The organism is Nocardia sp. (assembly GCF_025465275.1).
Classification (GTDB): Bacteria; Actinomycetota; Actinomycetes; order Mycobacteriales; family Mycobacteriaceae; genus Nocardia.
In genome coordinates, this window is sequence record NZ_JAODNK010000027.1 from 57,672 (window position 1) to 151,345 (window position 93,674).

Consider the following 93,674-nt stretch of genomic DNA (forward strand, 5'->3'; position numbering starts at 1 on the left):
CGGGCTGTCGGTGCAGGGTTCGGTCTCGAACACATCCAGACCGGCGGCGCGCACGTGGCCGGAGGTGATGGCATCGGCGAGCGCCTGCTCATCGATCAGACCGCCGCGAGCGGCATTGACGATAATGACGCCCTTCTTGGTCTTGGCCAGCGTCTGGGCGTTCAGCATGCCCTTGGTCTCGGGAGTCTTCGGCAGGTGGATCGAGATGAAGTCGGCGCGCTCGAGCACCTCGTCCAGGGTCAGCAGTTCGATGCCGAGCTGGGCGGCGCGGGCCGGCGAGGTGTAGGGGTCGTACGCGATGATCTTGGTCTCGAAGGCGGCGAGACGCTGGGCGAACAGCTGGCCGATGCGGCCCAGGCCGATGACGCCGACGGTCTTGCCGAAGATCTCGACACCGTTGAACTTGCTGCGCTGCCAGGTGTGCTCACGCAGCGTGGCGTCCGCGGCCGGAATCTGGCGGGCGGCGGCCAGCAGCAGCGTGACGGCGTGCTCGGCAGCGGTGTGAATGTTCGAGGTGGGGGCGTTGACGACCATGACGCCACGCTCGGTGGCGGCCGGCACATCGACATTGTCGAGGCCGACACCCGCGCGGGCGACGATCTTCAGGTTCTTGCCGGCCTCGAGCACCTCGGCGTCGACGGTGGTGGCGGAACGCACCAGTAGCGCATCGGCTTCGGGCACAGCGGCGAGCAGCTCGGGGCGGTTGGGACCATCGACCCAACGAACCTCGACGCCGTCACCGAGTGCGTCGACGGTCGACTGGGCGAGCTTGTCGGCGATCAGAACTACAGGACGGCCTGCTTGGCTCACTGTGGGGTACTCCTGCGGGAAAGGGATCCGGGATTTACGGGCGCAAGCTTAGTGGGCGACGTTTCTACACGGAAAGCCGGTCTCGGAACGACTCCGAGACCGGCTCACCAGGTGTGATCAGGCCGCGGCTTCCTCCGCCGACAGCATGAGCTCGACCACAACGCCGTAGGCGGTGGTCCAGGTCTGCGCCAGCTCGGGCGTCCACTGCTCACCGAGGAAGTGCTCGAGAGTGGCCAGCAGCGAGGCCCCGGCCGCCGGGTAGTGATCGGCCACCACGCCGAGCCGCGCATGCCGCTGCCCCAGCTGCTGCACGAAAGACGGGTCGGCGGAGAGGGTTTCGACATTGGTCACGATCCGGCCGAGTCCGGCCAGGAAACGATCGCGCTGTTCACCCAGGTCTTCGGCGAACATGCCCCGCACCTCGGGGTGGCTCTCGAACAGGTGCGCATAGAAATAAGCCACCGCCTCCGGGCCGACCTCACCGACCTGGCTCCAACTCGACTGCAACGCTTCGATATTCATCGTGGTATCCCCCACTTCCCTTTCCTGCGTGATCGATTTCCCCGGCCGCATCGGCAGCGCCGGGCATGGGCAGTAGTGCCAGCTTGTCGACCTCTACGGAGAGCGTCACGATCATGGCCTGCAATTGGCTGCGCAGCAGTCCGGAATAGGCGCGCAGCTGTTCGTATCGCTGGTCCTCGACGGCCTGGTCGGTGTACCGATTGGCGCCGTTCGATCCGGATAGCCTTGCCTGGTAAAGCATTTCGCGATGCTGCTCCCGAGCGACCCGCATCAGATCGCGGGCGTGCTCCTCGGCCTGACCGATAATGGAGTCTGCGGAGAGCTGTGCGCGATTCAAGATATCGACGGCCTGGGCACTGATGCCCTGCGCATCCCTGGCCATCTCGTCCTGCAGCCGGGAGATCTCCCAATTGGCATTGGACAGCTGCCGCTGCAGTTCGGCCCGCTCACCCGCGGAGGACATGGTCTGCATCTGCCCCTGCAGCACATCGCATTTCGCGGACAGTTGCCGATTCTCCCGCTGCAGCCGCATCAGTTCTTCGGAATTGCTGGTGAGCGTCAGCAGACCGTTCTCACGAGCCAACCGCATCATGGTCGCGCGCACATGTGTAAGGAACAGGTCCACATCGTCCGCGTCGTATCCCCGGCGTCCCAGCCGTGCGCCCTTGAACCGGGCGGATTGAATGTCTTCGGGTGTCACATCCATTGGCCAACCTTGTCGAAGCTGGGCTGCGCGTCGGCCGAACCGGCGGCGTGGTCGGACGCCGGCGCCTGGCCGAACGTCTCGAATCTGATGGCGTGCCGCGGCATTCCGGCGGCGGTGAGCGCGGAAACGGTGGCGGCGACCATGGTCGGCGAACCGCAGACGAGTGCGGTCGCACCGGTCAGATCGCGACCACGCGCGGCCACCGCGCCGACCGTGCCCTGTACGCCGTGGAATCCGGGGTCCTCGGAGACCACGGGGGTGTAGGTGAACCACGGATGCTCGGTGCGGGCCGTCAAGGCCTCGTCGTCGTAGAGGTTCCACGAGGTGCGAACACCGTGGAACAGGTGCACGCGCGGCGCGTAACCGCCGCGCTGCACTTGTTCGCCGACCCGATCGAGCACCGCCCGCAGTGGGGCGAGCCCGGATCCGCCCGCGATGAGCAGCAGATTGTCGACCGCCTGCGGCGGGATGACGAACGCGGTGCCGACCGGTGAACCCAGCCGAATCCGGTCACCCGGCCGCACGGATCGCGCGAAGGTCGCGCTCACCTCACCGCCGTCGACGACCTGTACGTGGATATCGAAGGTGCCGTCCGGTCGCGGCGAGTTGGCCGGCGAGAAGTAGCGCCACAGCCGCGGGCGCTGCGGAATCTCGATGGCGAGCGACTGGCCCGCCTCGTAGATGTAGGGCTGCAGCGGCCGCACGGTGTGCACGGTGACGTCGATGCTGCGTTTTTCGGTGGCGACAATGTCCGCGTCCCACCACGCAGGCTGGCCGTCGACCTGTTCGGCCTGCTCGGCCGCGGCGATCATAATGCCCGCGACCGCCTGATACGCGTCGGCCCAGGTCTGCGCCAGCTCATCGGTCCAGCGCGGACCGTGGAAATGGGCCAGGGTGGCCAGCAGTGATCCCCCGGCCGCCGGGTAGTGGGCGGCAACCGCACCGAAGCGGCGATGGTCGCGGCCCAACTGGGCCACGAACTCCGGATCAGCGGCGAGGGTTTCGACATTGCTGACAATGCGCCCGAGGGCGGCGAAGAACTTGCTGCGCTGGGTGGTCATCCGGATCGGGAACATGTCCCGGACCTCGGGATGCGCGAGAAACAGGTGCGCATAGAAGTATTGGATGGCTTCGTCACCGGCACGTTCGACGAGACGCCAACTGGCCCGCAGCGCATCGACATTCATCTATGCCGCACCAGCCGAGGCCCGTCGCACGGCGACAGATCCTGAATCATCAACACTCCACACTTCCCGGGGTGCGGCGATAGCTGCTGTCAGCAGCACCGCTTGCCCTGGACGACCGTCCGAACATCGGTCAACTTAGGGCATGGTGTGGGCGCTGTCGAAGCGAGCAAAAACCGCTCCGACCAGCAATTCATTCGCAATCCACGAGCGGTGCGACGGGGGCCACACGCCGCGGCGCGCAGGCATACTCGTTGTGGAATTCATTTGAATACAGCGAAAGGCCGACCTCAGGGCTGCGAAACCCGAGGTCGGCCTTTGAGCTGTGAAACGGCGGGATTACGCGCCGAAAGAGCCGGTGAACAGCGTGTTCAGGATGCCGTGCAGCGCGGCGGAGCCGGTGCTGAACAGGCCGTCGAGAGCAGCGGAACCGGTGTCGATGATAACGGGGATCATGGAATAACCTCTCGTGAATCTCAAATTAACTTCGAACGCTGACCATATCGGCGGCCATTTCACGCCCGTTACGGGGGATAAGCAGTATGTGATGGGGGTCACTGATTAACTGGACGGTGGTCCAGATCACACTCACGGTCAATTCTCTCCTATAACGGGCAAATCACGCCCCTATTTCAGGGGGCATGACGGCTCCGAAATCCCGTGGACCAGCACGGCTTCCGCCGCTAACGTCTCCGTCCATGACCTTGCGTTCGATCCCCTCCTCCATGGACCCGGCAGTGGTCGCGACGATCGACGGCGAGCTGGCCCGGATCGAGCGCGAACACCGCGTCACCGTGCGTCTCGCCATCGAAAGTGGTAGCCGGGCCTGGGGTTTCCCGTCTCCCGACTCCGACTACGACTGCCGGTTCGTCTACGTCGGCCACCTGGACGACTATCTGACGCCCTGGCCCGGCCGCGATGTCATCGAGACCCCGCTGATCGGCCTGCTGGACGTCAACGGCTGGGATCTGGTGAAGGCGCTGCGCCTGCTGGTGCGCGGGAACGCGGTGCTGATCGAATGGCTCATGTCACCGATCGTGTACAGCGGTGATCCGCAATTCCTGCAGGAATTGCGCGATCTCGCGGGTGCTGTCGCCGACCGGGATCGGGTGGCGCGGCACTATCTGCACCTGGGTGGCCGGCAGTGGCGACTATTCGATGAGAGCCGGTCGCTGAAGAAGGTGTTCTATTCGCTGCGCCCGGCCATGGCATTGCGCTGGCTGCACGAACACCCTGATAAAGCAGTGGCTCCTATGCATTTGCCAACACTGCTCGACGAATGCGAATTGTCAACCGAATTCGTCGAATCGGTTGCCGAACTGACGGAATTGAAATCGCGCACCCGGGAAATGGGTAGCGGAGGTGTCCCGGCGCCGATCGCCGACTTCATCGCCGCCGAGTTCGAACGAGCCGCAGCGGAGTTCACCGGGAACGAGCCGGCATACCGCGAGCGGGCCCAGGCGCTGGCCGCCGACTTCTTCAGAAGCCAGCTGCTGCGATGACCCGCACGACCACGGCCTCGGGCCCCGGCTTGGTCCGGCGCACCTCGAACTCGACCCGCTGACCCTCCAGCAGTGAGCGGAAACCGGCGCCTTCGACGGCGGTGTACTCCACGAACACATCGGGACCACCGTCGTCCGGGCTGATGAAGCCGAAGCCCTTCTCGCTGTCGAACCATTTCACAGTGCCGTGCACCAATATCCCCAAACCTTCTCGAACGCCGGGACAAACGGGGCGACGTCCCCACGCGCGCCGCGTCCATGGTGTCACGGCAACCATTGCGGCGTGCACGCGCCCGCGGCACGAACGCCGGGCACCGCAGCCCGTGGCGGCGTCCGGAACCACACACCCATGTCGGCACAGCCTTGGTCGGCACCACACAGTCGCTGCACGGGCTGTGAAGCGTCGACAGGCGCTGTGCGGTCGGGACACAAGACCGCACAGCCTTGGTCGGCACCGCACAATTCCTGCACGGGCGGTGAAACGTCGACAGGCGCTGTGCGGTGCGGGACAGGGTCATCCGGCACGGGCGGTGCCGTTCTCCTCGTCGGATCCGCGCATGGAGTAGACGCGGTCGAGGAAGTCGCGGTGGGCGCGGAGGGTGGCGTCCAGGAGTTCGCGCCAGGTGCGGCGGTCCACGCGCTGGTCGCTCATCAGGGACGAGAGGGCGGCGGGGCCGAGACGGTCTATGTGATCCACGATGAAAGTCAGTCGGCGGCGCGGGAATTGGGCGCCGATGCGCGGATTCTCGTCTAGGAAGCGGTCCAGTTCATAGAGGTAGTTGACGGCGCGGTTGTACTCCTCGTCGGTGAGGTGATAGTCCATCCGCTTGATCTCCACGATCCAGAGCTCGCCCGAATCGTGCAGCAGGACGAAGTCGGGTTCGCGCCGCTCACTGCCGATGGCTGAGGTGAGCAGTGTGGTCCCGAACTTCTGGGCGTACCAGCGCTCGAAGCTGGCCCGGACGCGTTTGAGGGATTCGTTCATGCCCAGCGGCGTCCACTCCGGTGCGAGCAGCCAGGGCGCTCGTTCGATCAGCTCCTGGAAGGGGCGTTCCAGGGAGCGGCGATCGTCGATGAGGGCGCTCAGCCGCTCCACCACGGCCACCCGTTCACTGGCGATCTGGCCGAGCGAGTAGACCTCGGCGACCCGAGCCCGTTCGAACAGGGCCACAACGATATCCATCTCGGGCTCGGCGTCCTCCGCGATCTCCCGGAGCGTCTCCAGCAGGCTGCGCTGCGGCCCGAGCGACAGGGCCAGGCGCACCATATTCTCGATATGCGCCGGATCGTCGAGGGAGGCACGGTCCTTGTGTGTCACCAGGATTCGCGCGGCATCGATCACCGAATCACGAAACAGCCTGTCCCCCGGTGCGATTGCCTCCAGTGTCTCGCGAATGCGGGAGCGTTCGACGAACTCCTCCCACACCCGGCGGCGAATGGATTTCTCACCGACCCTGCCGATCTCCTTGATCAAGGCCTGACCCCATTGCGCGAGCGCCTCACCGCGCGGGGAGTTCCACATGATGTCCTGGCGGTCGGAGCGGACCAGATCCTCTTCATCGTCGAGCCAGTCCACATGGACCGCGCCGACCAGGTAGGAGCGCAGTTTGAACTCACCGGTGAATCCGGCGGGGATACCGAAATCCCTTGTCTGGGCGACGATTTTGCCGCGCGCGTAGATGCGAACGCCCGCCATGGCCTCATCCCGGTACGGCTGTTTCGAGTAGGCGATCCAGCCGCTGACGGGCAGGAACTTGTGCCCGAAGCGCACCGGCACCCGGCTCAGGTCGATGCGGGTGTCCTCCATGACATCGATCGGCAGATCACTGAGCGTGAAGCTCTCCTGCCCGAGGCAATTGCGGACCTGCACCCGCCAGTCCGAGCGCTCGATACCGAACCGCGATGCCAGCTGCCGGCTCAACTCAGTGCCGCTGTTCACCCTCTTGCGGAAGAAGTTTCGCAGGATGACGGTGGTACCGCGCTTACACATGAAGGAGCCGTCCAGCGGGCCCGGCTGCGGGTAGTAGTCGCGTTCGGTATCGGAGAGCATCTCACCGAGATCCATCACGAGATGCGATACCGGCCAGCCCAGCGGTGTGTAATCGTCCGGATGACTACCCGCGGTGATCACCTCGATGGTGCTGCAGATGCCGAATGCCGCGAGCTTCCCGATTCCCTTGCGCCCCATGACCGGTCGCCGCCGCTCCCGGGACAGATCGGACCCGGTGCGAACGCGCCGATCCGAACCGACCATCAGATAGTGCGCGTTGATCTCGTCGGTGGTCATGCCGTGCCCGTTGTCGGACACCACAATCTCGTAGGCGGGTTCGTCCGCGGCGCGGACGGTGCCGGCCAGCGTGACGCCCCACGGTAGTGAAACCTCCACCTCGGTGGCATCGGCATCGTAGGAGTTGGCGATGAGCTCGGCGAGCACCGCCGAAACCCGGTCGTAGAGCCGGATTCCGAGCTTGTCTATGGCAAGCCTGCTGATCCGCATCGTGTATCTGTGGTCGCCGCATTCCTGCGTGGCCGCATGCACGTCCGTGTACATGGTGGGCCCCCAATAGCCCTCTCGATAGCCTCCGTTCAGCTACCACTGATATCGATGCAACGCCGCGTGATTAACAAAGGGCTGAACATTCACCTACCAGTTAGTCACGTTCGCGTTCCGACATTCACCGAGCGGTTGCCCATTGCAACGGCAAGGTCTCGGCAACCGATTACACACCCGAATCGTGCTCCAGCGCACCTTGAACCGTTGCAGCGGCGGTCGATAGCGGCGCCCATGCACGCCGGGTGCACACCGTCGCTTACACACGCTGCGGGGTGTGCGATGCGACAGAGGTCGGCGCACCCGGCCCGTCGACGGGCTGTGACCGAGGCCGTGGCCCGCGTGACGTTCATGCGGGCCGCGGATCGACAAGCTCATGATCTCCTCATGGTCGGTTGGGCACCATGCGGGGATGACCTCAAAGCTCGCTGTGCCACCCATGGAGTCGGCCGTCCCGGCGGCATCCAGACTGGTGGCTCTCGATGCCGCGCGCGGGCTGGCGGTGCTCGGCATGATCGTGGCCCATGTCGGCGTCACCCGCGATCTGTCGTGGGGCGATCCTGGCAGCTGGCTGTCGATTGCGAACGGCCGCTCCTCGATACTGTTTGCCACGCTCGCAGGGATTTCTATCGCGCTCATGAGCGGGCGGCAACACCCACCTGCCGGGCAGCAACTGGTGACGGTGCGGCTGCGAATTCTGGTGCGCGCCTTCGTCCTGTTCGCGCTCGGTGGCCTGCTGACGGCGCTCGGCACCGATATCTCGGTGATTCTGCAGACCTATGCATTGCTCTTCGCGTGCTGTCTTCAATTCCTGACGTGGACGCCGCGCCGGCTACTGTTGCTGGCTGCCGCATGGGCGGTTATCGCGCCGGTGGTGACGGTGTGGCTGACACATGTGATTCCGGACGGGTGCGAGAGATCCGCCGAAAACTGTTCCGGCGCACAGATAACAGACCTCGCGGTGTTCGGCGATTATCCCGGCGTGGTCTGGATGACCTTCGCGCTCACCGGACTTGCGCTCGGCCGCAGCGATCTCAGCGCTGTGACGGTGCGCATTCGAATGCTCACGGCGGGTGTGCCGCTGATGCTGCTCGGTTACGGCGGCGGCTGGCTGGCGAGCAGCCGCGGCGACGTCAACGCGTCCGATTGGGCGCAACTCCGCACGGCCGAACCGCATTCCGGGACGACCTTCGAGATCGCCGGGTCGCTCGGATTCGCGCTGACGGTACTTGCCGTACTGCTGTTCACCGCGGATCGCTTGCGGCCATTGCTGTTTCCCATTGCGGCGGTGGGCTCGGTTCCGCTCACGGCCTACGCGGCGCATATCGTGGCCATCTGGGTCCTCGGCGACTCGGTGCCGGAGTCCGACGGCAATGCGCTGCTGGTCGTCTTCCTGGTGCTCACGGTCGCGGCGGCGACGATCTGGGTGTCGACTTTCGGTCGCGGACCGCTCGAGCGCCTGGTCACGGGGATCAGCGCTCGCGCTGTGCGGTCGAACTAGGTGACAGGACTGTCCGAGACGGGAAGAATGCGGAAGGGCAGGCAGCCCCTTGGCGAAGTGAGGAACACGGGTGGCGAACAATCCCATTACCCGGGGCTTGAGCGGGCTTGCCGAACGGTTTGCGGTATCCGACCTTCCCCTGCCCACACTCGCCGACACCATTGCCGCCCGGCAGCGCTTCTTCGGCGCCGATGCGGTGGACTCCGAGACCGGTGCGGTGCGGGCGGACCAAGCGATCCTCACCTGGTTCGGCTGCGCGAGTTTCGCGGTTGCCCTGGGCGGCACGGTCTTCCTGCTCGATGCGTGGGTGCCGCGCGGCGCCACTTCCGGCTATGTGCCGACTACACCTGCGGAGGTCGCTGCACTGCGCCCGGCCGCAATCTTCATCGGCCACGGGCATTTCGACCATGCTGCTGATGCGGGGCCGATCGCTCAGGCCAGTGGTGCGGTACTGTACGGCACGGCCGAACACTGCGCCACGGCACGCACTCAGATCGACTCAGCTGAATTCGAGTGCGAGGAACTGGGTTCCGCATCGTCGAAGCCGGGTGATCGCTACGATTTCGAACTCGCCGAGGGCCTTTCAGTGACCGCAGTGCGTCACATTCATTCGGCCCGCACCGCGAGGCACGAAGGCCCCGACGCCTGTGCGCGCGTGATACCCACCCCCGGTCTCGGCGATATGCTCAGGTACCCAACAACTCTCGCCGATACCGCGCAGCTGGTGCGACGGCTCGGCGATCCGGAGGGCGGGGTGCTGCTCTACCAGTTCCGCACCGAACACTTCACTCTCACATGGCATGACTCGTCCGGTCCGCTGCTGGACAAGGCTCCGGGGGTGCTGGAGGTGCTGCGCACATTGCCCGCGTCCGATGTGCACGTCGGCGCGGTGCAGGGCTACAACCAGTTCACCAACGGGCTGCGCGACCCACGGAGTTATATCGAGGCGCTGCGCCCGAAGGTGTTCGTGCCCAACCATCATGACAATTGGTTCCCGCTGATCACCGCGCGTGGTGAGGCATTCCGCACGCCACTGGAGACTGAGCTGGCACGCATTCCGGACGGGCCGGAGCTACGTATGCTGCTCGACCCTGACGACTACGTCGCACCGGGGCGCTTGGCGTTCACGCTCGGCGCGTAATCAGCGGAAGCGCAGCACCATTGTCACACTGGTGCTGCCGGCCGGGTTCGTGTGGGCGGAACTCGGCACGGCGACGAATCCCAATCGCTCGTAGAGACGCAACGCCGGATTCTCTTCTCGCACACTCAAACTCACAGCGTCATACAGCGGCCGCGCCGCATCGAGCAGTGCGGTGAGCAGAGCCGTGCCCAACCCGGTGCCGCGCATTCCAGGCGCGACCCCGACGGCCAGTTCCGGTGTGCCATCGTCCACATACCCGTATGCGGCATTGTCACCGGTGAAAAGTCGCAGCCATGCGGCTCCTCGCGGGACGCCGTCGATCTCACCGATTGTGCCGAGATCGCCTGCCGCACCCCATCCTTCGACGTAATGCGCGAGCGACGGCACAGCCCGCAGCTCATCGAGCGACACTCTGCCCTGATCATGGGAGTACGAGGCCTCGAAAAGCATCGACCACAGAAACTTCTCGTCCGCCGCCTCGGCCGGACGCACAAACACGCTGGACACCGCAGCGACTATACGGTTCCCGCCAGCATCCCCGGCCCGGGCTCGGGCGCCACATCGCGGGCGGTGATCTCGGCGGCGCAGTGATCGCATGTCAGTTGTACGTGCGCCTCGCCGCTGCAATCGCGGTGCCGGTAGTGCACGGGCGGGCCGTCCGGGGCCATGTAGGCGTCGCCCCAATCCTTGAAGGCCATCAGGATCGGGTACACGTCATGGCCCTTGGGCGTGAGCCGGTACTCCTCGTACGCACCGACCGCGGCCGGTCTTTTGACCAGTATTTCGTGCTCGACCAGACGATCCAGCCGATCCTGCAACCGGCTCCGGGAGATACCCAGGTAGGTCTGGAACCCGTTGAACCGGCGCACGCCGGAGAAGGCCGCCTTCAACACTAGCAGCGTCCACCGGTCGCCGAGTACGACCAGCGACCGCGTGATCGAACAGGGCTCGTCGGCCAGTTCCTCGTAACGCATCTTCCGATTCTAGCCAACTGGTCCTAATATGAGACCAAGTTGCATCGGTCTCAAAACGAGACCAGATAGGAATAGGACTCCATGACAGACCGCGCCTCCACCATCGATCCAGCCCAGACCGACCGCTACGCCGCCTTGCAATCACTGCTCGACGATCGCTACACCTGCCGTGCCTTCAGCCCCGAGCCGGTCCCCCGCGCCACCATCGAGCAGGTCCTCACCCTGGCGCAGCGCACCCCCTCCTGGTGCAACACCCAACCGTGGCAGCTCGCCATCACCGAGGGTGATTCCACCGACCGCTTCCGCAAGGCCCTCCTCGCCCACATCAACGGCACCCCAGCACAATCCGACCTCCCCTTCCCCGCCGCGTACAACGGCATCTTCCGCGACCGCCGCCGCGAATGCGGCGCCGCCCTCTACACCGCGGTCGGCGTAGCCCGAGGCGACCACGAGGGCACCATGCGCCAAATGGTCCGCAACTTCGAACTTTTCGACGCCCCCCACGTAGCCATCCTCACCACCGAAGCCGACCTCGGCGTCTACGGCGCCGTCGACTGCGGCCTCTACCTGACCTCCTTCCTCCTGGCAGCCCAAAGCCTCGGCGTAGCCACCGCCCCCCAAGCCGCCCTGGCCTCCTACTCCCCCTTCCTCCACGACCACTTCGCGATTCCGGAGCACCGCCAGGTCATCGCCGGCATCTCCTTCGGCTACCCCGACCCCGACCACGCCGTCAACGGATTCCGCACCACCCGAACCGATCTCGACAACGTCGTCACCTGGCACTGATTCGTAGGACCTACCGCCGATTCGGGTGGCGGTTACTCATTTAGGGCGGCCTGCCAGTCCTTCGGAGCCATCTGGCACTGATTCCTCCTCAGACCGAAGGCCGGCAGGTTAACCTACACGGGTGTCGGTTAATCAAGATCCAGTCCGCCGCCTGAAAGGCTACGAGCGCCGCGCACTGATCCTCGATGCCGCCCGAACCCTGTTCTCCGCGAACGGCTATGACGCAGTCTCCATGCGCGACATAGCCGTTTCCGCCGGCATCACCCGCCCGGTGCTCTACGACCACTTCTCCTCGAAGAAGGCGCTCGTCCTAGACCTCCTCACCACGGAGACCGAGGCCCTGATAGCCCGCATCGCCGTTGCCGTCCGCAGCGATGCCGCCCCCACCGAGCGCCTATCCGCAGCCCTCCGCGCCTACTTCAAATTCATGATCGACCGCCCCCTGGCCTCCCGCCTGATCCTCACCCCCGCAACGGATCCGGATGTCGCCGAAGTGACCACCCACCTGCGCGACCTCGCGGAAAAGGGTGTACTGACGCTCATCGCGCCCGAGCCAGCTGCAGCCCTCGCACCCGAGCCAGCTGTAGCCCTCGCACCCGAGTCGGCCACAGCGAGCACGCCCGCGTCGGCCACAGCGAGCACTCCTGAGTCAGCCACAGCGAGTGAGTCAGCCACAGCGAGCGCACCCGCCTCAGCCGGTCGACCGACGGCACGCCAGCCCGACCCCCACAGCCTCGAAATCGCGGCCACCATCCTCGTGTCCTCCATTGTCGCCGTGGCCAATTGGTGGCTCACCCACCCCGAAGTCCCCCCGGACACCCTGGTAGACACCACCCTCACCCTGATCGCCCCAGGCCTAACCACCCTGACCGAACCACCCCGTTAGGACCCCCGATGTTCGAAAAGCACCCAGGCTGGAACGTCTCCCTCCCGCTCGGCCCAAACTCCCTGACCTGGAAGCACTTCGGCGACATCCGCTCCATGCTCATCCTCGGCCGAGCCGGCACCTTACAAAACATGCACCCGGTATTGGACGCAGCCCTCCAACAACATTCCAACTTCTTCACAGACCCCATGGACCGCTTCGACCGCTCGGTCGCACCAATCCAGGCGATGATCTACCAGCCCGACGCCGAAGCCCGAGCGACCACAGTCCGCGACTTCCACAAGCCCATCAAAGGCATTGCCCCCCAAGGCAACCGCTACCACGCCCTGGACCCCGAAGTCTTCTGGTGGACCCACGTAACCTTCTACGAATCCATAATCGCCACCCAAGAATTCTTCGGCACCCCGTTCACAGAGGAGGAGAAGGCGCAACTGGTAGCGGAGGGCCTAACGTGGTGGCGCCTCTACGGCATGTCCGACCGCCCAGCCTTCGGCGACTACGAAACCTACAAGTCCTACTGGACCCACATGTGGCAAGAAGTCCTGGAATCCAACAAAACAACAGACTTCGCCGCCGCCATCCACCAAGCCAAAGTCCCAGCCCCACCCTTCATCCCCCGCGTGCTCTGGCCAGCGATCCGCTACCCAGTCATGACCATCGGCGTCTGGATCTCCAACGCCACCATGCCCCCCGAAGCCCGAAATATCCTGGGCTGGAAGTGGTCCCGAACAGACCAACTCGCCTTCGAGGTCTTCCGCCACATAGTCCGCACAACCTGGACCCTCACCCCCGAACGCCTCCGCTACATCCCCGACGCCTGGGCCGGCATGCAGAAGCACCGCACCCGGCCGAAGCAGTACGACTCAATCGAGAGCCCTGATGACCAGCCAAGCCAGCTGTCGTCTTGAGCCGATCTATCCCCATGGACCGGACTATCCACAGCCCACCAGTCACCGCAGGTCGACAACCTCGCCCGCGCTAGCGGCTCTGCAACCCTCACTGTGTGATCCGCACCCGCACAGACCTGCTCAACAAGGGAGTCTCCGCCAGCACCATCTCCGACCGGTGCCGTCGTGGCACCTACACCCGTGTGCTTCCCGGCGTCTACTCCCTGGCCACCCCGACCACACTCACGAAATGCCACGCCGTAGTCGCATGGCTCCCCACTGCAATCCTCAGCCACCGCACCGCCGCCTGGCTCCACGGCATGCTCCCCGAGCCAACCCACGTCGAAGCCACCATCCCGAAAGGCGTATACCGCCGAGCACCCGACTGGCTCCGTCTCTACCGACGCGAATTGCCCGTCGAATGGATCACTGACGTCTACGACCTCCCAACAGCCAGCAAGGCCCTCACATTGCTGGACTGCATGTCCGTCCTGCCGAAACCCGCCGCAGACGCACTGATCGACAACAACATCTGCCGCACCGTCTCCCCGCAGGACATCATCAACCTGTCGTCCTCAACTCTCCGCGGATCCTCCGCCTTGCGGAAGCAACTACGCGAGGCCGCGATCCACGCCGCATCCGAACCAGAGCGCCTCTTCGCCAGAGCCTTGCATCAGCGCGGCCTGAAGCTACTCGCCAACCACCCAGTCGGCCCATACCGCTGCGATTTCGTAGACGAACAGTCCCACACCATCATCGAAGTAGACGGCCGCGAATTCCACAGCACACCAACAGCATTCCGCCAAGACCGTCGCCGCCAGAACAGCCTGCTCCTCGACGGCTGGCTGGTCCTGCGCTACGCAGCCGCCGACATCTTCCAGTCACTCGAACCGTGCGCAGACGAGGCTGCTGAGGTCGTGCGCCGCCGCAGACGTTCACGCCGCCCATAGCCCGGCCTTTTCGTGCACTTCCCCCTACGAAATGGCAGTTTCCCGCCAAATCCACTGCGTTAGTGCACGATTAAGCCGACCCGCTAAAACCGCCCGGCCAGCACTCCACCCGTGAACACTTGCCACTCAGCCCACGAGAACACCAAAGGCGGCCCAGCCTGGTTCTTCGAGTCACGCACGCCGACAGAATCGTCCACAAAGGCGACTTCGATACAGTCAGCCTTGTCGCCGCTATAGCTGCTCTTGAACCACTGGGCACCGTCTAGCTCGCCAGTCACGTTGAAAACTCCTTCGTCACCTGCCGCAGCAAACTACGGCTGGTCGCCTCATCCAGCGAAGCCTGCCGGAGAGTCTCGAGAACTCGATCGTACCGCTCCAAGTCGTCGTCCTTCTCGAGGTACATGCACCCGATAAAGGTCTCCAGATAGACGACCGGGGGCCACACCGGCTCTCCCTTCGCGTCCTCACCGAATTCCAGAATCGCGAACTGCCCCACAGGATCACCGACGGGAGCTCCCGCCGAGAACGGCAGCACCCGCACCGAAACATTCGACAGCTTTCCGATCTCCGCCAGATGGCGAAGCTGCTCAGCCATCACCCCAGGGCCGCCGACGGAGCAGCGCAACGCAGACTCGTGCAGCACCACATCCAACGTGATCGGCTGATGCCTGCGAGTCACAGCGGCCTGCCGTCTCGCTCGAAGCTCAACCCGGCGCTCATGCTCTGCCGCCGTCTCCCCCGGCTTGACCGCACGAATCAGCGCACGCGCATAGTCGGGAGTCTGTAGCAGCCCAGGAACCAGCGCAGGCTGATAAGTAGTCAACTTCCGCGCAGCAGACTCAAGCCCGACATAGACATCGAAGTTGGCCGGGATCAGGCTGCCGTACTCATGCCACCAACTCTTCTCGACAGCCTGCCGAAGCAACCCGACCATGGCCGTCGCCATATCACCCGACATCTCCAATACTTCGCAAATCGCCTGAAGATCCCGAACTTTCAGTCGAGTAGGTATCCCCCTCTCCAACCGCTGCAGCACAGACGAACTCACATCCGCCAGCCGCGCAACCTGCTCTTGCGACATCCCCAGAGCCGACCGCTCCTCCCGCAGATACCGTCCGAGTTGACGCCTAGGCAACGTCGAACCGCTCTCCAACATGACAACCCCCTCGTCGACAACCACCCGTACTGGGTCAACCCGGCCCCCGAAGTGATAGCGGCCCTGGGCATTCAGATCGATACAACTGGGTAACCCAGTTAAGGGTAATCACCCCAGGTCAGACGTGGTCTGCTTTCAAGCAGACAGACAGATCCAAGAAGGGAGCGGAAGATGTTCGAGCGACTGACCATCGGAGCATGGGTCATCACCACACCGGGTTGCTCAGTCCGTTACGTGATCGACGAGGGCGGACAGTTCACAACACTGATACTCGGCGACACCCAACGAGAGTTCGAAATCTCCTTGGACGCTGCAACTCTCACGGAGATTGTGACCCAGGGATTAGCATCGCTAAGCGAGATGACTACGCCCCGAAACGCCGAGGGCGGCCTGATCGAGCCGAACGTGGAGGCAGTGATTGTCCGAAACCCTGACGGCCCAACCAAGGTTCGAGTGTTCATCAACGGCATCGAAACGCCGATAACCGACTTCACCGTCGATGCAGGCGCCGGCTGGACCTGGGATGACTGGGCTTCAGCTCGGGATGTCAATCTCGCGGCCGCCTCACCGACAGCGCGCGAGCGGCTACTAGCGGCATACGCTGATCCGCCGGGTGGCGAGTTCATCACCGACCGCGAGGGAACAGCGTGGCTCAAGTGATGGACAGCTCGAATGCACCACAGCCCACGAACTACCCACGAACTCTGCCTATACGGCTTGACGCCCGGTCATCTGGCTTTCACAATCAGTCAGTGGCGCGCATTCTTGATCTCGGCCCGAACAAGCAACGGATCACAGCGCACAGCGTCGACAAGGGCGTCGTCTGTGAGCACCAAGTCGTCGCCGACGACGACGGCACCAAGCTCCTGCACCTGTCGACGTTCGGATCGAAGGACCGTGAGTCCGATCCCAAGAGCAGTCAATCGCTACAGTTCGATGCCAAAGTAGCGGCCGACCTCACTCGAGTCTTCCGTGATGCCTTCGGGGACGCAGCACTGAACATCCAGTCCCGTATAGATGTCGCGTTTCCATCGGGAGTCGCCGTGGACCCAGCGCTGCTGGCCCAGGCCTATGGGCGAGATCCCGAACTCTTCAGGGAACTGATCAGCAACGACGAAGCCGCACGAGACGTCGTCGCGATGGCTCATCGCAGAAGCCAGGTGGAGAGGTTTCGCAAGCTGCTCACTAATGATTCTTACTTCCAGTCGGAAGCCGACGAAGTCGCACAGCAGGGTATGGAACCCGTCTGGCAGCATTTCTTCGAGGAGAATCCATGGATTCTCGGGATCTCGCTCACGGGCCAGCTGCTGACATCGTGGAATGATCAGAAGTTGGAACAAGTTGTTGCAGGTCACTCCATAACAGGAGTGGGCAAACGTACTGATGCACTGCTCCGCACTTCCGGACGTATCAAGTCAATGGTGTTCGCCGAGTTCAAAACCCACAAAAAGGAGCTGCTGCAGAAAGCTCCCCACCGATCAGGTTGCTGGGCACCATCCGACGAGTTGTCGGGCGGCGTCGCACAGGTCCAGGGCACTGTTCATCGCGCCGTCAAAGAAATTGGCGAGCGACTGCAGGGCACCGTCGCAGACGGCAGCAAAGACCCCTATGACTACACCTATCTACTACGCCCGCGCTCCTACCTGATCATTGGAAGCTTGGACGAGCTTCATGGCGAAGAAGGCGGCGCGTACGAGGACAAGTTCCTGTCCTTCGAGCTGTACCGGCGGCAACTCGTCGAGCCCGAAGTACTGACCTTCGATGAACTGCTGACCCGAGCCGAGTGGATAGTGACGTCGGAAGCATCTGGCTCGGCATCCTCGAAACCTGGAGATCCGGTGGTTAGCGACAGTCAGCCTTGACGAACAAACGCAGCTCGGCGGGTGCAAGCCAGCGGGCTGGCGGTGAATCATCCGTCCACAATTTGGCGTGCGGGAGGATGAGATACTCGGCGCGTGTATCGGTTCTACTGAAACGTGGAGCGCGACAATGTGCTGTCGTTCGATTCCGGCTTAAGCACGATGTCGGCAATCACCGGCGGCTGGCGTTGCACCGAGCGGGACTTCCCCGCCACCGCGCACGCTCGGCGTTGCGAACCCGAAATCGTTGCTGCGGAACCCACCACGACCCTGCGGCGCCGGTCCGGGTTCAGAAGTTTCCCCGGGACAGCTCCTTGAGCATGTCTATATCCAAGGCCTGCTCGGCGACCATCTTCTTGAGCCGCGCGTTCTCGCGCTCAAGCTCTTTGAGCCGTTTGGCATCCCTGATTTCATGCCGCCGTACTGAGCTTGCCACCGATGCCAGGAGGCCTCGGAGATCTCGAGGTGTTTGCACACCTCCTCGATCGAGAACTCCCCCCGATCAGCTTCTCGCCTTCGCGCAGTTTGCGGATGATCTGCTCGGGTGTATGCCATCGTCGCGCCATGTCGTGATCCTGTTCTCCCGCAGCTATTCTGGTGCATCAAAACCCTCACAACCGCCGGACCCACTCCGCAGGCCCCAGTCAGTACTTCGAGCCAAACACCCTACGCCACAACGGGTACCGGCAATCCCGACGCACGGTCCGGAGACGCGACACAGCACCGACTCCCATCCCTCGGCAGTCGCAGTCCGCTCGCGTATATGAGAAGCTTCGTCAGCTGGTGTACTCAGTCTTCGGGGAGTGTCGTGACCACAGCCATAATCGCAGCTAGCCTTCAGGACAGCGTGGATCGATACGCGCGGTCCCTGATCGTTCCATCTCGACTGCTGGCTTTGCATCCGAGAAAAGCCGGTAGCGCGGGCGATGCCGCCGCACTCGCACCTGCCATCGCGCTCGGCGTCATCTCGGCGTTCGAGGGTTTTGTTGAGGATTTCTTCGCGACTGCCCTCTACCTCCGAGGCCAAAACCTGGCACAGATAGCTAAGAAGACAAAGCTGAACAACCCTGACATCAAAGTCTTCGAACAGCTTGTCGGGAAAGACTTTACAGCGACTACGCCGAAGATCGGAGTCGGCTTCAGCATCGACGTCTGGTACCCCCCGGCGCCCGAGTCCGGGAATCGAAAGTGGATTCCAGTGGAGCTGGACTGGAAGCATGCCGTCGCAGACGGACAAGGTTGGATGCAGGTGCGGCATTGTCTGACACATGGGCTCACCAGTGGTTGGCGGAGCGAGGTATGGCCTGGCCCTCTGCAGGCAGAATTCAGACCTGCGGCGGCGGTCCTGAATCCGATGAAGAGCGGCAAACATTCGCTTGTACTACATGGAGCGATCACTTGCGCTCGCATCTACCGAGGTGCCGCAGTGCATCTTGCGAACCTGGTGGCGGGACAGCTAGACGAGACCCTGTCGTGGTCGAAACTCCCGGACTTTCCGATGTACAAGACATCACTTGAGGAGTACAGGGCCGCCAACGGGTTGAACGAGGACGGCACAATCTCGCCTACTGTTGCGGTTGCCGACTGACGCTTAGGCCACTGACCGCTGCCGTAAAGAGCTGGGGCACAACACCTATAGACGCCGATGGTCGACGGAGACCAAAGTCCTTCAATACCAGGCGGTCTGGCCCAGATGCCGCCGATGCGATAGATTAGCCTGGTGAACAATCAGCCGATCGGTGCACTCTACGGCGACGGGTCACAGGCTCGTGCCGAATTCAAGCTGAGCATCACTCGCGCGCTCTCAGATCAATTGGGAGAGAGGCTCAATAGCCTCCACCCTGCCTTCCTCAATCAAACCAACCTCGATCAGATCGAGGACCGCCCGGGTGTATATCAGCTGTACCTGAGCGGCGCTCTTGTCTACGTTGGAAAGGCAAGCCGCGGCCTGCCATCGAGGCTTGCTAATCATCTTAAGAAGCTATCCGGCAGAACCAACCTCAACATCCATGACATCGGCTACGTCTGCTTGTACGTTGACGAGGATCTAGAGGCTGCCGCACCCGAGAAGCTACTCATCACCAAGTACCGCTCCAATGGTGAAGCACCCTGGAATACAATGGGTTTTGGCAACAAAGATCCGGGCAGGAATCGCGACGAGACACTAGTCAAGGCAAATCATTTCGATGCTCGATACCCCGTCGACATCGATCGAAAGATAGATGGGCTCGCTCTAGCCGGACCGACCCTCGGGTACGTACTCAAGGCCGCCAAGGCCGATCTCCCATTCACATTTCGGTACGAGACCAAGAACAAGTCGCTCAGCAAGCAACTAAACGATGCCCTGGTGATCGTCCCGCCATCGCGCTCGACCGCGACGGAACTCATGCTGCTGACGATCCAGGCGCTACCCGATGGATGGCAGGCCACCGCCCTGCCCGGCTACATGATTCTTTATCACGAGACCAAGGAATACGGTAGCGCGCGACTGTTCTGGCGAAGGGTAGACGGCCAGGTTGAGCAGTTCACCGGCCAGGCACGCTTGGACGAAAGTGGCGAAGTCGACCCACCTGTCGACGATGATGACGAGTAGTAGCCGGCGCGTCTTGTGACACGCCGAGATCGATCACATGTCGCACGTGCGTTCGAACTGCGACCGCGGTATGGTTTCCGCCATGTCGAAGCAGCGGCGCGCAGCCGACACAGGGCGTACGAGCGTTGAGCTTTTCGCTGGTGGTGGTGGCCTGGCGATGGCCGTTGAACATGCTGGGTTTAGACCGTTGCTGCTCAACGAGTTTGCGAAGCGTGCATGCGAGACACTCGCCACCAACTGCGCGATACCTCTAGAGGAGGGGCATGCTCCAGCGATCCCTGGACGCGGCAAGCGACCGCCGCTAATCGTCGGCGATGTGCGCAAGGTCGACTTCGAGTATCTCCGAGACCAGGTCGACGTGCTGGCAGGAGGTCCGCCTTGCCAACCCTTCTCACTCGGTGGCGTGGCAAAGGGTGACGAGGACGACCGAAATGGCTTCCCGCACATGTTCCGCGCGATCCGTGAGATGCGCCCCAAGGCCGTGATATGCGAGAACGTACGTGGGCTCCTCCGCCCATCGTTCAAGCCATACTTCGACTACATCAAACGAGAACTGTCGCTTCCGTTCGAGGAACGGGCGGAGGGGTCGGATTGGCGAGATCACAACGAGATCCTTCGCCATATGCAGGATTCGGTACATGTCGCGGCCGATGAGAGTTACGACGTCGAGCATTTCGCGGTTAACGCCGCTGACTACGGCGTACCCCAGATTCGGAACAGGGTGATCGCCATCGCTTTCCGGCGGGACCTTGGCGTTGATATGGACAACTTCAAAGCGCTTGTCCGGCCACGGTTTTCCGACAGTAGCCTGTACGAGGATATGCACAGCGGCGCTTACTGGAAGCGGCATCCCGAGGTTCCAAAAGCGGTTCGAGAACGGGTTATGGCACGAATCCCAGTTCCACAGCAAACTCTCCGAGCGTCAGAAGAGGAACGACCCTTGCCATGGCGGACGCTTCGCGACGCTTTGAAGGGGATCAACGGGCAATCGCCGTTGCCTGATGTACCGCCACAGCTCCTCGACCGAAAAGAGCATAACCTCGGCGGATTCACGGACCATATAGGCTGGCCAGATGCCCGGATCTATCCTGGTCACACCCCTAATGAACTTGACCGACCCGCGAAAACCGTCAAGGCCGGGGTCCACGGGGTCCCCGGCGGTGAGTCTGTGATGCTGCTGGACAACGGTACTCACCGTTATATGACTGTCCGGGAGACCGCGAGGGTTATGACCTTTCCTGACAAATGGCAACTCGCGGGACCGCGCGGCGAGAAGATGCGACAACTCGGCAACGCTGTGCCCGTGCTCCTCGGCGAGGCCTTTGCCGAGGCTGTCGCTACGGCGCTTAAAGAGGCTGAGTCAGAGAAGTAGAAGCAAAGTGCCCAGCCACCACACCGGCAAGTGGAACGACCAAATGCCGCCTGATCGAGCGTGGAAATGTCCGCCCGGCTTGGATCGAGCGGCTCGTACGACTGAGCAGGACCGCGCAGCGGGAGGGCGGCATAGTCGACTAGTGGATCTAGGGAACGGTCGGGTCTCCTGCGCCTCCGTCGAGTTGAAGGTCTACGCCAAGACTCGCCGAATCCGTGCCTACATCCGCTGGTCGGATAACGGCAAGTACCCAACGAAGTACGTCGGCGAGGTGGATGGGCGAACGCGACGCCAGAACCTCATCCAGGCATGGACTCTGGTGTGCGACAAGCAGTTACTCCGTCGCCCAGCGGAACCATCGAATTCCTGGGCCAGCACACCGGCGGTTCGATCAGTCATGCGCGCGAACCGCGGCAAGGATACGCGCCCGGAACTTGCGCTGCGTTCGGCGATACGCGCACACGGTCTCCACTATCGCGTGGACATGCAGCCCCTTCCCGACATTCGACGAAGGGCGGACGTAGTTTTTGTCGGCCCACGAGTCGCAGTCTTCTGTGATGGCTGTTACTGGCACGGATGCCCCGAGCATTACAGGCCAGCACAGCGGAACAGCGATTTCTGGAGCTCAAAGATCGCCGGTAATAAAATGCGTGATCGCGAGACCGATCGCCTGTTAATCGATGCCGGCTGGCAAGTTATTCGAGTATGGGAACACGACAATCTAGAAGCCGCTGCGGGCGAGATCGCTAATGCTGTGCGCGCACGCCGGTGATCCAAGTTCGTACTTTTGACCTCAAGATGGGGACACGGAGTGGATAGAAAACCACGTACCACAGATCAGATAAAGCAGCTTGTTGCCGATATTAAAAAGGTAAGAGAGGAGGTTAACAGTCTTCCGACCGGGTCGGTATCTCGACTCAAGCGAATACTCCTTGAAGACGCGGCCCAAGATCTAGCCGAACATATTATGACACTCGATCCCGTTCGCTACCCAAAGTCTGTCTTTGATCCTGCAGACTCGGAATTCTTCGGCGCCTTTGCGGCCATTGCCCTCCTAGGGCAAGACCTGCATCCGTTGAAATCTATTGCCGCAGACAGAATTTACGGCACCGGAGTATATGCGTTGTACTACTACGGGGATTATGAGTACTACGCGCCGATCCGGGGTACTGAGACCCCCATCTACGTCGGCAAGGCCGACCCTCCGTCTGGCGCTCGTACGCCACGGCAGCAAGGCACCGGACTCACAGAAAGGCTCAATAAACACCAGAGCAATATCGCCTTAGCGGAGAGTTTGTCAGTCGAGGACTTTCAATGCAGACGCCTAGTAGTAGCGAGCGGTTGGCAGATCGCTGCCGAGAATGCCCTGATTGGATTGTTCAGTCCGATATGGAATAAGCAAACCACGATCCTTCAAGGGTTCGGAAAACATGGTGACGACCCCAAGACTCGAGCCAATAAGCGCTCCCCATGGGATACTCTACACCCCGGCCGAAAATGGGCAGCCGACCCGGAACAGGAGGACGCGAAAACCATCGAGAGGATCCGCGAGGATATCACACAGCATTATAAAATATATCCACCTTTCACCGATGCGCACGCGATTATTCAGCAATTGATTTCTAAAGTCGGAGTCGATAGCTTCTAACCTATCGTCCACCGAAACCAGCACCGGGGACCAGATGCTCATCTAACTCGATGATCGCGGAATCCTGAGATGAGTCAATGGTGGTGAAGCGGATCAGCCGATCGTCTCGACCGATCGCGGAAGCTGGGGCGGCGAATCCGAAGGCCATGACCAGCTTTCTGGTATCGATTGTGCCGCTGTCCGAAATTTCTGAGGCGTATTCCGGCTCTACGATCGGGAAGAGCATGAGGGCACCGCGGCGCGGAGCTACAAGACCTTCAGTTATGGGATCACCGGAGTTGGGAAGGCCGCCCGCGATCCGCATGGCAACACTGTTCTGTTTTGGTTCGCTAATACGAGAGAACATGGAGTCGCGGGTACGGCCTCGTTCCCACCAGTCGAAACGACGGTCGGTGTTGTCCAGAGCAATTCCCTTAACATGCTTCACGCGTTTCGGTGCGAGGACGATCCACTCGTCGACGCCTCGGCTAGATCCTGTGGAGATCTCGCGCAGATATGCAAGGTGTGGAGTGAACAGTGAGGGAGCGCGCCAGCGGAGCGACTCAAGAATCTCAATTAGTTCCTGGGGTTCGATTCGACCTGCCAACGCCTGGAACCTGTGGATGACATCCTCTTCCGGGATGAGGTACTTGAACTCTGTCGGCGCGGTATCGAGCCGAGCCATGACCCGAGACCATAGCTCAGCGTTGTGCCGTAGGTCCGGGCCAGCTTTGGGATAGTCGTAGAACTCCTTCCAGCGGCCGGGCGTTCGCACCTCGACAAGGCGGGCGTTGTACATCTTGTTGGCGCTGGTCGGCTTTAGCCACGGAAGGTGTTGGGAGACTAGGGGCGGGACCTGCGCAGGAGTGATCTGCGGCATGCCATCAAACATTACCGCGTACTGCTTTAGTTCCTGGCGGAAACTCTCCTCGTCCATACAGACGGCTTCGAATGCCTTGAACAGATCGATATCACGTTTGCCATGTTCCTCTTCGCGACCGATGTACAGCCGCACCAGATCTCGATAGCCCCTACGGAAGCCGAACCAGCGGCCCATCTGCATCAGAGCTGAGGCGTTGGCGGACCGACGGCGGAAGTAGGAGACGGTCAGACCTTCTACTGTAAAGCCACGGGAAAGTTTTTGTCCGCCTATCAGGACCTTCCAGATGGGGCGGCGGTCGAAATCGGCTTCGCCGGTAGTTATGTCAGCGTCACCGTTGACGACGATGATCGGCCTCTGGTCGGCGCTGATGTTCATGACGGTGGGGCCGACGTACGGCATCAGGTCGTCGTAAGTGGTGGGGGTGGTGTAGCCGGCGGCTCGAACGGCTGAGACGGGGGCTATGTCGGAATCGAAGAGCGTACGTAGTCGCTGATGGCCTCGGGAGCTGGAATAGCCTGCTTCCCACCAGATTTTGGTGAGGCGGCCAAGTAGCTCGCGGTGGGATTCGACCCAGTTGGATTCGTGGATGAGCATGGTGTGGTGGCGGAAGTAGTCTTCGCCCAATCCATCTCGGTCTTGCCGGTAGAGCTTCATGGCGCCGGTGAGCACGAACATGTCGACGGCGCGCTCCAAGGGTTCGGTGTCGTCCTCGTCGGTGACGACTACGTCGCGGACATGCGCCAGCTCGTTCGAATTGCTGTAAGACCGCTCCTCATCCGCGTCATCGAAGTCGAAATCATGGAAGTCGCTGGCGCCCATATATCCCTCGGGGCGGGCCAGCGAGATAATGAAGTCCTTGGGGAAGATGTCGGCGCTGTCGCTGGGATCGATGAAGACGTTGGCGTACGGGGTGGCTGTGTAGCCGACGTACTGCGCTCGGGGCAGCATTGTCAGCAGCTGCGAGATCTTCTGGTTGATGGCGGTGCGGTCGGCGTCGGGCTTCGGCTTCGAGGTGTTGACCGAGGCTTCGTCGGATTCGTCGTCGATGATCAGGACGGGGATCTCGTGGAGCGGGGTGCGAATCTTGTTGAGGTCCTTGACGAGTTTGGTGAGGACCGACTTGTTCTTCTTCACGACCATCAGCCGGGCTGCGGCGCGGTGCAGGTTCACCGGATCGTAGAGCGGGAGTGCGGGTTCCTGCTTCTCGAACTCCAACGCGACGATGCCCTGCAGCAGACTCTTGTAGTCATCGTGGCGGGTGGTAAGGCGGTGGATGTCGAAGCCGCCCAATATCGAAGGTGCGGTACCGAATTCGACGAATTTGCGCTGAATCCATTCCGGATCGTCGGAGTAGTCGGATTCGAATTCGCTGGCCCCACGCAGGACATTCTCCCGGCCGACCAGCTCCATATCGAGGCGACGCTGGGTCTGATCGCGAAGCAGGTTCATCGTGCCACCCAGCACGATGACCAGACGATAACCGGCATCCATGGCCCGCGCGATCACACCGGTGAAGTTCGCCGTCTTACCCGACTGGACGTAACCGACAACCAAGCCCTTCGACTGGTACGCCTCGGGCCGGGTCGGGTCCGAAAGTCGTTCCACCACACTCTCGGTCGCCATATCCAGGGTCGTGATCGCCTGGTCCGCCCAGCCTTTGCGGGCCAACAGCTCGGTGTACATGGGCCAGTACCATTCGCGGCCCTGGTGTGTCGCGTACCACGGGACGTACTCCTTGCTGATCACGACCGGCCGGGGAGCCCTGATAACCGGCGCTGCCACATCGAGCAGCTTGCCTGTGGTCGCCTCCAGTGCGAGTTCGCGGTACACGTCGCCACGGCGTTCGTCGGTACACGGGTCTGCAGACGACCACTGCGGCCCCTGAGCGAAGTCCCACGCACGCAATTGTTTTCGCCACATATCCACCAGTTGGTCGCCGGCGTCGGCCGCCCGCAATGCCTGCTGGAAGTCCGCTTCGGAGGCGTACAGGTCTGCTGCCGGCAAGTCCTCCGCCTGGTACCGCATCGCGCGCTCCAAACGCTTGGGTTTACTGCCCGCCAGATCGGCAAGGACCGCGTGGTGCAGTGCGATCCGCGGTGCGGCGTCCGGCGTATGCAGCGATTCCACGGTCATTCCCCATCCCGATCGCTGAGGCGATCCATTTCCGCGCGGGCCGCGGCCACCAACACCGACTGCCACAGCTGCAGATTGTCTTTGTCGCGGCTGCCGAGCCGCTCTCGCTGAAACACCTCGTGCACCATCAAATACAGCAGAGATTTGATCATCGGTGCGTCGTTGAGGCCGCCTCGACGACCACCCAGAACCGCAGCTCGGTACCGCTGATTGAGCAGTATCTCGCGCTCCTCGCGGTCGAGCTCGAAGAACGCGTCGCCCTCGAAGGTCTGCCATCTGATCGCGATCGGGTCTTCGCCGATCAGCGGTGGCAGTTCGTCTGAAATGACTTCTCGGATATCGGGATCCAGACCTTTACCGGGTGGAATCACCGGCTTGCGGTCAACCCCTGCCCGCTTGCGCGCTTCCCGATAGGTGGTGTCGGCAGCACTGAGGTATCCGGTGAACGTGACGCTGTCGTCGGTCGCATTCTCCAGTGCGGCAATGAATTCCGGCGATATCGAGACACCGTCCTTCTTGACGGTCAAACGGAATACATCACTCGCACCGGACGGCAGCTCAACGGCGACCCGCGCCAAGGACAGATGCTGTTCGGGCTGGCGGAAGTTGTTCCAGCCGCCCGCCTGCACGAGCCGATCATTGCGGTAGAGATAGAAGCCCTGCGTCTCCAAAAGCGAACCGATACCGCGGAACTGGGCCAGCGACGACTTCGGCGGCCAGATGTGCGCGTGCATCGGCACAACACCGACGGAGGGAACCTCCACCTTGAAGGTGCGTGGATAGTCGGGGTGCCCAATTACGGGGTAACCGAACGGATCCACCGGCTGCACACCGAAATCCATCACCACAAGCCCGGTCGCAATGTCCTCGACGGCGATGGTGATGTTGAAAGTGCCACGGGCCAGGAAACGGTGCAATTGCAATCCGAGGTGCATACCGAGCTTGCTGATGATGCGGGCCAGATAGCGTTCGGTCTGCTCCGGGCCGCCATTGCGGGGGAAGTCCTTCACACCGTCCCAGCGAACGACCGTGCCGTGCCACGTGATCGGCTTCCCTGCGTACCGGTCGATGAGGGACTGCGCGTAGCTCGGTTCGACTATGTCGCACTGGAATCCGGTCTTGGCGCGCTCCATATTCCAGCGCCGACCCGTCGGACGGCTCATGCGGGTTCGACTCACCACCGTGACCGCTGCGGCGTGGCTCAATGACGCGGATTTGAGACCGGTGCCGAACATTCCGAGCGCGCCATGCTGATAGTCGCGGCGACCGCCGATGGTCATGGCCACATCGAGTTCATCCTCGGCCATCCCACACCCGTCGTCGACAATCAGCAGACTGACCAAACGGTCACCGTCACGCAGGAAGTGGATGACGACGTCCTTGGCGCCCGCATCGATGGAGTTGTCCACAAGATCCGCCACAGCGGCTTCGAATCCGTAGCCCTGGCTGGTCAGAGCCTCCATGTAGCGGGGATCGGGTGGGAGGTGTTTGGTGCCGACGGTTGGAACATCGAACTTCCACTCTTCGACCATGACCACCCCTGAACTACAACTCTCGAATGAGAACTCTAGCGAATGATCCGCGTTGTACATCGTCGCGTTACCGAATACGAGGAAGTGACCGATTTACCAACGGATACAACCAAACTGGGCGGGCGGATAGTTCGAATTACACTCCGGCACCGAGGGCGCGGATGCAGCGGACCACGAGGGAGGCGGGGGCTTCTGTGCCGGTACCGGCCGCCCACTGTTCCAGGGCTATGCGGATCGCACCGGCTGCTGCGGCCGCGAGGAGGCGGAGGTGTAGGGAGTCAGCGTCTGGGCCTGCCAATTCCGTTAGGACTCTGCGGAGTTCGCGCTCGCCCTCCATGTTGATGCGGTGCCAGACTGCCCGCAACGCCGGATCGGTTTCCATGGCTTGCAGTAGGCCGCGGGTGAGCTCGAAATCCTCGCCCCCGTCGATGGTTAGAGATTGGACCGCAGCGGCTTCGAGGTCGGCCAGGGTTGGGAGGCGGCGGGGGCCGGAGGCTATTGCTTCGAACCAGCGTTGGGCGCCGGTGGTGAGCATTGGCTCGACAGCGTCTTCCTTCGTGCGCGAGTAGCGGTAGAAGGTGCGGAGGGCTATGCCGCTGGCCTCTGCTATTTGTTCGGCGGTTACGTCGGCCGTTCCGTGTTCGGCGAAGAGGCGGGCTGCGGTGCGGGCTATGTCCAGGCGGGTCTCGACCTTGCGGCGCTCGGCCAAGGTGAGGCGCACAGGCTCGGGAGCGGGCATTGGACGTCCTTATCGTTGGGGTGGTACGAGTCATCCTAGTCTTTGGATGTCAGTCTGGCACGTTGTGCCATTCAGGCGTAGCGTGTCAGGTACAGGGGGAAGAAGACATAGAGGAGAAGTTCGCAATGGAGCGTTTTACCGATCGCCGAGTACTCATCACCGGCGCGGGCTCGGGTATCGGCCGGGCTACTGTGCATCGGGTTCTCAGTGAGGGCGGGCAGGTTGTTGCCGCCGATATCAATGAGGCCGGGCTGGCCGAGACTGCCAAGCAGGCTGCTGAGCAGGGGAATGCCGAGCGGCTGAGCACCGTCACTGTCGATATCGGCAACGAGGAGTCGGTAAAGGCGGGCGTCGCGAGTGCTGTCGAGACTCTCGGCGGGCTGGATGCGCTTATCAATGCGGCCGGCATTCTGCGGTCGGCGCATACCGAGACCATGCCGCTGGCTGATTTCAACAAGATCATCACGGTGAACCTCACCGGCACCTTCCTGATGATTCGTGAGTCGCTGCCGGCGCTGCTCGCGTCGAACAAGGGCGTCATCGTGAACTTCACCTCGACGTCGGCGTTCTTCGCGCACCCGTACATGGCCGCTTACGCCGCGTCCAAGGGCGGGATCATGTCCATGACGCACGCGCTGGCCGCGGAATACAGCAAGCAGGGCCTGCGCGTGGTTGCCGTTGCACCGGGGTCCATCTCGAGCGATATGACCGACGGCAAGGGCCCGGGCCTGCCCGAGGATGCCGATCTGAGTCTGTTCATGAAGCTGATGCCGGGCATCGGACAGGGCTTCGCCTCCCCGGACACCGTGGCCGGCGTGGTCGCGATGCTCGCCTCCGATGACGGTGCGTTCATCACCGGCACCGAGGTCCGCATCGACGGCGGCACCCACTACTGAGTCGAATTACGACGCAATCGAAGTCGCCAACGGCCCCGCAATTGCGGGGCCGTTGTCATGCAAGGGGGATGACACCCGGTACACGTCATACTTCAGGACGACGGGAACCCTGATCTCTCACGGAATCTCGGCCGTATCAATATCTTTCCGGCCGGAAAGACAGCAGACTCGGACCCATGAGCTCGAAATTCACTTCCGCACAAGGAATGTTCGCTCGAATCGCCGTCGTGGGTGCGCTCACTGTTGCTCCGATCGCGGTGCTGGCCGCTACGGCTTCAGCGGACACCACCCAGACCGACGCCACCGATGTGTCACGGCCGCACTGGGATCGCAACCCCTGGTCCAACGACCCGTGGAACAACCAAGATCAGGACTGGTGGCGCAACAACAACCAGTCCGACTGGTGGCGCGACCACAATCGCCACGACCGCCAGGACAACCACGACGACCGCGACTGGCTCCGTAACACGCTGCCGCGCGGCGCATTCGGAAGCAGCTGAAAACCCCCGAGAATACGCAACGGCCCGCCACCCCCGGAAGGTGTCGGGCTGTTGCGTCGAATATCCCTGAGACACCAACCTCATCATCACCCGCCAGGCGAACCAGTCGTCCCGGCAGCCGCAGCCACGCCGTCCAGAATCAGCTCCAGACCGAAGGCGAAATCCTGATTCGCGGAATCGGGCGGCTCGGGAATCGATTCGAACAAACCCGAGCCGAGAAGCGCTGTGACATCCGGGAATAGAGCCGGGTCGACCACCTCGGTCAATTCGCGAACGTAGTCGCGCAGCGCCTGCGCCTCGTCGAGGTTCACCGCACTCCTGCTCTCCGCGAGCTGCCGGTCCATGACGAACGCCTGCCGCACATACCCACCGACGACGGTGATCACCCCGATCTTGGCGGCCCAGTCCAGATCGGTGTCACGCAGCGCCCGCAGGCCCGCATCCATCCACGCAATGGCGTTCGGGCCCCGCGGCGGACCGGTCACCGGCAATTGCGCCAGCCACGGCCGGCGGCCGAAGACCTCCGATTGCGCCATGGCCCAGCGGCGCAGCGCGGGACGCCATGGGCCGGCATCGGATTCGGGCACGGCCCCGAGCGCTGCGTCGCCCATGAGCCCCACCAGTTCATCCTTGGACCCGATGTGCCGATACAGCGACATGGGCGTCACCGAAAGGGCCGCAGCGATTTTCGGCAGGGTCGCGGCGGGCAGACCACCCTCGTCCGCCAGGCGCACCGCGGCGCCGACAACTCGGTCGATGTCCAGTTCGGCCGGGCGGCCCAGCCGGGGGCCGGTGCGCAAACGCCATAGTCGGACCAGGTCATCGGGCATTCTCGGCTCGGCCATGCCGCGGGTTCCTCCTGTCTCGGATCGACGCCGAGATTAACATAGCCCTTATAGTATAAGTCTTATACTATCGCTGGCATGGATACGACAACACTCCGGCGCGCCACCGGACTGGCAGCTCTGACCGGCGCCGTTCTCATGCTCATCGAGCTACCGCTGTACTTCGTCTATGACGGCCCGCCACCGGACTGGAATGTCTTGACCCGCAGCCTCTTCGGCCTCGGCGGCATGACAGCGCTCATCGTCTTCATGACAGGCTTCGGCTACCTGGTGAAACGCGCCGAGCCCGCCGTGGATTGGCTCGGCGCTCTCGCCACCAATGCCGGATTGCTGTGGCTGGCAGTCGCTTTCGTCTCCACCGGTCTGGAGGTCGGTGCGGTCATCCAAGCCCCCGACCCCATCGACCCGACCATCACCGTCAGCGGCACCTACATCCTGTACGGCACCATCTCCCGGTTCCTGGAGGCACTCTTCTTCTGCGCCTTCGGTTTCGCCGTCCGGCACAGCCGCGTACTCCCCCGGTGGACCGCACGCTCGGCCTTCGCACTGAGCCTGCTCAACCTCGCGTTCGTCCCCTCCATGTTCTTCGGGAACACCCCCGCGAACTTCTATGCCGCCAATGGCTGGGGCACCACCGCCACCATGGGCGGCTTCACCATGCTGTGGCTGCTAGCCGTAGGTAGCGCAACGGCCCGGCACCCCCGAAAGGTGCCGGGCCGTTTCAGCGCCGAAAACGCCTGAGAATTAAGCGGTTTCGGTGATCGGGCGATCGACCCAGCTCATCAGGCCGCGCAGCTTGGCGCCGGTGACCTCGATCGGGTGCTCGGCGTTCTCCTTGCGGAGGCCCTCGAGCTCCTTGTTGCCACCCTCGACATTGGCGACAAGACGCTTGACGAAGGTGCCGTCCTGGATGTCGGACAGGATCGCCTTCATGCGCTCCTTGGTGCCGGCGTCGATGACGCGCGGGCCCGACAGGTAGCCACCGAATTCGGCGGTGTCGGAGACCGAGTAGTTCATGCGGGCGAGGCCACCCTCGTACATGAGGTCGACGATCAGCTTGAGCTCGTGCAGGACCTCGAAGTACGCCATCTCGGGCGCGTAGCCGGCCTCGACCATGACCTCGAAACCGGTCTTGACCAGTTCCTCGGTGCCGCCACAAAGAACAGCCTGCTCACCGAAGAGGTCGGTCTCGGTCTCTTCCTTGAACGAGGTCTTGATGACGCCGGCGCGGGTGCCGCCGATGCCCTTGGCGTAGGACAGCGCCAGGGCCTGGCCCTCGCCCTTCGGGTCCTGATCGACCGCGATCAGAGCCGGAACACCCTTGCCATCGACGAACTGGCGACGCACCAGGTGGCCCGGGCCCTTGGGGGCGACCATGGCGACGGTGACATTGGCCGGAGCCTTGACCAGACCGAAGTGAATGTTCAGGCCGTGGCCGAAGAACAGCGCGTCGCCGTCCTTCAGGTTGGGCTCGATGTCATTGGTGAAGATCGACGCCTGTGCGGTGTCGGGGGCGAGGACCATGATGACGTCGGCCCACGCGGAGACCTCGGCGGGAGTGCCGACGGTCAGACCGGCCTCTTCGGCCTTCGGGCGGGACTTCGAACCCTCGGCGAGGCCGACGCGGACGTCGACGCCGGAGTCGCGCAGGCTCAGCGAGTGCGCGTGGCCCTGGCTGCCGTAGCCGATGACAGCGACCTTGCGGCCCTGGATGATCGACAGGTCAGCATCGTCGTCATAGAACATCTCGACTGCCACTTGGGTTTCTCCTTCTGGATTCTGTGTCTAACGGTTGTGGATCCCGGCCAAAAGCATGCCGGGATGACGAGCGGTTGGCCGCAGGGGCGGCCGGTTACTAGCGAGTCGCGGTGATCGACTTGGGTCCGCGACCCACCGCGACAACTCCGGACTGCACGATCTCACGGATGCCGTAGGGCTCCATCATGCGCAGCAGTGCGTCGAGCTTGGACCGGGTGCCGGTCGCCTCGATGGTCAGCGCGTCGGGTGACACGTCGATCACCTTGGCGCGGAACAGGTTCACGGCTTCGATGACCTGGGTGCGAACGCTGGCGTCAGCGCGCACCTTCACCAGGATCAGTTCGCGGGCAACGGAACTGTCGTCGTCCTGCTCCACGATCTTGATGACATTGATCAGCTTGTTGAGCTGCTTGGTGACCTGCTCGAGCGGCAGGTCCTCGACCGTCACGACGATGGTCATGCGCGAGATCTCGGGGATCTCGGTGCCGCCGACCGCCAGCGATTCGATATTGAAGCCGCGGCGGGAGAACAGGCTGGCGACGCGCGCGAGCACGCCGGGCTTGTCCTCCACCAGCACGGAGAGGGTGTGGGTGGTGCTCATTCCTCGGTCCCCTTCTGGGCGGCCTTTTCGTGGGCAGTCAGAGTGGCCTTCTCGTGCAGCATGGCCTCGTGGATGACGGCGGGCTCGTCCACGGCCTCGTCGTCGTCGAAGAGCGGGCGGATGCCGCGCGCGGCCATGATCTCGTCGTTGGAGGTGCCGGCGGCGACCATCGGCCACACCTGCGCGTCCTTGCCGACGATGAAATCGATCACCACGGGACGGTCGTTGATGGACTGCGCCTCGAGGATCGCGGCCTCCACGTCCTCTTCCTTCTCGACCCGGATGCCGTGGCAGCCAAGGGCTTCCGCAAGCTTCACGAAGTCGGGGATGCGCAGGGTGTGGGTGCCCAGATCGGTGTTCGAGTAGCGCTTCTCGTAGAACAGGGTCTGCCACTGGCGGACCATGCCGAGGTTGCCGTTATTGATGAGCGCGACCTTGATCGGCACGCCCTCGACGGCGCAGGTGGCCAGTTCCTGATTGGTCATCTGGAAGCAGCCGTCACCGTCGATGGCCCAGACCTCGCGGTCCGGCAGGCCCATCTTGGCGCCCATGGCCGCGGGAACCGCGTAGCCCATGGTGCCGAGGCCGCCGGAGTTCAGCCAGGTGCGCGGCTTCTCGTACTTGATGAACTGGGCGGCCCACATCTGGTGCTGGCCGACGCCGGCGCAGTAGATGGCGTCCGGTCCGGCGAGCCGGCCCAGCGTCTCGATGACGAACTCCGGCGACAGCGAACCGTCGCTCGGGGTCTTCCAGCCCAGCGGGTAGGACGTGCGGATGTTGTCCAGGTAGGCCCACCACGCGCTCAGCTCCAGCAGCGGCGCTGCGCCGACAGCCGGATCGGACTTGAGGGTTTCGATGAGCTCGGTGATGACCTCACGGCAGTCGCCCACGATCGGGACGTCCGCGTGCCGGTTCTTACCGATCTCGGCCGGGTCGATATCGGCGTGGATGACCTTGGCATTGGGTGCGAAGGAATCCAGCTGGCCGGTGACGCGGTCGTCGAAACGCGCGCCGAGAACCACCATGAGGTCCGACTTCTGCAGTGCCGCAACAGCTCCCACGGTGCCGTGCATACCGGGCATACCCATGTTCAGGGTGTGCGAGTCCGGGAACGCGCCGCGGGCCATCAGCGTCGTGACAACCGGGATACCGGTCAGCTCGGCCAGTTCCAGCAGTTCCGCGGACGAATCGGACTTGATGACGCCGCCGCCGACGTAGAGCACCGGGGACTTGGCCTCGAGGATCATGCGCGCGGCCTCGCGCACCTGCTTACCGTGCGGCTTGGTCACCGGACGGTAGCCGGGCAGCCGCATCTCCGGCGGCCAGCTGAAGGTGGTCTGCGCCTGCAGCACATCCTTCGGGATATCGACCAGGACCGCGCCCGGGCGCCCGGTGGAGGCCAGGTGGAAGGCCTCGGCCAGCATGCGCGGGATATCGATCGGGTCGGTGACCAGGAAGTTGTGCTTGGTACACGCCATGGTGATGCCGGAGATATCGGCTTCCTGGAAGGCGTCGGTACCGATCAGGGCGCGCCCGACCTGACCCGTGATGGCCACCAGCGGCACCGAATCCATCTGGGCGTCCGCGATCGGGGTCACCAGGTTGGTCGCGCCGGGGCCGGACGTGGCCATGCACACACCGACCTTGCCGGTTGCCTGGGCATAGCCGGTGGCCGCGTGGCCGCCACCCTGCTCGTGCCGGACCAGAACGTGGCGGACCTTGACGGAATCGAAGAGCGGGTCGTAAACGGGAAGGATCGCGCCGCCCGGAATACCGAAAACCGTGTCGACGCCGAGCTCCTCGAGCGAGCGGACAACAGACTGCGCGCCGGTGACCCGCTCGGGCGGGACCTGGCGGCGGTTCGGAGTAGTGGCCGGAGCCACGGCCGGCGTGGCCGAAGCCGCGGGCCTGCGGGCCGAAGGCCCGGGTCGGGCGGTAGGTGCGCTCACCGTCTTGGTTCCTTACTGCTTGTCGTTCCAGTTCATGGACTTGCCTGAACACAAAAAAGCCCTCGACAGCCATGGCTGTTCGAGGGTGGCGCGTCGCAGCTGCGAGCTGACGTAATTGACCTATAGTCGTCGGCTCAGCGCTGGACGCGCCTGCCGATTACGAGCAACTCGATTCGATTCACGCGTCCGACGGTAAGTGCGCATGAGCCGCTGAGTCAAACATCTGACCATGTGTGTCTCATTATGTGAGACAGAGCGGTTGTTCGGGTTCGTTCAACACAATGCGAGGATGGGGGTGTGTCATCACCGCATCAGTCCGTGCCACCAGCTCGATCGTCCCACACGCCCGACTCCGGATCGGACACGGGTCGCGTGATCCGCATCCCCCGGCTCGCGCATATCGGGGTGTTCCTCCTGCTGTTCTGCGCCGCTTTCCCGTTCTTCGGGTGGCCCGCGGGACTATGGGTGTTGTTCGCCATACCGGTGGCTGTGGCCGTCTGGATCGAACGCACCCGAACCACGGTGTCGGAATCGGGGATCGATGCACGAAGCATGTTCTCCACCCGGCATATCGACTGGTCCGAGGTGAAGGGTCTGCGCCTACCGAAGCGCGGGTACCTGCAGTTGCATCTCGCCGATGATTCGGATGTGCGGCTGCCCGCGGTCAGCTACGACCGGCTGGCAGATCTGGTCGCAGCATCCGGCGGGCGAATTCCGGATCCGTTCTTCGAACCCGAGGACGCGGATGCGGCCGCAGAAGCCGACGAGACCGCTGTTGCCGAAAGCACTGTGCCCGAAAACGAAGTGGCATCGGCCGAGTCCGCGAAGGCCGAGGACACCGACCGCTAGCGTGTCGGGGTGCGAGGTTTCGACCGCTGACGGTGGTCAGCGTCTGCGGGAGTAACGTTGGATTCCGCCGAAAGCATTCGGCGAAGTCGCCGACCAGCCCCCTGCGACGAGAACCCGAGGACCCCATGCCACCGCTTCGCTCACGCACCACCACCGCCGGACGCAATGCCGCGGGCGCTCGCGCCCTCTGGCGTGCGACCGGTATGACCGACTCCGATTTCGGTAAGCCGATCATTGCCATCGCGAACTCGTACACCCAGTTCGTCCCCGGCCATGTGCATCTGAAGAACGTCGGCGAGATCGTGGCCGAGGCGATCTGGGCGGCGGGCGGCGTACCGCGCGAATTCCACACCATCGCGGTGGATGACGGCATTGCCATGGGTCACGGCGGCATGCTGTATTCGCTGCCCTCGCGCGAGATCATCGCAGATTCGGTCGAGTACATGGCCAATGCGCACACCGCCGATGCGCTGGTGTGTATCTCCAACTGCGACAAGATCACTCCCGGCATGCTCAATGCCGCCATGCGGCTGAACATCCCGGCCGTGTTCGTCTCCGGCGGTCCGATGGAGGCCGGTAAGGCCGTCGTGGTGGGCGGTGTGGCGCAGGCGCCGACCGACCTCATCACCGCCATCTCCGCCAGCGCCTCGCAGGCCGTCAGCGATGCGGGCCTGGACGAGGTCGAGCGCAGCGCCTGCCCGACCTGTGGTTCCTGCTCCGGCATGTTCACCGCGAACTCCATGAACTGCCTCACCGAGGCGCTGGGTCTGGCACTGCCGGGCAATGGCTCCACGCTGGCCACCCATGCCGCGCGCCGCGCGCTGTTCACCCGGGCCGGGCAGGTCATCGTGGATATCGCCACCCGCTGGTACCGCGATGACGATGCCTCGGTGCTGCCGCGGAATGTGGCCACCGCCAAGGCTTTCCGCAATGCGATGGCGCTCGACGTGGCCATGGGCGGTTCCACCAATACCGTGCTGCACACCCTCGCCGCCGCGCAGGAGGGTGAGATCGACTTCGATCTGCAGACCATCGACGAGATCTCCCGTCGGGTGCCCTGCCTGTCGAAGGTCTCCCCCAATTCCGATTACCACATGGAGGATGTGCACCGCGCCGGTGGCATTCCGGCCATCATGGGCGAGCTGCGCCGCGGCGGACTGCTCGAAACCGACGTCACCAATGTGCACAGCGCCTCCTTCGAGGAGTGGCTCGACACCTGGGATATCCGCTCCGGCAAGGCTTCCGACGAGGCCATCGAGCTGTTCCACGCCGCGCCCGGCGGAGTGCGCACCATCGAACCGTTCTCCACCGAGAACCGCTGGTCCTCGCTCGATACCGATGCCGAGGGCGGCTGCATCCGCGATGTGGCGCATGCCTACACCGTCGAGGGCGGGCTGTGCGTGCTGCGCGGCAATATCGCACCGGACGGCGCGATCCTGAAGACCGCCGGCATCGACGAGGACCTGTACACCTTCGAGGGTCCGGCCGTGGTGGTCGAATCCCAGGAGGAGGCGGTCTCGCTCATCCTCAATAAGAAGATCCAGCCGGGCGATGTGATCGTGATCCGCTACGAGGGCCCCAAGGGTGGTCCCGGCATGCAGGAAATGCTGCACCCCACCTCATTCCTCAAGGGCACGGGTCTGGGCAAAGTCTGCGCGCTCATCACCGACGGCCGCTTCTCCGGCGGCACGTCGGGCCTGTCCATCGGCCACATTTCGCCGGAAGCGGCCAGTGGCGGCGGCATCGGCCTGGTCGAGAACGGTGACCGCATTCGCATCGATGTGCACTCCCGTGCGCTCGAATTGCTGGTCCCCGATGAGGTTCTCGCGGAGCGACGCGTGAAAATGGAAGCGTCAGAACGGCCTTGGCAGCCCGTGAATCGCGAGCGCTCGGTGACCACCGCGCTGCGCGCGTATGCGGCGCTGGCGACCTCGGCCGATAAGGGTGCTGTGCGGCGGGTGCCGTAAGAAAGATCAGAGGGAATGACAATCGAATATGTCGGCAAAGCCGACACCATGCTGGCCGAGTACACCTCGATGCTGGAGCGCAGTGATTACCGCAAAGCCCAGGCGAAGGCACTGCTGGCCGAGGCCGAGGAACTCGCCGCCCAGTCTCGCGAACTGGGCAGCACGGAGTACTTGGCCATGCCCGCCGAAGCTGCCCGCATCAGTGCCCACCGCGCAGTACTGAACGAACAGATCGACGCCAAGTCCGGTGAGGTAGTGCGTTTGCACCAGGAAACGTTCCAAGAGTGGGAGCGCTTCAACGCCACGCAGTGGTGAGGATTGGCGGGGACATGCCCCCGTAGACCGCGGGGAAGGTTCACGGGAGTAACCCCTGCGAACCCCCCACAGCGGGAGAGGATTCGCCTGGTCCGCTCATACCTGCGGGGCGAATCCAGCCGCAAGTCTCGGTGATAGCAAGTGGCCCGGAGTGATCCATTGGATCGCTCCGGGCCACTGGGCTTTTCGGGCGCCGTCCGTGCAGGCGGTAATGACCCGCGTCAGGCGGTGCTGATCGGTGACCGGTCAGGCGCCAGGCGCGCGGTCAGTTGAAGGGGCGGATACCTTCGAGGGGGTTGCCGCCGTGCAGGTAGATGTAGGTGAGGATCGCGGCGGCGACGGCGGCGACGAGAGCTGCGAGAGAGCCGAGGAAGGGTCTGGTGGCCCAGCCGCGGTTGCGGTCGAGCGAGAGGCGGCCGGGGCCGGTGAGCATGATGACGGCCGCACCGCCGGCGAGAATGGATTCCAGTTCCACGCCGGTGGGCGCCTTGTACTGGAAACCGGCGGTCATGCCCTGCTTCCACATCCAGGCGTCCAGGATGACCGCGAGCACGGCGCCGGCGGCCAGGGGTGTCGCGAGACCGACCGCCACCAGGATGCCGCCGCCGAGTTCACCGGCAATGAGCATGGGCGCCGCGATATCGGCGTGCTTCCAGCCGCCGTTCTCCATGGAGGTGCGGATGCCGTCGTAACCGGGGCCGTGGAACCAGCCCGCGGCCTTCTGCAGTCCGTGGTAGATGAAGGTGCCGCCGATCACCAAGCGCAGCAACAGCAGTCCGAGGTCCAGCGTGCCGCGGCGGTCGTCGCCGCGCCGGCGGATGCGGTTGACAGGCTCGCCGCCGCCGTTGGGCGCGGGCGGGATGCTAGCGAAGGCGTAGGTGGGCGCGGTGTCGTCGGCAGGCACGCCGGTGACAGCTGCCGCGGGCGTCAGGCCGGCGCCGATGGCCTCCTTCACCTCCGTGTACAGCGGCACTTCCGGATCCAGGCCGAGTTCCTCGTCGGTGCGCGGCAGATTCTTGGTGAGATCGGCTTTCACGCTGGAGGTGTTGAACTGCTCGGTCGGCGAATCGTAGGGGCTGCGCACCGGTTCGCCCGTCGGCCGTGGCGATCCGGGCGGGGTGCTGCCCGGCGCGTCGGCGGAGGGCTTGTTCGGCTTCTCGGTCACGCGGTCAGAGTATGCGGCGGGAGCGCCGGACACACGACAGTCGCGGGCGTGTCCGATGTCCAGTTCGTGGTGCGCCGGGGTGGTCAGCGACCCCGTCCGCACATCCGCGCCGGGTTTTCCGTAACGTCTGCACCATGAGTTGGGTTGCCGCGGGCCGGTTCGGGGTGGGCGCACGGAGAATCGTGGTGGGCGCGATGCTCGGCGTCATGCTGCTCTCCGGCTGCGCACGGTTCGACGATCGTGCTTCGACACCGTTCACCACCGAGCCGAACTGGGTGGATGCCCCGCAGGGCAGTACCAAGCCGAATCCGCCGAGCAGTACGGCGAAGCGGCCGGATCTGCCGTGTGTGGATCCCGATCCGGCAGTGGTCATCTCATGCCTGGATACCACCGGCGGCGTGGTCACGCTGCCCGACGGTACGAGCGGACTGGTCGCCGAACGGCTGACCGGGCGCATTCTGAAGGTGGTCGCGACCGACGAGGGTGTGCCGCCCGCGCCGGTGGAAGTCGCCCATCTCGATGTGGACGCGACGGGCGACGGCGGCCTCACCGCACTGGCGCTGTCCCCCAGTTTCGCCGAGGACGGCCTGATCTACGCGTACATCACCACCGGCAGCGATAACCGGGTGGTGCGCGTTTCCACCGACGGCGGCACGCCCAAGCCGATTCTCACCGGAATTCCGAAGGGCGCCAATGGCAATCGCGGCGCCATCGACTTCCACACCGCCGACAAGATGCTGGTGCTCACCGGCGATGCGGGCAACCCCTCGTCGGCGGTCGACAATGGTTCCTGGGCCGGAAAGCTGCTGAGCGTCAATTCGCCCGCCCCCGGCGCCACCGCGCAGGTCATGCTCGCCGGCATCGGCGTAGCGGGCGGCGTGTGCTCGGACCATCAGGATTCCATCTGGATCACCGACCGCACCGCCACCGAGGATCGGTTACAGCGCGTCGGCCCCGACGGCACCGCCACCAAGGCGTGGAGCTGGCCCGATCATCCGGGTGTGGCCGGTTGCGCCGCCGCCACCGACGGTGTGGCCATTGCACTCACCAATCAGAAGGCGCTGGCAATCGCGAAGGCCGACAAGACAACTCACGCCGTCACCGCCTCCCCGACGCTCCTGGCACAGGACAAGTACGGGCGGCTCGACGGCGCGGCGATCGGCGGCGACGGCAGCATCTGGTCCTCGACGGTGAACAAGACCGACGGCCAGCCCAATCAGTACGACGACCGCGTCGTCCGCATCCCGCCGCCGTCTGCGGGCCAAGGGGCCGGTCCGGACTAGACCGGCCTTCCCCTGTCATTGGTCAGCACCCGCGGCGGCATTGAAACGTGCTGCGGCAGCACGGAGCTCGCGGGACAGGTCGGGGGCATCGACCACCTCGAAGTCGACGGTGAGTGCGCCCATCAGGAAGGTGACCGCGCGCGCATCGTCTGCGCCGATGTGCAGCAGGCAGGTTCGGCTGTCGACGGGTTCGATGCGGCCGTAGGTCGCTGATGCCCGGGCCGCCTCGGAATCGGCCGGGGTGTGCAGCCGGACCGTGGCTTGGTACGTGCTACGGCGTGCAGGGCGGCGATATGGGTGCGTTCGTCTCGGCAGAGCTCGGCAAGATCGACGCCGATCATGTTGCAGGAGTTCACCTCAATGCCGCGACGTTCGGATTCATCCCGTTCGGGAAGGTATCGGAAGAGGAGCGCGCCACCCTTACCGAGGCCGAGCAGGCGCGACTGGAGCGGCTCGCCCACTTCAACGGTGATGACAACGGCTCAGGCGACCAAGCCGCAGACGATCGCCTACAGCCTGGTCGACTCCCCCATCGGGCAGCTGGCCTGGGAGGTGTTCGTGGTGTTGTTGGATTGCGAGCACGCGGTCGCGAACAAGGCAACGGCGAGGACGGGAACTGCGAGGGCAACGGTCAGGCGAGGCACGGTCGAGCTCCAGGGTCCGGGGTCCGGGGTCCGGGGAGAAGGACAAGCTCGAAAACCTACCGTCCGGAAATACGCCGCGCCCTCTATTGGATCCCCATGATCGAAACCCTGTGCACGTCCATAAAAATGGCGCACGGCCGCAGCCGTGCGCCATTTACGTTGCAGCGCCTATTCGGAGACGCCGCAGGCCGCCAGCACGAGTTCGCGCACACGCGCGGCATCGGCCTGCCCACGGGTGGCCTTCATGACATCGCCGACCACCTTGCCCGCGGCCTGGATCTTGCCGGAGCGGATCTTCTCGGCAATGGCCGGATTGGCCTCGAGCGCCTTGTCGACCTCGCTCTGCAGCGCCGAATCGTCGCTGACCATGCCCAGCCCCTTGGCCTCGACGATCGCGGCGGGCTCACCCTCGCCGGCGAGCACGAGGTCGACAACCTGCTTGGCACTCTTGTTATTGATGGTCTTGGCCTCGACCAGCCCCGCCACCTCGGCGACCTGCTTCGGCGTGATCGGCAGCTCGTCGAGCGCGACCTCACGCTCCTTGGCCTTCTCGGTCAGGTAGGAGACCCACCAGGACCGTGCCTCGTGCACGGAGGCGCCGGCATCGACGGTGGCGATGATCAGATCCAGCGCACCGGCATTGACCAGATCGCGGAAGACCTCGTCCGAGAGTGCCCAGTCGGACTGGATGCGCGCCCGGCGCAGCCACGGGTACTCCGGAATGGTGCCGCGCAGCTGCTCCACCCAGGCCGCGTCCGGCGCGACGGGCTCGAGGTCCGGCTCCGGGAAGTAGCGGTAGTCCTCGGCGGTCTCCTTCACTCGACCGGAGGAGGTGGAGCCGTCGATCTCGTGGAAGTGCCGGGTCTCCTGGATGATCTCGCCGCCGGCGGTCAGCACCGCGGCCTGGCGGCGCATCTCGTAGCGCACCGCGACCTCGACGCTCTTGAGCGAGTTCACGTTCTTGGTCTCGGTGCGGGTGCCGAATACCTTGGCGCCCTTGAGCATCAGCGAAACATTGGCGTCGCAGCGCAGCGAGCCCTGTTCCATCTTCACATCGGAGACGTTCAGCGACTTGAGCACCTCGCGCAGCGCGGTGACATAGGCGCGCGCCACCTCGGGAGCCCGCTCCCCCGCACCGGTGATCGTCTTGGTGACGATCTCGACGAGCGGCACACCCGCGCGGTTGTAATCCAGCAGCGAGTGCGAGGCGCCGACGATTCGACCGGTCGCGCCACCCACGTGCAGCGACTTACCGGTGTCCTCCTCCATGTGCGCGCGCTCGATTTCCACGCGGAACACGGAACCGTCGTCGAGGGTCACATCGAGGTAGCCCTCGGTGGCGATCGGCTCGTCGTACTGGCTGATCTGGTAGTTCTTCGGCTGGTCCGGGTAGAAGTAGTTCTTGCGCGCGAACCGCCCCCACGGGGTGATCGAGCAGTTCAGCGCGAGGCCGATCCGAATGGCCGACTCGACGGCCTTCTCGTTCACCACCGGCAGCGATCCGGGCATGCCCAAACACACCGGACACACCTGGGTGTTGGGCTCGGCGCCGAACTCGGTCGGGCATCCGCAGAACATCTTGGTCGCGGTGCCCAGCTCGACGTGCACCTCCATACCCAGCACCGGCTCGTACCGGCTGATGACGTCGGTGTAGTCCATCAAGTCGACCGTGGCTGCGCTCATGGCCACCATCCTATTCAGTCGGCGGCAATGGCCTCCACGATGGGGAGGTGGGCGGCGCGCAGCGCGGGCGGGATGGAGCCGAGCAGGGACAATGCCAGGGCCACGATGGCGTAGACCAGCAGCAGCGGACTGGGTTGGTAGTGGATATCGATGGAGATCGCGTGCCCGAGGGCCACCGTGGCCAGATAGTGCGTGGCGGAACCGACCGCGAGACCCAGTGCGGCGCCGGTCACTCCGATACCGGCCGCCTCGGTGAGGACGGTGCGGAGCAGGAAGCGGCGACTGGTGCCCATGGCCCGCAGTACGCCGAGTTCCCGGCGGCGTTCCAGCACCGAGAGCATCAGGGTGTTCAGGAGCGCGACCGTGGAGACCAGGACCACGATCCAGAGAATCGCGCTGCTGATGGACATGCCCTGCCGGACACTGCTGGAGATGGCCGTCACCGCTTGCTCACCGGTGACAACGTGCAATTGTGCGGGGACCGCCGCCCGGATGGCATTGAAGACGGCTTCGTGATCGGCGTTCGGCGCGAAGTCGATACCGATGATGGTTTCGCCCGGCCGCTGATACCACTGCCGCAGAATGTTCAGATCCAGTACGACCACGCCCGCGATGGCGGAGAAGTACGGCACCACCCGCAATACCGTCACGTGGTGCACGCCGGTCGGCGTCGGCAGATCGACGCCGGAGCCTTCGCTCACTCCGAGCGAGCGGGCCACATCGCGGGAGATGACAATGCCCTGACCGGCTGCCATCCGGTCCAGGTCCTGCCGGCTCGTGCCGTCCAGGGCCGAGCTGCGGGCCACCCCGCCCTCGTAGCCCTGCAGCATGACGCGACCGCGCCCCAGGGTGGCGAAAGCCATTTGGGCCGAACCGATATCGCTGATGCCCGGGATGCCGCTCAGCTTGTCCTTCAGATCCGAGGGCAGCAGCGGGCCGGTGGGGAACTGCTCCATGGCGGTCGCGCTGACGAAAACGTCTGTGCGGCCGAGACCTTGGAAGGTTTGCGCCGCCGCATCGACCATATTGCGGGAGGCGTTGCCCATGGCCACGATGGCGGCGATGCCGATCATGACGGTCATGGTGGTGGCCCACACCCGGCGTGGTGCGCGTTCGACGGTGGTCGCGCCGAGCGCGCCCGGCGCCCCGAAAAGCCTTGCCACCGCGGCGATTACCTGCACAATCGGACCGGTGGCGGAGAAGCACAGCACAACCGCGCCGGCGATGGCCAGCGAGATGGAGACCAGCGACAGGCGTCCGAGATCGGCGTCGGCGACCACGACCCCCGCGCCGACCATCGCCGCGCCGAGCACCAGCGAACCCCATTTGAGCAGCGGGCTCACCTCATCCGAGGTGGAAGCGCCGACGGGAGCCAGCGCCTCGATGGGTGCGACCTTGTACACCTGCCGGGCCGCGATGGCCGCGGCGATGACGCTGGCCAGCACACAGGCGGCCACCGCCACCGGAATCGCATAGCCGGGCACCTCGTATTCGGTGCGGGCTTCCACCGATTGCACAATGGCGGCCGGGAGCTTACCGATGGCGATGCGGCCCATGACTATTCCGACGAGCGAACCCACGAACCCGCCGAACAGGCCGAGTAGTGCTGCCTCGGCGAGCAACCCGCGCACCACCGGTCCGCGCCGGCCGCCGATGGCACGCAGCAGCGACAGCATCGGACGGCGTTGCGCCACAGCCATACTCATGGCGTTGTAGATGAGGAACGACGACACGATGAGCGCCGCCGCGGACGAGGCCAGCGTCGAATACTTCACCAGCTGCAGGGAGCCGCCGGCCTGGGCGGTGCGCAGGTCCGGATCGGCGACCACCGCGTGCCCGTCCACCAGCTGCGTCAGGCTCGAACGCAATTGCTCCACATCGGTTTTCGCGGCGGGAACGATCTGGATGGAGTCCAGCCGTCCGGGCCGGTCGGCGATCTTCTGCGCGACCGGCAGCAGCGCGATGACGATATGACCGGAATTGAGGCGCTTCGAAGTGGACTCGTCGAGTACCCCCGCCACCGTCGCGGTGATGGACCCGAGCTGGATCTGCTCACCTTCCCTGTGCCCCATGGCGGAGCCGACGAGTACGCCGTTGGAAACATTGACCAGCTTGGACGCCTGATCCTGCAGCGCCCCGCCGAGATCGCTGCCGAGCTTCGTGACGGTGGCGTCCGCACCGATGAGCATTGCCCGATTCGCGTCCGCGCCAATGGATTCGCGCAGCATGGGCACCGCCGTACCGACCCCCGGAACGGCTCTGATCTGTGTCAGCAGCATCTGATCGAACCCGGCATCGGTGATGCCGCTGACCTCCAGCGCCGCGTTGCCGCCGAGGCTGTGGGTGAGCTTGTCCACCGAACCGGTGATGGAGCCGGAGATGCTGAATACCGAAACCAGCAGTCCCGCAGAGATTCCCATCACCACCATGGACATGATGGTGCGCCCGCGGTGTGCGAGCAGTTCGCCGATATTGAACAGCCGTAGTCGATCCCAACTCGCCTGGATCATGCGCGCACCGCACCGGCGTCGTCGGAACTGCCCTCGACCGAGGCCACCTCTTCGATGCCCGCGGCAGTGCCGAATCCCACCGGCGTGGTCCGCACCTCGCCGTTGTCATCGCGCTCCACCTTCTCGATGGAGCCGATCTGCCCGTCCCGCAGGGTGATGACACGATCGCAGTAGCGCACCGCACCCATATCGTGGGTCACCATGACCACCGAATTGCCCGCGCGGGTGATGTCGCCGAGCAGCTGCAGAATGGCGGCGCCGGTCTTGGAATCGAGGTTGCCGGTGGGTTCGTCGGCGAGAATCAGCGGTGGATCCATGATCAGCGCCCGCGCCACCGCGACCCGCTGCATCTGACCGCCGGACAGTTCCGCGGGCCGGTGCTCGGCGCGATCGGCCAGGCCGACCAGGTCGAGCAATTCCAGCGCCCGCGGCTTGGCCTTGCGTAATCCGGTGCCGTCCAACAGCTTCGGGATGGCGACGTTCTCCCAGGCGGTCAGGGTGGGCAGCAGATTGAAGAACTGGAAGATGAAACCCACCTGATGCCGCCGGAACTCGGATTGACTGTCATCGCCCAGGTCACCGATCTCCCTGTCCTGGAAGCGAATCGACCCGGTGTCCGGGGAGTCCAGCGCCCCCAGCAGATGCAGCAGTGTGGATTTGCCCGACCCGGAAGGCCCGATGATGGCGGTGAACTCCCCGGGTTCGATGCGCAGGCTGATGCCGTCCAGCGCGCGCACGGTCTGCTTGCCTACCCGGTATTCCTTCGTGACGTCGGTCAATTCCAGCATGGTGGTTCCCCTCGTGGATCAGCGAGCCAGTGCCCGCGTTCGCGGACGGATGTAGAGGTGATCGGTGTCATAGGTGTCCAGAATCGCGCGCAGCGCCGGCTGTTCACCGGCGAGCTCGAGGTACACCTCGACCGCCGATTTGCCCTGTGCCAGTGCGTTGTCGAGCTTCACATGCAAATGGTTCTCCCAGCGGTGCCGCAGCGCGAGCAGGAGGCCGTCCGTTCCGCCGAAGAGCCGTTCGAGCTCCGGTAGTTCGTGGAACAGCGTGGCGTCAGCGGGATTCCGGGCCGCCCGATCCAGGACGGTGTGCAGGATGTCGGTGCGAGCATGCAGGTCTGCCCAGGACATGGCCCCCAACCTTTCGTAGTGGCCCGGCCGGTGGTGTACGGGTCCGGTACCAGTTACTCCAGACGCTACGAGAGCCCGCACTGCCCTGTCTTCGTGCCGCGGACGCGACTTGACCTCCTACCCCGGTAGGAGCCGGGCCCCTGCCGCCGAACGATGTACGCCGTCCAATTCGGCCACTAGCCTTACAGAATGAACGTGACCAGCGCCACCCCCGGAATTGCCGGGCGGACATTGCTGGACCTGCGGCCGCGTGACGTCGCCGACCGCAGCCGAAGGTTCGTTCGCCACCCGGTCGGCGAGTACCGCCGCTACGTGGAAGAGATGGAATTCGACTATCCCGTCGCCGCCGTCTTCCTGGTCGACGTGATACTGATCGCGACCGGCACCGGAGCTGTGATCCAGCGAGCACTGTCGGGAAACGTCCCGAACGCCGCTGCCTTCCTGGCCTTGGCCATGGTCTATGTGGCCGGCCCGCCGTGCGTGGTGCTTTCCATCCCCCCGCGCCCATTGCTTTTCGCCACGGTGACCATGTCGGCCGTGGCGCTCTTTCTGGTCCAGCCGGTACCCGTGGATGTCGCGCCGCTCATCCTGGTCGCGGCATCGGGTGAGATCGCGGCCATCACAGCCACGGTGGCCAGTGTGCCCATTGCGGCCGCGATGATCGCCGAGTTGGTGTTCTTCGGATCGGCCGGGCACCTGGACGGCCTGCCGTGGTTCTGCTTCGGCATCGTGTTCGGCTGGATGACCGGGCAGATGCTGAACTATCAGCGCCGCTACCTGTATCAGGAACGGGAGAACCAGGAGGTGCGCGCCGTACAGGCCGCCGACGACGAGCGCCGCCGCATTGCCCGCGAGGTGCACGACGTCATCGCGCATTCGCTCAGCATCACCCTTCTGCATGTGACCGCTGCCCGGCACGCACTGGCGACCGATCGCGATGTGGATGACGCGGTGGACGCGCTGACCGATGCCGAGCGGCTGGGACGCCAGGCCATGGCTGATATCCGGCGCACCGTCGGCCTGCTGGGCCAGCGTCCTGCGCTGGAGTTGCCGGAGCCGGGATTGGACGACGTCGATGATCTGGTCGCTGATTTCGTACGCGCCGGGATGCCGGTCGGTTACCGCCTCGACGGCGACCCGAGCGGCGTAACTCCCGGAGTCGGGCTGGCGCTGTACCGAATCTGCCAAGAATCCTTGGCGAACATCGCAAAACATGCACCGGGTGCGTCTGCGCAGCTGCGGATCGCACTGTGCAGCAAGGACATCGAGCTCACGGTGACAAACTCGCTGCCGACAGGCGTGACCGCTCGTCCGGGCCGCGGTATGGGGATTTCCGGTATGCGACAACGCATTGCGCTACTCGGTGGCACCCTGACTGCGGACCGGGCAGGTGAGGTCTGGCAGGTACAGGCGCACATCCCACTTTCCGGTCAAACGATGTGCGTGGCCACCGTCGCCGAGGATTCCCTGCGGACGGTGCTGTCATCGATGGCGCGCAAGACACATGATCGACTGAATCCGATGGGATCCAAGGAAATTCAGGAGGGTGTGTGACGTCCCAGTCGGATGGGGAGCTCATTGCTGTACTGGTGGTGGACGATCAGGAACTGGTCCGGGGCGGTCTGCGCCGAATCCTGCGCCGCCGTGATGGTTTCGTGGTGAGCGAATGCGCCGACGGCGATGAAGTGCCCGCCGCGATTGCCGCGCACCGTCCGGATGTCGTGCTCATGGATCTGCGCATGAAACGCGTAGGCGGCATCGAGGCCACCCGCACCCTGCGCACGCAAGCCGACGCACCGCCCGTTCTTGCGCTCACCACCTTCGATGATGACCAATTGCTATCAGGCGCATTACGCGCGGGCGCGGCGGGCTTCCTGCTCAAGGATTCCCCCGCCGAGGATCTGATCCGCGCGGTGCGGACCGTGGCGCTGGGCGGCTCGTGGCTGGATCCGTCGGTTACTCCGCGAGTGCTGACGGCATACCGGTCGGCACGTCCGACGCCGGCCCCGGGCGGCAGCCGCCTCACCGAACTGACCGCGCGCGAACTCGAGGTGCTCGAGCTCATTGCCAAGGGGCGTGTCAACACGGAGATCGCCCGCTCCCTCGGTATCTCGGAAGTGACCGTAAAAAGCCACGTGGGGCACATTTTCGGGAAGCTGGGGTTACGCGATCGAGCGGCGGCGATCGTGTTCGCGTTTGACCACGGTGTGGTTGCACCCGGAGAATCCAACTCTTGAGGGGTGAGGTGCGGGCACAGTCATCGCATCCCGCCCATGGAGTTGGAGGTTGGACGGCGTGCAAGCACCGCCATCGCGGGCCGGCAGCAGGTTCGGGCCGTACGAATTGCGCTCGTTGCTGGGCAGAGGCGGAATGGGGGAGGTCTACGAGGCCTACGACACCTCCAAGGACCGGGTCGTCGCCGTCAAACTGCTACCCGCCGAACTCGCGAAAGACCCCTCCTACCAGGAACGTTTCCGCCGCGAATCACAAGCGGCCGCGCGGCTGGCCGAGCCGCACATCATCCCGATCCACGATTGGGGCGAGTACGACGGCCAGCTCTACATCGATATGCGGCTGGTGCGCGGGCAGGATCTGCGCAGCCTGCTGAGCACCCAGGGCGCGATGTCGCCGCAGCGCGCGGTGGGCATTGTCGAGCAGATCGCCGCGGCGCTGGACGCCGCGCACTACTCGGGTCTGGTGCACCGCGATGTCAAGCCGGCCAATATCCTGGTGACCGATGCGGATTTCGCATATCTCGCCGACTTCGGCATCGCCCGCACGGAGGGCGAGACCGGGATCACCATGGCGGGCACCGCCGTCGGCTCGTACGCGTATATGGCTCCGGAGCGGTTCGACGACTCCGGACCGGTGACCGGGCGCGCCGATCTGTACTCGCTCGGCTGTGTGCTGCACGAATGCCTCACCGGCAACAAGCCGTTCCCGGCGACCAATATGAGTGTGCTCATCCGCGGCCATCTTTCCGAACCGCCGCCGCGACCGAGCCTGCAGCACTCCGGGATTCCGGCGGCGCTCGACGATGTGGTCGCGCGGGCGCTGGCCAAGGATCCGAGGAGCCGCTATCTCACGGCGGGCGAATTCGCCCGGGCCGCGCGGACCGCCCTCGCCGGTGGTCCGGTGCAGGCGGCGCCGACCGAGATCCTGCAGCCCGGCCGGATGGTGCCGCCCGCCGCGCCCGGCACGCTGACTCCCACGCCACCGCCGGCCGCACCCACCACCGTGCTGCCCACCGTCCGCAGCTCGGATCCGACCGTGGTGCAACCGATTTCCGGCGGGTACCCGATCTACACCACCGGCGCCTTCCCGCCGCCCGATGATGGGCCGGGCACCTCGGATCTGCCGGTGATCCTGCCGACGGACCCGACCAGGGTGCGTGTCAGCGACTTCCACTATCAGCCGCTGCCGCAGAGCGCGCAGCAGCCGCAGGCGCCGGTCTGGGGTCACGCGGCGACGCCGCAGCGGGATTTCCCGTATGCGCCGACACCCGATCCCTCGCTGTATCCGACGTCGGACCATCCGCGAGCGGATCCGGAGCCCGCGCCGTCCTACCGGCCGCGGCGCAAATCGATGGCGGCGCCGATATCGATCGGCGTACTGGTGGTCGCCGCTGCCGCGATCGCCGGTGCGGTGGGCTGGCAGGTCCTCGACCACTCCCGGAGCGAATCACCGAGTACGACCGTGGCACAGGGCAATCCGAGCATCACCGTGCCACTGTCGGGACCGAAGACATCGACCGCTCCTCCGGCGCAGACCACCGTCCAGCTGCCGGCGGGTTCGACTCCGTGTCCGCTGGTTTATCCGGCAGTCAACGGTTACACCGGCTCCGCGATCGGATCCACGGTTACCAGTTGCCCTTTCGCGGAACAGGTTCGCCAGGCATATGCCGATGCGACTTCGGGCCGGCCGGGTTCGGCAAGTAGTGTGGTGGTTGTCAGCCCGGTAACAAATCGGGCGTACACGATGAACTGCACGGCGACAGGGAAATTGGTCACCTGCATCGGTGGTGAGAACGCGGTGGTGTATGTCTACTGACCCGATTCCGGCCTGTCGCAAGGCCATTGCTCGGGGCGTTACCCTGGCGACGTTATTAGCGGCATCCGCATGCGCGGTGCATGTGAGTTCGGCGGGTTCTCCCACGGCTGGGTCCGCGAGCGTGGCGCCTGCCGCCGAAACGGCTGCGGCGCCGGGTCTCTCGATGGTCGCGCCGAACCTGCCGGGCCTGTTCGGGCTGCCCAAATCCATTACGTTCGCCGCCGATTTCGCGGATCTGCAGTCCGGACTCGACGGCCGCATCGGTCTCGCGGTCATGCCGGTCGGCGGCGGGGATATGACGGTGCTGGGAAACTGGAGCTCCGGAGTCGCGTGGTCCACCATCAAGGTGCCGCTCGCACTCGCCGCGCTGCGGCGTGATCCGACCGGATTGCGCTCCACCGCCGAGGCGGCCATCACCTTCTCCGATAATGATGCGGCGCAGGAACTCTGGAACTCGCTCGGGAACGGGGCCGAGGCCGCCGACGCGGTCGAAGCGATCCTGCGCGAGGCCGGTGACGGCTTCACCGATGTCGCGGCCCGGCACACCCGCCTCGCCATGATGGGGGCCGATGACGAGCTCGCCTTCGGCGCGACCGACTGGTCGCTGACCGATCAGGTGCGCTTCGCGTCCAAACTGCCCTGCCTGCCGCGGGCGAATTCGGTTGTCTCGCTGATGAGTGACATCACCCCGAGTCAGAGCTGGGGTCTGGGCAGGCTGATCGGCGCGGAATTCAAGGGCGGCTGGGGACCGGACGACGACACCGGCAAATACACCGTGCGGCAATTCGGTCTGGTGCCGACGCTCGCCGGGCCGATCGCCGTGGCCATGGCCGCCGAGCCGACCTCCGGCTCCTTCGACGACGCCACCGACATGATGGACAAGCTCGCGCTGCTGGTCGGCGATCACCTCCCTGATCTGCCCGGGGGCCTCTGCACGCACTAGTAGCACATGGAATCCCCCGGCGCACACGGCAATCCTCGAGATTGACGCATACCGGTGAGTCCGCTAGGAAACAGGGACTCACCGGAGATGATGGAGGTAACCGGGTGGACGCACCGTATTCGCTACGTCGCCGCTTCGCACGTGTCGCGGGCGGTGGTGCGGCGGTCCTGCTGGTGGCGGTCCTGACCGGCTGCACCAGCAAGCCGGTGCTGGTACCCGATGCCACCACCGCGGCCGCCGGACCGACAACCACCACCTCCGCCGTCAACCTCGCGGTGCCCGGCACGCTCGCTTGGGATTTCACCAATGAGCTGCAGCCTTCGCTCAGCGGCAAGATCGGGCTGGCCGTCATGCCGGTCGGTGGTGATCGGGTGGTGGCAGTGGGTGATTGGAATTCCGGTCCGGCCTGGTCGAGCATCAAGGTGCCGCTCGCGCTGGCCGCGCTACGGCAGAACCCCGGCGGGTACACCGCTGCTGCTACCGCGGCCATCACCCTCTCCGACAACACCGCTGCCGACACCCTGTGGCAGTCGCTGGGCACCCCCGATACCGCTGCCGCCACCGTGCAGGCGGTGCTGCGCGAGGGCGGCGATACCGTCACCACGGTGCCCGCCACCAGGGCTCGCGCCGATTACTCGGCTTTCGGGCAAGCCGAGTGGTCCATTGCCGATCAGCTGAAATTCGCCTCGAAACTGCCGTGCCTGCCGCAGTCCGAATCCGTCACCTCGCTCATGGGCAAGATCAGCTCAGGGCAGCGCTGGGGGCTCGGCACGCTGGACGGCGCCCAATTCAAGGGTGGGTGGGGACCCGATCCCAGCGGGAACTACCTGGTCCGGCAGTTCGGATTGATACCGGTCCAGGGTGGGCAGGTCGCCATCGCGATTGCCGCACAGGCCACTTCGGGCTCCTTCGACGAGGGCACCACCATGCTCACCAAGATCTCGGCGCTCATCGGCAAGCATCTGGGCGAACTGCGCGGCGGCGCCTGCTGAGTGCGAAGTGAAAAACCAGGCGTAACCAGCGGTTCACGGGGGCGCGACCCACAGGGCACCACACTCGGGGCAAGATAGGGCATATGCGCATCGGAGTCTTGACCGGAGGCGGAGACTGCCCAGGCCTGAACGCGGTGATCCGTGCTGTCGTTCGCACCTCGAACGGCCGCTGGGGTGATGCGATCATCGGCTTCCAGGACGGGTGGCGCGGGCTACTCGAGGATCGCAAGATCCAGATCCTGAACAATGATCGCACCGACCGGCTGCTCACCAAGGGCGGCACCATTCTCGGCACCGCACGCACCAATCCGGACGTACTGCGGGCCGGATTGCCGCGCATCAAGCAGACTCTCGACGACAACGGCATCGACGCTCTCATCCCCATCGGCGGCGAGGGCACGCTGACGGCCGCCAGTTGGCTGGCCGAAGAGGGCGTGCCGGTGGTCGGGGTACCCAAGACCATCGACAACGACATCGACTGCACCGACACCACCTTCGGCCACGACACCGCGGTGGCCATTGCCACCGAGGCCATCGACCGGCTGCACACCACCGCGGAATCACATCAGCGCGTCATGCTGGTCGAGGTGATGGGCCGGCATGCGGGCTGGATCGCCATGAACTGCGGTATCGCCTCCGGTGCGCACCTGACCCTGGTGCCCGAGGTCCCGTTCGATGTGGACGAGGTCTGCGCCATGGTGAAACGCCGCTTCCAGCGCGGTGATTCGCACTTCATCTGCGTCGTGGCGGAGGGCGCGCATCCGGCGCCCGACTCCATGTCGTTGCGCGACGGCGGAATCGACGAATTCGGGCATGTGAAGTTCACCGGGGTGGCGCAGCAGCTGGCTCCGGAAATCGAGCGGCGCATCGGGAAAGAGGTGCGGGTGACCGTGCTCGGCCATGTGCAGCGCGGCGGGACCCCGACACCGTACGACCGGGTGCTGGCCACCCGCTTCGGCGTGCATGCGGCAGAAGCCGTGCACGCCGGGAATTTCGGGCAGATGGTGGCACTGCACGGGACAGAGGTCGACCTCGTTCCGCTGTCGGAAGCCACCAAGCAGCTCAAACTCGTTCCGCAGGACCGCTACCGGGAAGCCGCAGCGTTCTTCGGGTAAGAATTGGGGCCCTGCACAGGAGTGCAGGGCCCCAATTTTTACAGAGGGTGACAACTGATTTCGCAAGTTCGGGGTAACTCCGGGGGTACCCCCAAATCGTCACGCCTCCCAACCGCACCACGCATCCCCAACAGCCAACGGCTCCCAAGCTGTGCGCTAAAGGTTCGGGGAGGCGGTCGGATCGAAGCTGCCGCTCGTCAGTGCGGCGGTAAAGTTGTCCCATTCGGTTGGGCCGAATACCAGTTTCGGGCCTGTCGGGTTCTTGCTGTCCCGTACTCCCACACCACTATCGAGAAAAGCGATCTCCACACACTCCTTCGCGCCGGTGCTGCGCGCGCTCTTGAACCACCTCACGCCGGACGGTTCGACGTTCACGTCTCGTACTCCTTCGCTGCCTTCCGCAAGAGATCCCTACTGGTGGCATCGTCCAGCGCAGAGCGCTGAAGAGCCTGGTACGCCTCGAGATACCGGTCGACTGCGGCCTGCTTCTCCAGGTACAGATCGCCCAGGAAGTTCTCCAGGTACACCACGGTGGGTTCGACCGGCTTGTTGCCGCTGTCCCGGCCGAAATCCAGAATCACGAAGGGCCCGACGGTATGCCCGATCGGGACGCCCGCTGAGAAGGGTAGTACACGCACAGCAATCGTCGGGAGTGTCGACATATCCGCGACGCGTCGCAATTGCGCCGCCATTATCCGCGGACTGCCTACGACCCTGCGTAATGCCGTTTCGTGCACCACCATATCGAGGCTTGCAGCACTGCGCTTTCGGGTCAAAAGGGACTGCCGGCGGATCTTCAATTGCACTCTGCGGTCGATCTCTTCGCGTGCAGCATCCGGCCAGTAATCACTGATCAGGACGCGCGCGTAGTCGGCGGTCTGCAACAGGCCGGGGATCAGATCGGGCTGGTAGGAGATCAGGCCGCGGGCCGAAGCCTCCAGGCCCACATACACATTGAAACCCTCGGGAATGAGGTCGTCGTATTCGTGCCACCAGGACTTGACACTCGCCTGTTGGGCGAGGCCGACGACGGCGGTGGTGAATTCCTCATCGAAGTCGTATATGCGACATAATTCCCTAATGTCCAGTACGCGAATCTTTTCCGCGTTACCGGTTTCCAGGCGCTGGAGTTTCGACTCGCTCCACTCCATCAGCGCCGCCGCTTCGGCAATCGTCACATTGCATAACATCCGCCCCTCACGCAGGTATCGCCCCAGTTGACGGCGCGGCAGTGTAGAACCATGCTCGGACATAGCGTGCTCCCCCGCGAAGGCAGTCTTCGGTCACTATGAACGATGCTCCCATGCGGTATGAATGCCGACCTGGCGCTTTCGCAAAACTTTCCCGGGACGCGCGAATTCGGTTGCCCACCGGTTCCGGCAATGCTGGACTTGAATCGCGCCCGGCCAGAGCCGGAGCCTTGATCCTGGTCCCCCTCGTCCCCGAGCCGGGCGCACCAACCTCATACCGCCAACGGCGGCAGCACCACTCGCCCCTACCCCGCGACCTGCACCACCACAATCGCCAACAGCAAAACCAGCGCCAACACCGCTACCCCCAACACCACCAGCGCCGCAACCTGCGACCGCTCCACCCCACCGACCCCCGAACCCTGCTGCTGCGCACCCGAATTCACCGGATACCCCGACGGCGGCCCAAACCCCCGCCCGGTGTTCTCCACACCTGCAAACCGCGGCCCCGCACCCTCCGCAGCCGCGAACTGCGGTCCCACCCCCGCACCCTCCACAGCCGGGAACTGCGGTCCCACCCCCGCACCCTCCACACCTGCGTACTGCGGACCCGCGCTCTCACCTCGGGCGAATTGAGATCCGGGGCCCGTGGTTTCCGGGCCAGAAAACTGCGGACCCTGGCCGGTGGATTCCACACTGCCGAACGGCATCCCAGACCCAGTCGTCTCCACACCCGCGGCCTCGCTCCCAGTCGCCGCACCGCGAGCCCAAGTCCGCTCCGGCTCCGAACCTCCGGAAACACCCTCCCCCGCAGGCACAAACGCCCCCGACCTCGGATGCCGCAATCCCACCCCCGGATAGCCCTCCACCCCATGGGTTCCCGCTGATTCGGCATTCGACTCCACACCCGCCGCGACAACCGGGCTATCGGCCGTCAGCACACTGTCCGGATCCACAGCACCGGAGGCGAACCCAGCCCTCTCGAACTCCGCGCGAGCGCCCTCGTTCCCCCGCCCCGGCGCGGCCCCACCCTCGTCGGCCGAATGCGCGCGAGCCGCCGAACCTGCGCCCTGCGGCTGCCCAGTGTCGGAATCTTGCGCGGCGCTCTCTGCCACCGAGCCACCCGGCGCACCCCCGGACTTCGCGTCGCCCGCATTCGGCGCACCGACGGCGTCCGTCAGCGATCCTTCGTCCGCATTCGATTCTCCCTCAGCGGGTTCCGGTACCCCCGTGGCCGAATATCTTGCGGCCCTTTGCCTAGCGGCCGAGCCACCCGAAGCCGCCACTTCGGCAGTCGCCGCAGCGGACCGCCCGCCTTCGGCCGAGATGCGCGATTCCAGCGAGCCGGGTTCGGCGGACTGTTGCGACGAACCCCCTTCTCCATGCCGAGAATCCACCGATTGGGGCGGCCCACCCGGCTCTCCACGTTCCGAACTCGCAGGCTGCGGTGGAACTCCCGGCTCCGAACCGGGCGCGGTCGACGGCCTGCTGTCTGATGACGGGACCCGGGCCGCATGTTTCGGGCCCGCGGCGGGATCCGCGGGACGTGCACCGAGGCTCGTGGACGGCAACTCGGTGGAGCCTTGCGATACGGGCTGAGGTGGGGTGTCCGGCGGGGACTCCGAGTCGGTGGCGCATGACAGACGGGTGTCAGCGCCTGGCACCTGCGGCTTGGGGTCCGAACGTGCGGCGGGATCCGCCGGCGGCGCAACAGTGCTCGCGGGCTGCAGCTCATCGGCACCGGTGACGGGCCCGGACAGCGTGGCCCGTGAGGGAACCCTCGGGGTCGGGAAGGAATCGGTTGGTTGGGAGTACATGTCCTGGGAGGACGGCGGGGGCGGGGTGGCGGCGGGCGGCGGGACGGGTTCCTGATGCGCGGGGGACGCAATCGGTTGCGGCACTACATCTGTCGGCTGGCTGGACGCATCTGCTTGTGGGGCTTGCGGATTCGCCGGGTCGGATGAATAGCCCCCGGGGGCCGGCGGTGTGATCAGCTGCGGGGCTGGAGTATTGGGATGCGACGTGTGTGCGGCCTGGCCCTGGGGGTGGGGCGCGGGCACGGAATTGGGGATCTGCTGTTGAGGGGCGGGAACCGGTTGTTGCGGGGCCAGTGCCGGTTGTTGCGGAGCCAGTGCCGGTTGTTGCGGGGCGGGGTAACCGGCGGGGTAGCCCTGTGGCGGCACCTGGTAGGTGGCCGGATAGCCCTGCGGCGGAACAGGTCCGGGCGAGTAGGGGGGTGGGGCGGCGGGGTAGCCGGCGGGCGGGGCGGCGTAGGGGGGCGGGACCGCGGCGTAGCCGGGCGGGGAAGACGGTTGGGGGGCTGGCTGATTCGGGTAGATCGACTGGCCCGGGGATGCGGTGAGGGCGCGGCGGGCGGCCTTGGCGAATTCGGTGCAGGAAGGGAAGCGATCCATGGGGCGCTTGGCCATGCCCTTGGTGATGACGGCGTCCATGGCGGGGGTGAGGCCGGGGCGGCGGAGGCTGACCGGCGGGGGCAGCAGTTGCAGGTGGCCGCGAATGAGTTCGGAGGGGTCCGGGGAATCGAAGGGACCCGCGCCTATGAGCAGCCAGTAGAGGGCACACGCCAGGGAGTACTGATCGGTGGTGTGATCGAGGTGCGCGCCGGTCATCTGTTCGGGCGAGGCGTAGGCCAGGGTGGCGGTGAACATGCCGCGCTGGGTCAGGTGGGTGGAATCCTCACGCAGGCGGGCGATGCCGAAGTCGGTGAGGAACACCCGTTCTCCGTGCCCGCCGACGGCGCGCGCCAGAATGATATTGGCGGGCTTCACATCCCGGTGCAGCACGCCCATGGTGTGCGCGTAATCCAGTGCGGCGGCAACACCTTCGATAATCTGCACGGCCCGTTCCGGCGGCAGCATGGTGACATCGACCCCGGCGGCATCCACCCCGTCGATGTACTGCATGGAGATCCAGAGCTGTTCGTCCTCGGTACCGCGGTCGTACACCTCGACGATATTGGGGTGATCCAGCTGCGCCACCAGATCGGCTTCGCGATTGAAGCGAATGCGGATCTCCCTGTCCGCGAAGAGCTCCCGATTCAGCAGCTTCAAGGCGGTGAGCCGCCCCAGCCGTGGGTGACGGGCGAGATACACCGATCCCATCCCGCCCTGTCCGAGCAGCCGCTCAATGGTGAAACCGGCGAACACGTCACCGTTGTTCAACACTGCGACGACCCCCTTCCGGTGACGTACAAGTCCGTGAGCCTACCGCGCCGAGCGCTGCCTTACCGTGGCTGGTGACAGCCCATTGTCACCGCTGAATCAGCCCGGTGTCACCAGTCCGGATTCGTAGGCCAGCACCACCGCTTGCGCGCGATCACGCAGGTTCAGTTTGGCGAAAACTTTCGACACATGGGTCTTCACGGTCTGTTCCGCGACGAAGAGATTATCGGCGATCTCGGCATTGGACAGGCCGCGTGCGACCAACTCCAGCACCTCCCGCTCGCGCGGTGTGAGCACCGACAGCGCAGGCGCCGGGGTGCGGCGATTGCGGCGCTTGGTGACATCGGCGATGAGCCGGCGCGTGACGGTCGGCGCGAGTAGCGCATCACCGGCGGCGACCACGCGCACCGCGCGCACTAACTCTTCGGCGGGTGCGTCCTTGAGCAGAAAGCCACTCGCGCCGATACCCAGCGCCTCGTACACATAGTCGTCGATATCGAAGGTGGTGAGCATGAGCACCCGCACCGGCGGATCGAAGCCCGCCGAGAGAATCGCCCGGGCCGCATCGAGCCCGTTCATCTCCGGCATGCGCACATCCATGAGCACCACATCCGGCCGCAACCGTTTCGCCTCCGCCACAGCGGTTTTGCCGTCGGGCGCATCCCCGATCACGCTGATATCGGGTTGCGCGGACAGCAGTGCACCGAACCCCTGCCGAACCATCGCCTGATCATCAGCGATCAATACCGTTATAACCACAGTCCCACCTCGCGCACCTCACCGAGTTTGCCACGTCCCCCACCCAACAGCCCCGCCGCAGCACGTTCGCACCCCAACGCGCCCACCTCCGTCATCCCCGCATCCTCACCCCCGTCATCCCGGCACGTTCACCTCCGTCATCCCGGCGCGTTCACCTCCGTCATCCCGGCGCGTTCACCTCCGTCATCCCGGCACGTTCACCTCCGTCATCCCGGCACGTTCACCTCCGTCATCCCGGCACGCTTTTGGCCGGGATCCACAGTGGATCCCGGCCAAAGTCCGCCGTGACGACGGAGGCGACAACCGCCCTACATTCCGGCCAGCGCGTCAGACCCCAGTGCGGCCGTCGCGCTTCCTTCGACAACCGCACCGAACGGCAGATCAGCACGCACCTCGAACCCGCCGTCGGGACGCGGTGCGGCGGTGAGGGTGCCGCCGACCGCCAAGGCTCGGGCCTGCATTCCCGCGATACCGCTGCCGCCGGACTGATCACCGTGGCCCGGACCGTGCGGCCGATCATTGGTGATCGACATCGTCAGCGCGGTGGCGCTGGCTATCCGCACCCACACCGGCGCACCGGGTGCATGCCGCGACGCATTCGCCAGGGACTCCTGCACGATGCGGTACAGCGCGAGACCGGTGGTCGCCGGTACGAGGTCGAGGCTGCCGTCGATGGTCCAGGTGAGCGGTACCCCGGCGCGGCGGGCGCCCTCCAGCAGATTCAGCACATCGGCCGCGGCGGGCTGCGGTGCGTGCTCGGGCAGCTGGCCGTCGCTGCGCAGCACACCCAGCAGTCCGCGAATCTCATTGAGCGCGGCGCGGGCTCCCGAACCGATGGATTCGAACTCCTCGCGGGCCTCCGGAGACAGCCCGTCGATGCGGTAGGGCGCGGTCTGCGCCTGCACCACCACCATGGACATATGGTGCGCGACCACATCGTGCAGATCGCGGGCAATGCGCGCCTTCTCCTCGAGGATGGCGCGGCGGGCCCGCTCCAGCTCGGTCTCCTCGGCCTGCTTGAGCAGCGCCTGCCGCGATACCGCCACCCAGCGCACCAGCAGGCCCAGCACCACCAGGCCGGTGATGGCGATCGGCCAGCCCAACCCGGCCTGCGCGAAGCTGTCCCCGGTCGCCGCCATCGTGGTGGCGAACAGCAGCGAGGTCGCCAGCCAGGCCACACCGACGATCTGTATGGGCGAGCGCACCGCCACCGCGAATACCAGCGTGAACAGGCACAGAATGTGCACCACCTGGAACGGCAGATTGTTCCCGTGCTGATGCGGCACCGCGAGCGAGATGAGCAGCGCCGATCCGGCCGAAACCGCCCATCCCAGAGCGGGATTCACCCGCATCAGCAGAATCGGGAAGGCCGCGAACCCGGCAATGAAGGGCTGCGCCGCCGCCGGCACCTGATGGGTGATGTGCAGCGTCGGCCACGCGACCGCGATGAATACGACCGCGACCAATACGGTGAAACCGTCGAACCATTGCCGCGCCCATTGCCGCGACGCCGACGAGCGCCCATTCTTCGCCAATTTACCGACCATGCTCTCGACGGTAGAGAACTCGGCGGCCGTGCACGTCATACCCCCGAGTGATCTAGCACCCCGTACCGGAGTACTGCCCGCCCACCCGGCTCCCCCGCCCCGCCCATGCGGGAACAGTCCCCCAGCGTGAAGCCCGGATATCGCTCCGATTCCTAGCGTCATTCCACATGAGAGCGTTCCCGTCCGACCCGGTCACTGCGCCCCACTCCACTCCGCTCGCGAGTGACACCACCCGAGCCCTGCCCGCCGGCGCCGTCCGTACGGACCTGGCGACCGGCGCTGATCGCAGCGGCCGACCCGGCAGTCGAAACTCCCGCAACGAGCACCGCACGGCCGAGTCGGCGTCGATCCGCATCGACCAGGACCCGCCGCTCGTGCCGAGTGCACCGCCCGCAAGAGGCCGCCTGTATCGCTACGGCATGCTCGCGACGGCCGCGTCCGTACTGTTATCGGTCGCAGTAGCTTTCGCGCCTTCGGCGAGCGCCGCCGCGACCGCACCGGCGATTGCGGAGGATGCCGGGGCCCGCACCGGAATCATGGAATCGACTGCCGCACACCCCGATCCGGCCAAGATCCCCGAGGACTTCGTCACCGAAGCCGGATACCGACCGGTCATCGAGGCAGGCATACTCGTCGACCCGCACGGCGACTGCTCCTCCCCCATCCCGCTCCCACAGGAGTTCGACCTCGCCTGCAAGGCTCACGATCTCGGCTACGACCTGCTCCGCTACGCCGACAACCGCGGCCACCCCCTCGGCCCCTGGGCCCGCCAAACCGCCGATGCCGCACTGGAACAGCGCATGTACGCGTCCTGCGATACCCGCACCAACCCCGTCTCTCGCACCGAATGCCAGGTCATGGCAGGCGTAGCCAGCACTTTCGTAGACCTCAACTCGATCCGCCAGCACTACGGCGCCCCGATCCACGAACCGGGCCTCGACAAGTCCTTCGGCCCCTCCCACTCCCTCCTCCCCGCCGGAATCGCCGTCCTGACAATCGGATCCATCGCAGCCACGGTCGCCTTCCGCCGCGCAGCCCGCACCTCCAACAGCCGACCCCGCACCCTGGCGGTGGCGTAATGAAGAGCCACAACACTGCACCGATGAGCGCGGCCGACATCACGGGCTCGACCGGGGTCGATGCTGCCGGTCCCACACCAGTTCATGAGGTTCCGGATCCGCAGCCGCTGCTGTCCGGCCGAGGACGCGCTACGGCTCGGCCCGACAAGTTCCGCAGTACGACAGCGGCGACCACGAGCGGCACAGCAGACCTCGGGCCGCAGACCACGACGCCCGCTGGCAACGACTCGGTCGCCGGGGAGCACCGCGACGAATTCCGGGGACGGGCAGCTGTCCCCCCGCCCTCTGAAGCCGACCCGCGAACCACATCACCTCATGACGGTGACTCGCTTGTCACTGCGCGTCCGGACTCGGATGTGACCGCCACCCCGAGGTCGCGGTCGATGCGCCTGCGCGGCAACCGCATCGGGGTTCAGGGGCGACCGACCGCAGGAATCCGGCGCGAGGTGCGCGAATCCTCCGGTGCGCGTGTGAGATTCAGGGCACCTCGGGTGGGGACGACGGTGGGAGTCGTGTTCGGGGTGCTGGCCTCGCTCGCGCCGGGGTTGTTGCCGCGCACTCCGACTGCGCAGGCGGTGGTGACCGCGGTGCTGGTGCTGCTCGGGCTGACCGTGGTGGGACTCGGGCGGGTTGTGGTGCGGCGGATGGGGTTCGGTGGAGTGCCGGCGCGTTGGCGGGCACCGGCGCTGGTGGTGGCCGGGGCGGCGGTGCTGGTCGCGATGGCGCAGGCGCAGGATTGGCAGAACCGGCTGCGGGGTGCGATGGGGGTGTCGGCTGTCGGACCCTGGTACTGGGTGCAGTGGGCGGTCGGGTCGGCGGTCATCACCGGGGTGGTGGTCGGCGGCATTCTCGGAATCCGCTGGGTGGTGCGGCGTTTGGGGCGGATGCGCAGTCTGGCGCTACTGCTGGGGGCCGGGGTGGCGGCACAGTTCGTGGTGGTGCCCACCGTCGTCGACTGGCGCAAGGCGGCCTATGCGTCGGCGAATGCCTTTGTCGATCCGGGTCTGTCGCAGCCGAGTGCGGCGACGCGGTCGGGTAGCCCGGTGTCGATGGCGAGCTGGCCGTCGCTGGGCGCGCAGGGGCGCAAGTTCGTGGCCGGAACTCCGGCTCAGGCGGTGCGGGTGTACGTGGGGTTGAATTCGGCGCCGGACCTGAATGCGCGGGTGGCGCTGGTGATTCGAGAGCTGGAGCGCTCGGGCGGACTACAGCGCGGGAATCTGGTGGTCACCGTGCCGACCGGCTCCGGCTGGATCGACGGCGAGGCGGCCGCCGGTTTCGATCAGCGCTTCGGCGGCGATGTGGCGCTGGTCGGACTGCAATATTCGGACGCGCCCAGCTGGGCGACCTTCGTCTTCGGCCGCAAGGCCGCCGAACAGTCCGCTCGCACCCTGTTCGATGCTGTCGAACAACGGATTTCGACGCTGCCCCACCCACCGAAGCTGTACGTCTACGGTCAGAGTCTGGGCGCGCTGGGCGGCAGCTCGATCTTCACCGATGATGCCGATCAGGCCCGCCGCACCTGCGCGGTGCTGTGGGCCGGGCCGCCGGCGGGGCAGGTATATCGCAGCGGCGCAATGGTTCTCGCGAATGCCTCCGACCCCGTGGTCCGCTGGTCTCCGGCATTGCTGTGGCGCGCACCGAATCTCACCGGCACCCGGCCGGATGCCCCTGTCCCCGGCTGGCTTCCGTTCGTCAGCTTCATTCAGACCAGCGCGGATCTGCTCGGCGCCCTCGACGCTCCCTCCGGGCACGGCCACCGCTACGGCACCGATCAGGGCACGGCTCTGGGCAGCTGCTGACCCGGCACAGCTCACAAAACAGAACGGCTCCCGGCCGGGAGCAACCAGCCGGGAGCCGAATCAGCTTGTCCGATCAGAGGATCGGGTTCGGTATCAAGCGACCGGGCCGCGCGCCGCCTCGTAGGCCGCACCGACGCGGTAGAGCCGGTCGTCGGCCAGCGCCGGCGCCATGATCTGCAGACCCACCGGCATACCGTCGTCCGCGCTCAGCCCGGACGGCACCGACATACCGCAGTGCCCGGCCAAGTTCGTCGGCAGCGTGCACAGGTCGGAGAGGTACATGGCCAGCGGATCGTTGACCTTCTCGCCCAGCTTCCACGGCGTGAACGGACTGGTCGGCGAGACCAGCACATCCACCGACTCGTACGCCTTGTCGAAGTCGCGCGCGATCAGCGTGCGAACCCGCAGCGCCTGACCGTAGAAGGCGTCGTAGGAACCGGCCGACAGCGCATAGGTGCCGATCATGATGCGGCGCTTGACCTCCGGGCCGAAACCGGCCGCACGGCTGATCGACATGACCTGATCCGCACTGTGCGAACCGTCGTCACCGACGCGCACGCCGTACCGCATGGAATCGAAGCGCGCCAGGTTGGAGGACACCTCGGACGGCAGGATGAGGTAGTAGGCGGCCAGCGCGTGCACGAAGTTCGGGCAGGACACCTCCAGCACCTCGGCGCCGAGCTCCTTCAACTGCGCCACAGCGGCATCGAAGGAATTGATGACACCCGACTGGTAGCTGTCGGAGTGCAACTCCCGCACCACGCCGACCTTCACACCGGTCAGATCACCCTTCGCACCCTCGCGGGCGGCGGCCACCACCGGCGGCACCGGGACATTGCGCGAGGTGGAGTCGCGCGGGTCGTACCCGGCGATGACCTCGTGCAGCAGCGCGGTATCCAGCACGGTGCGGCCACACGGCCCACCCTGATCCAGCGAGGACGCACAGGCGACCAGGCCGTACCGGGAGACGGTGCCGTAGGTGGGCTTGGTGCCGACCGTCGCGGTGACCGCGGCGGGCTGGCGAATGGAACCACCGGTATCGGTGCCGATGGCCAGCGGAGCCTGGTAGGAGGCGAGCGCCGCCGCCGAGCCACCGCCGGAGCCGCCCGGAATCCGGGTGGTGTCCCACGGGTTCCGGGTCGGGCCGTAGGCCGAGTTCTCGGTGGAGGAGCCCATGGCGAACTCATCCATATTGGTCTTGCCGAGAATCGGGATGCCCGCCTGGCGCAGCCGCGTGGTCAGGGTCGCGTCGTACGGCGCGACCCAGCCCTCGAGGATCTTCGACCCACAGGTGGTCGGCATGTCGGTGGTGGTGAAAACGTCCTTGAGCGCCAAGGGAACACCGGCCAGCGGCGAGGCGACGGTCCCGGCGGCGATCGCGCGATCCACCTCGGCGGCGGTCAGCAGCGCCTGCTCACCGGCGACGTGCAGGAAGGCATTGATCTCGCCGTCGACCTCGGCAATGCGCTGGATGTGCGCCTCGGTCACCTCGACCGAGGACACCTCACGGGCGTGGATCTTCTCGGCAAGCTCCGCGGCGGAAAGCTTGGTCAGCTCGCTCATGCGCCCTCTCCCAGAATCTGCGGAACCAGGAACCGCTGGTCCTCGGCCGCGGGCGCACCGGAGAGCGCCTGCTCCGGGGTGAGGCACGGCTGCTCCACGTCCGGGCGCGTCACATTGGTCGCGGGGTTCGGGGAGGCGGTGGCGGGGACATCGGCCGCGGCGACCTCGGAAATCTGCGCGACGTAGGTCAGGATGGAATCCAACTGACCGGCGTACAGATCGAGTTCGTCATCGGTCAAAGCGAGCCGGGACAACCGGGCGAGATGTGCGACCTCGTCCCTGGAGATGGCGGGCACCGCGGGACCCCTTTCGGCTGGTTCGAGCATGAAGATTCGGCATCCGACAGCCTAGCGGGGTGCACCGGGAGCACCGTGGCAGGTATCGCGAGCGGCGAATCACCGCCCGCGATACCTTGGTTGGACACCCACTCGCTTCGATACGTGACCGACCGGTAAGTGTCCTAGGTCACACGAATGGCTTCGATTCGATAACCCGCACCGGAGGGTGTAAATATTGCGGGACTCGGGTACCCGTCCGAAAGTCTCGGTCGCACAGGAAAGAAAGGAAGGCACGTGTCATACCTGCTTCGCGTGCAACTTCCGGATCGTCCAGGCAGTCTCGGTTCGCTCGCTCTCGCGCTCGGTTCCGTAGGCGCCGATATCCTTTCCCTGGATGTCGTCGACCGCGGTGACGGTTTCGCGATCGACGACATAGTGGTCGAGGTTCCGACGGGCGCACTTCCGGACACGCTTATTACCGCAGCGGAATCCGTACACGACGTACAGGTGGATTCGCTGCGCCCGTACTCGGGCATGCTCGACACCCACCGCGAACTCGAGCTCATCGACCAGGTCGCCAATGCACGCGACGACCGGCTGCAGGTGCTGGTCGACGGCGTACCGCGGGTCTTGCGGGTCGGCTGGAGCACCGTGATAGATATGGGCCCGCAGGGCGCCTATCGCGTGGTGGGCAGCCAGAGCGCCCCGTCCACCCAGGCGTCCTCGGCGCCCTGGATGCCGCTCGAGAAGCCGGCCATCCTGGACGGTGAAGGCGATTGGGTGCCGGAGCTGTGGAAGGACATGGACACCAAGCTGGCCGCCGCACCGCTGGGCAATACCGGCAAGGTACTGCTGCTGGGCCGCCCGGGCGGACCCGATTTCCGCCCCTCCGAGGTGGCGCGCCTGGGTTATCTGGCGGGGATAGTCGCCACCGTTCTGGGCTGATTTTCTACTCTTTCGCGCCGGTGTGAGCTCTCTCGCACCGGCGCGATTCGGTTGCCGGGCAGGGGCTTTCCTGCCGTCGCGCCTGTTCGGCGTCAAGTTCTCAGGTTTTATCTACTATTCAGCTCAGTAGGTCATCTACTATGTAGCTACGTAGAAAAGCCGCCGATCACGCGGCGTACCTGCGAACAGAGAGGCAGAGTCGCCTTGCTCGACTACCGATCGACACCGAAATCTCGCGCCCGGCGGATATCCATCACCGTGGCACAACTGGTCGGCGCTACCGCCGCGGCCACCATCGCCGCGGGAACCGCTGCCGCGGAACCCTATTCGCGCGGCGAATCGCCGGGACCTGGCCGTTCCAACTCCCAGGGCGATACCTCCGGCGCCCACCACGGCGATCCGCTCGGTTACCACCACACCGATGCGAATCCGCAACGGCAGAACGAACATTGGCAGAATCGGCGCCAGTTGGACTACGCACCGCAGACGCCCCCGCAGACCGGCAATGGCGGCGGTAATACCAATAGCACGTGGAACGCAATCGACAATCCGGACGGCGCCGGCTGGTCCGTCTGCCGCCCGCAAGCAAGTTGGTGCTGATGACTACCGTGACCGATACCCCGACCACCCGTAACCTGCGCCGCGGTGCGTTCGCACCGGTTGCCGTCGCCGTATTGACCACTGCCGGAATAACTTTCGGCGCGGGATTCGCGGAAGCCGAGGAGCGTAGGACACGCCCCGGCGCGAGCTGCCTGTGGGCCGGAGACACCTATCAGCCCGGCGCGACGATTGTCGCGGGCGGCACCGCCTACAGCTGCGGTACCGATCAGAATGCGCCGCACTGGTTCAGCCAAGGGCCCACCGGCAAGGCGAGCACCGTACGCAACCCCGGGGCGGTCACCGCACCTGCCGGGCAATTCAGCACGGGCGCAAGGCAACCCGGCACCAGTTACAACGACTACTGCGTCACCAATCAGCTCATCCCCGGCACCGACGATGTGTACCAGGTCGTCCGGGTGGGCGACGGCACGATGATGTGGAAGGCCGCCGCGCCGATCTCGCAGTGGAAGTTCGATTCCGCCCGGCCGGAACCCACCTGGCGCACCGGAAGCCTGTGCTACGACGGCAGTTTGATGTGAGCCGGTGGCTCCGGTAGTCCAGACAGGCGCGGCTGCGCTAGGTGAGCGGCAGCCGCATGACGGTCAACGGCAGACCTGCCATGGTCTTCCAGCCACGCTCCGGCACCGGGGTGAAGCCCAGCCGCTCGTACATGCGCCGGGCGTCGACCATATCGGGCATCGTGGTGAGCACCACGGCCGCGTACCCCTCGGTGCGCGCGGCCTCGATGACATAGCGCACCAGTGCCGTACCGACGCCTGATCCGCGCGCCTGTTTGGCCGTGGCCAGCATGCGGAATTCCAGTTCGCCCGGCCGGGCGATATCGGCGAACAGCGTCCCCGGCCGCGCCATGGTCAGCGAGCCGATGACCGTCTCGTCCTGGACCGCCACCAGAATCTCCGCGGCCTCGGCGCGGGTCACGGTGTCGGCAAGCTCTGCCACATAAGGGCTTTCGGGCATCACATAGCCCTCACCCACATAGACGTCGACCGTCAATGCCCCGATGGCCGGGTAGTCCCCGGGCCCGGCATCCCGGATCCGCACCGCCGCACGCTCATCACTCATCACCACAACTCCATCCTCAGCACCGGTCCCCCAACACAATTGGTGGTCCTTCCCCACGAGCCGGTGCGGACGTCCGGCGTCCGCACCGGCTCGTACCCGTCAGGAGACGGCGTCCGGTCCGCCTTCCAGCAGTCGCTCGAAGGCGTCCTCGTCCAGTATCGGCACACCAAGTTCCTCGGCCTTCTCCGCCTTGGAACCGGGAGATTCGCCGATGACAACGTAGGCGGTCTTCTTGGAGACCGATCCGGCCGCCTTGCCGCCCCGGATGAGGATGGCCTCCTTGGCGCCGTCGCGGGTAAACCGTTGCAGCGAGCCGGTTACCACGATCGAGAGACCCTCGAGATTGCGCTCGATGGATTCGTCCCGCTCGTCCTCCATGCGCACTCCGGCGGCCGCCCACCGGTCGACAATATCGATGTGCCACGGCACGGTGAACCATTCCTGCAGTGCGGCGGCAATGGTCGGGCCGACGCCGTCGACGGCGGCCAATTCCTCATCGGAGGCTTCCCGTATGCGATCCATGCTGCCGAAGGCGGTGGCCAAAGCCCTTGCGGCCGTGGGGCCTACGTGCCGGATGGACAATCCGACGAGCACCCGCCACAGCGGGCGATCCTTGGCCGCGTCCAGATTCTGCAGCAGCCGTTTGCCATTGGCGGAGAGGGTGCCGTCCTTGTTCGTGAAAAGCGTTGTGGTGAGCAGCGTGTCCTCATCGAGGGCGAACAGTTCACCCTCATCGCTGATGGCCCCCGACTTGAGCAGATCGATGGCCGCCTCGTAACCGAGCGCTTCGATATCGAAGGCGCCGCGCCCGGCGACATGGAAGACCCGCTCCCGCAACTGCGCCGGGCAGTACTGCTGATTGGGGCACCGAATATCGGCGTCGCCCTCCTTGGCGGGGGCCAGCTCCGTACCGCATTCCGGGCAGACGGTCGGCATGACGAATTCGCGTTCGTCCCCGGTGCGGGCATCCACCACCGGACCGAGCACCTCGGGAATGACATCACCGGCCTTGCGAATGGTGACGGTGTCGCCGATGAGCACACCCTTGCGCTTCACCTCGGACGCATTGTGCAGGGTGGCCATCGCGACGGTAGAGCCCGCGATACTGACCGGCGCCATGACCGCGAACGGCGTAACCCGGCCGGTGCGGCCCACATTCACCTGGATATCGAGCAGCTTGGTGGTGGCTTCCTCGGGCGGGTACTTGTAGGCGATGGCCCAGCGCGGGGCCCGGGAGGTGGCGCCCAGCCGACGCTGCAGCGCGAAGTCGTCGACCTTGACCACCTGGCCGTCGATCTCGTGCTCGATATCGTGGCGGTGCTCGCCCCAGTAGGCGACACGATCCAGCACCGCCTGCACGCCCTGCACCCGCACGGTGTGCGCGGAGACCGGCAGGCCCCAAGCCGCCAGTGCCCGGTATGCCTCGTATTGCGATGCGGCGCTGAAGCCTTCCGTCCGGCCGAAGCCGTGGCAGATCATGTGCAGCCGCCGCCGCGCGGTGACCGCCGGATCCTTCTGCCGCAGCGAACCGGCCGCGGTATTGCGCGGATTCGCGTACGGCGGTTTACCTTCCGCGACGATCGAAGCATTGAGCGACTCGAAATCGGCGAGGGTCATGTACGCCTCACCGCGCACCTCGAGCAGCTTCGGCACCGGAAACTCGTCGGTACCGCTCAGCTCATGCGGAATATCGTCGATGGTGCGGGCATTGAGGGTGACGTTCTCACCCGTGCGCCCGTCGCCACGAGTCGCGCCGCGCACCAGCTTCCCGTCCTCGTAGACGAGATTGAGCGCGACACCGTCGATCTTGACCTCGCAGACGAAGTGCGTGTCCGCCCCGGTCTCGGTTTCGACGCGGCTGATCCAGACCCGCATCTCCTCCTCGCTGAACACATTGTCCAGCGAGTACATCCGCTCCAGGTGATCCACCGGCGCGAATTCGGTGGTGAACCCGCCGCCGACCACCTGGGTCGGCGAATCGGGCGTGCGTAGGTCCGGATGCGCCTCCTCCAGCGCTACCAACCGCTGGAACAGCTCGTCGAACTCACCGTCGGTGATGATTGCCGCGTCCCGCACGTAGTACCGGAACTGGTGGTCGCGCACCAGCTCGGCCAGCTGCTGCCACTCGACCCGTTCGTCCCCACTCGCCGGGGTGCGCTCGTCCCCACTCGCCGCGGTGATGTCGATACCCGATTCGCTCACAACAGGCACATTAGCGGGTCGCACCGACACCATCACGCGACATTCCCGCACGTCGCGCCGTTATAGCAATGAGCAGCAGGCGATCTGTGCGTGCCCGCACCGGCGCGCGGCACCGGCCGGGAACACGTCCGCGACGATACGGGTTGGACCCGGCATGGACATCGCCCCCGCGATCGAATTCGCCCGCGCACACAGCAAGTCGGTGCTCACCACCCTCCGCAAGAACGGTCGGCCGCAACTGTCCAATGTCACGCACTGGGTGGGCGGCGACGATCGGATCCGCATCTCGATCACCGCCGACAGGGCCAAGTACTTCAACCTCATCCGTGAACCCTGGACCGCGGTCCACGTGAGCAGCGACGACTTCTGGTCCTATGTCGTCCTCGAGGGTGAAGCCGAGGTATCGCCGGTCGCGGCCGCTGTGGACGACGCCACCGTCGAGGAGTTGATCGCCTACTATCGCGCCATCAGCGGCGAGCACCCCGACTGGGACGACTACCGCCGAGCGATGGTCGCCGACCGCCGCGCCGTCGTCCGCATCACCCCGGCCCGTGCGTACGGCCTGCTGCGCTGAGCTACTCCACGCCCTGCCGGACTGTGTGCACCCGTGCGGGATCGGGTGCGGACGGTCCGGCGGTGCGGGAGGCGTTGTCAGGCGAGCACGGCTCCGCCGTCCAGCGTCAGCACGGTGCCGGTCGCGTGCGGCTGAGTGACGAAGAACAGGAACGCCTGCGCAATATCCTCGACCTCGGCAATGCGGCGCAGCGGGGTGCTCGCCGCGGTATCGGCGTAGAACTGCTCGCGTACTTCTTCGGGGAACGCCCAGAGCGGGGAACGGACCACGCCCGGCATGACGGCATTGACCCGGATCGGCGCGAGCTCGACGGCGAGCGCACGGGCGAGGGTCTCCACCGCACCACACAGGCTGGAGGTGACCGTGGAACCCGGCACCGGCCGCGGGCCCGCCGTACCGGTGGTCAGGGTGATCGAGCCGTCCTGCCGCAGCTGCGGCGCGGCCGCCTGCACCGCTGCCAGGACGCCGAAGTAGCGGAGCTCGAAGAACTTTCGCGCCTCGGCGAGATCCAGATCCGCGAGCGGCGACAGCAGCAGCGCCTCACCGGCGGTGTACACCAGGTGATCGAGCGCGCCGATTTCTTCGAACAACGCCCGCACCTGATTGCCATCGGTCAGATCGGCGACGTGACCGGTACTGCCCGAGGGCAATTCGGCCAGCGTCCGGTCGATATTGGCGCGGCTGCTGGAAACAACGGTGACCTTCGCGCCCCGCTCCGCGGCGGATGCCGCGACCGCGAAACCGATGCCGGAGGTGCCACCGAGAACTACTACGTGCTGGCCTGCGAGGGACATTGGAGCGCCTTTCGTGCTGTCGGAAACTGCTCCCCTACTGTCGCTTCCGCAGGTCACCGGCGTCCAAGACCTAAACCGTCCGCTGTAATACCCTGAGGGCATCATGACCGATCTCGATCTCCGCAAGCTGCGTTATTTTGTCGCCGTGGCCGAGCACATGCACTTCGGCCGGGCCGCCGAACAGCTCTTCATCGCCCAGCCGGTGCTGTCCCGGCAGATTCGGGCGCTGGAGGACGAGCTCGGGGTGCGGCTGTTCGAACGGGACCGGCGCGGGACCGCGCTCACCGCTGCGGGCGAGCAATTGCTGGCCGATGCCCGGCCACTGCTCGAAGGGGCACAAGCGTTGCACCGCAGGGCTGTTCGCGCCGCCCACGGCACCGATACCTTCACGGTCGGCTTCATGCCCGGTCTCATCGTCTCTGCCCCGGTACGCGCCCTGGCGGCCCGCCACCCCGACCTCAATGTCGAACTGGTGCGCACGACTTGGGACGATCAGACCGCCGCCGTCCGGGATGGCCGCGTCGACATCAGCTTCGTCCGCCCGCCGATCGATTCGGAGGGTCTGCGTACCCGCCCGCTCTACACCGAGCCCCGAGTCGTGCTGGTGTCCACGGATCATCCCCTGGCCGGCAAGGAATCCATCGTGCTGGCCGATCTGGCCGGCGATCACCTGCTGCAGGACCCGGACATGTTCCCCGAATGGCGTGCCGCCGCAACCGATCCGCGGGCACAGAGCCAGCCTGTCCCGGTGTTCCGCAGTGTCGAGGAGAAGCTCGAACACGTCGCGGTACGTCGCGGCATCGCATTCCTGCCGCTCTCGGTGGCCACCTTCTATACCCGCTCTGACATCACCTACATCGCTGTCTCGGACCTGTCCCCCGGCGAGGTGAACCTGGCCTGGGACAGCGCCCGCTGTAGCCCGCTCATCGACGAATTCGCCGATCTCGCAGCGGTTTAGCCGCGCGGATTCCGCAGCGGTCAGCCCTGTTCGGCGGCCTCCTTGACGCCGTTCACGAGCATCTCCCACATGCCGCGGGAGTGCTCGGCCTCGTCCTCGCTGGCATTGTTGTCCTGGCTCAGCGACAGGTGGGTCGTCTCACCGTTGCCGGTCAGCTCGTAGGTGAGCGTGTGGTAGTTCTCCGGCACGTCCGGCGCGCCGCTGAGCGGGCTGTAGTGCGTCATCTTCAGCAGTCGGTCGGGCTCGACCGCGAGCAGCTCACCCTTGTCCTCGTACGGCTTGCCCTCGTAGACGCCCTGCCAGGTGATCGGGCTGCCTACCTGCCAGTCGGTGTGCACATCGGCCCCGAACATGAACTTGCGGATCTGCTCGGGGTCGGTCAGTACGGCCCACACCTGCTTAGGTGAGGCAGCGATATCGGTTTCTGCGGTGGCGACGAATCCGGTCATCGATCTCAACTCCCATTTGTCGGTCACCCTGACTCTAGAAGCACCGTGAGCCGTGGTCTTGCAAATACGCGTCACGGCAGTTCGGGTTCGGGGAGCGTGTCCCCGGTCTCCAGGAGGGTCTTGAGGTTGGCGAGGATGGCGGGCCAGCCTTCGCGGATGCCGATGAGCATGAGGCTCTCGGGGCCGAAGCCGTTGTGCACGACGGTGAGTTTGACCATGTCGCGCAGGGGGACGAGGTCGAAGGTCACGGTCGAGCGCGGCTCACCGGAGAGTTGGGTGAAATCCTCTGCGCTGAAGCCGAATTGATCGGCGAAGGCTTGATCGACGGTGTGCCAGGTGTAGGACAGGGTGCGGTAGGGGTCGGCGGTGACGACAACCTGTCCGGGGTCCTTGCCGACCCAGCCGGACTGCTCCCAGACCATGGGTGAGCCGGGCTGCCAATCGGTTTCGAAGGTGGCGCCCCAGTAGCGCTTGGTGAAGGCGGGGTCGGTGAGGGCCTGCCAGAGCTTCTCCGGGGTGGTCCTGATGTAGGTGGCGTAGACGAATTCCTCACTCATGGTGGCGCTCTCCAATGCGGTTTTGAGGTCGGCGAGGGCATGTACCCGGCCGCGGTCGTATCGGTTGATCCAGCGCTCGGCGATGGCGTTGACGGGTTCGGCATTGAGGTAGTGCAGCTTTTCGCGGCCGCGCCACAGGGTGGTGACCAGGTTGGCCGCCTCCAGGACGGCCAGATGCTTGCTGACCGCCTGCCGGGACATCTCCAGGCCGGTGCACAACTCCCGCAGCGTCTGGCCGGTGCGCTCGTTCAGGCTGTCGAGCAGGCGGCGGCGACTGGGGTCGGCCAGTGCCTTGAAAACCTCGTCCACCTGCACCTCGTTCGTGCTTATCGCCATATGCAACTTATTGGTTGCATGACCCAGAATAGGCAGCCGCGCGGTTGCCTGTCAATGACGGTGTCGATCACGGTGTGGATGAAAACTGTTCGCGCGACACGTGTCCGATACGGGCGGATGGCTTTAACGCTCGCCGACCGGCAGGATGACCAGGGTGTTGCGCAGTTTTCAGGTGGCGAACCACCGATCCCTCGCCGAGCCGCAGGAGTTGCGGCTCACCCGCGGCAATGGTCCTGTCGCTGCCCCCGTCACCGCGGTGTACGGCCCCGCCGCCGCGGGCAAATCCAGCCTCGTCGGTGCACTGGACCGCATGCGTGACGCGGTACTGAACTCGGTCACCGGCTGGGACCCCTTCTCCGGACCGGTGCGCACCCCGCACCTCGGATTCGCGGACCGCCCTTCGACATTCGTGGCGCACTTCGTCGCCGAGGGCTGCCCGTACACCTACGGGTTCCGGCTCGACAATGCCGATGTGAGTGCCGAATGGCTGCATTCGTACCCGCACAATCGCAAGCGCATCGTCTTCGAGCGCGGGGGTGACGAGATCCGCATCGGGCCCATGTTCGAGGCCGCGCGCTACGGACTCGGCGCGGTGGTGCCACTGGTGCGCCCGAATGCCCTGCTGCTCAGCCTGTCCGGGCAGCTGTACGCCGAACCGCTGGTGCCCGCCTACCGCTGGTTCCAGTCACTGCTGGAAGTGCAGTGCGGACAACCGGATCCGGCCGATATCGCACAGCGGGTGGGTAGTCACATCTCCCGCTCCACCGAGCATGCGGTACGCCTGCTGACGGTGCTGCGCTCGGCCGATCTGGGCATCACCGATCTGCTGCTGCCCAGCGACGATCCCATGTACGCCGACTACTTGCACGACCTCGATACCGATATCGCCAGCACCACAAAGGAAATCGAGTCCTGCACCACCTCCTCCAGCTATGCGGAGGAGCTGTTCCTCGAGCACGGCATCACCATCACCCTGCTGCAGCGGGAGCTGTCGAATCTGTTCGGCGCGCGTGATGCCCTGTACTCCCGCATGGTCGCGCGCCGGGGCGTCGGCCTGGGCCTGGCGCACGAGGGCATCGACACCGCCTTCGATATCACCGACGAGTCCAGCGCCACCCTGGCCATGCTGCGGCTGCTGCCGCCCATGCTGGACGCCCTCGACGCCGGCGGTGTCCTCATGGTCGACGATATCGACGAGCATCTGGCGCCCGAGACCGCCGACAGCCTCATCCAGCTCTTCCAGAACCCCGAAACCAATACGCACGGTGCGCAATTGGTCTTCACCACAGCCAATCGCATGCTGATCGATCGCGGCAACGGCCGCTCACAATCCAAGCGCACCATCGTCTGGGGAATCCGCCGCACCCTGGACGGAACCTCGGAGCTCACCCCCGCCGATCGCCCCGCCCTGCCCGCGGGCGCCACCGCATCGCTCCCGGCCGTAGCCATCGCGGCGATCACCGCAGGCTGAACCGGCCCGCCGCGCGGCTCGAGAATTCCACCGGCCGATGGCGCGGTCGGCTGGACGACCACGCAGCAGGGAGCGCTGTGCGAATCTGCAGACTGTCGGCGGATTCGCGGAGCAGGTCGGCGACGGCATCCAGAGCGCGGGCGACGCGGTGCCTATGCCGGGGTGTCGATTGGCAATCATTCAGCAACCGCGCCGCGCCCTAACTTCGCAGCCCGCCTAGCATGGGGTCATGCTCATGCAGCTCACGTTCATCGTATTGATCGGCGGTGCGCTGGTGGCGACCGTCATGGCCTTCCGGCGTGGCCGGGGCGGCGGCGGACAGATGGTCGATCCGGAATCCGGCGTCCTGTACGTGACCGGGGTCAGCCCGCGCCCGGACGCCACCGGCGAGCAGTACGTGACAATCAGCGGCAGCATCTCCGGGCCGACGGTGGTCGCGCACGAGGTCTACGGCCGCTTCGCCTGGGATGTGAACCAGTGGCCGTCCATCGGCGACCAGATCCCCGTCGCCTACCCCTCAGGCAAGCCCGACCGCTGGCAACTCGCCCACCCCGGTGCACGCCCCTATTTCGGCTCCCGCCAGCGCGACCAGCGCAACTGACCAACGCGCACAAGCATTTCGCGTGGCGCGCACCCATTCGCGTGGCGCACACCCATTCGCGTGGCGCGCACGCAATCCTGTGCAATTTTATACGCGGCAGGCGAACTCGTGAGCGCGAACTCGTGCGCGGTGGCGAGCCGGTTAGCGGCGGACGGCGAAGATGGTGCCGTTGGTGGGATCGCCGGTGGCTCCGGGGCGGTCGTATCCGGCGACCATCTCGTCCCAGGTGCGGAATTCGGTGTTCCAGCCGTTCGCGATGAGCCAGTTGCCGGCGTCGGGACCCAGGCCGCCCGGCTCGCCGGGGGTGGCATCATCGCCCGAAACGAGTCGGCGGAGTTCGGGGTATGGGCCGGTGTCCGCGTCCACCGCGAACTTCGCGACGCCGAATCGGCTTCCCGGCGCGGACAATTCGGTGATCTTCTCGACCACCCGCTGCGCATCCGCGCGGGTCAGGTAGCCGAGTACGCCCTCGTCCACCCAGTGCGTCGGCTCCTCCGGCCGGAAGCCCTGTGCCAGTAGCGGTTCGGCCCACTCCTCGCGCAGATCGACCGGCAGCACCTGCCTTTCGTAGCGCGGGATCACACCGGCGCGTTGCAGTATCGGCTCCTTGAAGTCGAAGGTGACCGGGAGGTCGAGTTCGAAGAAGCGGGTGTCCGCGGGCAGGTCCATCCGGAAGGCGCGGGTGTCAAGCCCGGCGCCCACGATGACGACCTGCCGGATACCGTGGCGGACAGCATCGTCGACATGGTCGTCGATGAGCCGCACGCCGATGGTGCGGCCGTCGAAGAACATGTCGACGAGCGGCAGCAGCCGATCCCAGCGCTGTCCGAAGAACGGTTTCGCGGCGTCGACGAAAAGCTGTGCGAAAGGATCGTCGTAGAGCCGATCCGGTCGCAGCGATTCCCTGGCCCGGATGACTGCGACCCCGATCGCGGTCATGGCCACACCGGCAGTGGGTACTTGCGCTGCCTCGGTCATATCAATCTCCCCGTACCATTTACCTTGCCGCCCGGCTAGTAATCCGGGCATGCCGACGACGCTAGGCTGCTCCCTTGCCGGTCGTCAAGCAACCGGAAGCCGAATACGACTGGAGGGACTCATGGACGGGCGTCGCAGCGATACGCGGGAGCGCATCCGCGCCGTGGCCATGGAGCTGTTCGGCGAGCACGGATACGAGAAGACCTCACTGCGCGAGATCGCCGAACGACTGGGCGTCACCAAAGCCGCACTGTACTACCACTTCCGGACCAAGGAAGACATTGTCGCCAGCCTGTCCGACGATCTGCGCAGCGGCATCGACGACATTGTCACCTGGGCCGAAGCCGCGCCGCCCGGGCGGGAGCGGGCGCAGGAGATCCTCACCCGCTACGGCACGCTGCTGCACAGCCTGGGCAAGGACATGATGCGGTTCTGGCACGAAAACCAGCCCGCCTTCCGCCAACTCGGATTCGGGGTGGGCCTGCGCTACCAGTTCCGGGTGCTCGCCGATCTGATGGCCGCCCCGGACGATGCGCCGCTGGCCGTATTCCACGCCCGCCAGGCGCTGCTGGCCATCAGCTGGAGCATCACCATGATGGGCGACCTCGATCTTAACGACGAGGAATGCAATGCCGCCGCCGGCCGCATCGCCTCGGGCATTCTGACCGATATGTGAATACCGTTGCCGCCGAGCCGGATTATTCGAAGTTGATCGACTCCGGCTCGTCCGCGTAAACGCGCGCGGTCTCGGCGGCGAGGCTCAGCGCCTGCCGCGCCCAGGACAGCGGTGCGCCCGCCAGCCCGCAAGCCGGGGAGACCATAATCTGCTCGGCCAGCAGTCGACGCCGGAAGCCCAGCCGATCGATCAGCCGCACACCGGGTTCGGCGATCTCACGCCAGGTGATGGGCTTGTCCGGAGCCGTGGTGGGCACCAGCCCGAGCACCAGATGCCTGCCGTCGTCCAGCAATTCGCCGATGCGGTCGAGATCGGCGGTACGGATGGTCGACATATCGAAACCGACTGCGGCAGCGCCACTCCGGCGCAGGAAGCCGAGCGCGGGCGCAGCGGCGCAACTGTGCACCAGGACCGGTCCCGACTGGGCGCCGATCACCGTATCGAGCACGTGCAGCGCTTCCGGTTCCGGCATGGCGCGCACGGTATTGAGCATGCTCACGCCCTTCAGCGAGCCCTCCAGCACATCGGTCAGCAGCGGTTCGTCCAACTGCACCAGCACATCCGTGGCCAGCCGCTTACCGATCTCGGCCACCTGGGCGGCCAGGCCCTCGGCGAGGGATTCCGAAAGATCGCGCAGCGCACCGGAGTCGGTGATCACCCGATGCCCGAGCGGCAATTCCACCTCGGCGGCGAGCGTCAACGGCCCGGTGACCTGTACCTTGATCGGCCGGCCGGATCCCATGAGACCAGCTGTCTCCCAAGCCTCTTCGAGCGCATCCATGTCGGCGTGCAGGAAATCACGCGCCCGACGCGCCACCGCCCCGGGTCGCACCGCCAGCCGATATCCCCGCGTAGTGCTGTCGAACCGCATATCCACCAGCAGCGCCGACACCCGCCCGATCATGTCCGCACCCACCCCGCGCCCCGGCAGTTCCACCAGATGCGGCAGCTCCCCCAGCTCCCCCACCACGGTCGCCGCGGCCTCCCGCGCCTCGGTCCCCGGCCACGACCCCACACCGGTCGCAATACCGCCCCGCAAAACCCCAGCACCAGTCTCGATGTCACTCATCCGCGCCACTCCGCATCACTCGGCCATCCAGATCCAGCACTCGCACAACCACTCCGCACCGCCCACGCAGACTCGACGACCTAACGGCCTCGCCGGAGGCTACACCGGCGCTCGACTTCCGCCGACGCCCCGTCAACCCGTCGCCGACAGCCATCACCACCGCCCGCGCCATCTGCCATCCCCGCACGTGACCACAGGCTCGTCAGCTGCCACCCGGCACATGACCACGGACTCACCATCCGTGATCCCGACACGCGACCGAGGGCTCTCGCCATCCGTCATCCCGGCAGGTTTTTGGCCGGGATCCACACCACAGCACCCGAACAGTGTCGGTGGATTCCGGCCGAAAGCGCGCCGGAATGACGGGGCCGATGGTGGCGGACCGGTGAACCGGCCGCGCCACTGTCACTGAGCGGTATCCGCGACCAGTTCGGTTGCGTAGGAGTGGGGTTCGCGCTCGGTGCCGGAGATGGTGCCGCTGCCGAGGACCTCGTCGCCGGCGGTGTCCGGGCGATAGAGGACCACGGCCTGGCCGCGGGCCACGCCGGTGAGGGGTTCGCGGAGGCGGACGACCAGGCCGTCGGCTGTGGCTTCGGCCACCGCGGGTGCGGTGCCGCCGTGGGCGCGGACCTGGGCCACGCATTCGATCGGTCCGCCGGGGGTCACGCCGGAGGTCCAGATGGCGCGGTCGGCCAGGACCGTCCACACCTCGAGATCCTTGGCGGAGCCGACGTGGACATCGCCCGAGTCGGGGTCGATGCCGGTGACGTAGCGGGGCTTGCCGTCGGCCGCCGGGCCGGGCAGGCCGAGGCCCTTGCGCTGGCCAATGGTGAACTCGTGCACGCCCTTGTGATCGCCGAGCTTGGTGCCGTCGGCATCGAGCAGCGCACCCGGGCGGATACCGATCTTGGCGCCCAGGAAGGCCTGGGTATCACCCGAGGGGATGAAGCAGATGTCGTGGCTGTCCGGCTTGTCGGCGACGGCCAGGCCGCGCTCGGCGGCCTCCTCGCGGATCTGCGGCTTCGGGGTGTCGCCGATCGGGAACATGGCGCGCGAGAGCTGCTCGGCGGTGAGCACCGCGAGCACATAGGACTGGTCCTTGTCGGCGTCGACCGCGCGGCGCAGGACGCCGTCCTCGAGGCGTGCGTAATGGCCGGTGGCCACGGCGTCGAAGCCCAGCGCCACCGCACGATCCGCGAGCGCCGAGAACTTGATCTTCTCGTTGCAGCGCAGGCACGGGTTGGGGGTTTCCCCGGCGGCGTACGCGGCGACGAAGTCGTCGATCACGTCTTCCTTGAAGCGGTCGGCGAAATCCCAGACGTAGAAGGGGATTCCGAGCATGTCCGCGGCGCGCCGGGCATCACCGGCGTCCTCCTTGGAGCAGCATCCGCGCGACCCGGTGCGCAGCGTGCCCGGTGACGCCGACAGCGCCAGGTGCACCCCGACCACATCGTGTCCGGCGGCGACGGCGCGCGCGGCCGCTACCGCGGAATCCACACCACCACTCATCGCGGCAAGTACTCGCATCTAGAAGCCTCCTTTCGCGCCGGCCATTCCGGCCGCCTTCGCCCGCTCGACAACCTGCGGCAGCACTGCCAGCAGGGCATCGATATCGGCGTCGGTCGAGTTGTGTCCCAAGGTGAATCGCAGTGACCCGCGCGCCAGTCGCGGATCCACACCCATGGCGAGCAGCACATGGCTGGGTCCGGCGACACCGGCATTGCAGGCCGATCCGGTCGAGCATTCGATCCCGGCGGCGTCGAGCAGCATGAGCAGCGAATCGCCCTCACAGCCGGGGAAGGTGAAGTGGACATTGCCGGGCAGCCGGCGGTCGCCGGTGGGTCCGTTGAGAATCGCCTCCGGCACCTCGGCGAATACGCCGTCGATGAGACGATCCCGTAGTCTGTTCAATTCGACTGTGCGCGTATGCATTCCGGCGACAGTCTCGCGAATGGCGGCGGCCAGACCGGCCGCACCGGGCACATCCGAGGTTCCGGAGCGCAGATCGCGCTCGTGCCCGCCGCCGTGCAGCATGGGCACCGCGGGCACCTGACGGCCCAGCAGCAGTACGCCGACACCGTGCGGCCCGCCGACCTTGTGGCCCGCGAAACTCGCTGCCGCCAAACCACTCCGGCCGAAGGCGATGGGGAGCTGTGCGCCCGCCTGCACCGCGTCGCTGTGCATGGGCACATCGAATTCCTGTGCCACCGCGGCCAATTCGGCAATGGGCTGAATGGTGCCGACCTCATTATTGGCCCACATGACACTCACCAGCGCGGTGTCGCCGGCGTGTGCGGCCAGGGCATCGCGCAGGGTGCGGGGTGAGATGACACCTTCGGCGTCCGGATCCAGCCAGGTGATCTGCGCGCCCTCGTGCTGCTCCAGCCACTCGACGGCGTCGAGCACCGCATGATGCTCGACCGAGCTGACCAGAATCCGGGTGCGCTTCGGATCGGCGTCACGGCGCGCCCAGTAGATGCCCTTGACGGCAAGATTGTCGCTCTCGGTCCCGCCGGAGGTGAAGATCACCTCGGACGGCCGTGCCCCCAGCCCCGCCGCGATCGACTCCCGAGCCTCCTCGAGTAGCCGCCGCGCGGCGCGCCCCGAAGCGTGCAGCGAGGACGCATTGCCCACCGACCCCAGGACAGCGCTCATCGCCTCGACAGCGACCGGGAACATAGGCGTAGTGGCCGCGTGATCGAGGTAGACCGTATGGGCACCGACCGGACCCGGGAAAGCCGACATCATGACCGACAAAGCCTATCCCATCCCTGACCTGCGCAACCTTGGGGTATCCCCCGGCCGTCTACGAACTGTGTCCACGATTTCGCACACCACTGTGGCAACCGCGCCGTTGCGGCCGGGTATTCCCCGGCTCGTCAGGCCTCGAAGAGTCGCTGCCCCCACCATTCCCCGTTGCCGAGCCCCGACGGGCAGGCGAACAAGGCCGAGCCGGTGTGGGTGATGTACTCCATCATCGCGTCCTTGGCGGCCAGCGCCCGCTGCATGGGGACGAACTGGTTGTGCGCATCGCGGCAGTAGGCGAGGAAGGAGTGTCGCGCGGAGGCGCTGGGCCCGAACAGACCGGGACCGAATCCGATGGTCAAGGTCAGCGAGGCCGGCGAAAGACCGAGCGCCTCACCGGTATTCTGCGGACAGACAACAGCGCCGACCCGCCGGGGGAAGGCGGCGGATCGGCGCTGTCGACGTGAATTCACACGCGGGCGGGGAGTTTTACCTCGGTATGAAGTTCGGGGTGTCGCTCCGAATCCAATAGGACGGCACCCTCTTCGGCGCGGCGGACGATGCCGGCGAAGGCACGGTCCACGGCATCACCGTGGATGGCGCGCTCACAGCGGCGGGCCAGTTCGCGGCGATCGGTGCCGGGGAGTTCGAGCGGTTGCAGCACGATCTCCGCGACGATTCCGCGTGAGCGCAGTACGCGGCGGACCGAATCGCCCATGGTGTCGATGCCCACGAAACCCGGGACCGTGGATACCTGGCCGTGTGCGTCCAGGTAGCGCAGCCGGATCGGCTGCACCGGGGTGCCGGTGTCGATGGCGGCTTGGAAGAGCGCGGGGCGCAGGCGACCACGGGCACGGCCGCACCAGGTGGTGCCTTCCGGGAAAAGACCGACCCGCTCGCCTGCCGCCAGCCGCTCGGCAATGTGGTTCACAACACCGGGAAGGGCGCGCAGCCGCTCCCGCTCGATGGGGATCACCCGCACCAGTCGCGCGATATCGCCGACCAGTGGCCAATCGACCATATCGGCGCGAGCCACGAAGCCCATCGGCTCGACGGCGGACAGCGCGAAGATATCGGTCCACCCGATATGCCCGGCCACCATCAGCCGACCCTGCCTCGCGGCGGGGGCATCGGGCAATCCATCATTGGAATGCTGCTGCGCCTCAGTGGAATCGACATGTTCGCCGGTATCGGCGCTCGTGCTGTTGTCCACGATGCGCAGCCGAATTCCGCAGCAGTGCAGCAGCGTTCGGGCGTATCGCATGTGCAGAGCGGTCCGCCAGCGGCGCGGCGTCGCCAGGTGTGCGACGGGGAAACTCAGCAGGACCGCGCCCACACCGAGCGCGCGGGCCGCGACCCGTAGATGTCCGGCTTCAGGGGCGGTTTCGACGCAGTCCGGGCCACAGGGGCTGGACGGCATCCAGGCATGGGCGGCGGGTGCGGCCGGGGGACACGGCAGCGAACCCACGCCGGGAGAAAGGAAGGCAGGCATCATGATTCATCACCGCTCGAGAGTGGCCACCGCGCCCTGCAGGCGCTCCAGGTAGCGAGTGTTGATGGTCGAAAGGCCCAGCAGCGCAACGAAGTCGGCTACTGCGAAGTCGGGATCGTGTGCGGGCTCGCCACAGATCTGCGCACCCAGGCGCAGGTAGCCGCTCATGAGCGGCGGCAGCTTCGGGCGGGCCGGAGCCTCCAGCTGGTCGAGGGTCAGACCGTCGACGACCACCGGATTGTACGGGCGCACATGCCGTTCCGGCTCGAGCGCGTACTTGGTGAGCAACTGGTCACGCACGGCCCGCACATTCCGGCCGGGCGCTTCTTCGGGAGTGGTCTGCATGGGCACCGAAACGCAGCCCATGATCCATTCGTAGCCGGTGAGCTGGATGTAATGCAGGATGCCCGCCCACATGAGGGTCAGCGTGGAACCGTTGCGGTGATCGGGCACCACGCAGGCGCGACCCATTTCGACCATCCGGTTCCCGGCGGGATCCATTGCGGTGAGGTCGAATTCGGTGGCGGTGTAGTAACCGCCGGCGGCGGTCACCTTATCGGGCGGCAGCATCCGGTAGCAGCCGACGAACTGATCGGTGAGATCGTCTCGCACCAGCAGGTGGTCGCAGTGGTCGTCGAAACGGTCTGCGTCCAGGCCGTTCTCGTTGACCGGGATGGCGAATCCCGGCTCATTGGCGAAAACCTGGTAGCGCAGGCGCTGCGCGGCCTCGCGATGCTCCGCATCGGAGGACACAACCAGTGAGTACTGGGAGCGGCCCGACGTGCGCAGCGGCTCCGGAGTGACATATGACGCGGGGGTGAGCCGGCTGGAGCTCGACGCTGCCATGGTGGTCATACGGTTGATCAAACGAGGCTCAGAATGCGCAGGAGCGACGGTCAGATGGCGGCTCGATGCCAGTCCGGTGAACGCGACGCACACCACACCCGGAGTTCATCGCAGGGCCGCTGAACGTTCTCTACCAGGACAAACGCTCGTATTCTGGCTGGGTACAGCGGGCTATCGCAGCCGCACATCCACCATTTCGAACCATCGGGCGAGCCTGCCGCAACGGGCGAATTACGGAAGGCTACGCCACCGTGCGCCCCTCGTTCGCGCCGGGTCGGCTACGGAAGAGCAGAGCCGTATCGCCGAATTCGTGCCAGAGATAGCCGCCGTCGAGCGCGGCCCGATAGGCCTGCCGCACCACCTCGGCGCCGGCCACCGCCTCGAGCAGATGCAGATGCGACGCACCGGGTGCGTGCCAGCCGGTGATCAGTCCGTCGACCACGCGGGTCGGGCGGTCACCGCCGAGCACCAGCTCGGTCCAGCCCGATATCGGATGGACCAGATCGTCCGCGCCGACCGCGCTTTCGAGCGCCCGGGTCACGGTGGTGCCCACCGCCACCACGCGCCCACCGGCGGCTCGCGTGATGTTCGCCAGCTGCGCGGTCAGCTCGGGAACCGCGAAGCGCTCCGGGCTCGGCGGCTCACCCGACTCCGGTGAGGAAACACCCGTGTGCAGGGTGATCGACGCCAGTCCCACACCGCCGGCCACCAGCTCGGTCACCAGGGCATCGGTGAACGGCCTTCCGGCACTGGGCATTTCCGCACTGCCGGGTTCCCGTCCGAAAACCGTCCGATAGTAGGAGGCGGACCAGCGTTCGCGGACATACGAATACGTGATCGGCTGCCCCCGGCGGGCCAGCAGTCGGGGCACGTCGGCATCGATATCGGCGGTCCACAATCGCTCGGCGGCAGGTAGCCACGGCGCGCGCAGGGTGGCGCTGTGCCCATCCGGAAGTCGCACGCAGGCACCGGATTCCGGGGCGGATCCGCGCCAGGGCGTGCCGCCCGGATCGCGCAGCTCCACCACCCAGCGACCGTCGTCGAGCGGGGTCGAGAAGTGCAGCACCGCCGCCTCCCCGCCGTACCGGGCCGGTACGGCCGCATTGACCATGGCCGAATTGTTCACCACCACAAGGTCTCCGGGACGCAGGAACTCCGGCAGCTCACGGAATCGGGCATGGGTCACCGCGCCGTCCTCGCAGACCATGAGCCGCACCTCGTCGCGCGCCAGTCCGCGCGCCTCCGGCGGGCTGGTCGCCGACAGCTCGTCGGGCAGGATGAACTCCACCGCTTCCATCCCCACCGTCATGACACCACCGGCAGTTCCGAGGCCAGATAGCGACCACTCGGCGGCCTGGCCTCGAGCAGGTGGAACAGTGCGGGCACAACGGTTTCCGGCTCGGGCCGGTCGGAGATGTCCTCGCCGGGGAATGCGGCCTGATGCATGGCGGTGCGCATATCCCCCGGATCGAAGGCATAGATCCGCAGGTCCGGATTCTCCGCGGCCAGCACGGCCGTGAGCTGATCGAGGGCCGCCTTGGAGGCGCCGTAACCGCCCCAGCCCGGATACGCGCCCACCGCGGCATCGGAGCTGATGTTCACCACCGTCCCGTCCGCGGCCCGCACCGCCGGGAGCGCCGATTGCAGCACTGCCAGGGGCGCGACCACATTGGTATCCAATACGGCGGTGAGCTCATCGATCGGATAGCGGTCCAGTGGCGGCAGCGGGCTGGGGCCGAGTGCGCTGGCATTGTTGATCAGCAAGTCCAGCGGCGCGGAACCGATTGCGGCAGCGAGTCGATCCCGGTGCGCGGGATCGGCGATATCCCCCACCACCGCCTGGGCTCCGGTCGCCGCGCGGACCTTCTCCAGCTCGTCACCGCCGCGCGCGGTGAGGATCAATTCCCACCCTTGTTCGGCGAGGGCGACCGCGGCGGCTCGACCGAATCCCGCCGAGGCGCCCGTAATCAGGGCTCTTCTGTTCTTCGTCATGACTCCATCGTGAAACCTGAACCTCAGTTCAGGTCAAGGTAGTTCACTCGGAGCGAAGCCTGATGACACGGCGAATCGCTCCGGGTTGCCAGGACAGCGACTCCCGGCGCACGTCATACCCGTGCACCGGCCCCAGCATCCGCACCACCGACAGGACCAGCAAACGCGTTGCAGGAACAGCCAAAATTCGCAGGTTAGCGCGCCCCGCCCGAGGATTGGACCCCCGGCTCGACGAACCCGACCGGCTCCCTATCACGCAGCACGAAGATCAGCGACACGAAGGAGCCGCCCGGCGGGGACTGCCGGGCGGCTCGTTTCGGGGCTTGGGTCAGGCGGCTCGGGGCTGGGCCTGATCCTTTGCCGCCGAGGTCTTCTGGACCTCGTTGAAACCGGGGCGGCCGGTGCCGATGAAGGCGACCAGCCAGGAGAAGACGGCCGCGAAGCGGTTGCGGAAGCCGACCAGGTAGAAGAGGTGGACTGCCAGCCAGGTGAACCAGGCGAGGGTGCCGGTGAACTTGATCTTGTCGTTCAGCTTGGTGACGGCGCTGAAACGGCTGATCACCGCCATGCTGCCCTTGTCCCAGTAATTGAACTCGGTGGCCGCGTGCTTCTTGCCGCGAATGATGTCGGCGACGTGGCGGCCCTCCTGCATGGCGACCGGCGACTGGCCGGGGTAGCCCTTGAGGGAGGTCATATCGCCGATGGCGTAGATATCGGCGTGGCCGCCGACGGTGCAGTCCGGATTGATGAGGAGGCGTCCGGCCCGGTCGGTTTCGCAGCCGGTCGCCTCGGCCAGCAGCGAAGCGAAACCGCCGACCGCCACGCCCGCCGACCACACCACGGTCTCGGCGGCAATGCCGCGCTCCACACCGTCCTTGCTCTTGACAGTCACCTTGCCCTCGTCGATATCGGTGACGAAGGTGTCGACCAGCACCTCGACGCCGCTCTTGGTGAGCGATTTCTTCGTGTACTCCGACAGCCCACCGCCGAACGGCGGCAGCACCACACCGGCGCCCTCGACCAGGATCACCGAATCATCCTGGTGGTAGTACCTTTTCGCGAGTTCCTTGAGCTGGCCCGCGACCTCGACACCGGTCGCGCCGGCGCCCACCACGACAAAGCTGAGCAGCCGGCGACGGGTCTCCGGGTCGGCGTCCTTGGCCTCGGTGAAAACGCGGTCGATCTGCGCGCGCAGGTCCCGGGCATCGTCGATGGTCTTGAGCGAATACGTCTTCTCGGCGAAATCGTCACGGCCGAAGTAGGACTGGCTCGCGCCGGTCGCCGCGATCAGCGAGCCGTAGCGGATCTTGCGCTGTCCCTCGGTGGTTTCGTAGGTGAGGACCGCGGCCTCGGCGTCGATGGCGACCACCTTGCCGACGCGGGTCTGACCGTTCTTGTGATGCTTGAGGATGTTCTTGATGGGCGGCGCAATCTCGTCGGAGGCCAGCACACCCGTCGCAACTTGGTAGAGCAGAGGCTGGAAGAGGTGTTCAGGGGTACTCGAAATAAGGACGTACGGAACTCCCGACTTATTGAGTTGCTTGGCGGCAGACAGCCCACCGAACCCCGAACCAACAATGACGACCTCGACGGTCTCGATACCCGCGTCCACACTCTGCATGACAGCCTCCTTCTCTCATGACTAACCGTAATTCGGAACGCTGTTGTTCCAGGGGTCAGGGCGCATAATCAATATGACTCTTATCTACATTGATCATGAATGGGAGAAATGCCGTGGAGCTGCGACAGCTGGCCTACTTCGTCGCCGTCTGCGAGGAGCTCAGCTTCAGCCGCGCGGCCACGCGCTGCTTCATTTCGCAGTCGGCCATCAGCCACCAGATCGCGCGGCTAGAACGCGACCTCGGCGTGCCCCTCTTCGAGCGCTCGACACGGTCGGTTGTACCCACCGACGCGACCACCCGGCTACTTCCCCTTGCGAAGCAAATGCTGAGCCTGGAATCCGCCATTCGCGCAGCTGTAAGGGCCTCCGGGCCACGGATTCGCCTGGCAGCCAATATGTCCTTCGCAACAAGATCGCTGTCCGCCATTGCCGGAGCACGCGAGGCGCATCCGGGTGCGGAGATCGAATTCGTCATCAAGCCGTTCCGCCAGCGCATTCAGGCGGTGGCGGACGGAGACTGTGATCTTGCTCTCATCCGAGGGAGTGTGGATCAGCCCGGACTGACCGTGGAGAAGCTCTGGGTGGAGGACTTGGTCATCGCCACCTCCACCGCGCACCCCCTCGCCGGGCGCGACGACGCCACCCTCGCCGATCTCGGTGCGTACCCACTGCTACTACCGCCCGAACTCGATCAGGTGCTGCTGCACAATGTCGTCCGCGCCGCCTTCGCCGATCTACCCACCGGCCCCGCCTACGGTCCGCCCATCCCCCCGGACCACACGGCCACCATGGAACTCATCAACCGCCCCGACGCCTGGACCATCCTCTACGCCGACAGCCAGACCGAAGGCATCGCCATCCTCCGCCTGACAGGCCACCCTCTCCGCATCCCCGTCTCCGCCGTGATCCGCAGCGACATCCGCCCCTCCCCCATCCTCACCACCCTCCTCGCCGCCCTGCACTGCGCCTGAAAACGGAGCGGCGGAACAGCATTCGTCGGCTATCGTCGTTCCGTCGGAGCGGGCCACGGGGAGTGGCCCGGAGGTAGGGGGATCCATGAATCCGTGTCCGCGTTGCGGCATGCTCGATCAGGTACGCGGTCTACGCGCGATTCTGCAGAACGACATCCGGCACAGCACGTCGGTGGGGAGCATCAATCTCCAAGGCAGACAGCGCTTCACCGTGACACGAGCCGGTGACCTGTTCCCCAGCCAGTACGGGCGGGCGACGACGACGATGCGCGGTTCGATCGTTCAGCACGGGCTCGAGGGCAGTGCTCTCGCCGGAGCTCTCGCCGCAACAACGTTCCTCGACCCGCGGCATGCCGGAATGACCCACCGTCGGGCCAGCACGCTTTTGCTCTTGGGCGCGTGGGCAATACCCGCCGTCGCCGCTCTGTTGAGCTACGCCACCACCGCCGGCGGATTCCTAGACTTACTGGCCTGCTGGATTTTCCTGCCGGTGTTCGTGTGGGTCCTGGTGGTACCGCTCGCCAGGCTGGTCGCCCAGCGGCTCGACGAGGCCGCCACCGCCGCGGATATACCGAAACAGCAGGGACGGCAACGCGCCGGACAGCGGGCGGCGCTGTGGGAGACGCTCGCCTACTGCGGCCGTGATCATCTCGCGTATGACCCGCGCAGCGGTGCGCACTTTCCGCCCGAGGGGATCACGGGATATCTGTTCCACCAGATCCCCGAGGGCGAATATGTGGCGCAGACCGATCGAAGCGCACGCCATTGAAGCGACAGCGGAACCGGGTGCGACCTACGCTGGCAGATGTGAGCCAGGAGCACATGCGGGCGTCCGATGCCGACCGCGAGCAGATCGTCGCCAAACTCAAAACGGCCATGGATGACGGCAGGATCGATCTGCACGAATTCGATGAGCGACTACAGCAGGTGTATGCCGCCAAGACCTATGGCGAGCTGGCACCGGTGCTGTCCGACCTTCCCGTGCAACGGGTTTCCCGATCAACCGCGGGTAGCGGGACCGGCAGGGGTGGGCTGCCGACCTGGGTGATCATTATGTGGATCCCGTGGGTCTTCGTGAATATTCTGTGCCTGGTCATCTGGCTGGCGACCGGCGCTGGGTACTTCTGGCCGTTCTGGGTGGAGGTGCCGTGGGGGCTGGCGCTGTTGATTCCCAGTACCATCGGCCTCGTTGTCGGCCGGGACAACAGCCGGACCGAGCAGGCGCGAGAACAGCACCGCCACTGAGGTTTACGCCAGTGCGGTAGCTACCGCCAGGTGCAGCCGCAGATCCTCGGGCTCGTCGTCCTCGACGGCCCAGACGATCTCCTCCATCGACCGCATGAATGCCCAGCCGTGTGCACGATCCGCGGAGACGTCCAGGGCTGTTGCCGTCCGGTCCACCACCGCGCGTGCATGTTCGGCCACGAGGGCACTCTGCACCTGGATCATCACCAGGAATCCCGCATCGAATGCGGCCTCGCCCAGATAGGCCTTGGGGTCGATCAGCAGCCACGGCGCACGTTCCGCCGCAACGATATTGCCGAGATGCGTATCCCGATTGACGATCAGCAGCGGGCCGTCGGGTATCGCCAGCTTGCCGCACCATTCGGCAGCCCGCTGCAGCAAACGAGCCGGAATCACCTGCGATACCGCAGCTTCGGGGTCGATGAACATCTCGATCCACTGCTCCACCATGCCTGCCGCCGTGGGCAGAGCCGGATATCCGTCGGGGATATCCGTCGGTTCCCGCCGCAATCGCCGGTACAGCTCGCAGGCGAACTCGACCTTGCCGATGTTCTCGGCGCGACCCTCCATGCTCGGAAATCCCGGCTGCTCCAGCAGCGGTGTGCCCGGCCGCGCCCACTCCAGCAGTAAAGAGCTACTGGCGGAATCGAATTCGTACAGCCGGACCGCACCCTCACCGCGATAGCAGAACATTCCGGCCGCTTCGCCGAGGTTCTCCTCGTCCACCACCGGAACCTTCAGTACCGCGGCGGAGCCGTCGGCGCGCCGCACGGGCGCGACATAGGAATGCGTCCCGCCACCGAAGCCATCGCCCACCACCTCGAGCTCCCAGGCCGCACACCGCTCCGCCACGACCCCGGGCAGATCCCGCAACCACTGCCGGCCGCGCTCCCCGAATGCCGTGGCAATATTGCCGGAGACCTCCGGCGGCAGTGTGATCGACATCGAACCAGCCTGCCCGAAAACGCACCGGTCGAGCAATCCGGTGCAGTGGACAAGGCGCTGCCTCGGCGGCACAGCCGGATCGACGCGATAGGGTCCGGCCGTGCAAGGGATGACAGATCAGCAATTTCACGCCGCACTGACTGGGCTGGCCGCCGACTTCGGCGCGTGGGATCGCGCCGCGGTGGTCACGGCCTGCACAACAGCGGGCTGGAGCGTGGACGATGACGACGAGATCGCCGATATCCCGGGGGCCGAGCGCGGCGGCTGGATGTCGGACAACGACCACCGGACCGATCCCGGCGCGCCCGAATACGATGCGGTCGGCATGTACGTGGGGCACGCCGAGCCCGATGAGTTCCCGAAATACCTCGCCGCCGCGACCGAGGTGTGGGGTGAGCCGTCGATGTTCGGCGGCAGCCGCAATGTCTTCGTACGGTGGCGCGACAAGGTGACCTTCCGCGAGCTGTCCATGGACCACTCCGGCGAGATCAATCTGCGCGCGGCCTCCACCGAGGTGTTCGAGGAATGGGATTATCGCGCCTGGGATTTCGAGGACGACCTCACCGAGGTGCCCTTCACCTGGATGGGCGATAAGGACGGACCCGGGATGGACGGGTTCGCCATGGGCGAGAAGGTGGTCTCGAACTGGGACGATGTCGCCGAAGCCCTCGCGAACACACTGCTCGACGTGCAATTGGGAATGTGGGCGCTGGGTACCGCCGATCCCGATCCCGAACTCGGGCCCGATCGGCTGGTGATCACCCTGCAGGCAGATACGGATCTCGACGAGGAGGACGACGAGGACCGGGACGCGAGCACCGTCGACAGCGATCTCAAGGTGCAGATCGTGCTGTACCCCGACACCCTGCTCCTGCTAGTCAGCGACGGCGACGAGTGGCAGGACGAGCTGACCGCCAAGGGCTTCAAGCCCTACGGCGACGGCGTCCAGGCCCGCGATTACACCGCCGACCCCGCCGCTATCACCGAGGCCGCCCAGCTGACCGCGATCTTCCTGCGGCACTTCGGTTTCGAGTCCCCCGGCGAGGTGACGCACGATTCCTGGCGGCACCCCAGCCCGTACTCCTACTTCACCCTGACCTGTGTGGGTGTACCCGAATCATCCTGAGCGGTGGTGTCAGGGGGCGGCCGGCGCCGCGGTCTCGTGGACCGATCGCCACTGGTAGGTGCGGCCGTCCGTCACCAGCACGGCCGTCACCAGGCGACCGGCCCGGATCTCGCCGACCACGTTCTCGGCGACGAATCGGACGACGATGAGATTGCCGCTGCGGGCGAGTTCCCGCACCTCGGAGACCTCGATCTCCAAGCCCGGCTGCACATTTCGCGCCGACCAGATCCCGGCCAGAAAGGTTTCCCGGTCGACGGCCTGACCGGTGGTCACCACCGACGAGAACTGGTCGTCCAGTGCGATACCGATGCGGTCGAAGACCTTGGGCAGCGCATCGGACCCCAGCCACTCGGCCAGGTCCCAGTGCAGGGCGGCAACCACTTCGGTCAAGTCGGGAATTGCAGACATACCTGGCAATCTGGATCTCAGCGAGCCCGATCGGCCCGCACCGAGAGCCTAGATGAGCAGCCCGCACCGCCGCGCGGCCGCCGCTCGAATCTAAAGCAAATTCGTTTCAGACATATGCGTGCGGATACAAAACGACTCGCCAAACCCGAAGCTGCTTTCGCAACAACAGATTTGGCGAGTCGAGGGTGACTCACCGGGTACGCGCTAACCCGGCTTACGGGATCCCGCAGGCCGGCGACGCGACGTAAGTCGCGCCTGACCGGTCCGCAAGAGTCCCGGGGAGGCGGATTAGCCCTTGTGTGCCTTCACTGCCTCGGTCAGCTGCGGGGCGACATTGAACAGGTCGCCGACGATGCCGTAGTCGCTGATCTCGAAGATGGGGGCTTCCTCGTCCTTGTTGACAGCGACGATGGTCTTCGAGGTCTGCATGCCGGCGCGGTGCTGGATCGCGCCGGAGATGCCGAGGGCGATGTACAGCTGGGGGGAGACCGTCTTACCGGTCTGACCGACCTGGAACTGGCCCGGGTAGTAGCCCGAGTCGACAGCGGCACGCGAGGCGCCGACAGCGGCACCCAGCGCATCAGCCAGCGGCTCGATGACCTTGCCGAAGTTGTCGGCCGAACCGACACCACGGCCACCGGAAACCACGATCGCGGCCTCGGTGAGCTCCGGACGATCGCCACCGACGTTCGGCTCACGCGAGACGACCTTGGTGACGCCCTCTTCCTGGGCGGGAACCTCGACGACGACCTTCTCGCCGGCACCGGCCTGCGGAGCCGCCTCGATGGCGCCCGGGCGGACCGAGATGACCGGGACATCGCCGGTGGCCTTGGCGGCAACGGTGAACGCGCCACCGAAGATGGAGTGCAGGACCGAGCCGTCGGCATTGACCTCGATGGCGTCGATCAGCAGGCCGGAGCCGATGCGGGCGGCAAGGCGGCCCGACACCTCCTTGCCGTCGGCGGTGGCGGCGACCAGGATCGCGGCCGGAGTGGCGGTCTCGGACAGCGCGGCCAGGACGTCGACCTTCGGGGTCACCAGGAAGCCTTCGGCCTCATCGGATTCCGCGACATAGATCTTCTCGGCGCCGGCGGCGGCCAGCGCGTCGGCCAGCTTGTCGGCGGTACCGGGGGTGGCCACCACGACGGCGGCCGGGGTGCCCAGGCTACGGGCGGCGGTGATGAGTTCGGTGGTGACCTTCTTGGGCGCACCATCGGCGTGCTCCACGAGCACCAGTACTTCTGCCATTGTCTTTCTCCTACTGTGTCTTTGAGGGCGAGCTGCAAGCACTGCGCCCCCGCAGTCCGGCTCGGGGGCTTTAGATGATCTTCTGACCGACCAGGTAGGTGGCGATCTGCTGGCCGCCCTCACCCTCGTCGACGATCTTCGCGCCCGCCGTGCGTGCCGGCTTCGGAGTCACACCGGTCACCTGGGTGCCGGCATTCGCAACGCCCACGGTCTCCGGGTCGACGCCCAGATCGGCCAGCGTGAAGGTCTGAACTTCCTTCTTCTTCGCGGCCATGATGCCCTTGAAGGACGGGAAGCGCGGCTCGTTGATCTTCTCGGTCACCGAGACGATGGCCGGGAGGGTGGCCTCGAGCTTGAAGACGCCCTCGTCGGTCTCGCGCTCACCGGTGATGCGCTCGCCGTCGACAACCAGCTTGCGCAGGTGGGTCAGCTGCGGCAGACCGAGGTACTCGGCAATGATGGCCGGCACGGCGCCGGAGCGACCGTCGGTGGCCTCGTTACCGGCGATGACCAGTTCGATGCCCTCGATCTGGCCGAGAGCGGCGGCCAGCACGTAGGCGGACTGCACGGCGTCCGAGCCGTGGATGGCGGCATCGTTGATGTGGATGGCCTTGTCGGCACCCATCGACAGCGCCTTGCGAATGGCCTCGGTGGCACGCTGCGGGCCCATGGCCAGCACGGTCACCTCGCCGCCCTGGGCCTCCTTGATCAGCAGCGCTTCTTCGACAGCGCGCTCGTTGATCTCGTCGAGGATGGCATCGGCGGCCTCGCGGTCCAGGGTGTAGTCACCATCGGTCAGCTTGCGCTCGGACCAGGTGTCAGGAACCTGCTTGATCAGTACGACGATGTT

Annotated in this window: 92 protein-coding genes (1 of these 92 only partly in view); 41 read left to right on the top strand and 51 right to left on the bottom strand. The window is 65.5% G+C overall.

From position 1 onward, the window contains the following. From serA to JWN03_RS06760, 4 genes are all read right to left on the bottom strand, one after another. Window positions 1-810: the 5' portion of a phosphoglycerate dehydrogenase gene (gene serA, locus JWN03_RS06745; RefSeq protein WP_297611291.1), read on the bottom strand. 789 nt of this gene lie to the left of the window's left edge; 810 of the gene's 1,599 nt are visible here — the first part of the coding sequence; its start codon is at window positions 808-810; its stop codon lies off the left edge, out of view. A gap of 117 nt (window positions 811-927) precedes the next feature. Further along, entirely contained in the window at window positions 928-1,332 is a 405-nt protein-coding gene (locus tag JWN03_RS06750) for a globin domain-containing protein (protein ID WP_297611294.1), read from the bottom strand. Continuing rightward, on the bottom strand, window positions 1,289-2,038 hold the full coding sequence (locus JWN03_RS06755; RefSeq protein WP_297611297.1) for a DivIVA domain-containing protein: 750 nt from the start codon (window positions 2,036-2,038) through the stop codon (window positions 1,289-1,291). The genes JWN03_RS06750 and JWN03_RS06755 overlap by 44 nt, the downstream gene beginning before the upstream one ends. Then, complete coding sequence (locus JWN03_RS06760; protein WP_297611300.1) at window positions 2,029-3,225, bottom strand: globin domain-containing protein; 1,197 nt, start codon at window positions 3,223-3,225, stop codon at window positions 2,029-2,031. Before JWN03_RS06760 ends, JWN03_RS06755 begins: the two co-directional genes overlap by 10 nt. A 695-nt stretch (window positions 3,226-3,920) precedes the next feature. Here JWN03_RS06760 and JWN03_RS06765 point away from each other — a divergent pair. Then, on the top strand, window positions 3,921-4,724 hold the full coding sequence (locus JWN03_RS06765) for a nucleotidyltransferase domain-containing protein (RefSeq protein WP_297611303.1): 804 nt from the start codon (window positions 3,921-3,923) through the stop codon (window positions 4,722-4,724). Here the strand turns inward: JWN03_RS06765 and JWN03_RS06770 are convergent. After that, window positions 4,702-4,920 carry a cold-shock protein gene (locus JWN03_RS06770; RefSeq protein ID WP_297611306.1) on the bottom strand — a complete coding sequence of 73 codons (219 nt, stop codon included), beginning with the start codon at window positions 4,918-4,920 and terminating at the stop codon, window positions 4,702-4,704. The genes JWN03_RS06765 and JWN03_RS06770 overlap by 23 nt on opposite strands. Before the next feature lie 318 nt (window positions 4,921-5,238). After that, complete coding sequence (locus JWN03_RS06775) at window positions 5,239-7,221, bottom strand: ATP-binding protein (RefSeq protein ID WP_297611309.1); 1,983 nt, start codon at window positions 7,219-7,221, stop codon at window positions 5,239-5,241. A gap of 466 nt (window positions 7,222-7,687) precedes the next feature. Between JWN03_RS06775 and JWN03_RS06780 the strand changes: the two genes are divergently transcribed. Together JWN03_RS06780 and JWN03_RS06785 are read left to right on the top strand one after the other, a co-directional pair. Next, on the top strand, window positions 7,688-8,776 hold the full coding sequence (locus JWN03_RS06780; protein ID WP_297611312.1) for a DUF418 domain-containing protein: 1,089 nt from the start codon (window positions 7,688-7,690) through the stop codon (window positions 8,774-8,776). Between the two features lie 70 nt (window positions 8,777-8,846). After that, window positions 8,847-9,917 (top strand): MBL fold metallo-hydrolase, encoded by a 1,071-nt coding sequence (locus JWN03_RS06785; RefSeq protein ID WP_297611315.1) that lies wholly within the window; start codon window positions 8,847-8,849, stop codon window positions 9,915-9,917. Here the strand turns inward: JWN03_RS06785 and JWN03_RS06790 are convergent, their stop codons facing one another. Together JWN03_RS06790 and JWN03_RS06795 are read right to left on the bottom strand one after the other, a co-directional pair. Continuing rightward, window positions 9,918-10,424: a GNAT family N-acetyltransferase gene (locus JWN03_RS06790; protein ID WP_297611318.1), complete on the bottom strand. Its 507-nt coding sequence runs from the start codon at window positions 10,422-10,424 to the stop codon at window positions 9,918-9,920. Window positions 10,425-10,432: 8 nt separating this feature from the next. Next, window positions 10,433-10,891 carry a winged helix-turn-helix transcriptional regulator gene (locus tag JWN03_RS06795; RefSeq protein ID WP_297611322.1) on the bottom strand — a complete coding sequence of 153 codons (459 nt, stop codon included), beginning with the start codon at window positions 10,889-10,891 and terminating at the stop codon, window positions 10,433-10,435. A gap of 81 nt (window positions 10,892-10,972) precedes the next feature. Here JWN03_RS06795 and JWN03_RS06800 point away from each other — a divergent pair, with 81 nt between their 5' ends. The 4 genes from JWN03_RS06800 (at window position 10,973) to JWN03_RS06815 (ending at window position 14,400) form a co-directional block, all read left to right on the top strand. After that, window positions 10,973-11,677 carry a nitroreductase gene (locus tag JWN03_RS06800; RefSeq protein ID WP_297611325.1) on the top strand — a complete coding sequence of 235 codons (705 nt, stop codon included), beginning with the start codon at window positions 10,973-10,975 and terminating at the stop codon, window positions 11,675-11,677. A 121-nt stretch (window positions 11,678-11,798) separates the two neighbouring features. Continuing rightward, window positions 11,799-12,563, top strand: coding sequence for a TetR/AcrR family transcriptional regulator (locus JWN03_RS06805; protein WP_297611327.1), 765 nt, complete (start codon window positions 11,799-11,801; stop codon window positions 12,561-12,563). A gap of 8 nt (window positions 12,564-12,571) precedes the next feature. Continuing rightward, window positions 12,572-13,471, top strand: a complete 900-nt coding sequence (locus JWN03_RS06810) for an oxygenase MpaB family protein (RefSeq protein WP_297611330.1) — start codon at window positions 12,572-12,574, stop codon at window positions 13,469-13,471. A 95-nt stretch (window positions 13,472-13,566) separates the two neighbouring features. Then, complete coding sequence (locus JWN03_RS06815) at window positions 13,567-14,400, top strand: DUF559 domain-containing protein (protein WP_297611333.1); 834 nt, start codon at window positions 13,567-13,569, stop codon at window positions 14,398-14,400. A gap of 83 nt (window positions 14,401-14,483) precedes the next feature. Here JWN03_RS06815 and JWN03_RS06820 read toward each other — a convergent pair whose 3' ends face one another. Continuing rightward, window positions 14,484-14,678, bottom strand: a complete 195-nt coding sequence (locus JWN03_RS06820) for a DUF397 domain-containing protein (protein WP_297611336.1) — start codon at window positions 14,676-14,678, stop codon at window positions 14,484-14,486. Continuing rightward, window positions 14,675-15,556, bottom strand: coding sequence for a helix-turn-helix domain-containing protein (locus JWN03_RS06825; RefSeq protein WP_297611529.1), 882 nt, complete (start codon window positions 15,554-15,556; stop codon window positions 14,675-14,677). Before JWN03_RS06825 ends, JWN03_RS06820 begins: the two co-directional genes overlap by 4 nt. Before the next feature lie 171 nt (window positions 15,557-15,727). Here JWN03_RS06825 and JWN03_RS06830 point away from each other — a divergent pair, with 171 nt between their 5' ends. Beyond that, entirely contained in the window at window positions 15,728-16,216 is a 489-nt protein-coding gene (locus JWN03_RS06830; RefSeq protein WP_297611339.1) for a hypothetical protein, read from the top strand. 92 nt (window positions 16,217-16,308) lie between these two features. Further along, window positions 16,309-17,418 (top strand): Shedu immune nuclease family protein, encoded by a 1,110-nt coding sequence (locus JWN03_RS06835; RefSeq protein WP_297611342.1) that lies wholly within the window; start codon window positions 16,309-16,311, stop codon window positions 17,416-17,418. Window positions 17,419-17,704: 286 nt separating this feature from the next. On the opposite strand, the gene JWN03_RS45760 is transcribed toward JWN03_RS06835, so the two are convergent. Further along, window positions 17,705-17,851 (bottom strand): hypothetical protein, encoded by a 147-nt coding sequence (locus tag JWN03_RS45760; protein WP_441342949.1) that lies wholly within the window; start codon window positions 17,849-17,851, stop codon window positions 17,705-17,707. 372 nt (window positions 17,852-18,223) lie between these two features. Between JWN03_RS45760 and JWN03_RS06845 the strand changes: the two genes are divergently transcribed. From JWN03_RS06845 to JWN03_RS06865, 5 genes are all read left to right on the top strand, one after another. Further along, window positions 18,224-19,003, top strand: coding sequence for a hypothetical protein (locus tag JWN03_RS06845; protein ID WP_297611345.1), 780 nt, complete (start codon window positions 18,224-18,226; stop codon window positions 19,001-19,003). Window positions 19,004-19,135: 132 nt separating this feature from the next. Then, the gene (locus tag JWN03_RS06850) at window positions 19,136-20,008 is read left to right on the top strand and encodes an Eco29kI family restriction endonuclease (protein ID WP_297611348.1); all 873 of its coding nucleotides are present in this window, start codon (window positions 19,136-19,138) and stop codon (window positions 20,006-20,008) included. Window positions 20,009-20,090: 82 nt separating this feature from the next. Next, window positions 20,091-21,380 (top strand): DNA cytosine methyltransferase, encoded by a 1,290-nt coding sequence (locus JWN03_RS06855; protein WP_297611351.1) that lies wholly within the window; start codon window positions 20,091-20,093, stop codon window positions 21,378-21,380. 142 nt (window positions 21,381-21,522) lie between these two features. After that, window positions 21,523-22,152, top strand: coding sequence for a very short patch repair endonuclease (locus tag JWN03_RS06860; protein WP_366914369.1), 630 nt, complete (start codon window positions 21,523-21,525; stop codon window positions 22,150-22,152). A gap of 39 nt (window positions 22,153-22,191) precedes the next feature. Then, on the top strand, window positions 22,192-23,028 hold the full coding sequence (locus tag JWN03_RS06865; RefSeq protein WP_297611354.1) for an Eco29kI family restriction endonuclease: 837 nt from the start codon (window positions 22,192-22,194) through the stop codon (window positions 23,026-23,028). 1 nt (window position 23,029) lies between these two features. On the opposite strand, the gene JWN03_RS06870 is transcribed toward JWN03_RS06865, so the two are convergent. From JWN03_RS06870 to JWN03_RS06880, 3 genes are all read right to left on the bottom strand, one after another. Further along, window positions 23,030-26,023 (bottom strand): Z1 domain-containing protein, encoded by a 2,994-nt coding sequence (locus JWN03_RS06870; protein ID WP_297611357.1) that lies wholly within the window; start codon window positions 26,021-26,023, stop codon window positions 23,030-23,032. Further along, complete coding sequence (locus JWN03_RS06875) at window positions 26,020-27,615, bottom strand: ATP-binding protein (RefSeq protein ID WP_297611360.1); 1,596 nt, start codon at window positions 27,613-27,615, stop codon at window positions 26,020-26,022. Before JWN03_RS06875 ends, JWN03_RS06870 begins: the two co-directional genes overlap by 4 nt. 76 nt (window positions 27,616-27,691) lie before the next feature. Continuing rightward, window positions 27,692-28,294, bottom strand: coding sequence for a TetR/AcrR family transcriptional regulator (locus tag JWN03_RS06880; protein ID WP_297611363.1), 603 nt, complete (start codon window positions 28,292-28,294; stop codon window positions 27,692-27,694). A gap of 125 nt (window positions 28,295-28,419) precedes the next feature. On the opposite strand from JWN03_RS06880, the gene JWN03_RS06885 reads away from it, so the two are divergent. Together JWN03_RS06885 and JWN03_RS06890 are read left to right on the top strand one after the other, a co-directional pair. Next, window positions 28,420-29,190 (top strand): SDR family NAD(P)-dependent oxidoreductase, encoded by a 771-nt coding sequence (locus JWN03_RS06885; RefSeq protein WP_297611366.1) that lies wholly within the window; start codon window positions 28,420-28,422, stop codon window positions 29,188-29,190. Between the two features lie 176 nt (window positions 29,191-29,366). Then, window positions 29,367-29,690: a hypothetical protein gene (locus JWN03_RS06890; protein ID WP_297611369.1), complete on the top strand. Its 324-nt coding sequence runs from the start codon at window positions 29,367-29,369 to the stop codon at window positions 29,688-29,690. Between the two features lie 86 nt (window positions 29,691-29,776). Here JWN03_RS06890 and JWN03_RS06895 read toward each other — a convergent pair whose 3' ends face one another. Next, window positions 29,777-30,535 (bottom strand): TetR/AcrR family transcriptional regulator, encoded by a 759-nt coding sequence (locus JWN03_RS06895; RefSeq protein ID WP_297611372.1) that lies wholly within the window; start codon window positions 30,533-30,535, stop codon window positions 29,777-29,779. Window positions 30,536-30,613: 78 nt separating this feature from the next. Between JWN03_RS06895 and JWN03_RS06900 the strand changes: the two genes are divergently transcribed. Further along, complete coding sequence (locus tag JWN03_RS06900) at window positions 30,614-31,276, top strand: hypothetical protein (protein WP_297611375.1); 663 nt, start codon at window positions 30,614-30,616, stop codon at window positions 31,274-31,276. A 3-nt stretch (window positions 31,277-31,279) separates the two neighbouring features. On the opposite strand, the gene ilvC is transcribed toward JWN03_RS06900, so the two are convergent. From ilvC to JWN03_RS06915, 3 genes are all read right to left on the bottom strand, one after another. Then, window positions 31,280-32,281: a ketol-acid reductoisomerase gene (gene ilvC / locus JWN03_RS06905; RefSeq protein ID WP_297611534.1), complete on the bottom strand. Its 1,002-nt coding sequence runs from the start codon at window positions 32,279-32,281 to the stop codon at window positions 31,280-31,282. Window positions 32,282-32,390: 109 nt separating this feature from the next. Continuing rightward, window positions 32,391-32,894 (bottom strand): acetolactate synthase small subunit, encoded by a 504-nt coding sequence (ilvN, locus tag JWN03_RS06910; RefSeq protein ID WP_297611378.1) that lies wholly within the window; start codon window positions 32,892-32,894, stop codon window positions 32,391-32,393. After that, window positions 32,891-34,843 carry an acetolactate synthase large subunit gene (locus tag JWN03_RS06915; RefSeq protein ID WP_297611380.1) on the bottom strand — a complete coding sequence of 651 codons (1,953 nt, stop codon included), beginning with the start codon at window positions 34,841-34,843 and terminating at the stop codon, window positions 32,891-32,893. Before JWN03_RS06915 ends, ilvN begins: the two co-directional genes overlap by 4 nt. A 372-nt stretch (window positions 34,844-35,215) precedes the next feature. Between JWN03_RS06915 and JWN03_RS06920 the strand changes: the two genes are divergently transcribed. The 3 genes from JWN03_RS06920 to JWN03_RS06930 all read left to right on the top strand — a co-directional run bounded on the left by JWN03_RS06920 (window position 35,216) and on the right by JWN03_RS06930 (window position 37,974). Continuing rightward, window positions 35,216-35,692, top strand: coding sequence for a PH domain-containing protein (locus JWN03_RS06920; RefSeq protein ID WP_297611382.1), 477 nt, complete (start codon window positions 35,216-35,218; stop codon window positions 35,690-35,692). A 125-nt stretch (window positions 35,693-35,817) separates the two neighbouring features. Beyond that, a complete protein-coding gene (gene ilvD, locus JWN03_RS06925) occupies window positions 35,818-37,659 on the top strand; it encodes a dihydroxy-acid dehydratase (RefSeq protein WP_297611384.1) in 1,842 nt (613 codons plus the stop codon). Window positions 37,660-37,674: 15 nt separating this feature from the next. Continuing rightward, window positions 37,675-37,974 carry a hypothetical protein gene (locus tag JWN03_RS06930; RefSeq protein ID WP_297611386.1) on the top strand — a complete coding sequence of 100 codons (300 nt, stop codon included), beginning with the start codon at window positions 37,675-37,677 and terminating at the stop codon, window positions 37,972-37,974. Between the two features lie 265 nt (window positions 37,975-38,239). Here the strand turns inward: JWN03_RS06930 and JWN03_RS06935 are convergent, their stop codons facing one another. Then, window positions 38,240-39,139 carry a DoxX family protein gene (locus JWN03_RS06935; RefSeq protein ID WP_297611388.1) on the bottom strand — a complete coding sequence of 300 codons (900 nt, stop codon included), beginning with the start codon at window positions 39,137-39,139 and terminating at the stop codon, window positions 38,240-38,242. 134 nt (window positions 39,140-39,273) lie between these two features. Between JWN03_RS06935 and JWN03_RS06940 the strand changes: the two genes are divergently transcribed. Next, the gene (locus JWN03_RS06940; protein WP_297611390.1) at window positions 39,274-40,422 is read left to right on the top strand and encodes a PQQ-dependent sugar dehydrogenase; all 1,149 of its coding nucleotides are present in this window, start codon (window positions 39,274-39,276) and stop codon (window positions 40,420-40,422) included. Between the two features lie 15 nt (window positions 40,423-40,437). Here the strand turns inward: JWN03_RS06940 and JWN03_RS45765 are convergent, their stop codons facing one another. The 5 genes from JWN03_RS45765 to JWN03_RS06960 form a co-directional block, all read right to left on the bottom strand. Beyond that, complete coding sequence (locus tag JWN03_RS45765) at window positions 40,438-40,770, bottom strand: hypothetical protein (RefSeq protein ID WP_441342947.1); 333 nt, start codon at window positions 40,768-40,770, stop codon at window positions 40,438-40,440. A 464-nt stretch (window positions 40,771-41,234) separates the two neighbouring features. Beyond that, window positions 41,235-42,749 carry an Asp-tRNA(Asn)/Glu-tRNA(Gln) amidotransferase subunit GatB gene (gene gatB, locus JWN03_RS06945; protein WP_297611393.1) on the bottom strand — a complete coding sequence of 505 codons (1,515 nt, stop codon included), beginning with the start codon at window positions 42,747-42,749 and terminating at the stop codon, window positions 41,235-41,237. A gap of 14 nt (window positions 42,750-42,763) precedes the next feature. Next, window positions 42,764-45,259, bottom strand: a complete 2,496-nt coding sequence (locus JWN03_RS06950) for an ABC transporter permease (RefSeq protein ID WP_297611396.1) — start codon at window positions 45,257-45,259, stop codon at window positions 42,764-42,766. Beyond that, a complete protein-coding gene (locus JWN03_RS06955; protein WP_297611399.1) occupies window positions 45,256-46,047 on the bottom strand; it encodes an ABC transporter ATP-binding protein in 792 nt (263 codons plus the stop codon). Before JWN03_RS06955 ends, JWN03_RS06950 begins: the two co-directional genes overlap by 4 nt. 18 nt (window positions 46,048-46,065) lie before the next feature. Next, window positions 46,066-46,395 carry a hypothetical protein gene (locus JWN03_RS06960; protein WP_297611402.1) on the bottom strand — a complete coding sequence of 110 codons (330 nt, stop codon included), beginning with the start codon at window positions 46,393-46,395 and terminating at the stop codon, window positions 46,066-46,068. Window positions 46,396-46,584: 189 nt separating this feature from the next. Here JWN03_RS06960 and JWN03_RS06965 point away from each other — a divergent pair, with 189 nt between their 5' ends. The 6 genes from JWN03_RS06965 to JWN03_RS06990 all read left to right on the top strand — a co-directional run bounded on the left by JWN03_RS06965 (window position 46,585) and on the right by JWN03_RS06990 (window position 53,495). Next, entirely contained in the window at window positions 46,585-47,949 is a 1,365-nt protein-coding gene (locus JWN03_RS06965) for a sensor histidine kinase (protein ID WP_297611406.1), read from the top strand. Next, a complete protein-coding gene (locus JWN03_RS06970; RefSeq protein ID WP_297611409.1) occupies window positions 47,946-48,632 on the top strand; it encodes a response regulator in 687 nt (228 codons plus the stop codon). The genes JWN03_RS06965 and JWN03_RS06970 overlap by 4 nt, the downstream gene beginning before the upstream one ends. Before the next feature lie 58 nt (window positions 48,633-48,690). Next, window positions 48,691-50,445, top strand: coding sequence for a serine/threonine-protein kinase (locus JWN03_RS06975; protein WP_297611412.1), 1,755 nt, complete (start codon window positions 48,691-48,693; stop codon window positions 50,443-50,445). Between the two features lie 163 nt (window positions 50,446-50,608). Further along, window positions 50,609-51,388 carry a hypothetical protein gene (locus tag JWN03_RS06980; protein ID WP_297611414.1) on the top strand — a complete coding sequence of 260 codons (780 nt, stop codon included), beginning with the start codon at window positions 50,609-50,611 and terminating at the stop codon, window positions 51,386-51,388. Between the two features lie 104 nt (window positions 51,389-51,492). Then, a complete protein-coding gene (locus JWN03_RS06985; protein ID WP_297611416.1) occupies window positions 51,493-52,380 on the top strand; it encodes a hypothetical protein in 888 nt (295 codons plus the stop codon). Between the two features lie 83 nt (window positions 52,381-52,463). After that, window positions 52,464-53,495, top strand: a complete 1,032-nt coding sequence (locus tag JWN03_RS06990) for an ATP-dependent 6-phosphofructokinase (protein WP_297611418.1) — start codon at window positions 52,464-52,466, stop codon at window positions 53,493-53,495. Window positions 53,496-53,651: 156 nt separating this feature from the next. On the opposite strand, the gene JWN03_RS06995 is transcribed toward JWN03_RS06990, so the two are convergent. From JWN03_RS06995 to JWN03_RS07015, 5 genes are all read right to left on the bottom strand, one after another. Continuing rightward, window positions 53,652-53,870 carry a DUF397 domain-containing protein gene (locus tag JWN03_RS06995; RefSeq protein ID WP_297611419.1) on the bottom strand — a complete coding sequence of 73 codons (219 nt, stop codon included), beginning with the start codon at window positions 53,868-53,870 and terminating at the stop codon, window positions 53,652-53,654. Further along, window positions 53,867-54,748 (bottom strand): helix-turn-helix domain-containing protein, encoded by an 882-nt coding sequence (locus JWN03_RS07000; RefSeq protein ID WP_297611422.1) that lies wholly within the window; start codon window positions 54,746-54,748, stop codon window positions 53,867-53,869. The genes JWN03_RS06995 and JWN03_RS07000 overlap by 4 nt, the downstream gene beginning before the upstream one ends. Window positions 54,749-54,990: 242 nt before the next feature. Then, entirely contained in the window at window positions 54,991-57,870 is a 2,880-nt protein-coding gene (locus JWN03_RS45430) for a serine/threonine-protein kinase (protein WP_366914370.1), read from the bottom strand. Between the two features lie 96 nt (window positions 57,871-57,966). Further along, window positions 57,967-58,626: a response regulator gene (locus JWN03_RS07010; RefSeq protein WP_297611425.1), complete on the bottom strand. Its 660-nt coding sequence runs from the start codon at window positions 58,624-58,626 to the stop codon at window positions 57,967-57,969. Between the two features lie 308 nt (window positions 58,627-58,934). Further along, complete coding sequence (locus JWN03_RS07015; protein WP_297611428.1) at window positions 58,935-60,173, bottom strand: sensor histidine kinase; 1,239 nt, start codon at window positions 60,171-60,173, stop codon at window positions 58,935-58,937. Window positions 60,174-60,340: 167 nt separating this feature from the next. Between JWN03_RS07015 and JWN03_RS07020 the strand changes: the two genes are divergently transcribed. Continuing rightward, window positions 60,341-61,252, top strand: a complete 912-nt coding sequence (locus JWN03_RS07020; RefSeq protein ID WP_297611431.1) for a hypothetical protein — start codon at window positions 60,341-60,343, stop codon at window positions 61,250-61,252. Between the two features lie 503 nt (window positions 61,253-61,755). Beyond that, the gene (locus tag JWN03_RS07025) at window positions 61,756-63,051 is read left to right on the top strand and encodes an alpha/beta-hydrolase family protein (protein ID WP_297611434.1); all 1,296 of its coding nucleotides are present in this window, start codon (window positions 61,756-61,758) and stop codon (window positions 63,049-63,051) included. 93 nt (window positions 63,052-63,144) lie between these two features. Here JWN03_RS07025 and gatA read toward each other — a convergent pair whose 3' ends face one another. Together gatA and gatC are read right to left on the bottom strand one after the other, a co-directional pair. Then, window positions 63,145-64,614 carry an Asp-tRNA(Asn)/Glu-tRNA(Gln) amidotransferase subunit GatA gene (gene gatA, locus JWN03_RS07030; RefSeq protein WP_297611437.1) on the bottom strand — a complete coding sequence of 490 codons (1,470 nt, stop codon included), beginning with the start codon at window positions 64,612-64,614 and terminating at the stop codon, window positions 63,145-63,147. Continuing rightward, window positions 64,611-64,910 carry an Asp-tRNA(Asn)/Glu-tRNA(Gln) amidotransferase subunit GatC gene (gatC, locus tag JWN03_RS07035; RefSeq protein ID WP_297611537.1) on the bottom strand — a complete coding sequence of 100 codons (300 nt, stop codon included), beginning with the start codon at window positions 64,908-64,910 and terminating at the stop codon, window positions 64,611-64,613. Before gatC ends, gatA begins: the two co-directional genes overlap by 4 nt. Window positions 64,911-65,186: 276 nt before the next feature. Here gatC and JWN03_RS07040 point away from each other — a divergent pair, with 276 nt between their 5' ends. The 3 genes from JWN03_RS07040 to JWN03_RS07050 all read left to right on the top strand — a co-directional run bounded on the left by JWN03_RS07040 (window position 65,187) and on the right by JWN03_RS07050 (window position 66,976). Then, on the top strand, window positions 65,187-65,837 hold the full coding sequence (locus JWN03_RS07040) for an amino acid-binding protein (RefSeq protein WP_297611439.1): 651 nt from the start codon (window positions 65,187-65,189) through the stop codon (window positions 65,835-65,837). A 258-nt stretch (window positions 65,838-66,095) separates the two neighbouring features. Then, window positions 66,096-66,437, top strand: a complete 342-nt coding sequence (locus JWN03_RS07045; RefSeq protein ID WP_297611442.1) for a hypothetical protein — start codon at window positions 66,096-66,098, stop codon at window positions 66,435-66,437. Next, window positions 66,437-66,976, top strand: coding sequence for a hypothetical protein (locus JWN03_RS07050; protein WP_297611445.1), 540 nt, complete (start codon window positions 66,437-66,439; stop codon window positions 66,974-66,976). The genes JWN03_RS07045 and JWN03_RS07050 overlap by 1 nt, the downstream gene beginning before the upstream one ends. Window positions 66,977-67,013: 37 nt before the next feature. Here JWN03_RS07050 and JWN03_RS07055 read toward each other — a convergent pair whose 3' ends face one another. Together JWN03_RS07055 and ligA are read right to left on the bottom strand one after the other, a co-directional pair. After that, a complete protein-coding gene (locus JWN03_RS07055; RefSeq protein ID WP_297611448.1) occupies window positions 67,014-67,520 on the bottom strand; it encodes a GNAT family N-acetyltransferase in 507 nt (168 codons plus the stop codon). Window positions 67,521-67,619: 99 nt separating this feature from the next. Then, window positions 67,620-69,722, bottom strand: coding sequence for an NAD-dependent DNA ligase LigA (gene ligA, locus JWN03_RS07060; protein WP_441342944.1), 2,103 nt, complete (start codon window positions 69,720-69,722; stop codon window positions 67,620-67,622). Between the two features lie 154 nt (window positions 69,723-69,876). Here ligA and JWN03_RS07065 point away from each other — a divergent pair, with 154 nt between their 5' ends. Further along, complete coding sequence (locus JWN03_RS07065; RefSeq protein WP_297611454.1) at window positions 69,877-70,296, top strand: PPOX class F420-dependent oxidoreductase; 420 nt, start codon at window positions 69,877-69,879, stop codon at window positions 70,294-70,296. Window positions 70,297-70,373: 77 nt separating this feature from the next. Here JWN03_RS07065 and JWN03_RS07070 read toward each other — a convergent pair whose 3' ends face one another. Then, window positions 70,374-71,090 (bottom strand): SDR family oxidoreductase, encoded by a 717-nt coding sequence (locus JWN03_RS07070; RefSeq protein ID WP_297611456.1) that lies wholly within the window; start codon window positions 71,088-71,090, stop codon window positions 70,374-70,376. Window positions 71,091-71,193: 103 nt separating this feature from the next. On the opposite strand from JWN03_RS07070, the gene JWN03_RS07075 reads away from it, so the two are divergent. Next, complete coding sequence (locus tag JWN03_RS07075) at window positions 71,194-72,048, top strand: LysR family transcriptional regulator (protein ID WP_297611458.1); 855 nt, start codon at window positions 71,194-71,196, stop codon at window positions 72,046-72,048. Between the two features lie 20 nt (window positions 72,049-72,068). On the opposite strand, the gene JWN03_RS07080 is transcribed toward JWN03_RS07075, so the two are convergent. Together JWN03_RS07080 and JWN03_RS07085 are read right to left on the bottom strand one after the other, a co-directional pair. Continuing rightward, entirely contained in the window at window positions 72,069-72,497 is a 429-nt protein-coding gene (locus JWN03_RS07080; protein WP_297611461.1) for an SRPBCC domain-containing protein, read from the bottom strand. 71 nt (window positions 72,498-72,568) lie between these two features. Continuing rightward, window positions 72,569-73,363 (bottom strand): ArsR/SmtB family transcription factor, encoded by a 795-nt coding sequence (locus JWN03_RS07085; RefSeq protein WP_297611540.1) that lies wholly within the window; start codon window positions 73,361-73,363, stop codon window positions 72,569-72,571. 172 nt (window positions 73,364-73,535) lie between these two features. Between JWN03_RS07085 and JWN03_RS07090 the strand changes: the two genes are divergently transcribed. Continuing rightward, window positions 73,536-74,861, top strand: coding sequence for an AAA family ATPase (locus JWN03_RS07090; protein WP_297611463.1), 1,326 nt, complete (start codon window positions 73,536-73,538; stop codon window positions 74,859-74,861). Window positions 74,862-75,090: 229 nt separating this feature from the next. Further along, on the top strand, window positions 75,091-75,462 hold the full coding sequence (locus JWN03_RS07095; protein WP_441342945.1) for a hypothetical protein: 372 nt from the start codon (window positions 75,091-75,093) through the stop codon (window positions 75,460-75,462). A 141-nt stretch (window positions 75,463-75,603) separates the two neighbouring features. Here the strand turns inward: JWN03_RS07095 and JWN03_RS07100 are convergent, their stop codons facing one another. Further along, complete coding sequence (locus tag JWN03_RS07100) at window positions 75,604-76,440, bottom strand: SAM-dependent methyltransferase (protein WP_297611466.1); 837 nt, start codon at window positions 76,438-76,440, stop codon at window positions 75,604-75,606. 121 nt (window positions 76,441-76,561) lie between these two features. Between JWN03_RS07100 and JWN03_RS07105 the strand changes: the two genes are divergently transcribed. After that, window positions 76,562-77,116 (top strand): TetR/AcrR family transcriptional regulator, encoded by a 555-nt coding sequence (locus JWN03_RS07105; RefSeq protein WP_297611470.1) that lies wholly within the window; start codon window positions 76,562-76,564, stop codon window positions 77,114-77,116. 22 nt (window positions 77,117-77,138) lie between these two features. Here the strand turns inward: JWN03_RS07105 and JWN03_RS07110 are convergent, their stop codons facing one another. The 10 genes from JWN03_RS07110 to JWN03_RS07155 form a co-directional block, all read right to left on the bottom strand. Beyond that, a complete protein-coding gene (locus JWN03_RS07110) occupies window positions 77,139-78,185 on the bottom strand; it encodes a methionine synthase (RefSeq protein WP_297611473.1) in 1,047 nt (348 codons plus the stop codon). A 405-nt stretch (window positions 78,186-78,590) separates the two neighbouring features. After that, window positions 78,591-79,712 (bottom strand): tRNA 2-thiouridine(34) synthase MnmA, encoded by a 1,122-nt coding sequence (gene mnmA, locus JWN03_RS07115; RefSeq protein WP_297611476.1) that lies wholly within the window; start codon window positions 79,710-79,712, stop codon window positions 78,591-78,593. Further along, window positions 79,713-80,933 carry a cysteine desulfurase family protein gene (locus JWN03_RS07120; RefSeq protein WP_297611479.1) on the bottom strand — a complete coding sequence of 407 codons (1,221 nt, stop codon included), beginning with the start codon at window positions 80,931-80,933 and terminating at the stop codon, window positions 79,713-79,715. Window positions 80,934-81,064: 131 nt separating this feature from the next. Next, on the bottom strand, window positions 81,065-81,268 hold the full coding sequence (locus JWN03_RS07125; RefSeq protein WP_441342948.1) for a hypothetical protein: 204 nt from the start codon (window positions 81,266-81,268) through the stop codon (window positions 81,065-81,067). Between the two features lie 131 nt (window positions 81,269-81,399). Next, the gene (locus JWN03_RS07130; protein WP_297611482.1) at window positions 81,400-82,425 is read right to left on the bottom strand and encodes a lysophospholipid acyltransferase family protein; all 1,026 of its coding nucleotides are present in this window, start codon (window positions 82,423-82,425) and stop codon (window positions 81,400-81,402) included. A 6-nt stretch (window positions 82,426-82,431) separates the two neighbouring features. Continuing rightward, on the bottom strand, window positions 82,432-83,277 hold the full coding sequence (locus JWN03_RS07135; RefSeq protein WP_297611485.1) for a GNAT family N-acetyltransferase: 846 nt from the start codon (window positions 83,275-83,277) through the stop codon (window positions 82,432-82,434). Between the two features lie 232 nt (window positions 83,278-83,509). After that, window positions 83,510-84,577 carry an S-adenosylmethionine:tRNA ribosyltransferase-isomerase gene (locus tag JWN03_RS07140; RefSeq protein ID WP_297611487.1) on the bottom strand — a complete coding sequence of 356 codons (1,068 nt, stop codon included), beginning with the start codon at window positions 84,575-84,577 and terminating at the stop codon, window positions 83,510-83,512. Then, entirely contained in the window at window positions 84,574-85,260 is a 687-nt protein-coding gene (locus tag JWN03_RS07145) for an SDR family NAD(P)-dependent oxidoreductase (protein WP_297611489.1), read from the bottom strand. The genes JWN03_RS07140 and JWN03_RS07145 overlap by 4 nt, the downstream gene beginning before the upstream one ends. Window positions 85,261-85,303: 43 nt before the next feature. Continuing rightward, window positions 85,304-85,444, bottom strand: a complete 141-nt coding sequence (locus JWN03_RS07150; RefSeq protein ID WP_297611491.1) for a hypothetical protein — start codon at window positions 85,442-85,444, stop codon at window positions 85,304-85,306. 144 nt (window positions 85,445-85,588) lie between these two features. Continuing rightward, window positions 85,589-86,881, bottom strand: coding sequence for an NAD(P)/FAD-dependent oxidoreductase (locus tag JWN03_RS07155; RefSeq protein ID WP_297611493.1), 1,293 nt, complete (start codon window positions 86,879-86,881; stop codon window positions 85,589-85,591). Between the two features lie 113 nt (window positions 86,882-86,994). Here JWN03_RS07155 and JWN03_RS07160 point away from each other — a divergent pair, with 113 nt between their 5' ends. The 3 genes from JWN03_RS07160 (at window position 86,995) to JWN03_RS07170 (ending at window position 89,097) form a co-directional block, all read left to right on the top strand. Continuing rightward, complete coding sequence (locus JWN03_RS07160) at window positions 86,995-87,852, top strand: LysR family transcriptional regulator (RefSeq protein WP_297611496.1); 858 nt, start codon at window positions 86,995-86,997, stop codon at window positions 87,850-87,852. A gap of 109 nt (window positions 87,853-87,961) precedes the next feature. After that, on the top strand, window positions 87,962-88,621 hold the full coding sequence (locus JWN03_RS07165; protein WP_297611499.1) for a hypothetical protein: 660 nt from the start codon (window positions 87,962-87,964) through the stop codon (window positions 88,619-88,621). A gap of 38 nt (window positions 88,622-88,659) precedes the next feature. Continuing rightward, complete coding sequence (locus tag JWN03_RS07170; RefSeq protein ID WP_297611502.1) at window positions 88,660-89,097, top strand: DUF1707 domain-containing protein; 438 nt, start codon at window positions 88,660-88,662, stop codon at window positions 89,095-89,097. Between the two features lie 3 nt (window positions 89,098-89,100). Here the strand turns inward: JWN03_RS07170 and JWN03_RS07175 are convergent, their stop codons facing one another. Further along, complete coding sequence (locus JWN03_RS07175) at window positions 89,101-90,042, bottom strand: aminoglycoside phosphotransferase family protein (protein ID WP_297611505.1); 942 nt, start codon at window positions 90,040-90,042, stop codon at window positions 89,101-89,103. 100 nt (window positions 90,043-90,142) lie between these two features. Between JWN03_RS07175 and JWN03_RS07180 the strand changes: the two genes are divergently transcribed. After that, window positions 90,143-91,168 carry a hypothetical protein gene (locus tag JWN03_RS07180; RefSeq protein ID WP_297611509.1) on the top strand — a complete coding sequence of 342 codons (1,026 nt, stop codon included), beginning with the start codon at window positions 90,143-90,145 and terminating at the stop codon, window positions 91,166-91,168. A gap of 9 nt (window positions 91,169-91,177) precedes the next feature. Here the strand turns inward: JWN03_RS07180 and JWN03_RS07185 are convergent, their stop codons facing one another. From JWN03_RS07185 to JWN03_RS07195, 3 genes are all read right to left on the bottom strand, one after another. Beyond that, window positions 91,178-91,576 carry a hypothetical protein gene (locus JWN03_RS07185; protein WP_297611512.1) on the bottom strand — a complete coding sequence of 133 codons (399 nt, stop codon included), beginning with the start codon at window positions 91,574-91,576 and terminating at the stop codon, window positions 91,178-91,180. A gap of 288 nt (window positions 91,577-91,864) precedes the next feature. Further along, on the bottom strand, window positions 91,865-92,824 hold the full coding sequence (locus JWN03_RS07190) for an electron transfer flavoprotein subunit alpha/FixB family protein (protein WP_297611515.1): 960 nt from the start codon (window positions 92,822-92,824) through the stop codon (window positions 91,865-91,867). A 70-nt stretch (window positions 92,825-92,894) separates the two neighbouring features. After that, a partial coding sequence (locus JWN03_RS07195) for an electron transfer flavoprotein subunit beta/FixA family protein (RefSeq protein ID WP_297611518.1) occupies window positions 92,895-93,674 on the bottom strand: 780 nt, incomplete at its 5' end.

Coding starts and splice junctions, on each gene's coding strand:
- JWN03_RS07130 (WP_297611482.1), bottom strand. CDS start 82,425: ATGATGCCTGCCTTCCTTTCTCCCGGCGTGGGTTCGCTGCCGTGTCCC.
- JWN03_RS06755 (WP_297611297.1), bottom strand. CDS start 2,038: ATGGATGTGACACCCGAAGACATTCAATCCGCCCGGTTCAAGGGCGCA.
- JWN03_RS06890 (WP_297611369.1), top strand. CDS start 29,367: ATGAGCTCGAAATTCACTTCCGCACAAGGAATGTTCGCTCGAATCGCC.
- JWN03_RS07015 (WP_297611428.1), bottom strand. CDS start 60,173: ATGGTCGGTAAATTGGCGAAGAATGGGCGCTCGTCGGCGTCGCGGCAA.
- JWN03_RS07105 (WP_297611470.1), top strand. CDS start 76,562: ATGGACGGGCGTCGCAGCGATACGCGGGAGCGCATCCGCGCCGTGGCC.
- JWN03_RS06760 (WP_297611300.1), bottom strand. CDS start 3,225: ATGAATGTCGATGCGCTGCGGGCCAGTTGGCGTCTCGTCGAACGTGCC.
- JWN03_RS07070 (WP_297611456.1), bottom strand. CDS start 71,090: ATGTCCCTCGCAGGCCAGCACGTAGTAGTTCTCGGTGGCACCTCCGGC.
- JWN03_RS07140 (WP_297611487.1), bottom strand. CDS start 84,577: ATGACGGTGGGGATGGAAGCGGTGGAGTTCATCCTGCCCGACGAGCTG.
- JWN03_RS06885 (WP_297611366.1), top strand. CDS start 28,420: ATGGAGCGTTTTACCGATCGCCGAGTACTCATCACCGGCGCGGGCTCG.
- JWN03_RS07095 (WP_441342945.1), top strand. CDS start 75,091: ATGCTCATGCAGCTCACGTTCATCGTATTGATCGGCGGTGCGCTGGTG.
- JWN03_RS06795 (WP_297611322.1), bottom strand. CDS start 10,891: ATGCGTTACGAGGAACTGGCCGACGAGCCCTGTTCGATCACGCGGTCG.
- gatB (WP_297611393.1), bottom strand. CDS start 42,749: ATGAGCGCAGCCACGGTCGACTTGATGGACTACACCGACGTCATCAGC.
- JWN03_RS06810 (WP_297611330.1), top strand. CDS start 12,572: ATGTTCGAAAAGCACCCAGGCTGGAACGTCTCCCTCCCGCTCGGCCCA.
- JWN03_RS06900 (WP_297611375.1), top strand. CDS start 30,614: ATGGATACGACAACACTCCGGCGCGCCACCGGACTGGCAGCTCTGACC.
- mnmA (WP_297611476.1), bottom strand. CDS start 79,712: ATGCGAGTACTTGCCGCGATGAGTGGTGGTGTGGATTCCGCGGTAGCG.
- JWN03_RS06980 (WP_297611414.1), top strand. CDS start 50,609: ATGGTCGCGCCGAACCTGCCGGGCCTGTTCGGGCTGCCCAAATCCATT.
- JWN03_RS07075 (WP_297611458.1), top strand. CDS start 71,194: ATGACCGATCTCGATCTCCGCAAGCTGCGTTATTTTGTCGCCGTGGCC.
- JWN03_RS07100 (WP_297611466.1), bottom strand. CDS start 76,440: ATGACCGAGGCAGCGCAAGTACCCACTGCCGGTGTGGCCATGACCGCG.
- JWN03_RS06800 (WP_297611325.1), top strand. CDS start 10,973: ATGACAGACCGCGCCTCCACCATCGATCCAGCCCAGACCGACCGCTAC.
- JWN03_RS07165 (WP_297611499.1), top strand. CDS start 87,962: ATGCTCGATCAGGTACGCGGTCTACGCGCGATTCTGCAGAACGACATC.
- ilvN (WP_297611378.1), bottom strand. CDS start 32,894: ATGAGCACCACCCACACCCTCTCCGTGCTGGTGGAGGACAAGCCCGGC.
- ilvC (WP_297611534.1), bottom strand. CDS start 32,281: ATGTTCTATGACGACGATGCTGACCTGTCGATCATCCAGGGCCGCAAG.
- gatA (WP_297611437.1), bottom strand. CDS start 64,614: ATGAGCGAGCTGACCAAGCTTTCCGCCGCGGAGCTTGCCGAGAAGATC.
- JWN03_RS07120 (WP_297611479.1), bottom strand. CDS start 80,933: ATGATGTCGGCTTTCCCGGGTCCGGTCGGTGCCCATACGGTCTACCTC.
- JWN03_RS06855 (WP_297611351.1), top strand. CDS start 20,091: ATGTCGAAGCAGCGGCGCGCAGCCGACACAGGGCGTACGAGCGTTGAG.
- JWN03_RS06775 (WP_297611309.1), bottom strand. CDS start 7,221: ATGCGGATCAGCAGGCTTGCCATAGACAAGCTCGGAATCCGGCTCTAC.
- JWN03_RS07145 (WP_297611489.1), bottom strand. CDS start 85,260: ATGACGAAGAACAGAAGAGCCCTGATTACGGGCGCCTCGGCGGGATTC.
- ilvD (WP_297611384.1), top strand. CDS start 35,818: ATGCCACCGCTTCGCTCACGCACCACCACCGCCGGACGCAATGCCGCG.
- JWN03_RS06875 (WP_297611360.1), bottom strand. CDS start 27,615: ATGTACAACGCGGATCATTCGCTAGAGTTCTCATTCGAGAGTTGTAGT.
- JWN03_RS06780 (WP_297611312.1), top strand. CDS start 7,688: ATGACCTCAAAGCTCGCTGTGCCACCCATGGAGTCGGCCGTCCCGGCG.
- JWN03_RS07000 (WP_297611422.1), bottom strand. CDS start 54,748: ATGTCCGAGCATGGTTCTACACTGCCGCGCCGTCAACTGGGGCGATAC.
- JWN03_RS06765 (WP_297611303.1), top strand. CDS start 3,921: ATGACCTTGCGTTCGATCCCCTCCTCCATGGACCCGGCAGTGGTCGCG.
- JWN03_RS06965 (WP_297611406.1), top strand. CDS start 46,585: ATGAACGTGACCAGCGCCACCCCCGGAATTGCCGGGCGGACATTGCTG.
- JWN03_RS07110 (WP_297611473.1), bottom strand. CDS start 78,185: ATGAGTGACATCGAGACTGGTGCTGGGGTTTTGCGGGGCGGTATTGCG.
- JWN03_RS06870 (WP_297611357.1), bottom strand. CDS start 26,023: ATGACCGTGGAATCGCTGCATACGCCGGACGCCGCACCGCGGATCGCA.
- JWN03_RS06930 (WP_297611386.1), top strand. CDS start 37,675: ATGACAATCGAATATGTCGGCAAAGCCGACACCATGCTGGCCGAGTAC.
- JWN03_RS06950 (WP_297611396.1), bottom strand. CDS start 45,259: ATGATCCAGGCGAGTTGGGATCGACTACGGCTGTTCAATATCGGCGAA.
- JWN03_RS06960 (WP_297611402.1), bottom strand. CDS start 46,395: ATGTCCTGGGCAGACCTGCATGCTCGCACCGACATCCTGCACACCGTC.
- JWN03_RS06895 (WP_297611372.1), bottom strand. CDS start 30,535: ATGGCCGAGCCGAGAATGCCCGATGACCTGGTCCGACTATGGCGTTTG.
- JWN03_RS07155 (WP_297611493.1), bottom strand. CDS start 86,881: ATGCAGAGTGTGGACGCGGGTATCGAGACCGTCGAGGTCGTCATTGTT.
- JWN03_RS07055 (WP_297611448.1), bottom strand. CDS start 67,520: ATGAGTGATGAGCGTGCGGCGGTGCGGATCCGGGATGCCGGGCCCGGG.
- JWN03_RS07135 (WP_297611485.1), bottom strand. CDS start 83,277: ATGACCACCATGGCAGCGTCGAGCTCCAGCCGGCTCACCCCCGCGTCA.
- JWN03_RS07080 (WP_297611461.1), bottom strand. CDS start 72,497: ATGACCGGATTCGTCGCCACCGCAGAAACCGATATCGCTGCCTCACCT.
- JWN03_RS07090 (WP_297611463.1), top strand. CDS start 73,536: ATGACCAGGGTGTTGCGCAGTTTTCAGGTGGCGAACCACCGATCCCTC.
- JWN03_RS06830 (WP_297611339.1), top strand. CDS start 15,728: ATGTTCGAGCGACTGACCATCGGAGCATGGGTCATCACCACACCGGGT.
- JWN03_RS06825 (WP_297611529.1), bottom strand. CDS start 15,556: ATGTTGGAGAGCGGTTCGACGTTGCCTAGGCGTCAACTCGGACGGTAT.
- JWN03_RS07065 (WP_297611454.1), top strand. CDS start 69,877: ATGGACATCGCCCCCGCGATCGAATTCGCCCGCGCACACAGCAAGTCG.
- JWN03_RS06955 (WP_297611399.1), bottom strand. CDS start 46,047: ATGCTGGAATTGACCGACGTCACGAAGGAATACCGGGTAGGCAAGCAG.
- JWN03_RS07185 (WP_297611512.1), bottom strand. CDS start 91,576: ATGTCTGCAATTCCCGACTTGACCGAAGTGGTTGCCGCCCTGCACTGG.
- JWN03_RS06940 (WP_297611390.1), top strand. CDS start 39,274: ATGAGTTGGGTTGCCGCGGGCCGGTTCGGGGTGGGCGCACGGAGAATC.
- JWN03_RS07190 (WP_297611515.1), bottom strand. CDS start 92,824: ATGGCAGAAGTACTGGTGCTCGTGGAGCACGCCGATGGTGCGCCCAAG.
- JWN03_RS06990 (WP_297611418.1), top strand. CDS start 52,464: ATGCGCATCGGAGTCTTGACCGGAGGCGGAGACTGCCCAGGCCTGAAC.
- JWN03_RS06750 (WP_297611294.1), bottom strand. CDS start 1,332: ATGAATATCGAAGCGTTGCAGTCGAGTTGGAGCCAGGTCGGTGAGGTC.
- JWN03_RS07020 (WP_297611431.1), top strand. CDS start 60,341: ATGAGAGCGTTCCCGTCCGACCCGGTCACTGCGCCCCACTCCACTCCG.
- JWN03_RS07175 (WP_297611505.1), bottom strand. CDS start 90,042: ATGTCGATCACACTGCCGCCGGAGGTCTCCGGCAATATTGCCACGGCA.
- JWN03_RS07050 (WP_297611445.1), top strand. CDS start 66,437: ATGACTACCGTGACCGATACCCCGACCACCCGTAACCTGCGCCGCGGT.
- JWN03_RS06880 (WP_297611363.1), bottom strand. CDS start 28,294: ATGCCCGCTCCCGAGCCTGTGCGCCTCACCTTGGCCGAGCGCCGCAAG.